Source organism: Pseudomonas peli, assembly GCF_050563605.1.
Taxonomy (GTDB): Bacteria; Pseudomonadota; Gammaproteobacteria; order Pseudomonadales; family Pseudomonadaceae; genus Aquipseudomonas; species Aquipseudomonas peli_A.
Map to the genome: position 1 here is coordinate 57,672 of NZ_JBNXUH010000003.1, position 114,594 is coordinate 172,265.

The following is a 114,594-nucleotide window of genomic DNA, read 5'->3' on the forward strand; positions in this document are numbered from 1 at the left end:
ACCACGCCGGAGACAAAGGCAGCAGCCTCACGGGACGACAGGCGCTCCTTGGTCTGCCCGGAGAACTGCGCGTCCTGCATCTTCATCGACAGAACGAAGGCGATGCGTTCCCAGATATCTTCCGGCGCCAGTTTGACCCCGCGCGGCAGCAGGCTGCGGAACTCGCAGAACTCGCGCATGGCATCCAGCAGGCCCTGACGCAGGCCGTTGACGTGGGTGCCGCCCTGGGCGGTGGGGATCAGGTTGACGTAGCTTTCCTGCACCGCGTCGCCACCTTCCGGCAGCCACAGCAGCGCCCAATCTACCGCTTCCTTGTTACCCGCCAGGCTGCCGCAGAAGGGTTCATTGGGTAGCCGTTCAAATTCACTGACCGCGTCCACCAGGTAGGAACGCAGGCCATCTTCATACATCCACTCAACTTTCTCGCCGCTGGCCTTGTCCTCGAAGCTGACCGCGAGCCCCGGGCACAAAACCGCCTTGGCTTTCAGTACGTGCTTAAGGCGGCTGACCGAAAATTTGAAGGAGTCGAAATACTTGGCATCTGGCCAGAAATGCACGCTGGTGCCAGTGTTGCGCTTGCCCACGGTGCCGACCACGGCCAGATCGCTGGCCTTGTAGCCGTCGGCGAAACTCATCTGGTACTCGTTGCCGTCGCGTTTGACCGTGACGATCACGCTGGTCGACAGCGCGTTGACCACCGAGATGCCCACGCCATGCAGGCCGCCGGAGAACTGGTAGTTCTTGTTGCTGAACTTGCCGCCGGCGTGCAGCTTGGTGAGGATCAGCTCAACCCCTGGCACGCCCTCTTCCGGGTGAATGTCCACTGGCATGCCGCGACCGTCGTCGAGCACTTCCAGGGAGTTGTCCTCGTGCAGGATCACCTGAATCGATTTGGCATGCCCGGCCAGTGCTTCGTCGACGCTGTTGTCGATGACTTCCTGGGCCAGGTGGTTGGGCCGGCTGGTGTCGGTGTACATGCCCGGGCGTTTGCGCACCGGGTCGAGGCCGGAAAGGACTTCGATGGCATCGGCGTTGTAAGAGCTAGAACCTTGCTGGGCCATGGGGTCTCTTGTTCGTCAATTGAGAGCGGAAAAGTCGATATCCTGCCACAGATGGCGAGGAATACCGGCGAAAACGAAAAGCATCGGCAGACGCTCGGCAAAACCCTGAAAGCCATGATCGCCGCCAGCCTGGATACGCAAGGCGCAGGCGCGGTAATAGCTCTGAGCATCGCGGTAATCGAGGGTTTCGTCGGCGGTCTGCAACCACACCTGATAGCGCGCCGGGTCTTGCAGCATTGCTATATCTAGTTCGGCCAAGGCCGATACGTGATCGGCCGTCAGCTCCCAGGTCTCGTCGCTGTAATAGTTCTTCTGCGGGCCCAGGTAGCCGTCGAAACGCAGATGCGGGCGCACGGCTGGATTGATCAACAACGCCGGCAACCCATGGCGTTCGGCCAAGTGGGTCGCATAGTAGCCGCCCAGCGAGCTGCCAACCAGCACGGGCCGACCAAGCTCGGCTATCAGCGCTTCGAGCTGAGCCATCGCCTGGCGTGGGTGGTGATGCAGGGCAGGTACTTGCAGCTGCGCGGCCATGCCTAGCTGTGCCATGGCGCGCTGTAACTGGCTGGCCTTGAGCGACGCCGGCGAGCTGTTAAGCCCGTGAATATAGAGAATGGATGTGGTCATGGGGCGGGAGGCTAACCGGTTGCGGCGACCGGCTGCAACCGGTTAGCCGAGCGACTCAATAGCCCTTGATGGTGTAATCGATTTCGAACTTGATCCCGGTAACCCGCGACACACCGGTTTCCAGGCGGCCATCGTCGAACAGACGCAGCCAGCGATAGCCCGGCGCGGTTTTATCGACCTGAAACTCCTCGCTGCCCGGCGCAAACTGCACGCAGGTAGAGGGCGACGCCAGCAGGCGGATCGGACCGCGCTGCTGATCGAGTTCCTGGTGGATATGCCCCCAGAGCACCGCACGCACCTGGCTGAAACGCTCGAGCACGGCAAACAAGGCATCCGGGTTACGCAAACCGATGGGTTCCATCCATTTGCAGCCGATGGACACCGGGTGGTGATGCAGGCAGATCAGGTGATGACGATCTGGTTCTTCGCTGAGTGCGCGCTCCAGCAAGGCAAGCTGCTGCTCACTGAGGTAACCGGGCACGGCACCGGGGATCGAAGAGTCGAGCAAAGTCACGCGCCAGTTGCCCAGGTCGATCACCGGCTCCAGCAGATCACTGCCGACACAGGCCGCCTGCATGGCAGGCACTTCATCATGGTTACCGGGAAACCAGCGCGCAGGCGCGGGGATGGCGGCAGTCATCTCGCGGAAACGCTGGTAGGACTCAGCGCTGCCGTCCTGCGAGAGGTCGCCACTGGCCAGGATCAGGTCAATCTGCGGTTGTTCCTGCAGCACACGCTCGATCACCCGCTGCAAGCTGTCCTGGGTATCCATGCCCAATAGCTTGCCTGCCCCGTCGGCAAACAGGTGACTATCGGACAACTGCACAAGCAGTACCGAGCGATCATCAGCAGTGGTTTTAGTCGGCGCGCCCGGCAAGACCTTCTCCTTGAGCGGAATGCGTGAATTATGCTGGCTAGCCCTGCGGGCGGTAAACCCGCGAAAGGGGAATAGATCACAGAACGCCCGCTGTAAATCCAACGCCCATCCTAAGGCTAGCGCGTATCGGAATAATGCGCCTGCGACTGATTAGCGGCAGAACGTGGAAAAACCTAACGCACGGGAGCCAGTTCGTGACCGCAGGCCAGGCAGTGACTCAGCCACTCGCCGAGAAACAGGTTGAGCTGAGTCTTCTCATCCGGCTGGTGCATAGCAGCATTGGGATAGGGGTAAATGCCGCGAAATCGCCGCGCGCTCTGCGCTCCAATAACTTCCGCCATACGCGCATCGTGGTACACGCGCACCTCCATATGCGGCACCGGCAGCCAGGGCAAGCTGTGCTCCTGACGCACGGAGAGGGTCGAGGTATAGGGGCAGGTTTCCAGTACTTCCAGCGCCAGCACGCCCAGTTGCTGTTCACCCTGACTCATGCCCACACGCCGCGTCTGCCGGTAGGCATCCGGCCCCTCACGCATTTCCGGCAGCAACTGCATCAGGCGCGCATAGTTGGCTTCGCAAGCGGCTTGCAGCTCGACCAGGTCGACCCGATAGCGCTCGCGCAGCAGGTTCACGACCACAGCCCCCGCACTTCGGAGCGGTTCAGCGCCAGCCACTGCAGGGCGATGATGCTCGCAGCATTGTCGATGCGACCGTCTTTCAGCGCATCCAGGGCATCTTCCAACGGCCAGACGTGCACGCGAATGTCCTCGCCCTCTTCCGCCAAGCCATGCACGCCACCGGCGCCTTCACTGTCGCAACGACCGACGAACAGATGCACACGCTCATCCGAGCCGCCGGGTGACGGGTAGTACTGGGTAATTGGCCACAGCGAAGTCAGCGGCAGATTGGCTTCTTCCATCGCCTCACGACGGGCGACTTCCTCCGGCTGTTCATCCTTGTCGATCAAACCGGCGACCAGCTCCATCAGCCAGGGATTGGCGCTTTTCTCCATCGCGCCAACACGGAATTGCTCGATCAGCACCACGCAATCGCGTTGCGGGTCATAGGGCAACACGCACACCGCATCGTGGCGCACGAACAATTCGCGACTCAGCTCCGGGCCCATGCCACCGGCAAACTGGCGATGGCGTAAACGCAGCCGATCGAGCTTGTAGAAGCCGCTGAAGCAGGCCTCGCGCTCAATCACTTCGACATCTTCTCGTTGCATAACGCCCCCTAATTAACAGAAACGGGCCCGAAGGCCCGTCCTGGTTACACTCTATGCTGCGCCGAAACATGACACAGCAAAAGCTCTATCAGACCTTGTGGTAGAGCTGCGCACCCTGCGCCTTGAACTCCTCTGCCTTGGCTTGCATGCCCGCCTCGGCATCCAGGTCGAGTGCGGCGATGCGTTGCTCTTCAGCATAGACGCGAACTTCCTGGGTGATCTTCATTGAGCAGAACTTCGGCCCGCACATGGAGCAGAAGTGTGCCACCTTCGCCGAGTCCTTGGGCAACGTTTCGTCGTGATAACTGCGCGCGGTGTCGGGGTCGAGGCCAAGGTTGAACTGATCCTCCCAGCGGAACTCAAAGCGCGCCTTGGACAACGCATTGTCGCGAATCTGCGCGCCCGGATGACCTTTGGCCAAGTCCGCAGCATGGGCTGCGATCTTGTAGGTGATGATGCCGGTCTTCACGTCATCCTTGTTCGGCAGGCCAAGGTGCTCCTTGGGCGTGACGTAGCAGAGCATGGCGCAACCGAACCAACCAATCATCGCCGCACCGATGCCGCTGGTGATGTGGTCGTAACCCGGCGCGATGTCAGTGGTCAGCGGGCCGAGGGTGTAGAACGGCGCCTCGTCACAGCACTCCAGCTGCTTGTCCATGTTCTCTTTGATCAACTGCATCGGCACGTGGCCAGGGCCTTCGATCATGGTCTGCACGTCGTGTTTCCAGGCGATCTTGGTCAGCTCGCCGAGGGTCTCCAGCTCGCCGAACTGCGCTTCATCGTTGGCGTCGGCAATCGAGCCCGGACGCAGGCCATCACCCAGCGAGAAGCTGACGTCGTAGGCCTTCATGATTTCGCAGATGTCTTCGAAATGGGTGTAGAGGAAGTTCTCTTTATGGTGCGCCAGGCACCACTTGGCCATGATCGAACCGCCGCGCGAAACGATACCGGTGACGCGCTTGGCAGTCATCGGCACATAACGCAGCAACACGCCGGCGTGGATGGTGAAGTAGTCCACGCCCTGCTCGGCCTGCTCGATCAGGGTGTCACGGAACAGTTCCCAGGTCAGTTCTTCGGCCGCGCCGCCGACTTTTTCCAGGGCCTGATAGATCGGCACGGTGCCGATCGGGACCGGCGAGTTACGGATGATCCACTCGCGGGTTTCGTGAATGTGCTTGCCGGTCGACAGGTCCATGACCGTGTCGGAACCCCAGCGAATGCCCCAGGTCAGCTTGGCCACTTCTTCTTCAATCGAAGAACCCAGCGCCGAGTTGCCGATATTGCCGTTGATCTTCACCAGGAAGTTACGGCCGATGATCATCGGTTCCAGTTCGGTGTGGTTGATGTTGGCCGGGATGATCGCGCGGCCGCGGGCAATCTCTTCACGAACAAATTCGGGAGTGATGATTTTTGGCACGCTGGCGCCGAAGCTGTGGCCGGGATGCTGCTGATCGAGCAGACCAGCGGAGCGCGCCACTTCCAACTTCATGTTCTCGCGGATGGCAACGTATTCCATCTCGGCGGTGATGATGCCTTTGCGCGCGTAGTGCATCTGGCTGACGTTGGCCCCGGCCTTGGCCCGGCGCGGGTTGTTGACGTGGGCGAAACGCAGCTTGGTCAGCTCGGCATCGGCGAGGCGCTGCTGGCCGAAGTTGGAGCTCAGGCCAGGCAGGCGCTCGGTGTCGCCACGGGATTCGATCCACGGTGAACGCACGTCGCCCAGGCCCTTGCGCACGTCGATGATGACCTTGGGATCGGTGTACGGGCCGGAGGTGTCGTAAACCACCACGGGCGCGTTGATCTCGCCGCCGAAGTCGGTGGGCGTAACGTCCAGGCTGATTTCCCGCATCGGCACCAGGATGTCCGGGCGCGAGCCCTGCACATAAACTTTCTGCGAACGCGGGAAAGGTTGGATCGACTGCTGGTCGACCTGGGCAGATTCACTCAGGATCGGATTGAGGTTTTTTTCTTGTGTGCTCATCGGCGGCTCTCCAGGGCTATATGTCGGAGCGAACCTGGACGGATGAGCGGCGAAAGGTGCACCAGGGGCGGTGCCAGAGGCTCGCCGGAGGGAGGGCGAGCACATCTTGTTCCCTACGCAGGCCTTAACCTGATCAGGTTCAACGGGATCCGGCAGCTGCCAATCTCAGCCCCGCAATTGGGGCACCCCGACAAGAACGCGAGCAGTCTAATCAACCCCAGCCAATAAAACCAACTCGGGAGTCAATTTCTCATGACCCATGCGTCGGAAAGTGACGAAAGCACCCACTACAAATACCCCGGCACGTAGAAGACGCCACGGATTGTTGCAATCTACACTCATTCAGCTCCAGACAAATCTTGACCCTCTCGGCAGCGCCCCTTAGCCTTGCCGATTACCGCCAAAATCAGGATCACCCTCATGTTGCGCAGACTCTCTCTGGCTCTCGCTGTGGCCGCCGCGTCCAACGGAATGGCCTGGGCTGCTGAACAAGCCCCGCTGTCCACCAAAACTGACCTGGTCACGGTTTACCAGGAAGCCGCCGCCAACAATGCCGACCTGGCCGCCGCCCGTGCTGATTATGAAGCGCGCAGCGAAGTGGTACCCCAGGCCCGTGCCGGCCTGCTGCCGAACCTGTCTGCCGGCGCCAACCTGAGCGACACCCGTACCCAGGTCGACTCGCCCGCCAACACCAGCTCGCGCAGCGGCATGGTGTACCAGGCCAACCTCAGCCAGCCGCTGTTCCGCGCTGACCGCTGGTTCCAGCTGCAGGCCGCTGAAGCGACCAACGAGCAAGCTGCGCTAGAACTGTCGGCCACCGAACAGAACCTGATTCTGCAGAGCGCCGAAACCTACTTCGCGGTACTGCGCGCCCAGGACAACCTGGCCTCGACCAAGGCCGAAGAAGCCGCGTTCAAGCGTCAGCTGGATCAAGCCAACGAGCGCTTCGATGTCGGCCTATCGGACAAGACTGACGTACTGGAAGCCCAGGCCGGTTTCGACACCGCCCGCGCCAACCGCATCATCGCCCAGCAACAGGTGGAAGACGCCTTCGAGGCCCTGATCACCCTGACCAATCGGGACTTCGCCGCCCTGGAAGGCATCGAACACAGCCTGCCGATCCTCGCGCCAACGCCGAATGACGCCAAGGCCTGGGTCGACACCGCCGCCGCGCAGAACCTCAATCTGCAAGCCAGCAACTACGCCGTTGACGCCGCCGAAGAAACCCTGCGCCAGCGCAAATCCGGCCACGCCCCGACGCTGGATGCAGTTGCCAGCTACCAGAAGGGCGACAACGACAGCCTCGGCTTCAGCAACTCCGGCGCACCCGGCCAGGCGCGCTTCAGTGGTGATGTCGAGCAACGCTCAATTGGCCTGCAACTGAATATCCCGCTGTACAGCGGCGGCCTGACCAGCTCCCAGGTGCGCGAGTCCTACCAGCGCCTGAACCAGACCGAGCAGCTGCGTGAAAGCCTGCGCCGTCAGGTGGTGCAGAACACCCGCAACCTGCACCGCGCGGTGAATACCGACGTGGAAACCGTGCAAGCGCGCAAGCAGTCGATCATCTCCAACCAGAGCGCCCTGGAAGCCACCGAAATCGGCTATCAGGTAGGCACGCGTAACATCGTTGACGTGCTCGACGCCCAGCGCCAGCTGTACAGTTCGGTGCGCAACTACAACAACGCGCGTTACGACTACATCCTCAACAACCTGCGTTTGAAGCAGGCCGCCGGCACCCTCAGCCCGGACGACCTGGCTGCCCTGGAGCAGTACCTGAAATCCGACTACAACCCGGATGAAGACTTCCTCCCGCCGGACCTGGCCAAAGCCGCCGAAGCCCAGCTACGTGGCAACCCGCAGTACTGAGTTGAGTAAGACGAAAAAGCCCGCTGAATTCAGCGGGCTTTTTTATGGCGCATCCATTTGCAGGGGCCTGTTAAAGCCTACCCGCTAATAATCGCCCCAGGCCTGCCAGCAAGCGCGCCAGCGCGCCCTGATTGGCCTGCATCACCGCCAACCCCGCATCACGCATGGCCTGCGCCGCCTCAGGCTCACGCCATAGTTGCGCGACTCGCTGCGCCAGACCGTCGGCATCCACCACCTCGCTCAACGCACCGGCAGCACGCAACTGCGCGGCAATCTCCAGAAAGTTAAACAGGTGCGGGCCGCTCAACACCGGCTTGCCCAGCGCCGCAGGCTCCAGCAGGTTATGCCCGCCATTGGCCACCAGGCTGCCACCGACAAAGGCGATATCGGCCAGGGCATAAAGAAACAGCAGCTCGCCCATGGTGTCGCCAAGCAGCACTTGATCAGCCGCCTGCAGAGCTTCGCCGGTAGAACGGTGCCGGGTAGTGAAGCCTTGCCGCTGGCACAACTCGAACACCGAATTGAAACGCTCGGGATGGCGCGGTACCAGAATCAACAGCGCATCAGGATTCTGCTTGAGCAGCTCACTGTGAGCAGCGAGGACGATTTCATCCTCACCGGCATGGGTGCTGGCGGCGATCCACACCGGGCGCTGCGTCGCCTGCCATTGCTCACGCAAGGCTGTAGCGCGGGTCAACAATGCCGGATCAATCGTCAGATCAAACTTGATCGAACCGGTGACCTCGACGCACTCAGCGCGCGCGCCCAGGCTGCGAAAGCGCTCGGCCTCTAACGCCGTTTGCACGGCCAGCAAATCCAGCTCAGCCAGCATCGGTGCCGTCAGTTTGGCAAAGCGCGAATAACCGCGCGCAGAGCGCTCGGAAAGCCTTGCATTGGCCAGCGCCACGGGGATGCCACGCTTGGCGCACTGGTGGATATGGTTGGGCCACAGCTCGGTTTCCATAATCACCGCCAGCTTAGGCTGCACTTGATCGAGAAAACGCGCCGCCGCCCAGGGCAGGTCATACGGCAGGTAGCAATGCTGCACGCGGCCTGCGTACTCCGCGCCACCGAACATGGCCTGGATACGCTCCGACCCGGTCGGCGTCATGCAGGTGATGGTGATCGGCAGCTGCGGATAGCGCGCCAGCAGCTCACGTACCAGCGGCGCGGCGGCGATGCTTTCACCCACCGACACCGCATGCAGCCAGATGCCACCCGGTTTGAGCGGCGGCAAGCCGAGGGCAAAGCGCTCGCCAATGCGCTTGGCATAGGCCGGCGCCTGCCAGGCGCGCCACGCCAGACGCCCGGCCACCAGCGGCAGGCCGAGATGAAACAGCAGGGTGTAGAGGCTTCTATTCATGGCGCGCAGCTTATGCACTTTGGCAAAACTCGTCGAGTAACGCGCAGGCCTGCATCAGCCAATCGCCTGCAGATGCTGAGCAAAGCACTCGGCCAACCACAACGCCGCCGGGCCCAGCGCTTCATCGCGGCGGCAGACCAGCTCCACCACCAATGGCGGTGGCGTCCAGTCGCTGCTCAGCTCCACCAGTTGGCTCTGATAAGTCGGGTACTGCACCACATGGCGCGGCAGCCAGGCCCAGCCGAGGTTGCGCATCAGCAGCTCGGCCATGGCGTAGAAGCTGTCGGTACGCCAGACCGACGGGCTGAGCTGCTCGCCGCCGGGATAGTGACTGTCCTGCGGCGCCATCAGCAGTTGTCGATGGCGCGCCAGCTCACGCCGGTCGACATGCCCAGCTCCCGCTAGAGCGTGCCCCGCCCCGCACACCGTAACCATCTCGATGGTACCCAGGCGCTGGCGCTCCAGGGCGTCGGGCATCTGTTCGTGGTGGAACAGCAGGCCAAGGTCGGCGCGGTGCTCCAGCAGCTTGCGCGCCACATCGCCCTGGGCACCGCTGGCCAACTGCACCTCCAGCAGCGGGAATTGCTGAGCCAGCGCCTCCAGGCTGTCGAGCACCGGCTGATAGGGCATAGCCTCATCCTGTGCCAGGCGCAAGCGCACCTCTTCACCGCGCACCAGACCCAGCGCACGCCCTTCCAGACGCTGGCACTGGCGCAACACCTCGCGGGCCTCTTCCAACAAGGCCGTGCCGGCATCGGTCAGGCGCGGCTGACGGCCGCTGCTGCGCTCGAACAGACGCACGCCAAGGTCGGCCTCTAGCAAGGCAATCGCATTGCTTACCGCCGATTGCGCGCGCTGCATCTGTCGGCCCACGGCGGAGAACGACTGGCCATCGGCGACGCTGACAAACAGGCGAATCTGCTCCAGGCTCCACTGCATAACCCATCTCCATATCAGATAGGTAATCACTTTATCCCATCCGCCAGATCACTAGAATGGCCGCCAGACCACCAAGGAGGCCACATCATGGGCGGCTATCTCTACCTCGCTATTGCCATCACTGCCGAAGTCATCGCCACCACCTCGATGAAGGCCCTGGATGGTTTCAACAAACCCCTGCCCCTGCTGCTGGTTGTGGTCGGCTACGCCATCTCGTTCTGGATGCTCAGCCTGGTGGTGAAGACCATCCCGGTCGGCGTCGCTTACGCGGTATGGGCGGGTCTGGGCATCGTCCTGGTGAGCATCGCCGCGGTATTTCTCTACCAGCAGCGCCTGGATCTGCCTGCCATGCTCGGCATGGGCTTGATCGTCGCCGGCGTCGTAGTGATTCAGCTGTTCTCGCAAAGCGTCGGCCACTGAGCGGCTGAGTCGCGCAGGCGCGCTAGCGCGGGCGGGTTATACTGCGCGCCTGTTTTCCCGGTGAGACACATGCATGTCCCAGGCGTTAAGCACTGATGTTTTGATCGTGGGCGGCGGCATCGCCGGCCTCTGGCTGAATGCGCGCCTGCGCCGTCAGGGCTTTGCCACTGTGCTGGTGGAAAATGCCCGCCTCGGCGGCGGGCAGAGCGTGAAATCCCAGGGCATCATCCATGGCGGCGCCAAATACGCCCTGCATGGCGCGCTGACCGGCGCCTCCGAAGCCATCGCCGATATGCCACGGCGCTGGCGCGAAGCCCTGGCCGGCAGCGGCGAACTGGACCTCACTGGCGTGCGCCTGCTCTCCGATGCCCACTACCTGTGGTCCCCCGGCAGCCTGGCCGGCAATATCACCAGTTTCTTTGCCAGCAAGGCGGTGCGCGGCCGGGTCGATCAGGTCAAGGGCGAGCAACTGCCGCCAGCCCTGCAGCACCCCAAATTCAAAGGCAAGGTCTACCGCCTGGCCGAACTGGTGCTGGATGTGCCAAGCCTGATCAGCCGCCTGAGCGAGCTGGCCGGCGATGGTTTGCTGGCCGCCGAGCGCATCGAACCGCTGCGGGAAAATGGCGAGCTGGTCGGCCTGATCATCGATGGTCGCGAGATTCGCGCACAACGCATCATCCTCAGCGCCGGGCGCGGCAATGCCGAGCTACTTAGTGCCCTTGGCCTGAGTCAGCCGGCCCAGCAATTGCGCCCGCTGCATATGGCCCTAGTCAAATGCCCAACGCTAAAACCGCTGTACGCCCACTGCCTGGGCGGCGGGCCGAAGCCGCGCGTAACCATCACCACCCACCCGGCTGCCGACGGCCAGTGGGTCTGGTACCTCGGTGGTGACCTGGCCGAGGCCGATGGCGTGGCCCGTGACGAAGCGGCGCAGATCCTGGCGGCGAAAAAAGAGCTGAGCGAGCTGCTGCCCTGGGTCGATCTGTCCGCCGCGCAATGGGCGACGCTGCGGGTGGAACGCGCCGAACCGGCGCAATCCGGCCTGGTCCGCCCAGACAATGCCTTTCTGCACGAGCAGGACAAGCTGCTGGTCGGCTGGCCGACTAAACTGGCTTTAGCCCCGGACTTTGCCGACCGCGTGCTGGCGGCGCTGGCCCGTGACGGCATTCAGCCGGCGCAGCACGCACCACTGCCCGCGCTACCGCGCCCGACCGTCGCCCCCGCCGCCTGGGAGGAACTGTTCTGATGCATCCACTGCACAGCCTGCACAACCTGCATCGCCCATTGGGCGCCACCGAGCTGCTGGTTTCGCCGCTGGGCCTGGGCACGGTCAAGCTGGGCCGTGATCAGGGGGTGAAATACCCCAACGGTTTCACCATCCCCGATGACGCCGCCGCACGCGAGCTGCTGGCCCAGGCCTATGATCTGGGCATCAATCTGATCGACACCGCACCCGCTTACGGCACCAGCGAAACCCGCCTCGGCCCGCTGCTGCGCGGCCATCGCCAGCAGTGGGTGATCGTCAGCAAGGCTGGTGAAGAGTTCGACAACGGCCAATCGCGCTTCGACTTCAGCCCGGCGCACACCCGTTTCTCCGTGGAACGCAGCCTCAAGCGTCTGGAAACCGATTTTATCGACCTGGTATTGGTGCATTCCGACGGCAACGATGTGGCCATCCTGCGTGACAGTGGCGTGTACGAAACCCTGGCTGAGCTTAAGCGCGAAGGCAAAATTCGCGGCTTCGGCCTCTCCGGCAAAACCGTCGAAGGCGGCCTGCTGGCACTGGAACACGGTGACTGCGCGATGGTCACCTACAACCTTAATGAGCAAAGCGAGCAGGCCGTGCTCGACTACGCCGAACTGCACGGCAAAGGCATCCTGATCAAGAAGGCCCTGGCCAGCGGTCACGCCTGCCTGGCGCCGGGCGTCGACCCGGTGCGCGCCAGTTTCGAGCTGATCTTCAGCCACCCGGCGGCGTGCAGCGCGATTATCGGCACCATCAACCCGCAGCACCTGGCGCATAACGTCGCCACGGCCGCCGCTGTAATTCAGGATATTGCCTGACGGGTCTCACCCGGCGATCTGTGCCAAGCTCTGAGGCCATGCCTACGCCCATGCCCGCGAGGAGTTGCAATGCCGCGCACCCTGATCCGCAAAGACCCCAGCAGCTTCAAGACCCTACAACTGTTTGTCGAAGCCAGCCCGGAAGGCCTGAGTTACCAGGGCCTGGGCATGCCGCTGAACTTCAGCCAGATGCTGGAAAAGCGCAAACCTGTGGCAGTGGCCGATACTCAGCGCTTTGCCGTGGAGCTGGCCAACCTGGGCGTTTCGGTGCGTCTGACCCTCAGCTGGCAGAGCCGCGAATACTGGGTACTGGTGCGCCAGCGTCGCGCGGATCGCGGCGACGTGGTGCTCAAGCTGATCTCCGGCTACGTGCCGGCCCATGAGCTCAACCTGCCGCTGCTCACCGCGATTCAGGAAGTGGCCGAAGAATGCCTGCTGGAAACCCCGGAAGGCTGGCTAAGCGGGCGCTATGGCGACACCTGGCTGCCAACGCCCTACCAGAGCAGCCTGCGCTACCGGGAAACCGCGCACTTCAGCCTAAGCCCGCTGTCCGGCGCCGCGCGCCCAGTGCAATGCGGCAACCTCAAGCTGCTCGAACGCCCGCGTGCCTACGTGCACCTACCGACCGCCTCGTTGCAGCTGGTGTATGACCTGCGCCTGGATTTGCCCAAGGAGACGCGCCAGCTCAGCCTGCTGCATGTCGACGAACACCTGGAAGACGGCCAACTGATCGCCCGCCTCAATCGTGCCCGCCCCGATCTGTTTCTGATCCCGCTGGATCAGGGCCGGCCAACTGCCGAGCTGCTGACCCTGAAGCAAGGCCAGCTTTCACCCGCCAGCACCCGCGGTCTGTGGCTGGCGGAGAGCTTTGCGCCACAGGATGGCTGGCTGGTGCGCGATGAGCGTATTCGCTGGAAAGATTGGCTGGTGCAGACGCAAAAAAGCCCCACCTAAGCAGGGCAAAAAGGGATTTCAGGCAAGTGGGCTGGATTCACCCAGCCCGCGTGAACAACTACTTCAATTCGCTGGAGCTCTTGCCCAGCAATCGCCTGGCGACGATCAGCAGTTGGATCTGCTGGGTGCCTTCAAAGATGTCGAGAATCTTCGAGTCGCGCGCCCACTTCTCCAGCAGCTCATCCTCGCCGTAGCCCAACGCGCCGGCCAGTTCGACACACTTCAGCGTCACCTCGTTGGCCACCCGCCCGGCCTTGGCCTTGGCGATGGAGGCCTCCTTGGAGTTGGGCAGTTTGTTGTCGGCCATCCAGGCGGCTTTCATCGTCAACAGGCGTGCGGCTTCCCATTCAGCTTCCAGACGATAGAGAGTTGCCTCGGCGTGGCTGACGCTGAGCAACGGCGTGCGGTAATCCAGCTTGCAGACTTTCTTCAGCAGTTCGCGGGTGCGGTCCAGCGAGGCCTTGGCCACGCCTACCGCCATCCCAGCGACCAGCGGGCGGGTGTTGTCGAAGGTTTCCATCACCCCGGCAAAGCCCTTCTGCACATCGATTTCGGGATTGCCCAGCAGGTTGGCTGCCGGCACCCGGCAATCAGTGAAACTGATCGAGGCCGTATCCGAAGCCTTGATGCCAAGCTTCTTCTCTAGGCGCGTCACCGTCATGCCCGGCGTGCCGTGCTCAACCACAAAGGACTTGATCGCCGCACGGCCGAGGTTCTTGTCCAGGGTGGCCCAGACCACTACGGCATCCGCACGCTCGCCGGAAGTGACGAAAATCTTCTCGCCGTTGAGCACGTAGTGATTGCCATCCTTGATCGCCGTGGTGCGAATCGCCGCCGAGTCCGAACCGCAACCCGGCTCGGTAATCGCCATAGCCGCCCAGGTGCCGCCGAAGCGCGCCAGCTGCTCATCATTGGCCACCGCGGCAATCGCCGCGTTGCCCAGCCCCTGACGCGGCATCGCCAGCAGCAGACCGACATCGCCCCAGCACAGCTCCATCACGCCCAAAAGTGCGGACATATTTCCGCCATTCTTGATGCCTTCCTGCTGCTCACGGGCCGCGCCACGCTTGCTTGCCGAGGTGGCACCGATGGCGTCCGGCGAGCCGGCGTTCATGCCATCGAGCAGCGCGGCCAGCAGGTCCAGCTCCTTGGGATAGGCGTGCTCGGCCTTGTCGTACTTGCGCGAAAGCGGACGAAAGTAACTCTCCGCCACCTGATGGGCCTGATTGACCAAGCCACGGAATTTCTTTGGGGTTTCCAGATTCATTTTGAGGCGCCCTTAAAGCTGGAGACCGCCGGCCATAATCGCCAGCGCACGCAAATCGCGGTACCAGCGCTCGGCTGGATGTTCTTTGGTAAAGCCGTGACCACCGAGCAACTGCACCGCGTCGGTGCCGATCTTCATGGCCTTTTCGCTGCACAGCAGGCGCGCCAGATAGGCTTCGCGCTGGAACGACAAACCCTGCTCGGCACGCGCACAGGCGCGCCAGACCATCAGGCGCATGGCATCGATTTCTACGGCCATGTCCGCGACCATAAAAGCCACGCCCTGGCGATGGCTGATCGGCTCACCAAAGGCCAACCGCTCATTGCAGTAAGGCACAACATAATCCAGCGCGGCCTGCGCCGTACCCACCGCCAGGGCGCACCAGGTCAGTCCGGCGTAATCGAGAAAGCTCTGGTAGTTGAAATGCTCCGCAGCCAGTCGCGCCTCAACCGGCACCTTGACGCCATTGAGCCGCACGCGCGCCGTGCTGCCGGCCTTCAGCCCCATGGCCGGTTGCGGGCTGCGTTGCAGGCCCTTGTCCCCCGCCTCAACAATAAACAGCGCCGGGCCGTCCGCAGCCTGCGCCGCAACGATCAGCTGGCTGGCATCCAGGCCGCGCAACACCAGGCTCTTCTCACCGCTGAGTACGTAATGCTTACCGCGCTTACGCGCCCGAGTCTCCAGCTTGTGCGGATCAAACAGCGGCGTCGGTTCATTGACCGCAATGGCCATTACCGGCGCAGGCTCCTCACCGACAAAGGCCGGCAGCCAGCGCGCCTGCTGAGCGGCATTGCCCCAACGGCGAATGCAGTTGGCCGCCGACAACGGCACCAGCAAGGCCGCGGCCAGGGACAGATCACCTTTACCCAGCGCCTCGGCGATCAGCGCATTGCTCAGCGTGGTACGTTCGCCGGCCATGCCGCCCTGGGCTTCGCTCACCGCGTAGTGAGTTAGCCCCAGTTCATGGGCCTGGTTGAGCAAGGCGGCCGGCAGCGCAGCCTGCTCATCGGCGTCATGGGCCAGCGGGCGCAGCACTTCACTGGCGAAGGCTTCGAGCATCTCCACCAGCATCAGCTGCTCATCGGACAGCGACAGATCGAACAAGGCATCGGGATCAGCCGGGCGCGGCAATTTGGCGACTTTCCCCGCGCGCTGCGCCGCCGCACGAAAGCTCGCGCGGCTACCGGTGTAGATGAGTTTTTCGAAGGGTTTGCGCAGCTTCAAGCGGTCCGGCCAGTCAGCCTGGGCGACCCGGTTGAGCATTGCCAGGGCACGGCCCTGTACGTCGGAAGTCATGGCATCTCGCTCCATGCGGGGAATGCCTATGATCATGCGCGCGGTCAGGGCAAGCGCCTATGACCGCGCCGACGCCAGCGACTGGCAAAACAGCCAGTCGCCGTGGAGGTTTACTTACTGCGGATTCTCTCGACGATGGCGGTGGTCGAGCTGTTTTCCACCAACCCCAGCACGCGCACTTCGCCGCCATAAGCCGTGACGATATCGGCACCGACCACTTGCTCAATGCCATAGTCGCCGCCCTTGACCAGCACATCCGGCTTGACCGCACGCAGCAGATTTTCCGGGGTGTCTTCGCTAAAGCTCACCACCCAGTCCACCGCACCTAAGCCGGCCAGCACCGCCATACGCCGATCCACTGCGTTGATCGGCCGACCAGGGCCTTTCAAACGGCTAACCGAGGCATCGTCATTCACCGCCAGCACCAGTCGGTCGCCCTGGGCACGCGCTTGTTCCAGGTAGGTCACATGACCGGCATGCAGAATATCGAAACAGCCATTGGTGAAAACAATCTTCTCGCCATGGGCACGGGCATCTTCGATCGCCAGCAGCAGCTGATCGAGGCTCAGCACGCCACGCTCGGAGCCCGCTTCACGCTGGATCGCGCGGCGCAGTTCCGGCGCGCTGATGGCCGCAGTGCCGAGTTTGCCGACCACGATACCGGCGGCCAGGTTGGCCAGGGCCACGGCATGCGGCAGCTCCTCGCCGGCGGCCAGGCTGGCGGCCAGGGTGGAGATCACTGTATCGCCGGCACCGGTGACATCGAACACTTCACGAGCACGCGCCGGTAGATGCAGAGCCGGATGATCTGGGCGCAACAGGGTCATGCCGTGCTCGCCGCGGGTCACCAGCAGCGCGCCCAGATCCAGCTCACTCATTAGGGCCGCGCCTTTGGCCACCAACTCGGCCTCATCGTGGCAAGGGCCGACGATGGTTTCGAATTCGTGCAGGTTCGGGGTGATCAGGCTGGCGCCACGGTAGATGGAGAAATCCTTGCCTTTAGGGTCGGCCAGCACGGCAATGCCTTTGCTACGCGCCAGTTGCACCAATGCCTGATGGTTCTGCAGCGCGCCTTTGCCGTAATCCGAGAGAATCAGCACCTTGATGCCGTCCAGTTGCGATTCAACACTGGTCGCCAATGCCGCGCTATCGGTGCGGAAGGGTTCTTCAAAGTCCATGCGCAGCAGCTGCTGATGGCGGCTCATCACCCGCAGTTTGACGATGGTCGGCTGATCTTTGATTGTTTGAAAAAAGGTTTTCACACCAACCGCCTGCAGGCTGTTGCGCAGACTTTCAGCGGCTTCATCCTGCCCGGTCACGCCCAGCAATGTAGCCGGCGCGCCGAGGGCGGCGATGTTTAGCGCGACGTTGGCCGCGCCGCCCGGACGATCTTCGATCTGCTCAACCTTGACCACCGGCACCGGCGCTTCCGGGGAAATCCGCGAGGTGCCGCCATGCCAATAACGGTCGAGCATAACGTCGCCCACCACCAGAACGGCGGCCTGGTCGAAACGCGGCATGGACAATTTCATAAACACTCCAGAAGCGGCTAAAACGAATCGCCGCAAATCATAACATTGGCAGGTAAATACGCTGATCAACCGTCGAGCGTACGCACCCAGAACAGTTCGTGACGGCGCACCGCCTTGCGGAAGAACTCATCCTCACCGGTTGCCGGCCAGCGCCGCCCGACCAGCAGGCGCTGGATCAGCCGGCGGATGCGCCGTTTAAGCGGTAATGCGCCTTGCAAATCGTGTTGCATGGCCAAGGCCATGGCCTTATCCAGCTGCCGCGCGGCATCCAACCCAGGGCTCCACACGCCATCCGCCGGCAGCGCTTCAATAGCTGGCGGCAGTGCAATGCCAAAGCCCGCCGGGCCCATGGGCCAGCGGTCGTTGTCGTGCAGATGGTTGGCATACAGCAGCAGGGTTTTCGGCTTCCAGCTACTCAGCTCAATCGCTTCTAGCAGCGCCTGGGTACTGGCTACATGATCACTATGCGGGTCCAGCTGCGGGTGCGGCGTTACCACCACCTCAGGCTGGAAGTGCTCAAGCGCCGCCACTAGATCGGCCAGCAGATTGCGCCAGCTGGGCAAGCCATCAGCATCGCCTGGCAGCTGAATTGAATTAGCGGCGCGCACGCTGCGAATATCGCCCTCACCCGACTCGCGCGAAGCAAAAGCTGCCTCGGGTTGCGCCTGCATCGCGGGCAACTGCAGGCAGTAATACCCCAGCTGCAGGCACTGACTCTGCGGCACACCGCCCCAGAGCGGAACGGCCAAGCTGTCCCATGCACGAAGGCGCCCTTTAAGCCGGGCAGCGGCGGCGTTGTCCAGCTTCAGCGCCTGATAGGTCTCAGCCTCGATTTCGCCTTGAGTCAGGGTCACGATGCTGACATCACGCGCCCGGCTATACAGGCCAAAGGCTGCAAGTTCAGCATCGTCGGCATGGGGCGCAATCATCATCAGGCGCTGCTCGGCATAATCCGGATTGCTTAGGGCAAATAGGGCAACGGCCGGTTCAATGCGACAGAAGCAGCCACGCAGCTGCAGCGTCCCGCCGACCAAAGCATCCTGCTGGCCGGACAGATTGAGGTAGCGACGACCATCCACGCCCCGCTCGAAATCCTGACGGTCAGTGCCGATCAGCACATAGGGGTCCAACCAACGCCCAAGCCAGCTGGCCTTGAGCTGCACCTGCAAAACCAGGGTATCGGCAGCGCCAATGTCGCCATCCAGCGACAGGCGCCCTGCCTCGATGCGCCCTGCTAATGCAGGTACATCCTGAGCAAACTCATAGCTGTAGTCGTCATCCGGGGCGTAAAACAGATGGTCGGCAAACCATGCCTCATGGGCTATCCAGCCCACCAGCAAAAGCAATGTCACCCACCACCAGGCGGCAAATACGCCCAGCAGGCACAACAGCACCAGCGCCACCAACAGCGCAATGCGCTTTTGCCGACGATGCTGTTTGAGCAGGGCTTGCTTGCGTGCGGACATAATCAGACCTGATAAACCGGCATACGATTGCACCAGCGGTCTTTGTATTCGCGGTCGGCCCGACCAAACGAATAGCGCAGCGGTTTGCCGATAGCCCGCGCTTCAGCCCAGGCTGTTTGGGTGTTGATAAAGCTGAGCACGCTGCCGGGACTGAACTCGCGGTTTTGCGGGTCAACGCCGCCGTTGATGTATTCCAGACTGACCCACTGCGGAGCCTCGACGCGGTAGAGCACCTGGATCGCCACTGGCTGGTCGTTCAGGTAGATCAGCGAGCCTGTCATAAAGTCGCGCATCAGGCTGAACACCTCGGCCAAATGCGTTTTACCGGTCGCCTCGAAGCCCCAGCGACGCTGAAACAGATCGGCGTAGATCACCGCCTGCTCGTCGGCGGACAACTCCAGCATCGGTCGTACAACACCGCCCGCCTCTTCCAGCAAGCGCTGCTCACGGCGCTGGTTGTAGCGAAACTTCTTGCTGTACTCCTCAGGCTCGCGGGCCAACGCCAGGCCTTCGGGCTGCTCACGACGACCGAGCACCTGTTCGGCATTCAGAGCCGACAGGTAGCGCACCTTGTGGCGCAGCGGCACGCGCGCGTCGCTTGCCAGCGGCAGGATGATCTCGGCATTGCCCAAATCGAACAGGCCACGCTTGCCCTGCTGTTTCAGCACATCCTTGGATAGCGCCAGATGCCGCCCCCAGGTCGGAACCGCAGCGCGCAACTCGTCCCGCTCAAACCAGCCCAGGTATCGCACCGGCAAACCGGCCAGCCCTGCCAGACGTTCGATCACCTGCGGATGGGTGGCGACGCTGCCGCCGAACCGCTGCCAGGCAGCGGCATAAGCGGCAGCATCAATCGGCGTCCAGCCACGCTCACGCCAGGCACGTAAATGACTGAGCATCAGGCATCAGGCTCCGCGACCAGGTCTTCGGCCTCGACGAAGTCACGCGCATGCAGGCGTGCGTAGTAACCATTCATCGCCAGCAACTCGCTGTGGGTGCCGCGCTCGACAATCTGCCCCTGATCCATCACTAGAATCAGATCAGCCTTCTCGATGGTGCTCAAACGGTGCGCGATAACCAGCGTCGTACGCCCCTTCATCACTTCGTCCAGCGCCCCCTGGATATGCCGCTCCGACTCGGTATCGAGTGCTGAAGTAGCCTCATCGAGGATCAGCAACGGCGCGTTCTTCAGCAACGCACGAGCGATTGCCAAACGCTGGCGCTGACCGCCGGAGAGCAGTACGCCATTCTCACCGACTAGGGTGGAGTAGCCCTCAGGGAGCTTCTCAATAAACTCGGCTGCGTAGGCCGCCTCAGACGCCTTACGCACATCCTCAAACGGCGAACCGGCCAGATCACCGTAGGCAATATTATTGGTCACGGTGTCGTTGAACAGGGTTACATGCTGAGTCACCAGCGCAATGTGCTGACGCAGGTTGCGCAGACGGTATTGCTCGACATCCAGACCATCGAGCAGGATCTGGCCATGCTCGTGGTGATAAAAACGCGGGATCAGGCTGGCCAGGGTGGACTTGCCACTGCCCGAACGCCCCACCAAAGCGACCATCTGGCCAGGGTCAGCAACAAAGGAAATGTTATTGAGCACCGGTTTTTCGGCGCCCGGATACTGGAAGCTCAGATCACGTACTTCAAGGCGGCCACTGACTCGGTCGCGCTCTTCGGTACCGTGGTCGACCTCCTGGTCCTCATCCAGCTGCTCGAAAATGCTTTCGGCGCCGGCCAAGCCCTTCTGCACCGTGGCGCTGACTTCGGACAGCTGACGAATCGGCTTAGGCAGCAGGCCCGCCAGGGTGATATAGGCCACCAGATCACCCGGCGACGCATCACCACGCATCAGCAGCACAAGGAACATCAGTACTGCCATGGCGCTGTAAATCACCAGCTGCAACATCGGCGTATACACCGCACCGGTTTTGGTCATGCGCAGCTGTTTTTCGCGGTTGCTGTTACTCGCGCTGAGAAAGCGGGTCTGCTCGTATGACTCGCCGCCGAAACTGCGAACAACCCGATAGCCTTGAATCGTCTCGGACGCCACGTGGGTCACATCCCCCATGGCCACCTGGATCTTCTTGCTCTGCTTGCGGAACTTGCGACTGGCACTGGTGACCATCAGGCCGATCAGCGGCAGAATTGCCAGCATCACCAGGGTCAACTTCCAATTCATCCACAACAGCGAGGCGAACAGGAAAATCACTGTCATACCCTCGCGCACCACAACCTTGATCGCATCGGTGGCGGCCCCCGTGACCATGGTCACGTTAAAGCTGATCCGCGAAATCAGGTGGCCCGAGTTGTGAGTATCAAAATAGCGATTAGGCAGCACCAACAGGTTGTTAAACAATGAAACGCGCAGGTCATGCACCAACCCCAGCGAGACTCTGGCTAGAAAATAGTTACCTAGATAGGAACCAATGCCCTGCCAGAGCGCAATCAACACAATCAGCAGCGGCACAACGTGCATAAGCTTGAGATTGACCAGAAATGGAACATCTTTCAGGTAGGGCACAGCAGCAAAAAAATTTACATCGGGATTGGCCAATCCATCCACAAAATATTTGAGGATGTAACCAAACATAGGCTGGGTTGAGGCGAAAATCATGAACCCAAGGATACTGATGGCAAACAGACCCGAGTAAGGGACCACGTATTTCAGCAATCGCAAATAAACCTTGATACTCGATTGCTGGTTAGAATTGGCCATTCGGCACGCCTCGTACGACGACTAGAGAAATAAGATGCGGATTGTAACAGCGAAAGAATTCCAAGATTGGCTGAGCCATGGCGAGGTACTGGAAAAAGACAGCCATGGTGCCAAGGTAATTCGCCTCGCCGATGGCAAATTATTGAAAATTTTCCGCAGCCGCCGCTTGCCCTTGCTTGCTCGCCTGCGCCCCGACGCGGCACGATTCGATGATCGAGCCGGCCGCTTGCAGGCTGCAGGTATACACACACCAACGATTTGCGAAATATGCTGGATCGACCGCAGTACACTTGTCAGCGCCTGCCTCTACGAACCGCTCGCCGGCCAGCCGCTGGACCGCCTATTTCGCGAAAACCGCGAACAATTCGACGTGCTACTACCGCAACTGGCCGCCTATATCTACCGCCTGCATCAGCGTGGCATCTACTTCCGCTCACTGCATTTAGGCAACATTCTGCGCACTCCAGAGGGCGACTTCGGCCTGATCGATTTTCTCGATATTCGTTTCAAAAGCCGACCACTGGGGCGCATGCTGATTCGCCGCAACTTCCAGCACCTGCGCAACTACCTGCAGCGGCGCAAGGTGGATAATTTTCCGTGGGAGGAACTACTGGCCGCCTACAAGGCGGCCAGCAAGGCATCTAACTGATCCAGAGGCAGCTTGGGTAGCACAGTGCCTGGTAGACGGCTTTCTAACGACAGGTTGTAGACTTGGAAAGCTGGACTAACCACCCGTTTAGCCATCAGCTCGAAACACGGCAGAATGTAGTCCTCGTAATCGCCATCCAGTCGGCTACCAACTGCATCATCACCCTGCTCGTAGAAACGGCCTTTGCTCGAATCCAAGTCCATCCCAACTACGAAGACCTGCTGGAACCCCAAGTGATAGGCCAACTGGATTCCGGTGTAGGGGATTGTGCGACTACTGAAATAGCCTTTATCGATATTACGGCTGAAACCAATGCGATTGCGTTTCTGGCGAAACAGCGAGAAATCGCACTCGAAATCGGCATCCTTGCGAGCAGCCCAGGCAAACTGACGATCGCCCATCGGCTCACGCCCGTCGACAGGCCGATTGGCACGTTCAAAACCATAAACAGAGCGTCCAACAAGAGCATCAGGCGCTTGGGCAATTAGAGCCTCGATCACCCTTGGGCTGAAAGCAAGGCTTTCGGCAAACTCCACCCCCTGCAGAATCAGCGATAAGCGATCCCGCACAAAGGCACTGTCATCACAAATGTAGAAAAACGGGGTTACTCCGGTATTGGCGAATCGGCATACAGAACCATTCATCGCCATCATGGGGTATTGCGCATAGCGCTCTAGTGGAAACGCTCCCACGGAAGGCCCCGAAGCGACAAGAAATAAAGGCCCCGAATGCATGCCTCGTAACGTTTCGAAAGACTGAGTATCTGTAATGCGGCGGCCTGTCAGCACCCGTACCCCCTTAATACCATTAGCGCAACCACCACACTACAACAGCACTCGCAGCCAACAGCTATTCGGAGCGTGGTGCAGGCGATGGCTCGTCATAACGCGCAGTAAACAGCGCAAACCCCAAAAGCACTGGCAGCCAGGCTGTAAACCACTCCTCACGAGGCTTAACCCATGGGCCAATGCCATCGGTCAGCAAGGCCACTGCCGCGAAACACCAAAGGGCGCAGAGCGTTCGCCCTGGTGCCCCCGACCTCGCAGACCACGCACGCCAGGCTACGCCCGACTGCAGAGTAAGCCATAACAGCAACCCCACCATGCCCAATTGCACAGCAATATGCATGTAAAGGTTGTGTGCATGTTCAAAACTTCGGCCCAACTCAACAATCGACAATTTGTATTCCGCGCCGACCCCCAAACCCTGCCAAGGATTTATCAACCATAACCCCCACGCCTGCTCCAACAGCTGTGGCCGATAGGACAAGCCGCCACGCAGTAGTTGATCGGGCAATAGCCAAGCACCCAAGCCCGCTGTAAGCACGGCAAAACCACCGGTTAACCATGCCGTTCGAGAGTTCGACCACAGACCGGAAAGCACCAAACACGCCACCAACGCAATGATAGGACCTTTGCTCCGTGACATCACCATAAAGGCGAGATAGCCGAGGCACGCTAATACCCATAGCCAGCCTTGAAAACGCAGAGGCAACCAGCCGCGCATAAATAGCAGTACAAGCCCCATGACCCCCATCACATGGGAGGCAAGGATCGTGTGATTAAGTAGACCAGTGGCCACAATACGCATATCCAGGGACTGCCCCTGCCAAACATAAAAGTAGAAGAGCGACCACCAGGCTAATGCCGCCCCCAGCACAGCACAACCCAACAGGACCTGCCAAAGCAGGCGCGGGTTTAGCGCTGCCAAGGCTACCGTTGCATTAACCGCAAGGCAGACATAGAGCAACTCCTTAAGTCGGTCCGGCTCGCCTCCCCAGATTATCGATAGCCCAGCCCAGAATACTGATAGAGCAAACAGGAACAACAGCACCCAATCCCACGACCGTCGTACAACCGGGATGGCAAATACCGCTAACAGACCCGGCAACCAGAAAAACAGGATCAGCCCCTGCTGATAGAGCTTGCTGGTCGGTAGCAAGAACATACCTAGCAATAGCCATGCGAAGCCAAAGGCAAGCCATCGCGTCAAAACTTTGGGCAAGCGCGAGGCTGGCAATGAATGGTTCATAGTTGCTCCATTAGTACGACGAGCGGCCGTAACGAGTTCTTGCCCACCAGCGCTGAAGCATCTGGCGTGTTTTGTACTTAGGCCTACGCTCGACCTGTTCAATATCACTCATATCAAATAAACGCTGATACGCCAGAGTCGGCCGCACCATAAGAGTATTGGATGAAGCTTGCAGAACTTCCGAATAGTACCAGTCGAGCGGTAATCCCGACTCTGGTGCTTCGCGCAGGATCCGCTCATAGAGACTGGCGTTAACCACATAAGCATGAGCTAGGCGAATACGGCTGACAGCCGAGAGGTTCGCGGAGACGGCAACTTTCTTGCCACCCTTCTTCAAGGTACCACCAAGGTAAAGCACGCCCCACTCACGCCCCTGTAGTTGTTTGCAGGCCCGATTCAGCACAGTGCGGGTATAGGGCTCAAACTCGCAGTCATCTTCAAGAATCAGTACCGACGGCCAGCCTGAATCACGCGCCATGCGAATAATCGCCAGATGACTGCGCATGCATGCCCAGGTCGTCTGCAGTTTGTGCTCTGCAGAAGGACTAGGGCCATCAACTCGCTGGAGAAAACTCTTGAGTGCCACAGATGGCTGATCACCGATCAGATCACGAACACTGATAGCGGAGAAGCGCTCAGCAGCGATACCGACCTGCGCCAAACTCTCGGTCATCCTCGCCCAACGATCAGTACGGTGATCAAGATTGATGACAAATGCATGTTCAAAACACAATTCGGTCATGGCATCACTCAAACGGCAGCAACCTGCTTTTAGTAGTTATTCAGCAACCAGACTCTGTGCCAGAGGTAGGTTCTTGATACGCTCGTTACGCAGCAAGCCTTCGAGCAAGGCGCATGTCTGCTCCAGCCCAGCGATACCCTGAGCCAAGTGATAGTCGGCAAATCGGGCTGACTGCTGCAGGCTACTTACGTAGTCAACCGCAATGTCCGTAATCCTTTGCTGCAACTGGTCAGCACACTCGACACGCTCGCCGAAAAAACTGTCCTGAGCAAAGATGTCTGACTCGCCGCTAGCATTTACATAGATCAGCGGCCTTTGTGCCAGAGCGGCCTCAATCACCGCATTGGACATAATATTGATCACCAGTGATGCACACCCCAGGGCCTCGGCTAGCGTGCAGTTGGCGGGTAAAACCTGAAGGTTAGCCAACGCAGCGGCGGCCTGCTGCCAGAACGGCACCTGACTACGTGGATGAGCCTTAACCAACACCTGATACTCAGGGTGCGCGGCGACCCAGTCGCGCAGCAGCGCGTAGGTGGCCTGATAGCCCGCCTCCTTCTCCTTGTCCGGGCCAACGCCGAGAATCAGCACAGTACGCAGGGACGGCTCAGCCGGCGGCAGGTCGTAAGCGCTGTCAATCATATGCGAGCCCGCCAGCACAGCCTGCGAACTACCAAAACGTAACGTCCGCGCTTGCAGCGCTTCCAGCGAACTCTGCCCAAACAGAAAGTAATAGTCGTAATCGTTCATGCCCAAACGCCGCGAACTCTCCACGGTCGAGGCATGAGCCAGATGAACCAACAGACGTTGACGGGCGTTTAGCGACAGACGCAGAAACGGCGCATACAAGCTGCCATTGCGGTCATTGAGCAGGATGCGCGGCTGGTGGCATTCGACCAACCATTCAGCATAGGCCGCCAGACCGAAGTAGCGGGTCGACACCGTAAAAGGCGGTACCTTTAACAACCGCTGCTGCAGTATCTGTTTCGGCTCCAGCAGCGCGGTCTCGACCAGATGATGGCCACGCCTGCGCAACTCTTCGATCAATAGCTTCTTGCGCTGAAAGGCGATGACTTTGGGAGCCGATTGCAGCAGCAGGAAATCACAAGGCTCGGCGACAACAGTGGCCGCCAGGCGTCGTTTGGCGCGCAGACCAAACCACCAGTCGCCGAGGGCTTCACGGGCGAAACGCAAGGCACTGGCAAACACCCCGTGGCGCTCACGCAGCAACAGCCAGCGATAGCGATCCAGGGCTCGGGCCTTTTCCAGCCAGGGGTTGGCAGCAACATCATGGGTCATGGCAGGCTCACATAACCGAGTTGAGCAACGGCAGCGCCCTGAAGCGCTGGGTCACGGCCTGATCGGAAAACTCTGCTTGCAAGCGCTGCACCATCCGCTGTTGCAGCATCGCCAAGTTATCGGTGGTCTGGGCCTGCTCTATCAACGCCTGCGCCAGAGCCGCAGCAGCGCCTAACGGGAACAGCCGACCACTGTCGATCACCACCTCGCGCCCGCCACCACAATCACTGCAAATCACCGGCACGCCAGCAGCCATGGCCTCCAGCAGTACCATGCCAAACGGCTCATGATCAGACGTCAAAGCGAAAACATCGAACGCCTTGAAATAGTTACGCCCGTTCACCACTTGACCAAGAAAACGCACCGAATCACTCACCCCGATCTCACTGGCAAGGCTTTTCAATGACTCTTCCAGCTTCCCGCTTCCCATGATTGCCAGCAGACTGCCGACCGGCAATTGCTGCAAAGCCTGGGCGAAACCTTTAATCAGCGTGGCCTGATCCTTATCTGGATGCAGACGGCCAACATTGCCAACCACCCAGGCATCCTGCGGCAACCCGAGGTGCGCTCGAGCGGCCTCACGAGAAACCTGCTCGGCCTGCACCGCGGCAATATCAATGCGGTTGTACAGCGTCTCGATACGCTCGGTCGGCCAGTTCGGCAAGCAGGCGCGCATATCATCGCGCACGGCATTGGAGACCCCGAGCAAAGCCAGGCGTTTGCGAAAGAGGTTGGCGAACAGCTGACGCGTACGCCGTTTGTAGTCGCCAAACGCATGATGCACGCCGATCACCGGTAGATCGCTGCCCAGCAGGGCGACGTAGATAGGCTTGAAGCGGTGGGCGATACAGAACTTGAAGTCGCGCGAGGCGGCGATGCGCTTGAGATCGCGGATCGCCTTGAGCTTGAGGCCACGCACTTGCCGACTGGAATAGTCGAGAAAAACCACCTCGTCAGAGGCCGAGCCTTGCTCGACTTCTGCACTCGGTTTGCCAGTCAGATAGACCGTACACACTTTGTAAGGCGTACCGACAAATAGCGCGGCGTACTGCCGCGCACAGTCGAGGAAGGGACCGTCATAACCGTGGCAGAACTGCAAAACCCACGGCTGACCAGCCCCAGCGACCTCAGACATTGTCATACCAATCCTTGCCGTCCTTGACCACGAGGATGTCTTCCATGATCAGGTACTGCAGGTCGGAGCCGTAGAACATGTTCAGCGCGTCAGTCGGCGAGCAGATCATCGGCTCACCGCGGCGGTTCAGGGAGGTGTTCAGCGACACGCCGTTGCCGGTAAGTTTCTCCAGCTCCAGCATCATGTCGTAGTAGCGCGGGTTGTATTCGCGCTTAAGCACCTGGGCGCGCGAGGTGCCATCTTCGTGCACCACTTCGCCGACGCGGGTCTTCCACTCTTCGTTGACTTCGAAGGTGAAGGTCATAAACGGGCTCGGGTGATCGACCTTGAGCATCTGCGGGCCAACGGTGTCGAGCATCGACGGGCAGAAAGGCCTCCAGCGCTCGCGGAACTTGATCTGTTCGTTAATACGGTCTGCCACTCCCGGAATACTCGGGCAACCGATGATCGAACGACCGCCAAGGGCACGCGGGCCGAACTCCATGCGGCCCTGGAACCAGGCCACCGGGTTGGCATCGACCATGATCTTGGCGATGCGCTGCGGCATGTTGTCGATCTGTTTGAACACTGGCTTGCTCGGGTGACGAGCGCAGGCGGCGATCACATCTTCGTTGGAATAAGACGGGCCGAGGTAAACGTGCTCCATCTTCTCCACCGGCACACCGCGCTGGTGCGAGATGTAGGCAGCCGCGCCAACTGCGGTGCCAGCGTCGCCGGAAGCCGGCTGGACGAACAATTCCTTCACATCATCGCGGGCGATGATCTTCTGGTTTAGCTTTACGTTCAGCGCGCAGCCGCCGGCGAAGGCGATCTTGCCGGTCTCGCGGATGATGTCGCCCAGGTAGTGCTCCATCATCTGCAGCGCCAGCTTCTCGAACAGCGCCTGCATGCTAGCGGCGTAGTGGATGTAAGGATCATCGGCGATATCGCCCTGGCGCTTCGGCCCCAGCCACTCGATCAGTTTCTTGGAGAAGTAGAAGCCCTTGCCGTTCTCTTTATAACGGCGCAGGCCGATGACGTTGGCGTACTCGGTGTTGATGATCAGCTCGCCGTTCTCGAACTTGGCCAGGCGCGAAAAATCGTACTTGCTGGCATCACCATAGGGCGCCATGCCCATGACCTTGAACTCGCCGTCGAGCATCTCAAAGCCGAGGAATTCGGTGATCGCGCCGTACAGGCCGCCCAACGAATCCGGATCGTAGAACTCCTTGATCTTGTGGATCTTGCCGTTCTCGCCGTAGCCGAAGAAGGTGGTGGCGTATTCACCCTTGCCGTCGATGCCGAGAATCGCGGTTTTCTCGGTGAAGCCCGAGCAGTGATAAGCACTGGCGGCGTGGGCCAGGTGGTGCTCGACTGGCTCGATCTTGATCTTCTTCAGGTCGAAGCCGAGTTGCTGCAGGCACCACTGGATATGTTTGTAGTAACGCTTGTAGCGGCGGTTGCCCATGAGGATGGCGTCAATCGCGCGATCCGGCGCATACCAATAGCGCTTGGCATACTGCCAGCGGGCCTTCTCGAAGATGCTGATTGGCGCAAATGGAATCGCCACGACGTCGACGTCGGACGGCTTGATCCCAGCCTGTTCCAGGCAGAACTTGGCCGATTCATAGGGCATGCGGTTCTTCGCGTGCTTGTCGCGCACGAAGCGCTCTTCTTCGACGGCCGCGATCAGCTTGCCGTCGATATACAGGGCGGCGGAAGGGTCATGGCTGAGGGCGCCGGACAGGCCGAGAATGGTCAGTGCCACTGGTTTTGCCTCTTCTAGTCTGCTGAGCCGACGGCGGGCGTCAGCGGTATACGTTGGTTGAGCAACTGGTGCAGCGCCGAATTGGCGGGCCAGTTACGCAGGAAACGGGCGCGGTCACGGGCATAGGCCTTGGCGAAACTGCGCGCACTGCGGTGCTGCTGCATGGCGTCGAGGTCTATCAGCGACCAGCGACCCAGGCTTTCATCCCAAAACAGATTGTGCCCCTTGAAATCACCGTGGCTGATGCGTTCGCGCAACAAGGCAGCGAACAAACGATCCAGCGCCAACAGCTCGGTTTCCGGGGGTGTTCTATCTTGGTATGGCTGAAAGCGCGCGATTATATCCTGCCCGCCGCAGTATTCGGTAATCAGGTAGGCACGCCCGCGTAGCCAGCACCAGCGCCGCTCTAGCACGGCCAATGGTTGCGGGGTGGCGATACCCAAAAACTGCAGGCGATTGCCCTCAGCCCAACTGTGCCAGGCGCGGCTGGGCCGCCAGAAGCGTTTCAGCCAGTGGGCGAAGCTCTTCACGTTATAGCGTTTGACCACCAGCGGCCGGCCTTGCAGCTGCACTTGCGCCACGGTGGCCGCACCACCGGTCTTGTAGATATGGCCCTGCTCGGTGAGTAGGTCCAGGTTATTCAACAGCGGCTGCAGCTCGGCCTGACTGTCCCGGCGCACCACCTGCAGGCCAAATGCACCGATTTTCGCCGCGAACAAGCTGCAATCGCGGGCGATCTTGCGCAAATAATCGCGCAAACGCCATTTGCGCACCTTGTCCACTTCTTTGAGCAACGCTTCCAGCGGCAATGCATGCTCACCGTTGGCCAGCAAGTAATGCACCAGCAACTCTTCGATAAAGGGCGCCAACTCAGCTGGCAGCTGGGCAAAGAACACCCCGAGGTTTTCCAGCACCTTGCCGCGCGACAGCGGCTGGCCGGCCGTTTCGACCTGCACACCGCCGCCATCAATGACGAACAACTGGCCGCTATGCCGCAACAGATTGTCCAGATGCAGATCCGCCTGCCACAGCCCCTTGGCATGCATCTGCGCGATGCTGACCAACGCATCGGCCAGCACCGTCTGTTGATCGGAGCTGAGCAACGGCTGATGCTCCACAGCGCGCCAAGCGTCCCACAGGCTCTGCGCCCCCTCCAGGTACTCGAACAGCAGCCAGCCGCCCTCACCATCACGCAAACCTTCGGCCAGCAGCAGCGGCGTATTCAGCCCTAGTTCGGCGAGCACGCGCGCACCATCACGCTCGCGCTGAAAATGTCGTGCAGCCTTGTCGCCGACCAGCAACTTAGCCAGCACCGGCCGCCCGCGCCATTCGGCCTGGGCGACATAGCGCTGCCCGGGTAATACGCGCAGCAGGCGCTGCAGGGTCAGCTCAGCCGAGCCAGCCGCATCAGCCAACTCGATGGTCAGCGGCAACGCTGGCGCGCGGCCAGCCTGACTGAGACCCGCCAAATTCATCGCCGCGCCTCCTTGTGACGCCTGCGGGCACCGAGACGCTCACTCCAGCCGCCGAGATCAACCGCTTCGCCGAGATAGGCCGCCAGCAACACGCCGACCTCCGCCTCGCTCCACACACTGGCGCGGCGCAATAACGGTTCCAGATCCTTTACTCGATCACGCTGACCGAACAGCAATGGGCGGGTCTTTTCCAGATCAATCAGCTGTGCCACGAAGCCTTCAGCGCTCTCGCGCAGAAAAATATGCTTGGGGTAAAAGCAGCCATGCATCTGCCCAGCTTGGTGCAGACGCCGCGCCAGCTCACCACAGGCCTTGAGAATTGCCGCACGACGCGCCTCTTCGAGCGCAGCCCAACCGGGTAACCAGGCATCCAGATCCTGCCAGCCATCCAGAGCGCGAGTCAGCAGCACAGCACGCCGCTCACCCGGCAATTTGCGCTCGGCAAAAAACGCCGCCTGCAGCGCGGGAATACCCAGCGCCGCATAACGGCGAATATTGCGAAATTCGCGGGCAAAGGTGGGCTCGCCGAAGGGATGCAACAAGCTGCGGGTCAGGTGGTTGCTTTGGCGCTTGAGGTAAAACGCGGCCTCGTCGAGATCCAACCGATATACGCTACTCCAGCCGCCACGTTCGGTATTGGGCTCATCCACCGCTTCCAGTTGCAGCGTCCATAACGCCTCGAAGCTGGTCAGCCCATGCCGCTCAAGCAAGGCGCGATCCTGCGCCGCAATAAAGTCACTCATTCCCTGCCCTCGAAAAACTTCACTATCTGCCGCACCCGCCGTTTGTCAGTGCAGCTCAAGCGCTCACGCTCGCAGTACTGCAAGTAGAAGCGCAGACGCTGGCTGCGCGACAACTTGTACTTAGCAACTTTATCCAGGCAGGCAAGATCTTTGATGATGCGGTAGCGCAAGAGCGGCCCCCACCAGAATGAGCCGGTCGGACAATCAATAAAAAACAGCTCTCCCTGGTCATTGACCAGTAAGTTGCGCCACTTCAGATCGTTATGGGTGAAGTGATGATCGTGCAGCGCACGTGTTGAGCGCGCCAACTGGCAACTGACGGAACCGACCCAGGCGTTATCACGCAAGCGCGGGTCATCACGCGTGGCCAACAGTGCAAGGTCCTCGGTGCTGTCCAATTCGCGGGTGATCAACGCACCGCGGACAAACCACCCGAGCTCACGCTCCAAGCCATAGCCAACAATGGCCGCCGTCGGCACGCCCCACTTGGCGAAGTTTTTCAGGTTTTGCCATTCAGCCTTGACCCGCGGCCGACCGATATAGCGTCGCAAACCCTTGCCTGCGCCCCAGTAACGCTTGACGTAGTAGCGCACGCCGCCCCGCTCAACACGGATAACCTCTGACAGTGGATCCTTGGTCAAGCGCTCCCCTTTCAAGGCGAATACTGCATCCAGATCACCGAAGTCAGCAGACAGCGCCTGGTACTGCTGAACGAGAGTCCAACCTGCCATCAGAGCGCATCTCCATAACGCTGCTTGCGCGCATACAGCGCCTCTGCCTTGCGCTCCAGCCAGGCCAGCAGCGTGTGCTCGGCGCTGAGCGTCTGGCGCAATGGCTGTTGAAAATAAGCGCGCAAAAAGCGCAGCTTGTCGCGCTGGGTCAGGCCGATATCCAGTACGGAGAAGTACAGCGCGGCCAGGTCCTTGTTGCGCCAGCGCAAGGGCAGCTGATTACGGACTTGGGCGCGGTGCAGGTCGATCACTGACAGGCGGAAATCGTCGGCGGTTATCGGTTTATCGGTGTGCAGCAGAAAGTGGCAGATATAGCAGTCGCGGTGATTGACCCCAGCGCGGTGCATATTGCCGACAATGTTCGCCACTTCCTTGATCAACGCCCACTTCAGCCGTGGCTCGGGCGGTTGCTGCGCCCAGTTCAGGCTGAGTTGTTCGAGATCGGTGGTCGGCGCCAGTTCTTCGGTGACGATAAAGGAATGCTGCGCCGCCGGGTTACTGCCGCGCTCGCCGTAGGCCACGGCGGTCATGGTTGCAACGCCGACTTCTTTCAGACGCTGAATGGCTTGCCACTCTTGGCGTGCGCCGAGCACTGGCAGTTTGGCGGTGAGCAGGTTTTTGACGATTTCACCCCAGCCGATGCCGCGGTGGATCTTGACGAAGTAACCGCGCCCATCGACCTCGGTACGCAGCGTGCGGCGGCCTTCAAGTTCGCGGTACACCTGGCCCTGCAGAGCTTCGACGGCAACAAAGGGATCTTTACCGGCCCACAGGCTTTTAAAGGGTCCAGCCAGTACCAATTTCATGGACGTGTCGCCAGAATGATGTCGGCCGCACGCTGCGGCATGGAATACAAATCGGCGCTGTCGGCATAAGCCAAACCGTTGCGCCCCCAGAAGGCGCGGCGCTGATCGTCGGCGAGCATATCGGCGAGCAGATGATTAAGCCGCTCCTGCTCGAACGGACTGGCTAGCACCCGCCCAGCATCCGCTTCGGCAATGTAGTGGGCATAGCCGCAGACATCAGTCACCAGCACCGGCAAACCGGAGACCAGCGCCTCCAGCAGCACGGTACCGGTGTTCTCGTTGTAAGCCGGGTGGATCAGCAGATCGGCACCGAGCAGAAAACGCGGAATATCGCTGCGCCCCTTGAGAATCTGCACCTGATCGGACACGCCCAGCGCCTTGGCCTGCAGCTGGAACGAACGCGGATCGTCCTGACCAATGGCGATCAGTCGGGTGCGTTGCTTCAGCTCCCGCGGCAGGGCGGCCAGGGCCTTGAGGCTGCGATCCAGACCTTTGGTCTTGAAGCCGGAGCCGATCTGCACCAGCAGCAGGTCGTTTTCCGCCAGCTTGAACTCGGCGCGGAACTCGGCACGAATTTCGGCCGCATTGGCCGGCGCGCGACGGTCTGCGGCGATGCCCGGCGGCAGCAGGTGAAAGCGCTGCAGCGGGGTGTGGTAATGCTTGATAAACAGCGGCTGCTGCACTTCGGAGATCATCAGAATCTCGGTCTTCGATTCGGGGGCGAATACCGCCCGCTCGTAATCGGCAAAGTGCTTGTAACGCCCCCAGCGTTTGTACAACGGGTTTCGCAGGGTCTGCGCCTTGTCTTCATAGCAACCATCGGCGGCGTAGTAGACGTCCAGGCCGGGCATCTTGTTGAAGCCGATCACCCGATCCACCGTACGCTTGGCCAGGTCAGCCTCGACCCAGGCGGTAAGCTTTTCATTGCGTTTATGGTTGAACAGCGCCTTGACCGGCACCACCACCACTTCGAAGCCCGCAGGCACTTCACCTTCCCAGATCGGCGTGTAGACGCGAATGGCATGGCCGCGCGCCTGGCACTCCAGGGCGATGCGCATAAAGTCGCGCTGCAGGCCGCCGAACGGGAAGTATTTGTAGAGGATAAACGCGAGCTGCATCAGACAACGTCCTCGGCCAGCAACAGGGCCTGCAATTGTGTGGCGACACGCTCGGCATCCAGACCATCGAAACAGGCTTTGTGTCGATCACCCGAGCCAGCATTCGGCCCTGTGGCGCACAGGTGCACCTGACCACGACCATAGGCACCTACGCGCCCCGGCAGGGTCGGGCCGTACAGGGAAATACTCGGCACATCCAACGCAGCGGCCAGATGGCCCAGCCCGGTATCCACCGCCACGCAGGCACTGGCGCCGGCAATCACTTTAGCCACACCTGCAAGATTTAATTTGGGCAGCACCGCGGCGTTTTCAATGCCGGCGGCGATCCGTTCGGCGCGTGCTCTCTCGGTTGCATTGCCCCAAGGCAGGCGCACAGCCCAGCCTTGTGCACTCATCTGCTCGGCCAGCGCACGCCAATCGGCTTCCGGCCAATGCTTGCTTGGCCAGGTGGTGCCGTGCAGAAACAGCAAGTAAGGTTGCGGCGCGTGATCGGCCAGTTGCGCGCGATTCAGGCCGTAGTCGCCGACGCCCGCTGGCAGCGCATAGCCCAGCGCCTGGGCGAATAACTGGCGAGTACGCTCAAGGGCATGCTGCTCGCGCGGCACGCTATAGCAGCGATCATAGAAGCGACTGGCCAGCGGTTCACGCGCTGAATCACGATCCAGACCGGCAATCGGTGCCTTGACGTAACGGGTCAGCCAGGCGCTTTTCAGCAGGCCTTGGGCATCGATGACCAGGTCGTACTTGGTTTCGCCGAGCCGCTGCTTAAAGCGCTTCCACTCACCATTTTTCAGGGTCTGCCAGAGGTGCTTGCGCCAGCGGCGGATGGCCACCGGAATCACCTGCGCCACGGCCGGGTGCCAGGCGGGAATCTCGGCAAACCCCTCCTCCACCACCCAGTCGAACTGAATGCCGGGAATCGCCCGCGCAGCATCAGTCAGCGCCGGCAAGGTGTGCACCACATCGCCCAGCGAAGAGGTTTTGATCAACAGTACCCGCAAGCTATTCAACCTCGACCGGGTCGCTGACCAGGCGATCCAGCGCCTCGATCACCGGGCGTGGCTTGAGCTGGCCCAAGCAGTTGTAGTGGCCAAAACGGCAGGTGCGATCAAAGCACGGGCTGCATTCCAGACCCAGACGGACGATTTCCACCTGTTCGGCCAGCGGCGGGGTAAAGCCCGGTGAAGTCGAGCCGTAGACCGCCACCAGCGGGCGATTCAGCGCTGCCGCCACATGCATCAGGCCAGAATCGTTGGACACCACGGCGCCGGCGCAAGACAGCAAATCGATGGCTTCAGCCAGGCTGGTTTCGCCGGCCAGGTTCACCGCCTCCTCACGCAGGCCAGGAATCAGCCGACTGAGAATGTCCTCACCGACCGGGTGATCATTCTTCGAGCCGAATATCCACACCTGCCAGCCGGCTCGGATCTTCAGCTCGGCGACCTTGGCGTAATGCTCGCTCGGCCAGCGCTTGGCTTCACCGAACTCAGCTCCTGGGCACAGCGCCAGCACCGGGCGATCCAGGCTCAGGCCAAACTTGGCCAGGGCGGCGTCGCGGCTCTGCGAGTCGATCTGCAAGGCTGGACGCGGATAGGGCTGCGGCAGCGCGCTACCGGCCTCGAAGGCCAGCGCCATAAAGCGCTCGATCATCAGCGGGTAGCGCTCTTTGTCCAGCGTGCGCATGTCGTTGAGCAGGCCATAGCGCAGCTCGCCCTTCCAGCCGGTGCGCTTGGGGATACCGGCGAAAAACGGCACCAGCGCGGATTTCAGCGAATTGGGCAGCAGAATCGCCTGGTCGTACTGGCCGGCCAGGGATTTACCGATCTTGCGCCGCGTCGCCAATTCCAGCACGCCATGGCCGAGCGGAAAGCTCAAGGCCTGACGCACTTCGGGCATGCGTTCGAGAATCGGCCGGCTCCACTCGGGGGCCAGCACATCGATTGCGCAACCGGGATGGCGTTGTTGCAGGCACTGAAACAGCGTCTGCGCCATCACCATGTCGCCCACCCAGCTGGGGCCTACGATCAGTATTTTCATGCCACTTCCAGAAACGACCAAGGAGGCTTTCGCCTCCCGGACAGACTCAACGCTCGACTATCAGCCTAGCCTGCATCGCCAGATGGAACCCCATCCGGCACACGCGAGCAGCTTATTTAACCAGGGTGCGCCACTCAGCGTGGGCATCGGTTTTACCTGTTACCAGGTCGAAATAGGCGGTTTGCAGCTTCTCGGTGATCGGGCCACGACGGCCTGCGCCGATTTGCCGGCCATCGACTTCACGAATCGGCGTGACTTCGGCGGCGGTGCCGGTGAAGAAGGCTTCATCGGCGATATACACCTCATCGCGGGTGATGCGCTTCTCGATCACTTCCAGGCCATGCTCGGCTGCCAGAGTCAGAATGGTGTTGCGGGTGATGCCGTTCAGGCAGGAAGTGACTTCCGGGGTATAGATCACGCCGTTACGCACTAGGAAGATGTTCTCGCCCGAGCCCTCGGCCACGTAGCCTTCAGTATCCAGCAGCATGGCCTCGTCGGCACCGCCGGAGATGGCTTCCTGCAGCGCCAGCATCGAGTTTATGTAATTGCCGTTGGCCTTGGCGCGGGTCATCGAGATGTTCACGTGGTGGCGGGTAAAGGAGCTGGTACGCACCTTGATGCCAACCTGCAGGGCTTCGTCGCCCATATAGGCGCCCCAGCTCCAGGCCGCAACGATCACCTGGGTTTTCAAGCCACTGGCGCGCAGGCCCATGGCTTCAGATCCGTAGAACACCATTGGGCGGATATAGGCGCTTTCCAGGTTGTTCTCACGCACGGCAGCGCGGGTAGCTTCGTTGATCTCGTCTTTGCTGAACGGGATCTTCATGCCCATGATGTGGGCCGAGTCGAACAGGCGGTCGGTGTGCGCTTGCAGGCGGAAAATCGCCGTGCCTTGCGGGGTGTTGTAGGCGCGCACGCCTTCAAACACGCCCATGCCGTAGTGCAGGGTATGGGTCAGCACGTGGGTGGTCGCGTTGCGCCACGGCACCAGCTCGCCGTCATACCAGATCACGCCATCACGATCGGCCATCGACATAGTTGCCTGCTCCTCAAACTCGATTGGTACAACATTGGCCGGCCACCCTGGGTACCCGACATCCTCAAATTCAGCTCAGCCTGCTTCAGCTCAAGCCCAGTTCCTGCCAGATGCGCATCACCGTGCGCCGCTCATCGGCAAACTGATCACCGCTGACCACCCCAGGCTGCTTTTGCAGGGCCTGGCGGTGCGCCGCCGAGCGGTAGGCCTTGTAGATATCCTGCAGCAAGCGGGCATCTTCGCCCGGTAGCAAGCCAACCCGCTCCAGCCCTTCCAGAATGCGAATATTGTCAGTGAACTCAAGCAATTCCGGGTACTGGCGCGACCAGGCCAGGGCCGCGTATTGCACCATAAATTCAATATCGACGATACCTCCGGCGTCCTGTTTGAGGTCGAACGGCGCGGTGGCCTCGAAGGCATTCGCTGCCGTACCAGCCGCCGTGGCCTTGCTGCCGAGGTTGTCGCGCATCTTCGCGCGCATCTCGCTGACCTCGGTGCGCAGGGTGGCCAGGTCGCGCTCACGCCCCAGCACGCCGGCGCGCACCGCCTCGAACGCCTTGCCAACCCGCGCACAGCCGACCAGCACCCGTGCCCGCACCAGCGCCTGATGCTCCCAGGTCCAGGCCTCGCCCTGCTGGTAGCGCTCGAAGGCGCCCAGCGAGCTGACCAGCAGGCCCGCCGCGCCGGAAGGCCGCAGGCGCATGTCGACTTCATAGAGCTGGCCGGAGTTGGTCTGGGTGGTCAACAGGTGAATGATGCGCTGACCCAGGCGGTTGAAGAACTGCGCGCCGTCGATGGACTTTTCGCCATCGGTTTCCGCATGCGGGTCGCCATCGTGGATAAACACCAGATCGAGGTCCGAACCATGGCCCAGTTCGATGCCACCCACCTTGCCGTAGCCGACGATGACAAAATCCGGGTCGCAGATACTGCCGTCAGGACGACGCGGCGCGCCGTATTTGCTCACCGTATGGCTCCAGGCCAGGGCTAGCACCTGATCGAGAATCGCCTCGGCCAGCCAGGTCAGGTAGTCGCTGACCTTCATCAGCGGCAGAGTGCCGGCAATTTCCGAGGCGGCGACGCGCAGGCGATGCGCCAGCTTGAAGTGACGCAGCGCCTCCATCTGCTGCTCCAGATCCTCCTCGGGAATGCGCATCAGCCGCTCGCGCAGCTCGGCGGCTAGCTCGGGGGCCAGTGGCGGCTTGAACAGCCGCCCTTCATTAAGTAGCTCATCGAGCAGCAGCGGGAAGCGGGTGATCTGCTCGGCAATCCACGGGCTGGCCGCACACAGGGTCAGCAGACGCTGCAGTGCGCTAGGGTTTTCCGTGAGCAGCACCAGATAGGCCGAACGCCGCGCCACGGCCTCGATTAGCGGCAGTACGCGCTCCAGCACCAGGTCGGGATTTTCATGCTCCACCGCTTGCGCCAGCAGGCGCGGGATAAAGGCATCCAGACGTTCACGACCGAGGCGTTGCATGGCGCGCACCTGATTGCCGTTGCGCAGCCCTGCCAAGCGCTGCCAGGCCGATTGCGGCTCGGCAAAGCCGGCCTCGGCCAGCTGCCGGCACGCGGCCTCTTCGTCCTGCACATCATCCCAGAGCGGCAACCATTCGCAGCCCACGGCTTCTTCGACCGGCTCGCCACCTTCCTCTTCATCAGGGTCGGCGATCACCTGGCGAAAGTGCCAATCCACCCGGCCGCGCCAGTGCATCAGCTGCTCGTGGAACGCCTGCCAGCTGTCGAAGCCCATAATAAAGGCCACACGCGCACGGTCCTGATCGTTGTCCGGGAGCATCTGCGTCTGCCGGTCATCGATGGCCTGCAGTGCATGCTCGGCATAACGCAGGAAGGCATAACCGTCACGCAACTCATCGGTCACCGCCGGCGGCAGGTAACCCTGATCACGCAGGGTATTCAGTACGGCAAACAGCGAGCGCTGCTGCAGGCTAAGGTCGCGACCGCCGTGAATCAGCTGGAAGGCCTGGGCGATAAACTCCACTTCGCGGATGCCACCAGAACCCAGCTTGATGTTCTCGGCCATGCCCTTGCGCCGCACTTCCTGCTGGATCAGCTGCTTCATGGCGCGCAGCGCTTCAATTGCCGAGAAATCCAGGTAACGCCGGTAAACGAACGGCCGCAGCATCTCCAGCAGCTGCGCGCCAGCGACCTGATCGCCGCCGACAACCCGCGCCTTGATCATCGCGTAGCGCTCCCAGTCGCGACCCTGATCCTGGTAGTACTGCTCCAGGGCGTTAAAGCTGAACACCAGCGAACCGGAAGAGCCGTACGGGCGCAGACGCATGTCGGTGCGGAAGACGAAGCCGTCGACAGTGATCACGTCCAGCGCCTTGATCAGCTTCTGACCGAGACGGATAAAGAACTCCTGATTATCAAGCGGGCGCTTCACCCCTTCGGTTTCGCCGCCCTCGGGATAGCCGAAGATCAGGTCGATGTCCGAGGACAGGTTCAGCTCATGCGCGCCCAGCTTGCCCATACCGAGGATGACCATATGCTGCGCCTGGCCGCTGCGCCGGCCGATGGGCGTGCCGAACTGCGTGCAATGGCGTGGATACAGCCACTGATAAGCCAGGTCGATACAGGCATCGGCCAGATCGGAAAGGTCGCGGCAGGTTTCGATGAGGTCGGCCTGACGGCTGATATCGCGCCAAATAATCCGCAGCTGCTGACGGTTACGGAAGCGCCGCAGGCGTCGCCCCAGCTCGTCGTCATCGGCACACTCCTCCAGCGCCTGGGCCAATTGGCCGCGCAATTCGCCCGCCCCCAGACTGCGTTCCAGCTCACCGCTGGCGGCTAGCGCGAGCAGCATTTGCGGGTCACGCGAGCCCTGCTGCACCACAAAATCACTGGCCGCAGCCACTCGCTGCCAGGCCGCAAGTCGTTCGCTCGGCCAACCCGCAAAAGCCGCCGCAGCCTCGCCGCCAAGCGCGGCAAACGCCTGCTGCAGAAACTGTTCAGCACGGGGAACAAGGTGGGCCAGGGCAGCAGGTAAAGAGGCCAGCGCGGGCAGGCTCATGGTCTATCCTTTTTAGCGATCTGCCAGTGCAGCGATCACGGATGACAAACACCCACTCTAGAGCTGGGCGGATCACTGACAGAAAAATAATTGTAGTTTTACTACCAAAGATTGTATCCAAAAGGCTGAAATCGGCGTCGGAATGTAGTAAAACTACACGCAGCCGGTCCTACCCCCGGTCAATCCAAGAATTCACGCGGCCACTCACGAAGTCGGCCACGAAACCTGGCCTCCGATTCTGGAAGCCTTTCCGCCCTGGAGCAAGCCATGCAAGACCTCGATCCCGTCGAAACCCAGGAATGGCTGGACGCCCTTGAGTCCGTCCTCGATAACGAGGGTGAAGACCGCGCACATTACCTGATGACCCGTATGGGCGAGCTGGCCACCCGCAGTGGTTCACAGCTGCCGTATGCGATCACCACGCCCTACCGCAACACCATCCCGCTGACCCACGAAGCACGCATGCCTGGCGACCTGTTTATGGAACGCCGCATTCGCTCGCTGGTACGCTGGAACGCGCTGGCCATGGTGATGCGCACCAATCTGAAAGATTCGGACCTGGGCGGCCACATCTCCAGCTTCGCGTCCTCGGCGACCCTGTATGACATCGGCTTCAACTACTTCTTCCAGGCTCCTACCGAGGAGCACGGCGGCGACCTGATCTTCTTCCAGGGCCACGCATCGCCCGGCGTTTACGCCCGCGCCTTTATGGAAGGCCGCATAACCGAAGACCAGATGAACAACTTCCGCCAGGAAGTCGATGGCCAAGGCCTGTCGTCCTACCCGCACCCCTGGTTGATGCCGGACTTCTGGCAGTTCCCGACCGTCTCCATGGGGCTGGGCCCGATTCAGGCGATCTACCAGGCACGCTTTATGAAGTACCTGGAAGCACGCGGCTTTATCCCGGCCGGCAAGCAGAAGGTCTGGTGCTTTATGGGCGACGGCGAGTGCGACGAGCCGGAATCCCTCGGCGCGATCTCCCTGGCTGGCCGCGAAAAGCTGGACAACCTGATCTTCGTCATCAACTGCAACCTGCAGCGCCTCGACGGCCCGGTACGCGGCAACGGCAAGATCATCCAGGAACTCGAAGGCGTGTTCCGTGGCGGTGGCTGGAACGTCAACAAGGTGGTCTGGGGCCGCTTCTGGGACCCACTGCTGGCCAAGGATGTCGACGGCATCCTGCAACGCCGCATGGACGAAGTCATCGACGGCGAATACCAGAACTACAAGGCCAAGGACGGCGCGTTCGTCCGCGAGCACTTCTTCAACTCGCCGGAACTCAAGGCGATGGTTGCCGATCTGTCCGACGACGAGATCTGGAAGCTCAACCGTGGCGGCCACGACCCGTACAAGGTCTATGCGGCCTATCACCAGGCGGTCAACCACAAAGAGCAGCCGACCGTGATCCTGGCCAAGACCGTCAAAGGTTATGGCACCGGCGCCGGTGAAGCGAAGAACACCGCGCACAACACCAAGAAGGTCGATGTCGACAGCCTCAAGCAGTTCCGCGACCGCTTCGACATCCCGGTCAAGGATGACGAGCTGGAAAATCTGCCGTTCCTCAAGCCGGAAGAAGGCAGCGCCGAAGCCCGTTACCTGAGCGAACGCCGCGCCGCCCTCGGTGGTTTCGTGCCGCAACGCCGCGCCAAGAGCTTCAGCATCCCGACGCCGCCGCTGGACACCCTCAAGGCCATCCTCGACGGCTCGGGCGACCGTGAAATCTCCACCACCATGGCCTTCGTGCGCATCCTCGCGCAGCTGGTCAAGGACAAGGACATCGGCTCGCGCATCGTGCCGATCATCCCGGACGAAGCACGTACCTTCGGTATGGAAGGCATGTTCCGCCAGCTCGGCATCTACTCCTCGGTCGGCCAGCTGTATGAGCCGGTGGATAAAGACCAGGTGATGTTCTACCGCGAGGACAAGAAGGGCCAGATTCTCGAAGAAGGCATCAACGAAGCCGGCGCCATGAGTTCGTTCATTGCTGCTGGTACTTCGTACAGCAGCCATAACCAGCCGATGCTGCCGTTCTACATCTTCTACTCGATGTTCGGCTTCCAGCGTATTGGCGACCTGGCCTGGGCCGCTGGCGACAGCCGTACCCGTGGCTTCCTGATCGGCGGCACCGCTGGGCGTACCACGCTGAACGGCGAAGGCCTGCAGCACGAGGATGGTCACAGCCACATGCTCGCTGCGACCATCCCCAACTGCCGCACCTATGATCCGACCTACGGCTACGAGCTGGCGGTGATCATTCAGGACGGCATGAAGAAGATGACCGAGCAGCAACAGGACGTCTTCTACTACATCACCGTGATGAACGAGTCCTACCAGCAGCCCGCCATGCCGGCCGGCATCGAGGAAGGCATCATCAAGGGCATGTACCTGCTCGAAGAGGACAAGAAGGAAGCCGCGCACCACGTGCAGCTCCTCGGTTCCGGCACCATCCTGCGTGAAGTGCGCGAAGCGGCGAAGATTCTGCGTGACGAGTTCAACGTCGCTGCAGACGTATGGAGCGTGACCAGTTTCAACGAACTGCGCCGCGACGGCCTGGCCGTGGAACGCAGCAACCGCCTGCACCCGGGCCAGAAGCCCAAGCAGACCTATGTGGAAGAATGCCTGAGCGGTCGTAAAGGCCCGGTGATTGCCTCCACCGACTATATGAAGCTGTTTGCCGAACAGATTCGTCAGTGGGTGCCGAGCAAGGAATTCAAGGTGCTGGGCACCGACGGCTTCGGCCGCAGCGACAGCCGCAAGAAGCTGCGCCACTTCTTCGAAGTGGACCGCAACTGGGTTGTCCTGGCTGCCCTGGAAGCACTCGCCGACCGTGGTGATATCGAACCGAAGGTGGTGGCCGAGGCCATCGTCAAGTTCGGCATCAACCCGGAAAAACTCAACCCACTGGACTGCTAAGGAGCGAAACGATGAGTGAATTGATTCGCGTACCCGACATCGGTGGTGGTGAGGGTGAAGTAATCGAACTGATGGTCAAGGTCGGTGATCGCATCGAGGCCGATCAGAGCGTGCTGACCCTGGAGTCGGACAAGGCCAGCATGGAAATCCCCGCGCCGAAAGGCGGCGTGGTGAAAAGCCTGAAAGTAAAGCTGGGCGACCGCCTGAAAGAAGGCGACGAACTGTTTGAGCTGGAAGCCGAAGGCGCTGCCGAAACAGCACCAGCGGCGCCGGCCGCAGCACCGGCAGAAGCACCTAAAGCAGCTGCTGCTCCCGCTCCGGCCGCCGCACCTGCGCCAGCCGCACCTGCGCCAGCCGCGCAGGCCAGCAGCGTGCAGGACGTGCATGTGCCGGACATCGGTTCGGACGGCAAAGCCAGGGTCATCGAAATTCTGATCAAGGTCGGCGATAGCGTCGAAGCCGATCAGTCGCTGATCACCCTGGAGTCGGACAAGGCCAGCATGGAAATCCCCTCGCCGGCTGCCGGCGTGGTGGAAAGCATCAGCGTCAAACTGGAAGACGAAGTCGGCACCGGTGATTTTATCCTCAAACTGAAAGTGGCCGGCGCCGCTGCGGCTCCAGCAGCAGCGCCAGCACCGGCAGCTGCACCCGCAAGTGACGTACACAAGGTTCCGGCCGGTGCGCACCCAGCGGTCGCCGCCGAAGTCAGCGCGATTGCCTCGCTGGCAGCAGCCGCCGCGAGCGTTGCCGCCGCCCCCAAGCGTGACGGCGCCAAGGTGCATGCGGGCCCGGCTGTGCGTCAGCTCGCTCGCGAGTTCGGCGTCGAGCTGTCCGCCGTACCGGGCACCGGGCCGAAAGGCCGCGTGCTCAAAGAGGACGTGCAGGCTTACGTCAAAACCATGATGCAGAAGGCCAAGGAAGCCCCTGCCGCCGGTGCAACCGGCGGTGCCGGTATCCCGCCGATCCCGGTGGTGGACTTCAGCAAGTTTGGTGAAATCGAAGAAGTGGCGATGACCCGCCTGATGCAGGTCGGCGCCAACAACCTGCATCGCAGCTGGCTCAACGTGCCGCACGTGACTCAGTTCGATTCGGCCGATATCACCGAGCTGGAAGCCTTCCGCGTGGCGCAGAAAGCCGTGGCGGAAAAGGCTGGGGTCAAACTCACCGTGCTGCCGCTGCTGCTCAAGGCCTGCGCCTTCCTGCTCAAGGAACTGCCGGACTTCAACAGCTCACTGGCGCCGAGCGGCAAAGCCATCATCCGCAAGAAATACGTGCACATCGGCTTTGCTGTGGACACCCCGGACGGCCTGCTGGTCCCGGTGATCAAGAACGTCGATCAGAAGAGCCTGCTGCAGCTCGCCGCCGAAGCCGCCGTACTGGCGGAAAAGGCGCGCAGCAAGAAGCTGTCGGCCGACGATATGCAGGGCGCCTGCTTCACCATCTCCAGCCTCGGCCACATTGGCGGCACCGGCTTTACGCCGATCGTCAACGCGCCGGAAGTGGCAATTCTCGGTGTGAGCAAAGCGACCATCCAGCCGGTCTGGGATGGCAAAGCCTTCCAGCCCAAGCTGATGCTGCCGCTGTCGCTGTCCTACGACCACCGGGTGATCAACGGTGCCGCTGCGGCGCGCTTCACCAAGCGCCTGGGTGACGTACTGGCGGACATCCGCACCATGCTGCTGTAACGCATCAACTTTCGAGCAGCCACGCTCGTACCCTCGACCCCGCCCATTTAGGCGGGGTTTTTTTTGGCTCTACGATAGCGGCGAGAATGAGAAAGGCTGATCAGCCCTTCTGCAGATTACGAATCAGAAAACTCAGGGCCTTAGCCAGTTCGGCGGCGCCCTTGTGATCGCGCACGATGGTCAGCATTGGGCTGCCGTCGTTGGGGTTGTGCAGCACGCAGCTGATGCCGCTGCTCGGGCACTCGTAACGCACGAAAGGGTCGACGCCAAACAGCGGCACCCGCTGGTTGCGCACAGCAATATCGGTGCCCTGCTGGCCACGGGTTTCCTCACGCAGCAACAGCTCGCCGGACTCACCCTGACGCAGCTGATAGAGCAGGTCCTGGCGCTGCGCCTGACCGACCTGATAGGCGGCGCGCAGGGCGTAGGTTTTCAGCAGATCGTTGCAGTGCGCCAACAGCGCCTGGCGGTCATTCTGGGTCAGATAAAGGCGCTTCAGTTCGAGCAGATAATTGCCCTGTTCGGCACTGCTCAAACCCGTGTCAGGCTCAGCGGCGAACACCGGCGAGGCGGCCATACAGCTGCTCAGCAGCACTGCGGATATTAGTTTTCTTGTCAGTCGCAATTGCATGATGCACCCTTACCCGACGCTATAAATGAAGTGAGTCGATTGCCGCTTCGATCAGCATACTGGAAGCCAGCCACCGAATGAAAAGCCATCCCGATGCCGCGAGTCGTTTAGCGGCCGAGGTTGTGACGCAGTTGCCAGTGCCTTCGCGCCTTGGCTTGCTGCGTTTCGAGCGCTTGAATGAAGCCAGCTGGGCTCTGCTGTACCTCGATTCGGGCTGCGAACAACAGTTCGGCCTGCCGGCTCACGAGCTCTGCTCCCTGCTCGATGCACCCTACGCCAGCCTGATGGAACCCGCGGTTCGCCACCAGTTGCATGACAGCATTGCGCAACAGCTTGCTGAGCGTCGGCACTACAGCGTGCAGTACTGCCTGCACACCCCACGCGGCAGCCTGACGCTGATGGAAGTGGGCGAAGCCTTCAAGCAACGCGGCCGGCACCTGCTACGCGGCTACCTGCTGGTGATGAACGAGCAAAGCGCTCCCTCGCCACAGACCCTCGAACTCTACCAACGTAGCCAAGCCGAACTGCAGGCGCAGCAGCGTCGCACCCAAGCTCAGCAACAGTTGATCGTGACCCTCGCGCGCCATCATTACGGCGACAGCGATCCCTTGCGCGAAGCCGCCGAGCTGATCAGCAAAAGCGCCTGCGCGTTGTATGGCGTCAGCCGCGTCGGCATCTGGAATCTCAATGAGCATGTGCTGCAATCGGTGGCCCTCTACCAACAGGACCAGGGCCGGCATGTCGCCCAGGCGGATATCGATGCCAGCCCCTACCCCGCCTACCTGCAGGCGCTGCACAGCGGCCGTGCCCTGGACGCGCATGACGCCCACCAGGACCCACGCACCTGCGAGCTGAGCAGCAGCTACCTGCAGCCCATGGGCATCACCGCCATGCTCGATGCCAGCATCCGTATCGCCGGTGAAGTGGTGGGCGTTTTGTGCCTGGAACATATCGGCGCACCGCGCACTTGGCAGGCCGACGAAATCGCCTTTGCCGGCGAGCTGGCCGACCAATACGCCCAGGTGCTGACCAACCAGCAACGGCGCTCCGCGACCAATGCCCTGTACCTGTTCCAGCGCGCGGTCGAGCAGAGCTCCAGCGCCTTTATCCTGCTCGACCGCGATGGCCTGGTGGAATACGTCAACCCGAGCTTTACCGCCATCACCCTGTACAGCGCCAGCGAAGTACAGGGCCGCCGCCTGTCAGAAATCCCTGCCCTGGAGAACCTCAGCGACCTGCTGTTCGACGCCCGTTCCAGCCTGGCTGAACACAACAGCTGGCAGGGCGAATTCAAGAGCCGGCGGAAGAACCTCGACCCTTACTGGGGTCAATTGTCGTTGTCCAAGGTGCATGCCGACGATGGCAGCCTGACCCACTACATCGGCATCTACGAAGACGTTACCGCGAGCAAGCAGGCGCAGCAGCATATCGAGCGCCTGGCCTTTCGCGACAACCTGACCGGGCTGGGCAACCGCTACGCCTTTATCCGCTCGCTGGAGAAGCACTTCAGCGAGCACCCGGGCAAACCGATCAGCCTGCTGCTGGTGGATATCGACAACTTCAAGCGGATCAACGACAGCCTCGGCCACCAGACCGGCGACAAACTGCTGGTCAGCCTGGCGCGCCGCCTGCGCAACACCCTGACCCCAAGCAGTGTGCTGGCGCGCTTTGCCAGCAACGAATTTGCCGTACTGCTCGAGGCCAACCAGGCCGACAGCCAGCTGGTGGCGCAAAAGCTGCTGCACACCCTGGACAAGCCGCTGTTCGTCGACAATCAGCTGATCAGCGTCACCGGCTCCATCGGCCTGGGCTGCGCGCCCGAGCATGGCGATGACCCACAAACCCTGATGAAGCACACCGGCCTGGCCCTGCACAAAGCCAAGGCCAACGGCAAAAACCAGCTGCAGGTGTTTACCGATGTGCTGAATGCCGAGGCGCACTACAAGCTGTTCGTCGAGAGCAACCTGCGCCGCGCGCTGATGCAGAACGAGCTGGAAGTCTTCTACCAGCCCAAGCTGTGCCTGAAGAGCGGCCGCCTGCTGGGCCTGGAAGCGCTGCTGCGCTGGCACCACCCGGACAAGGGCATGATCAGCCCAGACAAATTTATCAGCGTGGCGGAAGAAACCGGCCTGATTATCCCCATCGGCAAATGGGTCACCCGCCAGGCCTGCCGCATGAGTACGCAGCTGATCGCGATTGGCCACAAGCCACTGCAGATGGCAATCAACCTGTCGCCCAAACAATTCTCCGATCCGGACCTGGTCGGCGAGATCGCCGCCATCCTTCACGAAGAACAGCTCGACCCGGCCCTGCTCGAACTGGAGCTGACCGAAAGCCTGCTGCTGGAAGCCACCGAAGACACCCGCCATCAGCTCAGCCGCCTGAAAAGCTTGGGCCTGACCCTGGCCATGGACGACTTCGGCACCGGTTACTCCTCGCTCAGCTACCTGAAGAAATTCCCCATCGACGTGATCAAGATCGATCGCAGCTTTATCAAGGACATCCCGGAGAACCAGGACGACATGGAAATCACCTCTGCGGTGATCGCCATGGCGCACAATCTGAAACTCAAGGTGGTGGCTGAAGGCATCGAAACCGCCGCGCAGCTGAACTTTCTCCGCCGTCAGCAATGCGATATCGGCCAGGGCTACCTGTTCGACAAACCCATCGCCAGCCGCGACCTGCTGGAAAGCCTCAAGCGCTATCCAAACCGAGGCTAGCTGTAACAAGCTCGCCCTTTGACGGTCTATGACACACATGCTTCTGCTGAGGAAATGGCTCATGGTTTTGCGCTCGCAAATTCTCGCCCACAAACTCGAACTGCCCACCGCCGAGCAGGCCCTGCCTGGCCGCCCCGAAGCCATGGCAGTGCCGGCTGCGCACTTCGTCAACGGCAATGCGCTGCAGGGGCCATTTCCCGCCGGGCTTGAGCAGGCGGTATTCGCCATGGGCTGTTTCTGGGGCGCCGAACGACGCTTCTGGCAACAACCGGGCGTGTGGAGCACGGCGGTAGGCTATGCCGGCGGCCATACGCCGAACCCGACCTATGAAGAAGCCTGCTCGGGCCTGACCGGCCACACCGAAGTGGTGCTGGTAGTGTTTGATCCGCAGGTCACCAGCTACGCCGCACTGCTGAAAGTGTTCTGGGAGGCGCATAACCCAACCCAGGGCATGCGCCAGGGTAACGACACGGGCAGCCAGTACCGTTCGGCGATCTACTGCTACGGCGCTGAACAGCTGGCGGCAGCAAAGAGCACGCAGGCGCAGTTCCAGGCCGAATTGAGTAAAGCCGGTTTCGGCGCCATCACCACCGAAGTGCGCGAGGCGCCGCCGTTCTACTACGCTGAGGCCTATCACCAGCAGTACCTGGCGAAGAACCCCGGCGGCTATTGCGGCCTGGGCGGCACGGGAGCCTGCCTGCCGGGCTGATAGAGAGGAGATAGCACGATGGAACTCAGCAGCCTGACCAATCAGGTGTCGACCCAGGCAGCGGCTCAGGCCTCTGCCCTGGCCTCACTGCTGTTGCTGCGCAAAACCCTGGAACTGCAGGCTGCCAGCATCGGCGGCCTGGTGCAGGCCGCCACGCCAGCCAGCACGTCGAGCAATCCGCCCAATCTGGGCAATAGCGTCGACGTGATGATTTAGCCAGCCACATCCGCCGCCGCACTGCCATCGGCGGCAGTTTCCGCCTTCCAGCTTTTCAATAGCTTACCCACCTTGTAGCCGCGCCAGCCGAGCATGCGCGAGGCCGTCAGCACGCCAGCCATCAGCGCGCCACCAACCCCGGCGGTCACCGTATCGGCGCCGGTCAGATAGAGGCCTTTGATCGGCGTCTGGCTATGAATCCAGTGCTGCTCGAAGCGTTCTACCGTGTGGTCGATGCCATAGATCTCGCCCTGCTCGTTCCACTGATACCACTCGGTGGACAGCGGCGTGCCCAGCTCGCAGAAATCCAGCGCGCCGCGCAGTTGCGGCTGATGCTGGTAGAGGGTTTCCAGCAACTGCGCAGTCAACTCGGCCTTGAACGCCTCGTAGTCGGCGCCGCGCTTGCCCCAGGTCGTGCCCTTCCACTTGGCGAACCACTGCGGCTGGGTCGGCGCGACGATTTCCACCGTGGCCTTGTTCGGGTAATGGGCATCCCAGGCCGGGTCCTTGGCCGAGGGGAAGCTGATGTAGATCAGCGGCATCGCCGGATTTTGCCCGGCCATAAAGCTGCTGACGTTGTGGTCGTGATCATGGGTCGGATAGACCCAGTAGTTGGTCTTCGGCAACTTCAGCTCGGCGGCGCTGCCCTTGAAACCGGCGTACAGACACAGGGTGGCGGCCGATAATTTGACCTTGGGCAGTTGCTCCAGCAGGCCATGTTCGCTGGCCACCTGATGGTCGAGCAGGCGGGTATAAGTCGGCACCAGGCCGGCGCAGCTAACGATCTGCGGCGCGCGGATCTCGAAGCCATCCTTCTGCATGCGTACGCCGACCGCGCGCCCGTTCTCCACCAGGATCTTGTCGACCCCGGCATAGGTGAACACCTGGCCGCCGGCCGCTTCGATCACCGGGATGATGGTTTCGGAAATCTTCGTCGCGCCGCCCACCGGGTAGTTGCCGCCGGTGATGTAGTGCTTGGCGACCATCGCGTGCATAACGAAGGCGGCTTCGGCCGGTGGCAGGCCGTAATCGCCCCACTGCGCGGTGAGCACGCCGATCAGTTCCTGGTTGTCGGTCAGGCCTTCGAGCACTTCGCGGGTGGTCTTGAAGAAGTAATCCGGCAGCCACAACCGCCGCAGTTTGCTATAGAGCATGCCCAATGAACGCGGCAGCGCCTGGCCGGCGAAGAAGCGCGGCACCTTGGCGCTGACCTCGCTGAGCAGGTCGACGTAACGCTCAAGCACCGCAGTTTCCCCCGGGAAATGACGCGCCATCTCCGCCTTGAACTCCTCACGCCCGGCCACGTAGTCGTAGGTCTGCTCGCCGATCACGATACGGTCGTAGTGAGCATCCATCGGTGCCCACTGCAGCTTGCCATCGCTGATCACATCGAACACCCGACGGATCGCCGACCAGGGTTTGTGCACCTCGCCGATATAGTGCACCCCCACATCCCACTCGTAGCCTTCGCGCTCGTAGCTGTGGGTGTAGCCGCCGGCGGTGTAGTGCTGTTCCAGCACGCACACGCGCTTGCCGAGCTTGGCCAGCAGCGCGGCGGTGGTCAGGCCGCCGATACCGGAGCCGATGATGATGGCGTCGTAATCACCCTGAACCAGGCGCGGACGGAAGCGGGTACCGGTGCGTTTCATGGGGAGCTCCTGCGTTATTCTTGTTATGCAATTTTTTGCATACTAGCCAGCGACTGGAGTCCATGCAACTTTTTGCATAATCCGTATACTGCGGCGCACTTCTAATAGCAGCCGGTGAAACCCGCTTATGTCGCTCAAGCACGCCATCCTTATCCTCCTGGAAAGCGAACCCGGCAGCGGCTACGACCTGCTCAAGCGCTTCAAGGATGGCCTCGGTTACTTCTGGAACGCCAAGCACCAACAGGTTTACCTGGAGCTGAAAAAGCTCAGTGAAGCCGGCTGGCTGGAATTCGAGGCGCAGGCCCAGGACACCCGCCCGGACAAGAAAAACTACCGCCTGACCCCGGCCGGCCACGCCGAGCTGCTGCGCTGGCTGGGCGAACCAGTGCAGCCGAACAAGATCAACGATGCACTGCTGGTCAAACTCTATGCCGGCGCGCACACCTCGACCGCCAACCTGCGCGAGGAAATGCAGCGCCATGTGGCCGTGCACCGCAAAACCCTGGACAGCCTGCTGAGCATCGAGCGTGACTACCAGGCCCTGCCAGATGAGCAACGCCAGGCACTGCGCCTGCCCTACCTGACCCTGCGTCGCGGCATACTCGGCGAACAGTCCTGGCTGGCCTGGGCCGATGAAGTCGAACAGGAACTGCGGAAAAACTAAGCCCCGCAGAACTAATTGCAGATTACTGCCAGGTCATAGGCAAACCGCTAGACTGCAAGCCAATAGCCACCAGTGCCGATACCCGCATGCCTGCGACCTCCGCCTACATATCCCCCGATCAGCTGTGCGTCGGCCTGTATATCCAGCTCGAACTGGCCTGGTGGGAACACAACTTTGCCTTCAGCAACTTCAAGATCAAGGATGAAGCGCAGATCAGCGCATTGCGCGCCCTAGGCCTGGAGCGCCTGCGCTATGACCCGGCGCGCAGCGATTGCCCGCCCCTGGCCACCAGTCCCGCTCCGCTTGCGGCCGAGCCCGTAGCAGCGCCGATGCCCAGCCCGGCCGAACAGGCCAGCCTGGCCCGGGCGGAAAAGCTCAAGGCGCTGCGCAAGCGCCTGGCCGAGGTCGACCGCAAGTTCGTCCAGGCCAGCCAGCAGGTCAAGACACTTAACCAGACGCTGCGCAGCCGTCCGGAAGATGCCATCAAGCAGGCCGGAGAGATTGTCGGTGCGATGGTCGAAACCCTACTCGGCGGCAGCGGCGTGGTGCTGCACAGCATCAACAGCAAGGCCGCCGAAGACAGTTACTTTCACTCATTGAACGTCACGGTGCTGGCCTTGCTGCTCGGTCGCCAACTCGGCCTGGACAGCGAGGACTGCCATATCCTCGGCCTCGGCGCGTTGCTGCACGATGTCGGCAAGCTGGAAGTGCCAAGCAAGGTGCTACTGAAAAGCGAGCCACTGACCCGCCCGGAACAACAGCTGCTGCAACTGCATTGCGAGTTCGGCCTGCGCATGGGCCAGAAGCTGATGCTCGACGACGAAGTGCTGCGCATCCTCAATGAGCACCACGAGTACTGCGACGGCAGCGGCTACCCGCGTCAGCTGCGCGAGGCCGCCATCGGCCGGTTAAGCCGCCTGGTGTGCATCGCCAACCAGTTCGACAACCTGTGTAACCCGCTCAATCCGCGTGATGGCCTCAGCCCGCACGAAGCCCTGGCGCTGATGTTCAAGCAACATGGCGCGCGCTTCGATGCGGTGGCGCTAAAGGCCTTTATCCGGGTGATGGGCATCTACCCGCCGGGCAGCCTGGTGCAGCTGGAGGATCAGCGCTACGGCCTGATTCTCGGTATGAACCCGAGCCAGCCGCTGAAACCGACGCTGATTGTCTATGACGCCGCCGTACCCAAGAACGAGGCGCTGATCATCGACCTGGAACAGGAGCCGCGCCTAAGCATCGCCGCCAGCCTGCGCCCGGCGCAGCTGCCGCGCGAGGCGCTGGAATACCTCAACCCGCGCCAGCAACTCAGCTACTTTGTCGAGCCCAGCCAAAGCCGTTAGCTGCATCGCTGAAACAGATGGCTCTTATCCACCCTCATTGGCGATATCAAATAGCCTTGATAGAGTGCGCCCCCACACAAAATGGAAGACTTCAATCATGGATGCCCAGCCCTATCAGGCCCCTCAGGCCGACTTGACCATTGCCAGCGTCTTTTGCCGCCAGTGCGGCAGCAAAATTGCCGCCGATGCCAACCAATGCCCGAGTTGTCAGGCCAGTCAAAACCTCAATCCTAAAAGCAGAGTCACCGCTGGCGTTTTGGCGCTTTTTTTGGGCGGCCTCGGTATTCATCGGTTCTATCTGGGGCAATGGTGGGGGGTGTTCTATTTGCTGTTTTGGGGAACAGGGATTCCTTCTGTCGTTTCCCTGATTGAAAGCATCGTGTTTTTCTGCAGCAACGAGAGCAACTGGCAACGCAAGTATGGCAACGTCAGAAGCGGCTCTAGCGCAGTGATGGCGATAGTCTGCGTATTCATATTCGTTGCCGTGATCGGCATCCTGGCGTCCATCGCTATTCCCCAGTACAAGCACTATGTCGAACGCGCCAAGCAGGCGCAGCTTCAGCAGCAACGTTAGCCGCGGCGCATACCCGCCACCGCTATGAGTGGTGTGACGGATATGACGCGTACAGACCTACGGCCCAGTCACCTGGATCAGCCAGCCGGCGCTTCCTCAATCAACCAATCCATACGCCAGCCGCCCTGGCTCTGCCCGAGCAGTTGGGCGAGCCATGGCAGGATCTGCTTGAGTTCATCCTCCAGGCCCCATGGCGGGTTGCTGATCACCAGGCCGGAGCCGTTCAGGCGCGCGGCTTCATCGGTGGAATGTACGTAGAGCTCCACACGCAGCAGCTTGGGCGCCTTGCTCTTCTGCAGGTCGCTGTAGAAGCGCCGCAGCTGGCGCAGGTCCTTGATCGGGTACCAAATCGCTACCACGGCCTGGCGCATACGGCCGATGGCTTCGCTCAGGGACTGGGCGCAGCGTTCCATCTCATCCACCTGCTCGAACGGCGGGTCGATCAACAGCAGCGCGCGCTTCTCACGGGTCGGCAGCAGGGCGCGCGGCACATACCAGCCTTCGCCCAGGTGCACGGCAACGCGGCGATCACCGCGCATATTCTCCTTGAGCAAGCGCCCGTCTTCCGGGTGCTTCTCGTTCAGGTGCAGGCGATCCTGCTCACGGGTCAGCAGGCGCGCCAGCTCCGGTGAGCCTGGGTAATGGCGCAGCTCGCCATCCGGATTCATCGCACGGATCACTTCCAGATAGTCCAGCAGCGGGTCCGGTACATCGGTGGCCTGCCACAGCCGGGCGATGCCTTCCAGCCACTCGCCGGTACGGCTGGCCTGGTCACCGCGCAGGTCATACAGACCGATACCAGCATGGCTGTCGAGGTAGGCAAACGGCGCCTCCTTGCGAGACAGCAGAGCAATCAGGCGACTGAGGACATAGTGTTTCAGCACATCGGCATGGTTGCCGGCATGGAAGGCGTGGCGGTAGTTCATTTGGGCGGGCTCCTGTGGCCGAGCAGTTTAACAGGGTGGCGGCGTTTGCCATGCGCCAGATGGATCAGTACGGTGGCCACTGAGCCGCCTGGCAAGGGAGAACCAACATGCAACTGCAAGACCTACTGGGCACCGAACTGCCCCTGATTCAGGCACCGATGGCCGGCGTGCAGCTGCATGGCTTGGCCGCCGCCGTGTCGAATGCCGGCGCGCTGGGTTCGTTGCCCTGCGCCATGCTCGACGCGGCCGGGTTGCGCAAGGAGCTGCAGGCGCTGAGCGAGAAAACCAGCAAACCCTATAACCTGAATTTCTTCTGCCACACCCCGCCAGCCGCCGATGCTGCTCGCGAAGCAACCTGGCGCGAGGCGCTAAGCCCTTTCTACACAGAGCTAGGCATCGACCCGACGACTATCGCCAGCGGCCCCGGCCGATTGCCGTTCAGCGCCGAGATGGCCGACCTGCTTGATGAGTTTCGACCTGCGGTGGTGAGCTTTCACTTCGGCCTGCCCTCGGCCGAGCTGCTGGCACGGGTTAAAGCCTGCGGGGCCAAGGTGCTCAGTTCGGCGACCACGGTGGCGGAAGCGCTGTGGCTGCAAGCCAACGGCGCCGATGCAATCATCGCCCAGGGCCTGGAAGCCGGCGGCCATCGCGGCATGTTTCTCACCGATAAGTTGAGCAGCCAGCTCGGCACCTTTGCCCTGCTGCCGCAGATCGTCCAGGCTGTGCGCTTGCCGGTGATTGCCGCCGGCGGCATTGCAGATGCCCAAGGCGTGCGCGCCGCCATGGCCCTCGGCGCGGCCGGGGTGCAGATCGGCACAGCCTACCTGTGCTGCGATGAGGCCAGCACCAGCGCTATCCACCGCGCCGCCCTGCACAGCCCGGCCGCGCAGCACACGGCGCTGACCAATCTGTTTAGCGGTCGGCCGGCACGCGGCATCGTCAATCGGCTGATGCGTGAGTTGGGGCCGATTAGCTCACTTGCGCCGGAGTTCCCTCTGGCCACCGCGGCCATTGCGCCGCTACGGGCCAAGGCGGAAAGCCAGGGCAGCGGCGACTTCTCGCCGCTGTGGGCCGGGCAGAATGTCAGTGGTTGCAAGAGCATCGGCGCCGCCGAGCTGACAGCCGAACTGGCCCGTGGCTTTGCTAGCTGAGCCTCTATCACGCTTATTGATAGTGCTGGGAGCCACGCGCGCGGCTGCTTAGAATCTGTTTCGGATCTCGCGAGCTAGAGCGAGACAAGGCAAAAACAGGCGAGGAAGCGGAGTTTACGAGCTGTAAATGAGCATTCCGAGCCTGTTTTTAACGCAGTATCGCCGACGCGCAGCAGAGCCGAGACAGGTTCTAGACTCGGCGCATCGCCACCGGAGGCACACCCATGTCCGAGTCCCTGCTCAGCTCCCGCAACCTGGCCTTCGAGCTCTACGAAGTGCTGGACGCCGAAGGCCTGACCCAGCGCGAGCGCTTCGCCGAGCACAGCCGCGAAACCTTTGACGCGGCCATCGACACCGCCCGCAGCATCGCGGAAAACCTGTTTGCCCCGCACAACCGCAAGAACGACGAGCACGAGCCGGAGTATGTCGACGGCGCAGCGGTGCTGATCCCCGAGGTCAAACCGGCGGTGGACGCCTTCCTTGAGGCAGGCTTTCTCAATGCCACCCGCGAGTTCGACGTCGGCGGTATGCAGCTACCCAACCTGCTATCGCAGGCCTGCTTCGCCCACTTCCAGTCGGCCAACGCGGCGACCACCTCCTACCCGTTCCTGACCATGGGCGCGGCCAACCTGATCGAAACTTTCGGCAGCGATGAGCAAAAGCAGCGCTTTCTGCAGCCGATGATCGACGGGCGCTTCTTCGGCACCATGGCGTTGACCGAGCCGCACGCTGGCTCCTCGCTGTCGGATATCCGCACCCGCGCGGAACCTGACGAAGACGGCACCTACCGGCTCAAGGGCAACAAGATCTTTATCTCCGGTGGCGACCATCCGCTGTCGGAAAACATCGTGCATATGGTCCTGGCCAAGCTGCCGGACGCCCCCGCCGGGGTGAAGGGCATTTCGCTATTTATCGTGCCGAAGTTTCTGGTCAACGATGACGGCAGCCTGGGCAAGCGCAACGACGTGGTACTGGCCGGCCTGTTCCACAAGATGGGCTGGCGCGGCACCACCTCCACCGCACTTAACTTCGGCGATAACGGCGACTGCGTCGGCTATCTGGTCGGCAAGCCGCACCATGGCCTGGCCTATATGTTCCAGATGATGAACGAAGCGCGCATCGGCGTCGGCATGGGTGCGGTGATGCTCGGCTACGCCGGCTACCTCTACTCGCTCGACTACGCCCGCCAGCGCCCGCAAGGTCGTCTGCCCGATGGCAAGGACCCGGCCTCCAGCCAGGTGGCGATCATCGAGCACGCCGATGTGCGGCGCATGCTGCTGACCCAGAAAGCCTATGTAGAAGGCGCTTTCGACCTCGGCCTGTACGCGGCGCGGTTGTTCGACGACACCCAGACCCTGGCGACTGAAGACGAACGCCGTATCGCCCTGGAGCTGCTCGATCTGCTCACCCCGATCGTCAAATCCTGGCCGTCGGAGTTTTGCCTCAAGGCCAACGAGCTGGCCATCCAGATTCTCGGCGGCCACGGCTATACCCGCGATTACCCGGTGGAGCAGTACTACCGCGACAACCGCCTGAATCCGATCCACGAAGGCACCCACGGCATCCAGTCCCTCGACCTGCTCGGGCGCAAGGTCTCGATGAACGGCGGTGCGGCGCTCAAGCAGCTGCTCAAGCTGATCCACGGCACCTGCCAGCGCGCCGAAGCCCATGCCTCGCTGACCGCCCTGCGCCAGCCGCTGGAGCAACTGCTGGCACGCCTGCAAACCGTGACCCTGGCACTGTTGGGCGATTTGATGAGCGGCAAGGTCAACCAAGGCCTGGCCAACTCGGCGCTGTACCTCAAGGTGTTCGGCCATATGGTGATTGGCTGGCGCTGGCTGGAACAGGCGATCCGCGCTGAAGAAGGCCTGGCGCGCGGCAACAGTGCCGATGCCGACTTCTACCAGGGCAAGCTGCAGGCCGCACGCTACTTCCTCACCTGGGAAGTGCCGAGCTGCCACCACGACCTGGCCATCCTCGAAGCTCGCGACGATACCTGCCTGAGCATGCAGGACGCCTGGTTCTGATCCCACCCGCGTATCCGTAACCCTGACGCCCCGCTGAACGCGGGGCGTTTTTTTTCAGCGGCAAAACCGGTCTGCGGTTAGAATCTCTGGCACGCGCCATGCATAGTGGCGCACTCAACCAACCCGCACGGAGTACGCGCCTTGGATGCCAGCACCATCAATAACCTGTTTTTGATCGGTGGCTTACTGGTAGCAATGAGCATCCTGGTCAGCGCGTTCGGTTCGCGCTTCGGCATCCCGATTCTGGTGATCTTTCTCGGCGTCGGCATGCTCGCCGGCACCGACGGCCCTGGCGGCATCGTCTTCGACAACTACCCGCTGGCCTACCTGGTCGGCAACCTGGCGTTGGCCATCATCCTGCTCGACGGCGGCATGCGCACGCGGGTATCCAGCTTTCGCGTGGCCCTGTGGCCGTCCCTCTCACTGGCCACCGTCGGCGTACTGATCACTGCCGGCCTGACCGGCGTAGCCGCAGCCTGGCTGTTCGACCTGAGCTGGATGGAAGGCCTGCTGATCGGCGCCATCGTCGGCTCCACCGATGCGGCCGCGGTATTCAGCCTGCTCGGCGGGCGCGGCCTGAACGAACGGGTCAGCGCCACCCTGGAAATCGAGTCCGGCAGCAACGACCCGATGGCGGTGTTCCTCACCGTTACCCTGATCGCCATGCTCGCCAGCGGCCAGGACGGTCTGAGCTGGGAACTGCTGGTGCAACTGCTGCAACAGTTCGGTATCGGCGCGCTGTTCGGCCTAGGTGGCGGCTGGCTGTTGCTCAACCTGATCAACCGCATGGAACTGGCCAATGGTCTGTACCCATTACTGGTGGTCAGCGGTGGCCTGATCATCTTCGCCATCACCACTGCCGTCGGTGGCAGCGGCATCCTGTCGATCTACCTGTGCGGCCTGCTGCTGGGCAACCGGCCGATCCGCTCGCGTCACGGCATCCTGCATATGCTCGACGGCCTGACCTGGCTGGCGCAGATCGGCATGTTCCTGGTCCTCGGCCTGCTGGTCACCCCGCACGAGCTGCTGCCGATCGCCCTGCCCGCGCTCGGCCTGGCGCTGTGGATGATTCTGTTTGCTCGGCCGCTGTCGATCTTCATCGGCCTGCTGCCCTTCAAGGCGTTCCATGACCGTGAACGCGCCTTTATCGCCTGGGTTGGCCTGCGCGGCGCGGTACCGATCATTCTTGCGGTGTTCCCGCTGATGGCCGGCCTGCCGAATGCCCAGCTGTTCTTCAACGTGGCGTTCTTTATCGTGCTGGTCTCGCTGCTGCTGCAAGGCACCAGCCTGCCGTGGGCGGCCAAGCTACTGCGCGTCACCGTACCGCCAGAGCCGGCGCCGGTATCGCGCGCAGGTCTAGACGTTCACCCGACCAGCCAGTGGGAACTGTTTATCTATCGCCTCGGCGCGGAAAAGTGGTGCATCGGCGCGCCCCTGCGCGAGCTGAAGATGCCCGAGGGCACGCGCATCGCCGCGCTGTTCCGTGGCAAGGAGCTGCTCCACCCTTCCGGCAGTACCACCCTGGAAGCCGGCGACCTGCTCTGCGTGGTCGGCCATGAACACGACCTGCCCGGCCTCGGCAAGCTGTTCAGCCAGGCGCCAACCCGCGGTCAGGACCTGCGCTTCTTCGGTGATTTCGTGCTCGAAGGCGATGCCGAACTGGCAGCCATCGCCGCACTCTATGGTCTGCAACTGGAAGGCGCCGAGGGCCAGCTGCACCTGGGCCGCTTTATCGCCCACAAGATTGGCGGCTCGCCGGTAATCGGCGACCAGGTGGAATGGCAAGGCCTGACCTGGACCGTGGCCGCCATGGAAGGGAACAAGATCCGCAAGGTCGGCGTCAGATTCCCCGAAGGGAGTCGCCCAGGACCAGGGCTCTTCCTTTAAGAGCCTGTTTACGACCTGCTGCGCGTCGGCCCTGTTGCGTTAAAAACAGGCTCGGGATGCTCATTTACAGCAGTAAACTCCGCTCCCTCGCCTGTTTTTGCCTTGCAGGGCTCTAGCTCGCGAGATCGTAAACCGACTCTAATAGCCGTTATACGCGGCACAGGCGCTTAGCCAGGCGCCTGTTAAACTCAGCTTCTTTTCGAGCCAACGATCGTTACTATGCCTTCTCTTCGCACTTATCTTGCCGTCGCCCTGCTCGGGCTGTGCCTGAGCGCCCCCTTGCTACATGCCGCCGAGCCGCCGAGCCGCGATGACATACAAAGCAGCCTGGACAGCCTGGCCGATCGCAAGCTGCCGGAAGCCGAGCAGCTGGCCGTCAAGCAGACCCTAGAGAAAACCCTGGCGCTGCTGGATGAGAAAGCCGACAGCGAAAAGCGTCTGGCCGACCTTCAAAAGCAGCTGCAGCAAGCCCCACGCCTGATTGGCGAGGCGCAGCGCGATTACGAACGGCTGAAAAACAGCACGCCCACCCAGGTCAGCCTGCGCTACGGCAAAAGCGCGCTGCCGCAGCTCGAACAGCTGCTGGCCGAACGCAACGCACAACTCAACGAGTGGCAGAAGCAGATCATCGACGCCAACAGCCTGGTGATCACCGCGCAGACCCGCCCGGAGCGCGCCCAGGCAGAAATCAGCGGCAACCAGACCCGCAGCCAGGAAATCAACAACACCCTGAAAAGCGGCCGCGACGCCAGCAAACCTCTGAGCAGCGAGCGGCGTAACCAACTGAATGCCGAACTGGCCAAGCTCGATGCGCAAACCAATCTGCGGCGCCAGGAACTGGCCGGCAACAACCTGCTGCAGGACCTCGGCAACAGCCGCCGCAGCCTGCTGGAAGAGCGCATCAAACGCCTCGAACAGGAACTGCTCGACCTGCAGAACCTGATCAACGAAAAACGCCGCAACCTGTCCGAACAGACCCTCGCCGAACAGTCCCGCGAGGCCGAAAAGGCCGGCACCGACAGCCTGCTGGCGCAGGAAAGTGCACTCAACCTGAAGCTCTCCGACTACCTGCTGCGCGCCACCGACCGGCTCAATGAGCTGACCCGCCTGAACCTGCAAACCAAGCAGCAACTGGACAGCCTGAGCCAGAGCGACCAGGCCCTGGAAGAGCAGATCAGCGTGCTGCAAGGCAGCCTGCTGCTCTCGCGCATCCTTTATAAGCAGCAGCAGGCCCTGCCGACGCTGAAGCTCGACAGCAACCTGCCCGACCAGATCGCCGACCTGCGCCTGTACCAGTTCGAGCTCAACCAGCAGCGCGAAGCCATCAACAACCCCAGCGTGTATGTCGACACCCTGCTCAGCAACCAGGCCAGTGAGCCGAATAACCAGGCGCTGCACACCGACCTGCTGGAAATCATCAACACCCGCCGTGAACTGATCGACCGCCTGAACCGTGAGCTGAACGCTCTGCTCAACGAGTCGATCACCCTGCAACTGAATCAGAAGCAACTGAAAACCACCGCCGACGCCCTGCGCGCCACTCTCGACGAACAGATGTTCTGGATACCCAGCAACAAGCCGCTGGATCTGGAGTGGTTCAAATCCGTCCCGCGCCTGCTGGAGCGGCAGATTGCCGAACTGCCCTGGGGCGCCAACGTGCGCCAGCTGGGTGCCGGCCTGACCGAGCGGCCGCTGCTGTTTCTGCCGTTGCTGTTGCTGATTGGCGTGCTGCTGTGGCGCCGCGGCTACCTGTACCGCAAGCTCGCCGAACTGCATCAGGACATCGGCCATTTCAAACGTGACAGTCAGCTGCACACGCCGATGGCGATCATGCTCAACGTGCTGCTGGCGCTACCCGGCACGCTGTTCCTGGCGCTGTGCGGCTTTGCCCTGCAGATGGACGCCCGCGGGCAGAACGCCAACCTGGGCGAGGCGCTGTTCCAGATGGCCCAGGCCTGGCTGGTGTTCTACACCCTGTATCGCATCCTCGCCGACGGCGGCGTGGCCGAATTGCACTTCCGCTGGGGCCGCTCGCAGGTGGCCTTCCTGCACCGCCAAGTACGCCGCCTGGGCCTGGTAGTCATGGCCATGGTGGCCGTAGTGACGGTGGCCAAACACCAGCCGGCCGGCCTGGGTGATGACGTGATCGGCCTGGCCGTGGTGCTGACCTGCTACGCGCTGATGGTCTGGCTGCTGCACAAGCTGCTGCTCACTGGCCCGGCCCGCGAACATGCCTCGGCCTTCCGCATGCTGATCGGCATGGCCCTGAGCCTGCTGCCACTGGCGTTGATCGTCGCGGTCGGCCTCGGCTACTACTACACCGCGCTGAAACTCAGCGACCGCCTGATCAACACCCTCTACCTGCTGGTGATCTGGCTGGTAATTGAAGCTACCTTCATCCGCGGCCTGGGCGTTGCGGCACGCCGCCTGGCCTACCAGCGCGCCACGGCCAAACGCCTGGCGCAGAGCAAGGACAGCGGCGAAGGCACGGAAACCGTGGTCGAGGAACCGACCCTGGATATCGAACAGGTCAACCAGCAGTCGCTGCGCCTGATCCGCCTGGCCCTGCTCGGTACCTTTATCGCCGGTCTGTACTGGGTCTGGGCGGACCTGATTTCGGTATTCGCCTACCTCGACAATATCGCCCTATACGAATACAGCAGCGGCACCGGCGATGCCGCCACTCTGGTGCCGATCAGCCTCAGTGATGTGCTCGGCGCCTTGGTCATCATCGGCATCACCATCGCCCTAGGGCGCAACCTGCCCGGCCTGCTTGAAGTGCTGGTGCTGTCACGGCTGAAGTTGGCCCAAGGCAGTGCCTACGCCACCACCACCCTGCTGTCCTACCTGATCGTGGCCATCGGCTTTGTCACCACCCTGTCGACCCTAGGGGTCAGCTGGGACAAGCTGCAGTGGCTGGTAGCCGCACTGTCGGTGGGCCTGGGCTTCGGCTTGCAGGAGATCTTCGCCAACTTTATCTCCGGCCTGATCATCCTGTTCGAGCGCCCGGTGCGCATCGGCGACGTGGTGACCATCGGCAACCTGTCCGGCACGGTCAGCAAGATCCGCATTCGCGCCACCACCATCACCGATTTCGACCGCAAAGAAATCATCGTGCCGAACAAGACCTTCGTCACCGACCAACTGATCAACTGGTCGCTCAACGATACGGTTACCCGGGTCATCATCAAGGTCGGCGTAGCCTACGAAACCGACCTGCCTCTGGCGCGCAAGCTGATGATGCAGGCCGCCATCGAGAACCCGCGCGTGTTGCGCGATCCGGAGCCGCTGCTGTTCTTCCTGACCATCAGCGCCAGCACCTTCGACTACGAGCTGCGTTTCCACGTGCGCGAACTGGGCGACCGCAACGCCGCCACCGACGAGATCCTTACGCGTATCGCGCTGACCTTCCGGGAAAACAACGTGGAAATGGCCTTCAACCAGGTCGAGGTGATGATCAAGAACCTGCACGGCCAGGAACTCAACCTGACCAGCGGGCAAATGGTTGCAGCCACTGCGGCGGCCGATGCGCAACAGGGGCAACTGCCACCGACCGCGCCGGCGCCGGCAATCGACCCACAGTAACTTGCCGCCAGGCCCGCTGGTGCGGGCCGCCACCTCACCACTGCCGGGCCGCACCTGCCCGGCTGGAGCCTGACCGTGAAGTCGCTTATCGAGCTGCAGTTCGACAACCGTTTTGCCCGCCTCGGCGACGCTTTCTCCACCCACGTGCTGCCCGAGCCGATTGCCGAGCCGCGCCTGGTCGTAGCCAGCCCAGCCGCCATGGCGTTGCTCGATCTGCAGCCAAGCGAAGCCGACAGCGAGGTGTTTGCGCAGATCTTCGCCGGACACAAGCTGTGGAGCACCGCCGAGCCGCGCGCCATGGTCTACTCCGGGCATCAGTTTGGCGGCTATAACCCGCGCCTGGGCGATGGCCGTGGCCTGCTGCTCGGCGAGGTGGTTAACGAGGCCGGCGAGTACTGGGACCTCCATCTGAAAGGCGCCGGGCAAACGCCTTACTCACGCATGGGCGACGGCCGCGCGGTGCTGCGTTCATCGATCCGCGAATTTCTCGCCAGCGAACATCTGCACGCCCTCGGCATCCCCAGCTCGCGCGCGCTGTGCGTGACCGGTTCCAGCACGCCAGTGTGGCGCGAGAAGCAGGAAAGCGCGGCCATGGTGCTGCGCCTGGCGCCCAGCCATGTGCGTTTCGGCCACTTCGAATACTTCTACTACACCCAGCAGCATGAGCAGCTCAAACAGCTGGCCGAGCATGTGCTGCACAACCACTACGCCGACTGCCTGCAGCAGGAGCAGCCGTACCTGGCGATGTTCCGCGAGATCATCGAACGCAACGCCACGATGATCGCCTACTGGCAGGCCTACGGTTTCTGTCATGGGGTGATGAACACCGACAACATGTCGATCCTTGGCATCACCTTCGATTACGGCCCCTATGCCTTTCTCGATGATTTCGACGCCAAACATATCTGCAACCACTCCGATGACACCGGCCGTTACTCGTTCAGCAATCAGGTGCCGATCGCCCAGTGGAACCTCGCCGCCCTTGGCCAGGCCCTGGTGCCGCTGGTCGATGTAGACGCGCTGCGTGAGACGCTCGGCCTGTTCCTGCCGCTGTACCAGGCGCATTACCTCGACCTGATGCGCAAACGTCTGGGTCTGCTCAGCGCCGATGAAGGCGACGAAGCCCTGGTGCAACGCCTGCTGCAACTGATGCAAAGCAGCGCGGTGGATTACACGCTGTTCTTCCGCGAACTCGGCGACAGCCCGGCAGCGCAAGCCGTGGCGCGCCTGCGTGACGACTTTACCGACCTCGCCGGCTTCGACGCCTGGGCCGCCGACTACCTGGCGCGCAGCGCTCAGGATGGCGACGACCAGGCGCAACGCCGCACGCACATGCACGCGGCCAACCCCAAATACATCCTGCGTAATTACCTGGCGCAGCAAGTGATCGAAGCCGCCGAGCAGGGCGACTACGCCCCGGTGCGCGAGCTGCACGCCGTGCTGTCCCGGCCCTTCGATGAACAACCCGGCTTCGAACGCTACGCCCAGCGCCCACCGGAGTGGGGCAAGCATCTGGAAATCAGCTGTTCATCGTAAAACCGGCCATACGATGCCTGGCATAACAGCCTGTAGATGCCTACTACACTGCAGTTCACTTCGCTCGCACTCCTCCCTGCGAGCATTCCAAGGAAGCGAACTGCATGGCAGCTCCGACAATACGTAACCTGTGGCTCAGAGTCCTGATCTGCTGCGTATCGATATTGCCTGTCATCAGCCATGCCGCAGCGCAGGAGTTGCTCGACAGCACCTACAAGGTCGCCTTTTACGAAGCTGGCTACCTTTACTCAAACGGCGCCGGCATCGACAAGGACGTGATCGATGAGCTGAAAAACAGAGGCGGTTACAGCTTCGACTACATCGAACGGCCCCGCGCACGCATATGGAAGGGGCTCGAGGAGGGTTCGCTGCCCATGAGCGTATCCGGCATCAGAACGGCCGAGCGCGATAAGTTTGCCTTCTTCATCCCCTACATCGCGCAGAAGAACATGGCGTTGGTCACCGATGCCAAATACGCCACCGCCGACCGTTTGATCGAGGATGAACGCGCGACTGCCGCGGTTGTTCGCGGCTTTAAACACGGCGACTATTTCGATGGCCTGATCGACACCCTGCGCACCAAAGGCCGCGTGCATGAAGTACCGACGATTCACAATCTGTTCCTCATGCTCAAAGCCGGTAACCGGGTAGACCTGATCGTTTCTCTGCCGGTTTTTTATGCCAAAGAACTGAATGAACTCGGGCTCAACAACAGCGTTATCGTCCACGACTGGGAACCCGAGCGCGCGCCGATTGCGCACAATCTGATCCTGAGCAAGGCGCACTTCTCAGAACAGGCCTACCTGAATATGAAAGGCCTGATTGACGAGATGAAAGCCGATGGCACGCTGCGGGGCATATTCCTCAAATACCTGAGCCCGCAACAAACCGATCAGGCCCTCAACTTCTAGCGCAGTGCCAACATCCACTCCAGCCCCATGGTCACATGCAGCTCGGTGCTGTCGAGCAGCGGCAGCGGGGCATCCAGGCCATCGAGCAACAAACCAATCTCGGTGCAGCCGAGGATGGCCACCTCGGCGCCCTGCTCCTGCAGGGCGCGCAAACAGTCCAGATAGAACGCCCGCGCCTGCGGCAGAAACTGGCCCTGGCACAGCTCGGCAAAGATCACCCGGTCGATTTCCGCCATCTGCGCCGCGTCCGGGGTAATTACCTCAATCGCGAAGCGCTCGGCCAGGCGTTGGCGGTAGAAGTCTTCTTGCATGGTAAAGCGCGTGCCAAGCAAGGCCGCGCGGCGCACACCGTGACGCTGCAGGGCTTGGCCCACGGCATCGCCGATATGCAGCAAGGGAATATCCACCGCCGCTTCGATAGCCGGTGCCACCTTGTGCATGGTGTTAGTGGCCAGTAGCAAGGCCGTTGCCCCAGCCTGCTGCAAGCCTTGCGCGGCCTTGACCAGTAGCTCACCTGCGGCCTGCCAGTCAGCGCGGCGTTGCAGCTCGGCGATCTCGGCAAAGTCCACCGAATGCAGCAGCAGCGGCGCCGAATGCAGGCCGCCCAACTGTTCGCGCACGCCCTGATTGAGCAAGCGGTAATAGCTGGCCGTGGACTCCCAACTCATGCCACCCAGAATGCCTAGCTGACGCATATCCCCTCCTGCTCGATAAAGCCTTGAGCCTAATCCGCCACAGCCCCAGCGCACAGGCACAGTGCGCGGCAGAGCGGTCGGTACAGCCTTATCTATTAAATCGAAAAGGCATATAAACCTTTCCAAACATTCTTAGACTCTCTAAGCAGCAACCCTTATCTTCTCCGCCTTGCGTGGCCGCGCCGTCTGGATTCGCCGCGCCCGATACCTCACACGAGATTCGCACGCTAAGGATGTTCATGTTCTGGGACTCTCTTCCCCTGCCCCTGCTGTTTGTCGGTGCCCTGCTGATCTGGGTGCTGTACGCCTTTGTGCGCGAGAAGTGGAGCCCGGACATCGTCGCGGCCATCGCCGTGGCGGCGCTACTGATTACCCAGCTGCTGACGCCTGGGGAAGTGCTCAGCGTGCTGAGCAACTCGGCGCCAGTGACCATCGCCTGCATGTTCGTGCTCTCCGCCGCGCTGGAGCGCACCGGCTGCATCGATGCCCTGGGCAACTGGCTGGGCGACCTGGTTGGCACCAGCCCGATCCGCGTGCTCACCGGCCTGACCGTTACCGCCCTGGTGATTTCCGCCTTCCTGAATAACACCCCGGTAGTGGCCATTCTCACCCCGGTGGCAATTTCCCTGGCACGGCGCGCCGGCACGCTGCCGTCGAAACTGCTGATTCCGCTGTCCTACGCCACCATCCTCGGCGGCACCCTGACCATGATCGGCACCTCGACCAATATTCTGGTCGACGGCGTGGCGCGCAAGGCCGGCCTTGAACCCTTTGGCATGTTTGAAATTACCGGTGCCGGCCTGATCATGGCCGCCTTCGGCATGGCCTACCTGCTGACCATCGGCCATCGCCTCTTGCCCGAGCGCGAAACCCTGTCCAAGCAACTGCGCCCGAACCTCGACCGCACCTTTATGACCGAGTTGCTGGTGCCGCATGACTCGCCCGTAATCGGCAAGACCCTGCACGAAGCCAACCTCAACGGCGGCAGCGGCTTACAGGTGTTGAAGATCTTCCGCGACGAGCAGGAGCTCACCGAGCCGGCCCACGATACCCTGCTGCTCGCCGGCGACCAACTGGTGCTGCACGGACAGGTCAAGGATGTGGTGGAGCTGCGCGAAAGCGGCCACCTGACGTTCAACCGCAGCGACGCCTTCGAAACCATCAGCAGCCACGACGTGATCCTCGCCGAGGCGATAGTCGGGCGTAACTCGCGCTACAGCCACCGGCCGATGCGCGACCTCGACCTTACCGCGCGCTACGGCATCGCCGTGCTCGCCGTGCACCGTCAGGACGAGAACATCCAGGGCAACCTGGATGACTTCGAACTGCAGTTCGGCGACGTGATGCTGGTCGAAGGCACGCCGACGCAGATCAAGCGCTTTGCCGACAACGGCGAGCTGATCAGCCTCAACGCTGTGCAGGAACGCGCCTTCCGCCGCGACAAGGCGCCGATTGCGATCATCGCCACCATGGCGGTGATGGTCCTGGCGGCCTTCGGCGTAATGCCCATTGAGGGTCTGGCGATCATCGGCGCGGTGACTGTGCTGGCCACCCGCTGCCTGGATGTGGAAGACGCCTACAAGGCGGTGGACTGGAAGATCCTCAGCCTGATCTTCGGCATGCTGGCCATCAGCATCGCCATGGACAAGGTCGGCCTGGTCAGCCTGATGGTCAGCAATGTCATGGGCCTGATGCCGTGGGCCGGGCCGCTGCTGATGCTGTCGTTTATCTACCTGTTCACCTCGATCCTCACCGAAGTGCTGTCGAACAACGCGGTGGCCGTGCTGGTCACGCCGATTGCCATCGGTATGGCCCAGCACCTGGGCGTCGACCCGCGCGCCTTCGTGGTCGCGGTGATGTTCGCCGCTAGCGCCAGCTTCGCCACGCCCATCGGCTATCAGACCAACACCTTCGTCTACAACGCCGGCGGCTATCGCTTTACCGACTTTATGAAGGTCGGCATCCCACTCAACCTGCTGCTGTGGGTGGTCGCCAGCTTCGTCATTCCCTGGTTCTTCCCGCTAACACCGGTTTAACAGGCCGTTGAAAACGTAGGCGAGGCAGCCAGCGCAAGGCAAAAACAGGCGAAAAAGCGCAGTTTACGAGCTGTAAATGAGCATTTTGAGCCTGTTTTTAACGCCGCGATGGCAACGCAGGTAGTTTTCAGCGGCCTGTTAGCGGCATAAGCGGCGAATATATCGATCTAACCCAAGGCCCGTTTCATTGCTCCAGCGCATTGACCGGGCCTTGCTGCTTTGCCCATGCTGCCAACCTTCAATCTGCCCTGAAGGAACGCGCGCATGAAATTGGAAACCCTGGCCATCCACGCCGGCTACAGCCCCGACCCGACCACCAAGGCGGTGGCAGTGCCGATCTATCAGACCAGCTCCTTTGCCTTCGATGACACCCAGCACGGTGCCGACCTGTTCGACCTGAAGGTTGCCGGCAACATCTATTCGCGGATCATGAATCCGACCAACGCTGTGCTCGAAGAGCGCGTGGCGGCGTTGGAAGGCGGCGTCGGCGCGCTGGCCGTGGCTTCGGGCATGGCCGCCATCACCTACGCGATCCAGACCGTGGCCGAGGTTGGCGACAACATCGTCTCGGTGGCCAAACTCTACGGCGGCACCTACAACCTGTTGGCCCACACCCTGCCGCGCTTCGGCATCCAGACCCGCTTTGCCGCTCATGACGACATCGCCGCCCTCGAAGCGCTGATCGACGAGCGCACCAAAGCCGTGTTCTGCGAATCCATCGGCAACCCGGCCGGCAATATAGTCGACCTCGCCGCCCTGGCCGCTGCCGCGCACCGCCATGGCGTGCCGCTGATAGTCGACAACACTGTGGCCACGCCGATCCTCTGCCGGCCGTTCGAGCATGGCGCCGACATCGTCGTGCACTCGCTGACCAAGTACATCGGCGGCCACGGCACCAGCATCGGCGGCATCGTCGTCGACTCCGGCAAGTTCCCCTGGGCGGACAACAAGACGCGCTTCCCGCTGCTCAACACCCCGGACCCGTCCTACCACGGCGTGACCTACACCGAAGCTTTCGGCCCGGCGGCCTTTATCGGTCGCTGCCGCGTGGTGCCGCTGCGCAATACCGGCGCGGCGCTGTCGCCGTTCAATGCCTTCCTTATCCTGCTGGGGCTGGAAACCCTGGCCCTGCGCATGGAGCGCCACTGCGAGAACGCGCTGAAGGTCGCCCATTACCTGCAGAACCACCCGCAGGTGGCCTGGGTGAAATACGCCGGCCTGCCGGATCATCCCGAGCATGAGCTGGCCCTGCGCTACACCGGCGGCAAGCCAGCCTCGATCCTCTCCTTCGGCATCGTCGGCGGCCAGGCTGCCGGCGCGCGCTTTATCGACGCGCTGCAGCTGGTGGTGCGCCTGGTCAATATCGGCGATGCCAAATCGTTGGCCTGCCACCCGGCTTCGACCACGCACCGCCAGCTGAATGACGAAGAGCTGGAACGCGCCGGCGTGCCGCGTGACATGGTGCGCCTGTCGATCGGCATCGAGCACAGCGACGATATCCTCGCCGACCTGGCCCAGGCACTGGACGCTGCGGCGAGCTGATCGCCCTTGATATCCGCGCAAGCGACTCCAGATAAGGGATAACCGCCTCTGGAGTCGCCCATGTCTAACCCCCTGCTGATCCCCTGCCCACACTGCAACGGTCTCAATCGCATTCCCGCCGAGCGCCTGGGCGATGCGCCACGCTGTGGCCGTTGCAAATCGGAAGTGCTACCCAGCAAACCCTTCGACCTGACCCAAGCCAACTTCGATGCGCAGAACAAGGGTGACCTGCCGCTGCTGATTGATGTGTGGGCGAGCTGGTGCGGCCCCTGCCGTAGTTTTGCGCCAATCTATGAACAGGCCGCCGCGCAGCTACAGGGCCACTGCCGCCTGAGCAAGCTGGACAGTGAAGCCAACCCACAGCTGTCCGCCGAAATGGGCATCCGCTCAATCCCGACGCTGATACTGCTCAAGGGCGGTGTGGAAGTTGCCCGGCAGAGCGGCGCACTGCCCTTGCCGCAATTGCTCGGTTGGTTGCGTCAGCAGGGTATCTAACAGACCGCGCTGAGCGGATTGGTCAATCTCGCACCGCCACTGCGGTCATTACCCTGCCATCGACCAACCCTTAGGCTGGCTGCACAACAACAATTGTGGAGCCAAGCATGACGATGCCTATCGAACTGGTGCGCCAGCTCACCGAAGAACAGATTGCCTTTGTCCAGCGCAGCGGACTCAAGGCCGAAGTGCTGGAAGTTGGTCACGTGCGTCTGCTGATGCCACTGACGGGTAACCAGAACCATATCGGCAGCATGTACGCCGGTGCGCTGTTCACCCTGGCGGAAATTCCCGGCGGCGCGCTGTTTCTCACCAGCTTCGATGCCCAGCGTTTCTACCCCATCATCAAGGAAATGAACCTGCGCTTTCGCCGCCCAGCAACCGGCGATATTCGGGTCGAAGCGCGCCTTACAGCGGAAGAAATCCAGCAGCTGCAAAAGCAGGCAACAGAACTCGGCAAAGCCGAGTATGTTTTACAGTTGCAGCTAACCGATGAGAGTGGTGAAGTAGTGGTCGAGAGTCGCGGCTTGTACCAATTACGCGCACGCTGACGCCTGACCTTGCCCTGGGTCAAAAGTCCAGCTATGACTCGAGGTCACAATAAATGTGCCGACATGCATCGGCAGGAGAACGCCGACCATGCCCAGTCACATCCTTATTGCCCACGACCTGCGCGACACTGCCGACATGGCGCTGTGCCGCGCCACGCAGCTGGCCAAGCAATTCAAAGCCAAACTGACCATCCTGCATGTACTCGACCCGAGCAAAAGCAGCCAGGAGCATGAGCAGGCCAAGCAGGCGCTGGACCGCAGCCTGACCCAGTACGCCCCGGCCGGCAGCCAGCTGCTGATCCGCACCGGCATCAAACCCTCGGAAGTGGTGCTGCAGCAGCTTAATGAGCTGGGTTGCGACCTGCTGGTACTCGGCGGCCATCACCAGCGCCACGACTTCTTCTCCGGCACCAGCCTCGACCGCATTGCGCGCAATTGCCCGGTGCCGCTGCTGCTGGTCGCGCGTAACGATTCGAACCCATATGAGCGCGCCTTGGCCGCCATCGACTTCTCGCTCTGCGCCTGCAGCGCCCTCGGCCAGGCTTACCGCCTGCTGCCGGAAGCCGCCGAGCTGCACGCCCTGCATGTATTCGAACCGGACAAGGGCACGCCCAAGCAGGTCGAAGCGCAACTGAACACGCAGAAAGCCCTGATCAACCAGTTGCTGGAAGATGAAGCGCAAAACCTGCCGGAGAAAGGCCCGACCCTGACTCACTCGGTGGAGCAAGGCGGCATCCTGCGCTGCCTGCAAGCGCGCCTGAAAAGCACCAACACCGAACTGCTGGTACTCGGCAGCCACGGCCGCAGCGCACTGTCGCAAGCCCTACTCGGCAGCCTGGCGCAGCACTTCCTGCACAAGGCGCCCTGCGACATTTACGTCGTCCGTTAGGTTTTCTCCGCCCAACAAAAAAGCTGCCTAGGCAGCTTTTTTGTTTGTCGCGTAACGATCAGTTGGCGTTGAGCAAATCATGCAGCTCGACAAACTGCTGGGTCAGCTTGTGGCTGCGGTCCAGGTAGATCAGCGGCGTACAGGCCTGGTGCGATTCGCGCATCTTCACCGAACTCATCAGATTGACCGGCAGCACCGGCAAGCCCTCGGCGACCAGTTCATCGAGCAGCTGCTGCGGCAGCGTGGCGCGCGGCTGGAACTGGTTGACCACGATGCCTTCGACCTCCAGGCCCTCGTTATGGTCTTCCTTGAGTTCTTCAATCTCGCGCAGCAGACCATACAACGCCTGACGCGAGAAGCTGTCGCAGTCAAACGGGATCAGCACACGGTCAGCGGCGATCAACGCGGAGACGGTGTAGAAATTCAGCGCCGGCGGTGTGTCGAGATAGATGCGCTCGTAATCCTCGCTGAGGTCTTCGAGCAGTTTGCGCAGTTTGTTGATCTTGTGTTTCTGCTCAAGCTTGGGCTGCAGATCGGCCAGTTCGGCGGTGGCGGTGACCACATGCAGGTTTTCGAACGGCGTTTCGTAGATATCCACGCTGCCTTTCTTACCGAACGGAGCCGATGACAGCGTGCCCTTGAAGAACTCGGCAATACCCATGGGGATGTCCTCACCGGTCAGGCCGGTGAGGTAATGGGTCGAATTGGCCTGGGCGTCCAGGTCGATCAGCAGCGTGCGATAGCCCTGAGAAGCGCTTACCGCGGCCAGGTTGCAGGCAATACTGGACTTACCCACACCGCCCTTCTGATTGAAGATCACGCGCCGCATGAAATACCCCCTGAATCCTGCATAAACCCCGAAATGGTCCCGGATTCTATGCAAACTACGTGACAAGGGCGAGATTTTCGGCAAACCCGCGCCGCCTCCGGTCAGAACAGCAGGCGGCGGATTTGCGCACGACCCACGCGGTCTGGATAATGCCAGCACTTCGCCACACCTGCTGCCAAGCCCTTCGCTGGTTGCGGCTGGCTGTAGCCGACACGGACGCGCACCGCGTGACACATTTCAGGATCGAACAATGGCGTGCCTGGGCTCCTGGCCTGGACAGCACGGCTGACTGGTGCGCCTGGCATCAGGCACCCTCGCGCCTGGTGGATGCTGGCCAGCAACCGGATGTCAGCGCACTGCCGGCCATGCAGCGCCGGCGCCTGAGCCGTCTGGCGCGAATGGCCTTTCACGTCGCCTGGCCACTGGCCGAAGCGCACCCGCAATTGCCCATGGTGTTCGCCAGCCGGCATGGCGAAACCCCACGCACCCTGACGATTCTGACCGACCTGGCGCATGGCGAGCCGCTGTCGCCGACCCAGTTCAGCCTCTCGGTGCATAACGCGATCATCGGCCTGTGGTCGATCCAGCGCGGCGACCATAGCGAAATGACCGCCCTGGCCGGCGCCGGTGATGGCCTGGAAAACGCCATACTGGAAGCCTGCGGCATGCTCCACGACGGCGCACCTGCGGTGCTGCTGGTGATTGCCGAGGAAACCCCACCCGAGCTTTACGCGCCTTTTATCGATGACGTGCCGTTTCCCTATGCCGTTGGCCTGCTGCTAACGCCGGGTGATGACTGGCAGCTGCAACTAAACCGGGGCGAAGGCGCCGGTAGCGAATGGCCCCACGCTCTCAACCTGGTCCGCGCCCTGTGCAGCGACCAGCCGACCCTGCAGCACCACTGGAAGAGCCGACAATGGACCTGGTCACGCAACAAGGCCTGAGCCGTTACAGCGCGCCCTATGTCTGGCGGCTGATTGCCACGGCCCTGAGTTTCAGCCTGTTCGGCATCGGCGGCGTACTGCTGCGCGTGCTGATCTTCCCGCTGCTGGCCCTGCTTCCGGGTGATGCTCTGAGCCGGCGCACCCGCGCTCGCGCGGTGGTCAGTAAGACCTTCTACCTGTTCGTGCGCTTTATGTACCGCAGCGGCGTACTGACCTACGAGGTCGAAGGCATCGAGCGCCTCGGCCAGCCAGGGCAGATGGTCATCGCCAACCACCCCTCCTTGATCGACGTGGTGGTGCTGATCGCCTTTATTCGCGACGCCAACTGTGTGGTCAAACAGAGCCTGTGGGATAACCCGAGCATGCGCGGGCCCCTGCGCGCGGCCCACTACATCAGCAACAGCGGCAGCATGGACATGCTCGATGAAGCGGCCGGCGCGCTGCAAAGCGGCCAGACCCTGGTGATCTTCCCCGAAGGTACGCGCACCACGCCGGGGCAGGCACCGGAATTTCATCGCGGCGCAGCAGCTATCGCCATTCGCGGCGCGCGTATCGTCACCCCGGTGGCAATCAGCGTCAGCCCCACCACCCTGACCAAGGCCGAGCCCTGGTACAGCATTCCGTCGCGCCGTTTTCACATTCGTCTGCGCGTAGGCGAGGATATTGACCCACAACAGTTCAATGCCATGGGGCCGCCGCCGATAGCCTCACGCAAACTCAACGATTTTCTGCACCAACACTTTATGAAGGAGCTCGCCAAAGATGAGCGATTTGCAGCTGGAAATTAAGAACCTGATCATCGACGCCCTCGGCCTCGAAGACATGGCTGCCGAAGACATCGCCGCCGACCTGACCCTGTTCGGTGAAGGCCTGGGGCTGGACTCGGTAGACGCCCTGGAACTCGGCCTGGCCATCCAGAAACGTTTCGGTATCAAGATCGACGCCGAAGCCAAAGACACCCGCAAGCACTTTGCCAACGTAGCCAGCCTGGCGGCATTCGTGTCATCGCAACAGACCGCCTGAGGAAGCCGCCGATGCAAACCCGTGAAGAGATTTTCGACACCCTGCGCGACGCGCTGGTCGAGTTGTTCGAGTTGGACGCCGAACGTATTACGCCGGAAGCCAACCTCTATCAGGACCTTGAGATCGATAGCATTGACGCTGTGGACCTGATCGACCATATCAAGCGCCAGACCGGCAAAAAGCTCGCAGCCGAGGAGTTCAAGGCTGTGCGCACCGTCGGTGACGTGGTCGAGGCGGTGCTGCAGCTGGTCAACGCCCCAGCCAGCGAATAATGAGTCGTCTATTTGGCCTGCTCCTGCTGCTGGCCGGGCTGCTCTATCCCTTTGCCGTGTACTACGGCATGGAGCATCTGTCGCCACGCCTGTTCGCCGCCGTGCTCGGCGGCCTGTGGCTGGTGCGTGCGCTAAGCCAGTGGGGCAAACCCGGCAACCGCTGGATGACCGCCGTGGCCCTGGGGTTCTGCCTGTTGCTGGGCCTCGCCGGTGAGCCTGAGCTGCTGCGCTGGTATCCGGTGCTGCTCAACGGCCTGCTGTTGGCGCTGTTCGGCCTTAGCCTGAAATTCGGCCCACCGCTGATCGAGCGTCTGGCGCGCCTGACCGAGCCGCAGCTGCCAGAAGTGGCGATCCGCTATACGCGCCTGGTTACCGCCGTCTGGGCCTGGTTCTTCCTGGCCAACGGCCTGGTGGTAGTGGCGCTGAATTTCTGGGCGCCGCTGAGCTGGTGGACGCTGTATACCGGGCTGATTGCCTACGGCCTGATGGGCCTGCTGTTTGCCGGCGAGTGGCTGGTGCGCCAGCGTGTAAGGAGACATGAATGAACTGGCTGCCCCTCGAGCATCTGCTGCTCGAAGCCCACCCCGGTCGCGCAGTAACCGCAGACCTGGATCACCCCCAACTGCGCCAGCACGCCCTGCAATTGGCGGCTGAGCTGCAAGGCCGTGGCGTAAAACGCCTGGCGCTGTACCTCGACGACGCCGGTGAGCTGGCCATCGTCCTGCTGGCCGCCTGGCGCGCCGGGATTGCCGTACTGCTGCCGGCCGATGCCCAGCCGCAGACCCGCCAGCGTATGAGTACGCAGTGTGACCTGTGGCTGGACAACCTGAATGACCTGCTTAGCCCCGAAAACGCTGCACTGCCAGCGGCCCCGCTTGATCTCGACGAGTGCCAGCTAACCCTGTGCACCTCCGGTTCCAGCGGCGAAGCCAAACTGATCGACAAATCCCTGCGCCAGTTGGCCAATGAAGTGACCGCCCTGGAGCAACTGTGGGGCGAACAACTGGGCAGTGCGACCATCCTCGGCAGCGTCGCCACCCAGCATATCTACGGCCTGCTGTTTCGCGTGCTCTGGCCACTGTGCGCCGGCCGCGCTTTTCTGCGCCGCGCCCAGCCGTTCCCCGAAGATTTACAGCGCGAAAGCCTGGCCAGCGGTACTGATTTTGCCTGGATCGCGAGCCCAGCACTATTGAAACGCATGGGCGACAACCTTAATTGGTCAGCGCTGCGTGCGGTGCGTCAGGTGTTCTCCTCCGGCGGCGCGCTGCCAGCCGAAACCGCCGCCGAACTGCAGACCCTGCTCGGCCAATGGCCCACGGAAATCTACGGCAGCTCGGAAACCGGTGGTATCGCCTGGCGCCAGGGCGGCGAGCTGTGGACGCCCTTTGCCGGTGTCGAACTGGGACAGAACGGCGAAGGTGCGCTGCACCTGACGTCGCCCTACCTACCGGCCGGCCACCGCGAGCAGACCGCCGATGCTGTCGAGCTACAGACCGATGGCCGCTTTGCCCTGCGCGGCCGCCTGGACCGGATTATCAAGCTGGAAGAAAAACGTATCTCCCTGCCCATGCTCGAACAGGCGCTGAGCAGCCACGAATGGCTCAGCGACGCACGCCTCGGCGTGGTGCAGGAAGGCCGCGCTTACCTCGGCGCGCTGGTGGCCTTGAGCCCGGCCGGCCTGCATGCGCTGCGCAACCAGGGACGCAAGACCGTCACCGAAGCCCTGCGCCGCCATCTGGCCGGCCATTGCGAAACCATCGCCCTGCCCCGCCGCTGGCGATTGCTCGCCCAGTTGCCCTACAACAACCAGGGCAAACTGGCGCAAGCCACTGTCGAAGCATTGCTCGCCGCGCCACGGCCGACCCAGGTGGAACCGTTGTCGGCTGTCGAACAGGACGGCGAATGGCAGCTGGAGTTGGTGGTGCCGCTGGATCTCGCCCACTTCACCGGGCACTTCCCACAGACCCCGGTACTGCCCGGCGTGGTGCAGGTCGACTGGGCGCAGCAACTGGCGCGCAGCCTGATAAAAGACCTGCCGCCGCGCTTCAGTGGCATGGAAGTGCTGAAATTCCAGCAACTGGTACGCCCCGGCGATCAGCTGCAACTGACCCTGCGTTTCGACGCCGCGCGCGGCAAGCTGTACTTCGCCTTCCGCAACGGCGAAGCACCCTGCTCGTCCGGGCGGATTTTGCTGGGGGCTGCCAGTGCATAGGCCCTGCGCGGTGATCCCGGTCTACAACCACGAACACGCGCTGCCCGTGGTGGTTGATGCTCTGCGCGCGGCGGGTCTGCCCTGCGTGCTGGTGGACGATGCCTCCAGCCCAGCCTGCGCAGCGGTAATGGATCAGCTGGCCACACAGCCCGATACCCACCTGCTGCGCCTGCCGGTCAATCAGGGCAAGGGCGGCGCGGTAATGGCCGGTCTGCGTGAAGCGGCTCGTCTGGGCTTTAGCCATGCGCTGCAGGTGGACGCCGATGGCCAGCACGACCTCAGCGACCTACCGCGTTTTATCCAAGCCTCGCAAGCCGCACCGCAAGCGCTGATCTGCGGCTACCCGCAGTACGACGAGAGCGTGCCGAAAGGCCGCCTCTACGCGCGCTACCTGACCCACGTCTGGGTGTGGATCAACACTCTATCGCTGAGCATTCGCGACTCCATGTGCGGCTTTCGCGTGTACCCGCTGCCCGCCACCCTGGCGCTGATCGACATGGTAAACATCGGCAAGCGCATGGATTTCGACACCGAGATTCTGGTGCGCCTGGCCTGGCGCAATCAGCCGATGCACTGGCTGCCGACCAAGGTGCACTACCCGCTGGACGGCCTCTCGCACTTTCGCCTGTGGCACGACAACGTGCTGATCTCGAAGATGCACGCCAAGCTGTTCTTCGGCATGTTGCTGCGCGCCCCGCAGATTCTCTGGCGCAGGTGCCGCGCATGAGTGGCCAGCAGCACTGGGCCGGGCAGCGCGAGCGCGGCAGTTTTATCCTGATGAAATTCACCGCGCTGCTGGCGCGCCTGCTCGGCCGTCGGCTGATCAGTCCGCTGCTGTACCTGATCGTGCTGTATTTCTACCTGTTCGGTGCCAAGGCGCGGCGCAGCATCCGTCAGTACCAGCGCAACCTGGCCAACTGGAGCGGCCGCGCCGAGCTGCAGCCCACTCGCCAGTCGGTATTTCGTCATTTCATGAGCTTCGCCGACACCCTGCTGGACAAGCTCGATGTGTGGAACGGCAAACTCGGTCTGGAACAGGTGACCCTGATCGACCCAGGCAATGCCTGCGCTCAGCTGCACCAGCAAGGCCGTGGCCAGATGCTGGTGGCCGCGCACCTGGGCAATCTGGAAGTCTGCCGCGCCCTGGCCGAACTCGGCGAGCAGGTGACGATGAACGTGCTGGTGCACACCAAACACGCCGAACAGTTCAACCGCCTGCTCGGCGAGGCCGGTGCCACCCACCTGCGCCTGATTCAGGTCAGTGAGCTGGACGCGGCAATCATGCTGCAATTGTCCGAGCGTCTGGAGCGCGGCGAATGGCTGGCGATTGCCGGTGACCGCGTACCGCTCAAGGGCAGCCGCAAGGTCAGCGTGAACTTCCTCGGCAAGCCCGCCGCCTTCCCGCAAGGCCCGTGGTTGCTGGCCGGGCTGCTGCAATGCCCGGTCAACCTGATTCACTGCCTGAAAATCGACAAACGCTATCAGGTGATCATCGAACCCTTCGCCGAGCGCCTGCACTGGAAGCGCAGCGAACGGGATGAGGTGATCCGCCACTGGACCCAGCGCTACGCCGACCAGCTCGCGCAACGCTGCCTGGATGCGCCCCTGCAATGGTTCAATTTCTACCCGTTCTGGAATGAAGATGACGACAAATCAGCCTGATCCCATCGTATTCGGCGAACGCCCCCTTAGCATCGAGCAGGTTGTCGCCCTGGCCAGCCGCAGCGCCCCGGCGCAACTGCAGAGCGATGCCGCCTACCGCGAAAAAATCGCCAAGGGCGCGCGTTTTCTCGACAGCCTGCTGGACAAGGAAGGCGTGATCTACGGCGTCACCACCGGCTACGGCGACTCCTGCGTGGTGGCTGTGCCGCTGCATCAAGTCGAGGCGCTGCCGCGTCACCTCTACACCTTCCACGGCTGCGGCTTAGGCAAGCTGCTGGATGAAGCCAGCACCCGCGCAGTCCTGGCTGCACGTTTGCAGTCGCTGTGTCAGGGCGTTTCCGGCGTGCGCGTCGAGCTGCTGGAACGCCTGCAGGCGTTTCTCGAATTTGATGTGCTGCCGCTGATTCCGGAAGAAGGTTCGGTGGGCGCCAGCGGCGATCTGACGCCGCTGTCCTATGTCGCCGCAACCCTGAGCGGTGAACGCGAAGTGATGTTTAAAGGTGAGCGCCGCAGCGCCGCCGATGTGCATAAGGAACTCGGCTGGACGCCGCTGACCCTGCGCCCAAAAGAAGCCCTGGCGCTGATGAACGGCACCGCAGTGATGACCGCCCTGGCCTGCCAGGCGTTCTCCCGTGCCGATTACCTGCTCAAGCTGGCCACCCGTATCACCGCGCTTAACGTGGTGGCGCTGGAGGGCAATCCGGAGCACTTCGACGAGCGCCTGTTCGCCGCCAAGCCGCACCCAGGGCAGATGCAAGTCGCCGCCTGGCTGCGTCAGGATCTGGCCATCGACGCGCCGACCGCGCCACTGCACCGCCTGCAGGACCGCTACTCGCTGCGCTGCGCACCCCATGTGCTCGGTGTGCTGGCCGACAGCCTGGGCCTGCTGCGACAATTTATCGAGATCGAACTGAACAGCGCCAACGACAACCCGCTGATCGACGCCGAAGCCGAGCGCGTGCTGCACGGCGGGCACTTCTACGGCGGGCATATCGCCTTCGCCATGGACAGCCTGAAAAACCTGGTGGGCAACGTTGCCGATCTGCTCGACCGCCAGCTCGCCCTGCTGGTCGACACCCGCTACAACCACGGCCTGCCGAGCAACCTGTCCGGCGCGCCAAGCGTCAGCGCGATGATCAACCACGGCTTCAAGGCCGTGCAGATTGGTACCAGCGCCTGGACCGCCGAGGCCCTGAAAAACACCATGCCAGCCAGCGTGTTCTCGCGCTCCACCGAATGCCATAACCAGGACAAGGTGAGCATGGGCACCATCGCCGCCCGCGACGCCCTGCGCAGCCTGGAGCTGACCGAGCAGGTCGCAGCCGCCACCCTGCTGGCCGCCAACCAGGGCGTGTGGCTGCGTCAGCGCGACGGCAAGAACGACATCCCCGCGCCGATCACCGCCATGCGTGAACAGCTGGCCGTGGACTTCCACCCGGTGATCGAAGACCGCGCCCTGGAAGCCGAGCTGCGTCTGTGCCTGGTGCGTATCCGCGCGCAGCACTGGAGGCTCTATGCGTAGCAAAGGCGTATTGCAGGCGGAAATCGAACTGCAGGTGCCGTTCTTCGACGTCGACATGATGGAAGTGGTCTGGCACGGCCACTACGTCAAATACTTCGAAGAGGCGCGCTGCGCCCTGCTCGACAAGCTCGGCCACAACTACGTGCAGATGCGTGACGCCGGCTACGCCTGGCCGGTGATCGACCTGCAGCTGCGCTATATCCGTGGCGCGCAGTTCGGCCAGAAGATCATCGTGCGCGCCGATCTGGTTGAGTGGGAAAACCGTCTGAAGATCAACTACCTGATCACGGATTCCACCACAGGCGAACGTATGACCCGGGGCAGCAGCGTGCAGGTGGCGGTGGAAATCGCCACCCGCGAGATGCAGTTCGCTTCGCCCAAAGTGCTGATCGACGCCGTTGCAAAGGTGCTGGCGTGAAACGCCTGCTGGCAGGCCTCGGCCTTTGGCTGCTGAGCCAGAATGCGCTGGCCTTTGACCTCGACCAGCTCAGCGCCCAGCTGGCCAAGCCCGCCGTGGTACGCGGCCCGCTGATTCAGGAAAAACACCTGCGCGCCCTGCCGCAGCCGCTGACCAGCCGTGGCCAGTTCGTACTGAGCCGCGACCTCGGCCTGCTCTGGCAGCTGCAAAGCCCACTCAAGCAGGATTACCGCATCGACGGCCAGGGCATCGCCAAACTCACGCCCAGCGGCTGGCAACAACAGCCGGGACAGGATGTCGCCGCCCAGCAGAGCCGGCTGTTTCTCGCCGTGCTCAAAGGCGACCATAGCGGCCTGTCCAAAGATTTCCAGCTGCAACTGAGTGGCACCGCCGAGGCCTGGCAACTGCGCCTGGTGCCGAACTCGGTGTTGCTCAAACAGATTTTCAGCCGCATCCAGATCGATGGCGGCGCCCTGGTGCAGCGCATCGAGCTGCATGAAACCCAGGGCGACCACAGCGTGCTGCGCTTACCCGAAAGCCAGGCAGGCGATGCCTTGAGCGAACAGGAGCGGCGCGACTTTGCCCAGTGAACGCTGGCTGCCGCGCGGCTTTCTGCTGCTGCTCGCGGCGCTGCTGGCGCTTGCCGCCTGGCAGTGGCGCAACGGCCCGCCCGTAGCCGCGGATATGCTCGCGCTATTGCCGGCCGGTAGCGGCGATGCCCTGGTGCAGCAGGCCGAACAACGTATGCAGGAGCCGCTCAATCGCGACCTGCTGCTGTTGATCGGCCACCCGCAGCGCGACCAGGCGATTGCCCTGGTGCAGCAGGTGGGCGAGCAATGGCGCGGCAGCGGCCGTTTCGCCCAGGTGCAGTGGAGCGTCGACAGCGACCTCGCTGCGCTGCGCGATTACCTGCGCAGCAACCGCCTGGCCCTGCTGCCGACAGCAGATCGCCAGCTGCTGCTGGAACGACCGCAACAACTGATCGAACAACGCGCCGCCCAGCTATTCGACACCTTCGCGAGTTTCAGCCTGCTTCCCATCGAACAGGATTGGCTGGGCCTTGGCGTCCGTGCGCAACAGGCGCTGAACCCTGGCAGCCGCATCCAGGCCGACCTGAGCAGCGGTGCGCTGCTGCTGGAAGAGCCGGGTATGACCTGGGCCCTGCTGCGTGCCAGCGCCCAGGGCAGCGCCTTCGATATGCAGGAGCCGCCGCTGATTGCCGCACAGGTCGCCGCTACCCGTGCACAGATCGAAACAGCCGGCGGCCAACTGCTGGCGGCCGGTGGCGTGTTGTATGCCGCCGCTGGGCAGGCCAAGGCCACCCGCGAAATCAGCCTGATTGGCGGCGGCGCCACCCTCGGCACCTTGCTGTTGTTGTTGCTGGCCTTCCGCCGCGTGCGGGTGCTGGTCAGCCTGTTGCCGATTGGCATGGCGCTGTTGGCCGGCTGCACCGCCTGCGTGCTGGTGTTCGGCCAGATCAACGCTCTGACCCTGGTACTGGGCGCCAGCCTGGTCGGGGTCGCCGCCGATTACCCGCAGCACTACCTAAGTAAGAGCTGGAGTAACGCTGAAGGAACGGACGGCTGGACTAGCTGGGGCGCCCTGCGCGCCACCTTGCCGGGCCTGAGCCTGAGCCTGGGCACCAATCTGATCGGCTACCTGGCGCTGGCCTTTACCCCGTTTCCGGCGCTGACCCAGGTCGCGCTGTTCTCCGCCGCTGGGCTGATTGCCGCCTATCTGTGCTCGGTCTGCCTGCTGCCGGCCTGGCTACGTGGCCTGCGGCTAAGCCCATCGCCGCAGCTGCTGAGCCTTAGCCAACGCCTGCTGGCCGGTCGGACACGCCTGTTGGCCAAGGTCGGCAGCGCGCCACTGCTGGCTTTACTGCTGCTGTTTTGCGCCGGCGGGCTGTGGCAGCTGCATACACAGAATGATTTACGCCAGTGGTTGGGCCAGGAACCGGAGCTGCTGACCGAGGCCCAGCGCATCGCCGAGCTGACCGGACAACAGCCCACCAGCCAGTTCTTTCTGGTGCGCGCCGCTAACCCACAGCAGTTGCTGGAGCGCCAGGCGGCGCTAAGCCAGCGTCTGGATCAGGCAGTGCAAAACGGTCAATTACGTGACTACCGCGCCCTGAGCCAACTGGTCGCTCCCGACAGTCAGCTGCAGGAGTTGCGCGCTGCGCTGGGCGCACTGCCGCAGCACTGGCAACCGCTGCTCGACCTGGGCATTCCGCCAGCCGCGCTGCATAACGAACTGCTGGAACTGCAACAGAACAACCAGGCGAGCCTTGAACAAGCCCTGGCCAGCCCCTTGGGCGAGGCCTGGCGACCGCTATGGCTGGGAGCTCATAGCAAGAACGGGGCAGATGCTGTAGCCGGGCTGGTCAGCCTGCAGGGGCTTAGCAACAGCAGCGAACTCAAGCCGCTGGTCGAGGGCCTGCCGGGGGTGCAGCTAGTGGATCGGATCAGCGAACTCAATGCGCTGTTTAGCGCCACCCAACTTAGCGCCGCAGAATTAAAACTCATCTCCAGCGTGGCGATCCTCTTGCTGCTGTGCCTGCCGTTCGGCCTCGGCGGCGCACTGCGGGTGGTCTGCCTGCCGCTGCTGGCGGCGCTAGCGGCGCTGGCCTGCCTCGGTTGGCTGGGCCAGCCGCTGACGCTGTTCAGCCTGTTCGGCCTACTGCTGATCACCGCCATCGGCGTCGATTACGCCATTCTGATGCGCGAAAACATCGGCGGACCGGCAGTCAGCCTGCTCGGCACCCTGCTCTCGGCGCTGACCAGTTGGCTGTCGTTCGGCCTGCTGCTGATTAGCGACACCCCGGCGATTGCCAACTTCGGCCTGGCGATCAGCCTTGGCCTGCTGTTCTGCTTCCTGCTCGCGCCATGGGCCGGTACCCAACAGGTGAGCGCGCCAATTCGTAATCAAGGAATAGCGTCATGAGTGTTATCGGGTTCTGGCTGCTGGCCCTGGCGATCTATGCGCTGGTGGCATGGGTCGGCGGCCGCCGCTTGATTCCCATCGTCGGCCAGTTGCTGGTCGCCAGCCTGGCGATTCCGGCGTTGCTGCTGTTGTGGGTCGAGCCGCACTGGCAGCTCAGCGCCAAGCAGCTGCTCGCGCCGGAATGGCTGAACCTGGCCTACGGCCTGTGTTTCGCGTTGCTGCTGGGCTACATCCTCAGTGATGTGATCGACCTGGAGGTGAATGCCGCCAGCCTGAAAATCGCCCTGCCGAGTTTCCTGGTGCCGATGCTCGCCGGCCTGGCCTGCGCGGTCTGGCTGCTGCCCGGCGAGCGCGACTGGTTGAGCGCGGTGGGCATCGGCCTGCTGTTCTCTATCACCGCGATCCCGGTGCTGTACCTGTTTCTACAGAGCATCGGCTACCCGCTGGAGGCGACCAAACGCCTGCTGCACGCGGCGATCCTGATGGATTTTATGTGCTGGAGCCTGTTCGGCCTGGCCCAGGGCAGCAGCAACCCGGCCACGTTGCTCTGGCCGCTGCTGGCCGCCGGCCTGCCGCTGCTGCTGCGCGCGCTGAAACTGCGTCACGGCCTGCTCTACAGCCTGCCGTTCTTTGCCCTGATGCTGCTGTTCCAGCAACTGGGGCTCAACGCCCTGGTGTTCGGCATCGCCTATATGCTCTGCCTGGCCTGGCTCAAGCAGCCGTTTTGCCTGCCGTTGCCGGCGCGGCACTGGAAGTTGCTGTTGAATGGCCTGGCGGTGCCGCTGATTCTTACCTACGGCGTGCTGCGCGTGGATTTCCACAATATCGGCGCGCACTATTCCTGGCTCTACCTCGGTGCGCTGCTGGTGCTGCCGGTGTTGAGCAAGGTGCTGGGCAGCTGGCTGGGTCTGCACTGGGCCGACCCGGCGGCCTCAAGCCAGATCAAATGGCAGGAAAGCCTGCTGCTGAATATTCGCGGGCTGACCGAAATCGTCTTCCTCAACCTGCTGCTGCAATTGCAGTTGATCGATGCCCTGGTGTATTTCAGCTTGCTGCTGATGAGCCTGTTTTCCACACTGCTGCCAGCCCTGCTCGGCACGCGCCCAGCCACCCATGCCATTAACGAGGCAAGAAGCCGCCATGAAGTCTCTTGAAGTCGAACAACGCCAGGTTGTAGTCATAGGCGCCGGCCCTTCCGGGGCGATTGCCGCGGCGCTGCTCAAGCGTAATGGCCATGACGTGCTGGTACTGGAGCGCCAGCGCTTCCCGCGCTTCTCGATTGGCGAAAGCCTGCTGTCGCATTGCCTGGACTTCGTCGAAGAAGCCGGAATGCTCGACGCGGTGCGTGCGGCAGGTTTTCAGACCAAGCATGGCGCGGCCTTTGGCTGGGGCGAGCGCTACACCGAATTCGATTTCCGCGACACCTTCACCAAGGGTCAGGGTTCGACCTATCAGGTGCTGCGTGCCGACTTCGACAAGCTGCTGGCCGATCAGGCCGAACTGCAGGGCGTGGAAATCCGCTATGAAGAGGAAATCTTCGCCGTCGATTTCAGCGGCGAATGCCCGCGCCTAAGCGTGCGTCGTTTAGCCGATGGCCACGAATATCAGGTCGAATGCGCCTTCGTTCTCGACGGCAGTGGCTACGGCCGCGTGCTGCCGCGCCTGCTCGACCTCGACACGCCGTCCAACTTCCCGGTGCGCCAGGCGGTGTTTACCCACGTCGAAGACCGCAGCGAGGGCACCGGCTTCGACCGCGAGAAGATTCTGATCACCACCCACCCGACCCTGCGCGATGTGTGGTTCTGGACCATCCCGTTCAGCAACGGCCGCTGCTCGGTCGGCGTGGTGGCCGATGCCAGCCGCTATCAGGGTCGCCCGGAAGATCTGGATGCCTGCCTCAAGCAATTTATCGAAGAGACGCCCAGTCTGCACAAGGTGCTGAAGAATGCCGTGTGGGACACCCCGGCGCGCACCATCGGCGGTTACTCGGCTAACGTAAAAACCCTGCACGGCCCAGGCTTTGCCCTACTCGGCAATGCGGCGGAGTTCCTCGATCCGGTGTTTAGCTCCGGAGTGACCATCGCCATGCGTTCGGCAAGCATGGCCGCCGGCGTCCTGCACCGTCAGCTAAGCGGCGAGACGGTGGACTGGGAAAATGAATTCGCCATCCCACTCAAGCGCGGCGTCGACACCTTCCGCGTGTATGTCGAGGGCTGGTACGACGGCAGCTTCCAGGACGTGATCTATTTCGAGAAGGCCCAACCAGAAATCCGCCGGATGATCAGCTCGATCCTCGCCGGCTACGCCTGGGATGAGAAAAACCCCTATGTCGCCGAACCGAAGCGGCGCCTGCGTGTGCTGGCTGAACTCTGCGCCACTAGTCAATAAGGATATTTATGAGCAACCCGGCCGCCACCTACGTCGAGGAAACCCGCTTCGGCTTCTGGTTCTTGCAGAGCCACGTCTGGCAGCACCATGTGCTGCGCGTGGCGATCAATGACCTGCGCGGCCTGTTCGCCGGCCCGTTGCCAGAAGCGCCAGTGCTGCTGGATGCCGGCTGCGGCCAGGGCAAGTCCTTCGGCCTGCTCGCCGAGGCGTTTGCGCCTGCGCGGATAATCGGTCTGGATGCCGACCCGCACAGCCTTGACTGCTCGCGTGCGGAGGCGGAGCGCCTGGGCCTGGATGTGCAATTGATCGCCAGCGACTGCGCGGCCATCGAGCTACCGGATGCCAGCGTCGACCTGCTGTTCTGTCACCAGACCTTCCACCACCTGGTTGAGCAGGAACAGGCCCTCGCCGAGTTCTGGCGCGTGCTCAAGCCGGGTGGTCGCTTGCTGTTCGCCGAGTCGACCCAGTTCTATATCGATACCTGGGTGATCCGCTGGCTGTTCCGCCACCCCATGCATGTGCAGAAAAGCGCCGAAGGTTATCTGCAGATGTTGCGCGGCCAGGGCTTCGAGTTCGAAACCCAGAATGTCTCCTACCCCTATCTATGGTGGAGCCGCTCCAAGGACTTCGGCCTGCTGGAGCGTTGGGGGCTGCTAAAGCCCAAGCCGGTCGGCCAACGTAATGAAACCCTGGTCAATGTGGTGGCGCGCAAGCCGCTGGAGGCAACTCCGGCATGAGACGCCTCGTCCTGCTCGGCCTCGGCCTGCTACTCAGCGCCTGCGCCGCGCGCACCCCGCTGCCGCTCAGCGCACCGACCTTTGGTGCGCCACTGCCCGCCGCGCTGCGCGTCGAACGCCAGCAAGGCGACGATCAGCAGACCTGGTGGCTGGTGGTGCAGGCCGAACAATCGGCGCTACGCTGGTCGCTGTTCGATCCACTCGGCGTGCCCCTGGCGCGGCAGCTGCTGGAGAATGGCCAGTGGCGCGCCGATGGCCTGCTGCCGCCCAATAGCGAGGCGCAGGAACTGTTCGCCGCCCTGCTGTTCGCCCTCACCCCGATCGACAAGCTGCCCGCCAGCTATGCGCCGGACACCTGGCAGCAACTGGCCGACGGTCAGCGCCGGCTTAATCCGCACTGGCTGATCGACTACCACGCGCCGCTGGATTTCACCCTGAGCCAGGGCCAGATACTGAGTTACCGGGTCTATGCCCTCGCCGACGAAGAGATTCCCTGATGCCGGTCTACCTCAACGCACTGGGCCTTAACTGCGCCCTCGGCCAAGGCAAGCAGGCGGTGGCGACAGCGCTGTTTGCCGGCGATAGCAGCGGCATGCAGGCGCAAACCGGCTGGGTGGCCGAGCGCGCGCTGACCGTCGGTGCCGTGCCGGGCAGCCTGCCTGATTTACCCGAGCTGCCGGGCCATCCGCCGAGCCGCAATAACCAGCTGTTGCTGGCGGCCGCGCTGGAGATCGAGCCAGAACTGCGCGCCGCCATCAGCCGTTTCGGCGCCGAGCGTATCGCCGTGGTACTCGGCACCAGCACCTCGGGCATCGAAGAAGCCAGCCAGAGCATTGCCACCTATCTCAAAGAGGGCGAGTTGCCGGCGCATTATCACTATGCGCAACAGGAGCTGGCTGAACCGGCGAACTTCCTCAATGACTGGCTGGGCCTGAGCGGGCCGTGCTTCAGCATTTCCACCGCCTGTACCTCGGGCGCACGGGCGCTGCTTAGCGCTCAGCGCCTGCTTAACCTAGGCGTGTGCGATGCAGTGATCTGCGGCGGCGTGGACAGCCTGTGTCGCCTGACCCTGAATGGTTTTTCCGCCCTGGAAGCGGTCTCGGCCGAGCGCTGCAACCCGTTTTCCGTGAATCGCCACGGCATCAATATCGGCGAGGCTGCGGCGCTCTTTCTTCTGACCAGAGAGCCAGGCCCCCGCAGTGGTGTACCAATCACCCTACTTGGCGGCGGCGCCTGCTCGGACGCCCACCATATTTCCGCACCGCAACCCGACGGCCTTGGTGCCCAGGCGGCGATGCGCAAAGCCCTGGCTGCAGCCGGGATCAGCGCTGATCAGGTCGACTATCTGAACCTGCATGGCACCGCCACCACCCACAACGACGCCATGGAAAGTCAGGCGGTGCAGGCAATCTTCCCAAGTGGCGTGGCCTGCTCCTCCAGCAAGCCCATGGTCGGTCATACACTCGGCGCAGCCGGTGCGCTGGAAGCGGCCTTCTGCTGGCTGACATTAAGCGAATACAACCCAGAGCAGCTGCTACCCCCGCACCTGTGGGACGGCCAGGCTGACCCGGCCTTGCCAGCACTGAATCTGGTACAGCCCAGAACCCGCCTGAGCAACACCCGCCCACGCCGGCTGATGAGCAACTCCTTCGCCTTTGGCGGCAACAATATCAGCCTGCTTCTCGGTGAAGCGCCAGGAGAGCACTCATGAGCCAATGGCCAATCGCCGAACTGATTCCCCACGCCGGCGACATGATCCTGATCGACCAGGTGCTGCGCTTTGGCGATGAGGACATCGAAACCCAGCTGACCATCCGCAACGGCGGCCTGTTTAACCTGGAGGACGGCAGCCTGCCGGCCTGGGTTGGCATCGAGCTGATGGCGCAGAGCGTCGCCGCCTACGCTGGCTGCCAGGCGCGCCTACGCGGCGAGCCAGTGGAGCTGGGCTTTCTGCTCGGCACACGCAAGTACGAATGTAATGTCGAGCGCTTCCCGGCCGGAGCCGAACTGCATATCCATGCCAGCCGCTCGCTGCAGGATGACAACGGCATGGGCGTGTTCGAATGCCAGCTGCGCGGTCCCGGCATCGAGGCCCTGGCCCGCCTTAACGTATTCCGTCCACCCCAGGTGGCCAGCTATCTTCAAGAAGACTTTCAGGAATAACAGCCATGAGCGAAACCATTCTGGTCACCGGCTCCAGCCGTGGCATCGGCAGGGCGATTGCCCTGCGTCTGGCCAAGGGCGGCTATGACATCGTGCTGCACTGCCGCGCCCGCCGTGAGGAAGCAGAAGTGGTGCAGGCGCAGATCCTTGAGCTGGGCCAACAGGCGCGCATCCTGCAATTCGACGTCTCCGACCGCGCCGCCTGCCGCGCGGCGCTGGAGGCCGATGTCGAGCAGCACGGTGCCTATTACGGGGTGGTGTGTAATGCAGGGTTGACCCGCGACGGCGCCTTCCCGGCGCTGAGCGAGGAGGACTGGGACATCGTCATGCGCACCAATCTGGACGGTTTTTATAACGTCCTGCACCCGCTGACCATGCCCATGGTGCGGCGGCGCAAGGCCGGGCGCATCGTCTGCATCACCTCGGTGTCCGGGCTGATCGGTAACCGCGGCCAGGTCAACTACAGCGCCTCCAAGGCCGGCATTATCGGCGCGGCCAAGGCCTTGGCGATTGAGCTGGGCAAGCGCAAGATCACGGTCAACTGCGTGGCGCCAGGGCTGATCGACACCGAGATCCTTGATGCCGATGTGCCTATCGAGGAAATCCTCAAGATGGTCCCGGCGCAGCGCATGGGCACCCCGGAAGAAGTGGCCGGTGCGGTGAATTTTCTGATGTCCGAGGAGGCGGCCTACATTACCCGCCAGGTCCTCGCGGTGAACGGTGGGTTGTGCTGATGAACGGATGCAAACGGGTTGTAGTCACCGGCATGGCCGGCGTGACCTCGCTGGGCAGCGACTGGCCTACGATTGAAGCGAACTTCAAGGCCGGCAAGAGCGGTATCCGCTATATGCACGAGTGGGACAGATTCAGCGAGCTGAACACCCGCCTCGGCGGCCCTGTGGATGACTTCGTGCAACCCAAACACTGGAACCGCAAGCAGACGCGCAGCATGGGCCGGGTCTCGAAACTCGTGGTGTACGCCGCCGAACGCGCACTGGAACATGCCGGCCTGCTCGGCGACCCGTGCATTCAGGATGGCCGCATGGGTGTGGCCTGCGGCTCCTCCACCGGTAGCACCGACGAGATCAAGGCGTTCGGCAATATGCTGCTGAATTCGGTGGCCGATGGCCTCAACGCCAACTCCTATATCCGCATGATGCCGCACACCACGGCGGCCAATATCAGCATCTTCTTCGGCCTCAAAGGCCGCCTGATCCCCACCTCCAGCGCCTGCACCAGCGGCAGCCAGGGCATCGGCTATGCCTATGAAGCGATCAAGTTCGGCCGCCTGCCGATGATGCTCGCCGGTGGCGCCGAGGAGCTGTGCCCGACCGAAGCCATGGTCTTCGATGCGCTGTACGCCACCAGCCTGAAAAACGATGCCCCGCACACTTCGCCGCGCCCCTACGACAGCGGCCGTGACGGCCTGGTAATCGGCGAAGGCGCCGGCATTCTGGTTCTGGAAGCGCTGGAACACGCCCTGGCCCGTGGCGCGACCATCCATGCCGAAATCGTCGGCTTTGGCTGCAATTCCGACGGCCAGCACGCCACCAAACCGGTGCAGGCGACCATGCGCGGGGCAATGGAGCTGGCGCTGCAGGATGCCGGTTTACAGCCCTCCGCCATCGGCTATGTCAACGGCCACGGCACCGCCACCGACCAGGGCGACGTCGCGGAAACCCAGGCCACTCAGGAACTGTTCGGCAGCCAGATGCCGATCAGCTCGCAGAAGAGCTACTTCGGCCACACCCTGGGGGCTTGTGGAGCGCTGGAGTCCTGGTTCAGCATCGAAATGATGAACGCGGACAGCTATGTGCCGACCCTGAACCTGGAAAATATCGACCCGGCCTGCGGCGAACTGGACTACCTGCGCGGTGAATTCCGTCAGATGAGTCACCAGTACGTGATGAACAACAACTTCGCCTTTGGCGGAGTGAATACGTCGCTGATCTTCAAACGCTGGAGCTAGAAAGCAGCTGGATTACACTTGCTGCGGCAGTAACACCTTTGCGCAACCCACAAGCAGTTCCCAGAAAAGCCTCATAACAAGGAGCAACTCATGAACGCCAAATCCTGGATTCTCGCAGCAGCCTGCATCAGCCTGTTCCCGGCCGTTAGCCAGGCCCGTGACACCACCCACTTTCTGCCGTTCGACGCGGTTGTGCAGGAAGCCCTGAATGCCGGCCGCCTCGACGGCAGCGTGAAGTTCTACCTGGCGGGCAACAAGCCGGCCGGCGCGGTCAGCGTGGTTAAATCCGGCGTAACCACCAGCCAGAAAACCAACGCCTTCAACAAGACTGACGAAGCCGCCTGCAGCTGGGCTCTGCAATCCGCGCTGATCCGCTTCCAGAACGCTGCCAAGGCCGCCGGTGCCAACGCCGTGGTCGACCTGGCCAGCAACTACAAGAACGTCGAGTACAAGGACAGCCAGAAGTACGAATGCCACGCCGGCGCGATCATGGCGGGCGTAGCACTCAAGGGAAACCTGGCCAATGTCAAATAAGCCGGCGCTGCTCGGCCTGCTAGGCGCACTAACCCTGCTCGGCAGCCTGCCCGCGCTTGCAGAAGTGGATGGCCAGCAGCTGTACCGTGAGCACTGCGCCAAATGCCACGCCGAAGACGGCCGCGCCAACACCATGCGCGGCTGGCTGTACTTTGCGCAGAACCTGAGCAAAGCCAAGTGGCAGGACAACAACAGCGACAGCGACATCCTCGAAGCCATTCAGGACGGTCCCGGTGCCATGCCCGGCTACGCCGACAAACTCAGCGAAGCCGAACAGCTGGCGCTGCTAAATGCCGTACGCGATTTGCGTAAGCCCTGAACAGCACGCAGATAAAACAAAGGCCGCATTAGCGGCCTTTGTTTTGTGCAGAGTTTGTCTGAGAACCTGTTTCGGATCTCGCGAGCTAGAGCAAGACAAGGCAAAAACAGGCGAGGAAGCGGAGTTTACTGCTGTAAATGAGCATTCCGAGCCTGTTTTTAACGCAGTATCGCCGACGCGCAGCAGATCCGAGACCGGTTCTAGTTGTGGTACTGCCCAGACAGCTCATGCACCGCTTCGAAGAAGGCGCGAGCATGTTCAGGGTCGACTTCCGGGGTGATGCCGTGGCCGAGGTTGAACACCTGGCCGCTGCCATGACCATAAGCGGCGAGAATACGCCCCACTTCAGCGCGGATCGCCGCCGGGTTGGCGTACAGCACGCTCGGGTCCATGTTGCCCTGCAGCGCCACCTTGTTGCCGACGCGGGCGCGGGCGCTGCCGATATCGCAGGTCCAGTCCAGGCCCAGGGCTTCGGCGCCGCTGTCGGCCATCGACTCCAGCCATAGGCCGCCGCCCTTGGTGAACAGAATCACCGGCACACGGCGACCGTCGTGCTCGCGGATCAGGCCATCGATGATCTTCTGCATATAGGCCAGAGAGAACTCCTGATAAGCCGCTGCCGACAGCGAACCGCCCCAGGAATCGAAAATCTGCACCGCCTGCGCACCGGCCTTGATCTGCCCGTTGAGGTAGGCGGTGACCGACTGCGCCAGCTTGTCGAGCAGCGCGTGCATGGCCTGCGGGTTGTCGTAGAGCATGGCTTTGGACTTGCGGAAGTCCTTGCTTGAGCCGCCTTCGACCATATAGGTGGCCAGGGTCCAGGGGCTGCCGGTGAAGCCGATCAGCGGCACGCGGCCGTTCAACTCACGGCGAATGGTGCGCACGGCGTCCATCACATAACCCAGGTCATTTTCCGGATCGGGGATCGGCAGCGCCTCGATGTCAGCCATCGAACTGATGACTTTCTTGAAGCGCGGGCCTTCACCGGTTTCGAAATACAGACCCTGGCCCATGGCGTCGGGGATGGTGAGGATGTCGGAGAAGAGGATCGCCGCGTCCAGCTGCGGGTAACGATCCAGCGGCTGGATGGTGACCTCGCAGGCCAGTTCCGGGTTCTTCATCAACTTGACAAAATCACCGGCCTTGGCGCGGGTGGCACGGTACTCCGGCAGGTAACGACCAGCCTGGCGCATCATCCACACAGGGGTGACGTCGACAGGTTGCTTGAGCAGAGCACGAAGGAAGCGGTCGTTCTTCAGGACGGACATCGGCAGGATTCCTGGAAATTCGGCAAGGAAGCTTCACGACGAAGGATTGTGCGGGAGTCGGCCAGTGGCGTCCCCCTCCTCCAGGCGGGCTCCTGGGTCACAGGCGCACCGCGCACCGTGACGCAGAAAAAGTGCGGGTATTTTCGCAGAGCGCAAAACAAAAGGCACGGCGAGTGCCGTGCCTTTTGTCTATTGCGACGATTTGCCTCGGGCCAAAGGGCCGAGCCAATCACGCAGGCGCTTAGACGCCGAGATAATCCAAGATACCTTCGGCGGCATTACGCCCCTCGAAGATCGCCGTCACTACCAGATCAGAACCGCGGACCATATCGCCACCGGCGAAGATCTTCGGGTTGCTGGTTTGGTGCTTGAACTGGCTCTGCTCCGGCGCGACCACACGGCCTTGGCTGTCGGTTTCGATCTCGAAATCGCTGAACCAGGCAGCCGGGCTTGGACGGAAACCGAAGGCGATCAGCACGGCTTCCGCCGGGATGATTTCCTCGGAACCGGGAATCGGCTCAGGGCTGCGGCGGCCACGGGCATCCGGCTCGCCGAGACGGGTCTCGACCACTTTCACGCCTTCAACCTTGTCTTCACCGACGATGGCGATGGGCTGACGGTTAAAAAGGAATTTCACCCCTTCTTCCTTGGCGTTTTTCACTTCCTTGCGCGAGCCGGGCATGTTTTCTTCGTCGCGGCGATAGGCACAGGTGACCGACTTGGCGCCCTGACGGATCGAGGTGCGGTTGCAGTCCATCGCGGTGTCGCCGCCGCCGAGGACAACGATGCGCTTGCCTTTCATGTCGATAAAATCTTCCGCGTTCTTCTCGAAACCGAGGTTGCGGTTGACGTTGGCGATCAGGAAATCCAGCGCATCGGTAACGCCCGGCAGGTCTTCGCCAGGGAAGCCGCCCTTCATATAGGTGTAGGTACCCATACCCATGAACACGGCATCGTACTCATCCAGCAGTTGCTGCATGGTGATGTCTGTGCCGATCTCGGTGTTCAAGCGGAACTCGACGCCCATGCCGGTGAAGACTTCGCGGCGATTGCTCAGCACGCTCTTCTCCAGCTTGAACTCGGGAATACCGAAGGTCAGCAGACCACCGATTTCCGGGTTCTTGTCGAACACCACCGGGGTCACGCCGTTGCGCACCAGTACGTCGGCGCAGCCAAGGCCAGCAGGGCCGGCACCGATGACGGCGACGCGCTTGCCGGTCGGCACCACGCGCGACATGTCCGGACGCCAGCCCATGGCGAACGCCGTATCGGTGATGTACTTCTCCACCGAGCCGATGGTCACCGCACCGAAACCGTCGTTGAGGGTGCAGGCACCCTCGCACAGACGGTCCTGCGGACACACGCGGCCGCAGACTTCCGGCAGGGTATTGGTCTGGTGCGAAAGTTCGGCGGCGGCGAGGATGTTGCCCTCGGACACCAGCTTGAGCCAGTTGGGAATGAAGTTGTGCACTGGGCACTTCCATTCGCAATAGGGATTACCACAGCCCAGGCAACGGTGTGCCTGATCGGCCGCTTGCGCAGGCTTGAAGTTGTCGTAGATCTCGACGAACTCTTTCTTACGCTGACGCAACAGTTTCTTCTTCGGGTCTTTGCGCCCGACTTCGATGAACTGGAAGTCGTTATTCAGACGTTCAGTCATTGCAATACCTCATCAAACCACTTCAGGCGCATTCTTATTGCGGGTTGGCACGTGTGCTGGAGAGCAACGACTTCAGGCTTGCCGCCTTCGGTTTGACCAGCCAGAACTTGCGCAGGTAGTCGTCCAGGTTTTCCAGCAGGGTCGCGCCCCACTCACTCGATGTTTCCTGGACGTACTCGGCGAGTACGCGCTCCAGGTGGCTACGGTAAGCCTCCATCGACTCATTGTTGATCCGCTGAATTTCCACCAGCTCGTGGTTAACGCGGTCGTAGAAGCTGTTATCCAGATCGAGCACGTAGGCGAAACCGCCGGTCATGCCGGAACCGAAGTTGTAGCCGGTCTTGCCCAGTACGCAGACAAAGCCGCCGGTCATGTATTCGCAGCAATGGTCGCCCGTGCCTTCAACCACAGTGTGCGCACCGGAGTTACGCACGGCGAAACGCTCGCCCGCAGTACCGGCGGCGAACAGCTTGCCGCCAGTGGCGCCGTACAGACAGGTGTTGCCGATGATGGCACTGTCCTGGGTCTTGAACGGGCTGCCTTTCGGCGGGGTGATCACCAGCTTGCCGCCGGTCATGCCCTTGCCGACGTAGTCGTTGGCGTCGCCTTCCAGGTACAGATTCAGACCACCGGCGTTCCACACACCGAAGCTCTGGCCCGCAGTGCCCTTGAAGCGGAAGGTGATCGGCGCCTTGGCCATGCCCTGGTTACCGTGTTTGCGGGCGATTTCGCCGGAGACACGGGCACCGATGGAACGGTCACAGTTGCAGATTTCCAGATCAATCTCAGCACCGCTGGCTGCCTCAATCGCCGGCTTGACCAGCTCGACCATCTTCTCGGCCAGCAGGCCTTCGTCGAACGGCGGGTTGCGATCAACCAGGCAGAACTGCGGCTTGTCGGCCGGAATGTGGTCGCTACCGAGCAGCGGCGTCAGGTCCAGATGCCCCTGCTTGGCGGTTTCGCCCGGCAGCATTTCCAGCAAATCGGTACGCCCGATCAACTCTTCCAGGCTACGAACACCCAGCTTGGCCAGCCACTCACGGGTTTCTTCGGCGACATAGGTGAAGAAGTTCATCACCATTTCGACGGTGCCGATGAAGTGATCCTTGCGCAGCTTGTCGTTCTGCGTGGCCACGCCGGTGGCGCAGTTGTTCAGGTGACAGATGCGCAGGTATTTACAGCCCAGAGCGATCATCGGCGCAGTACCGAAGCCGAAGCTTTCGGCGCCGAGGATAGCCGCCTTGATCACGTCTAGGCCGGTTTTCAGGCCGCCGTCGGTCTGTACCCGCACCTTGCCGCGCAGGTCGTTACCGCGCAGGGTCTGGTGGGTTTCGGCCAGGCCGAGTTCCCACGGCGCACCGGCGTACTTGATCGAGGTCAGCGGCGATGCGCCGGTGCCACCGTCGTAACCGGAGATGGTGATCAGGTCGGCGTAAGCCTTGGCCACACCGGCGGCGATGGTGCCGACACCGGCTTCCGCCACCAGCTTGACCGACACCAGCGCGGCCGGGTTGACCTGCTTGAGGTCATAGATCAGCTGCGCCAAGTCTTCAATGGAATAGATGTCGTGGTGCGGTGGTGGCGAAATCAGGGTCACGCCCGGCACTGCGTAACGCAGTTTGGCGATCAGACCGTTGACCTTGCCGCCCGGCAGCTGGCCGCCCTCACCGGGCTTGGCGCCCTGAGCAACCTTGATCTGCAGCACTTCGGCGTTGACCAGATATTCCGGGGTTACACCGAAACGGCCGGTTGCCACCTGCTTGATCTTCGAGCTGCGCACGGTGCCGTAACGGGCCGGGTCTTCACCGCCCTCACCGGAGTTGGAGCGCGCGCCCAGACGGTTCATCGCCTCGGCAATGGCTTCGTGCGCCTCAGGCGACAATGCACCCAGCGAGATACCTGCCGAGTCAAAACGCTTGAGAATCTCGCCCAGCGGCTCAACCTGATCCAGTGCGATTGGCTGGTCTGCCAGCTTCAGTTTCAGCAGGTCGCGCAGCATCGACACCGGACGGGTGTCGACCAGCGTGGTGTATTCCTTGAATTTCTCGTAGCTGCCCTGCTGCACAGCCGCCTGCAGGGTGTTGACCACATCCGGGTTGTAGGCGTGGTACTCGCCGCCGTAAACGAACTTGAGCAGGCCGCCTTGCTGGATCGACTTGCGCGCGTTCCAGGCTTCGGCCGCGAGCAGCTTCTGCTCGTTTTCGATATCGACGAAGCGCGCGCCCTTGATGCGGCTGGCCACACCACGGAAGCACAGCTCGGTAACGTCATCGGCCAGGCCGACTGCTTCAAACAGCTGCGCACCACGATAAGAAGCAACAGTGGAGATACCCATCTTCGACAGGATCTTCAGCAGGCCTTTGGAGATGCCTTTGCGGTAGTGCTTGAACACTTCATACAGATCGCCCAGCACTTCGCCAGTGCGGATCAAGTCGCCCAGCACTTCGTAAGCCAAGAACGGGTAAACGGCCGACGCGCCAAAGCCGAGCAGCACCGCATAGTGATGCGGATCGCGGGCAGTCGCAGTCTCGACCAGGATGTTGCAGTCGCAACGCAGACCTTTTTCGGTCAGGCGGTGGTGAATCGCACCGGTGACCAGCGAGGCGTGAGCCGGCAGCTTGCCTGGAGCAATGTGGCGGTCAGACAGAACCAGCAGCACCTTACCGGCACGCACCGCTTCTTCAGCCTGATCGGCCATGTTGCGCACAGCAGCTTCCAGGCCAATCGACTCGTCGTAGTTCATGTCGATCAGCTGACGCTCGAAACCTGGGCGATCCAGGTTCATCAAGGCGCGCCACTTGGCCGGCGAGATCACCGGGCTGCTGAGAATCACCCGTGCGGCGTGCTCAGGCGACTCTTCGAAGATATTGCGCTCGGCACCGAGGCAGATCTCCAGCGACATGACGATGGCTTCACGCAGCGGGTCGATCGGCGGGTTGGTGACCTGGGCGAACTGCTGGCGGAAGTAGTCGTACGGCGAGCGCACGCGCTGGCTGAGCACGGCCATCGGCGTGTCATCGCCCATGGAGCCGACTGCTTCCTGGCCTTGTTCACCCAGCGGACGCAATACCTGATCACGCTCCTCGAAGGTGACCTGGTACATCTTCATGTACTGCTTGAGCTGGTCGACGTCGTAGAACGCCGAACCGTGGTCGCGGTCTTCCAGGGTCGCCTGAATGCGCTGGGCACTCTTGCGCATCCACTGCTTGTAGGGATGACGCGACTTCAGACGGTTGTCGATGTCATCGCTGCCGAGGATCTGCCCGGTTTCGGTGTCCACCGCCAGGATCTGCCCAGGGCCAACGCGACCCTTGGCCAATACGTCCTCGGGTGCGTAGTTCCACACGCCGATTTCCGAGGCCAAGGTGATGTAGCCGTTCTTGGTGGTGACCCAACGCGCCGGACGCAGACCGTTACGGTCGAGCAGGCACACGGCATGGCGGCCATCGGTAAGTACTACACCGGCCGGACCATCCCAGGGCTCCATGTGCATGGAGTTGTATTCGTAGAACGCGCGCAGGTCGGCGTCCATGGTTTCGACGTTCTGCCACGCAGGCGGAATGATCATGCGCACGCCACGGAACAGGTCGATGCCGCCGGTGACCATCAGCTCGAGCATGTTGTCCATGCTCGAGGAGTCGGAACCCACGCGGTTGACCAACGGGCCGAGCTCTTCCAGATCGAAGATCTGGTCGTTGGCGAACTTCAGGCGACGGGCCTGCGCCCAGTTGCGGTTACCGGTGATGGTGTTGATTTCACCGTTGTGCGCGAGGAAACGGAACGGCTGAGCCAGCGGCCACTTCGGCAGGGTGTTGGTGGAGAAGCGCTGGTGGAATACGCAAATGGCGGTCTGCAGGCGCTCGTCACCCAGGTCCGGGTAGAACTGCTGCAGATCGGCCGGCATCATCAGGCCTTTGTAGATGATGGTCTTGTGCGAAAAGCTGCAAATGTAGTGATCGCTGTCAGCGGCGTTGGCCACCGAGGAACGACGACGGGCGCTGAACAGCTTGATCGCAAATTCCTGATCGGACAGACTTTCGCCACCGATAAACACCTGCTCGATCTGCGGCAGACGCTCAAGCGCCAGACGGCCGAGCACGCTGGTGTCGATTGGCACCTTACGCCAGCCGACCAGGCTCAGGCCGGCAGCGAGAATCTCGCGATTCATGTTTTCGCGGGCAGCTTCGGCTTTCACCGGGTCCTGGTTGAAGAACACCATGCCCACGGCGTACTGCTTGGGCAGCTCGACGGCAAAGTGCTGTTGGGCCATAGCCCGCAGGAAAGCATCAGGCTTCTGGATCAGCAGACCGCAACCGTCACCGGTTTTACCGTCGGCGTTGATCCCGCCACGGTGGGTCATGCATGTCAGGGCTTCAATCGCGGTCTGCAGCAGGTGATGGCTAGCCTCACCCTGCATATGGGCGATAAGGCCGAAGCCGCAGTTATCCTTGAACTCATCAGGACGGTACAAACCTGCTTTCATAGGGACTCTCACCAGACGGCCTATCACAAGGCAATTACTTTCTAATTCAACCACTTACCATGCGCGCAGGACTAAGCCCCAGCTTTGCGCAGGCGAAAGGGCAGTCATTGTACATACCCGCCTAGGCCGTCACAAACCTTAGTGACGAAGCCTTGAAAAAATATGTCGCGAAAACGAAGGATAAGACCGGAAGGTCGTGGTAGCGACCGACCGGTCAGCGCAAGCGCTGAAGTGTATCAGCTAGCGCGCCTGGGCAATCTCTTGCTGAATGCCGGCAAAGTTACGCGGCCATGGCTTACCAGCCTGCACCTTTGCAGGCAGGGTACGCAAGGCCGCCTGCGCCGCATCACGCGTGGCAAAGCTGCCATAGGTGACCACGTACAGCGGCTTGCCCTGATGCTGCTTCTTGAAATAGTGGTAATCCGCGCCATTGGCTTTTACAAAAGCCTGCGCGCCACTTTCCAACCGAGCCCCAAGAATCTGCAGGGTATAACGCGAGCCCGCCTGCGCGGCATACCAATCACCACCAACAGCAGGCTTGGCCGCAGCAACCGGTGCTTGTGGCTTAATTGGCGGCGGCACTGCAGCCGTCACTGGCGCAACCGGCTTGACCACGGGAGCAACTGGCGGAGTAACCACAGGAGCCACCTTGATCGGCTCAGAAACCACAGGCGCAACCGGAGCACTCGCCGACACGACTGGAGCTGGTTCAGGCGCTACATCTGCGGCCCCAGAAGCCCCCTCAGAGTCAGCCTCTTCTGCGCCACTCAAGCCAGCCGCCTGAGCCAAAGGCTCGCGAATAACCGGCTGCGCCTCGCCCACCAAAGGCAGCGGCAGCGGCTGGTTTGCGCCTTCAAACTGAATCGCAGGCGCAACCGAAGCATCAGCTGGCGGCGCAACCACTGCAGGCGGCGCAACCTCATCAAGCGGCAGCTGCGCAATAACAGGCGCATCAACATCTTCAACGACGCGCCCCTGCATAAACCAGGCAGCCAGAACCCCGATAGCGACCACGCACAATGCCAGCAGATGCTTGCGCGGCAAATTGAAGGCAAAACCACCGCGACTCGCCGCACCACGCTGCGCCAACATCGCTTCAACCAGCGACTCACGCGCAACCTGATTGATTACACCCGGCCAGCCAGCAGATTGCTCGTGAATATCGGCAATCTGCTCATCGCTGAATACCTCAATCCCCTGCGCCGCACCTTCAAGGCGCTGAGCCAGATATTCGCGGGTTTCTTCCTCGTTATAGGGCTGCAACTCGATGACATGAAAACACTCATCGCCTGCTGCCACATTTTCAAGGCGCGACAGCAGCTGCGACTCGGCAAACAGAAATACGTGCGGGCGGCCTTCAGCATTACCCACCGCCAAGCTCAACAGACTGGTCAGCGCGGCGTCACTGAGATCCTCAGCGTCATCAACCAACACATAAACTTCCTGCCCGGTCAGAGCCAACTGGCCGACCTGAGCAAGAATGGCCGGCAGCTCAGGGCGCTGCACCTGCAAGCCCTGGGCGACCTGGCGCAGAATACTGGCGGGATCAGAAGCGCCCTTGGCGGACACCACTACACTTTGCACCGCCTGCTTATTGGTGCTCGCTACCAGCGCCTGGCGCAGCAGGGTTTTACCACTGCCATCCGGCCCACTGACTACCAGCAACAGCTGGCTGTAGCGCGCCAAATGGTGCAACTGCCCAAGCACTGGCTTGCGCTGCGCCGGGAAGAATTTGAACCCCGGAACCCGCGAAGCGAAGGGGTCATGAGTGAACTGGTAGTGATCGAGAAACGCCTCGTCAGCATGCAAACTTGTCATGGGACACTCGTTAATTTTTAAGCTGAGCCAGCTGCGCCGCATAGTCTGCGGTCAGCGTGGCATTCAAAATTTCCCGGGGAAAATCACCGGTTACAACCGCCTCACCCAAACCGCGCAACAACACCAGGCGCAGCTTGCCATCGAGAACCTTCTTGTCGACCGCCATATGCTCCATAAAATCCTCAGGCGTCATATCCGCGGGCGGAACAACCGGTAAACCGGCAGCGACAAACAGCCTGACGACCCGCTCACGCTCAGCCGCGCTAATCCAGCCCAGACGCTCGGACATATCCAACGCCATAACGGTACCAGCCGCCACTGCTTCACCATGCAACCAGACGCCATAACCCTGATGCGTCTCGATGGCATGTCCAAAGGTGTGGCCAAGATTCAAGGTAGCGCGCACCCCCGATTCACGCTCATCGGCCGCGACAACGCGAGCCTTGGCCGCACAAGAATGAGCGATTGCTGCAGTCAGCGCCTCCTGATCGAGGGCACGCAACGCAGGCATATGTTCCTCAAGCCAGGACAGGAATGGCTCATCACAGATCAAGCCGTACTTGATCACCTCGGCCAAACCTGCGGACAACTCACGCGCAGGCAAGGTAGCCAGCGTAGCGGTATCAATCAACACTGCTTGCGGCTGATAAAAAGCACCTACCATGTTCTTGCCCAACGGATGGTTGATACCGGTTTTGCCACCAACCGATGAATCAACTTGCGACAGCAACGTGGTTGGCACCTGGATAAAGTTCACACCGCGCTGATAACAGGAGGCTGCAAACCCCGCCATATCGCCAATCACACCGCCACCCAAAGCGATCACAGTCGTGCGCCGGTCATGCCGCGCACCCAGCAACCCGTCAAAAACCAGCTGCAGGGTTTCCCAGGTTTTATGGCTCTCACCATCCGGTAAAACTACAGAGGTAATGGCGCAGCCAGCGAGCGAACGCTCAAGTACAGCTAGATAAAGGGGAGCCACTGTCTCATTGGTCACTATCGCGACTTGTCGGCCCACTATATGGGTAGCCAGCAAATCACCACGAGCTAACAGCTCGGCACCGATATAGATCGGGTAGCTGCGTTCACCAAGATCGACATTTAGAGTCTGCATAAAGCCCCCAGGTTACAAAGGGGCCTAGGATAGCGCAGTTCAGCCTGCGCTTTAACGGGGAGAAAGCGCCTCAAGACGCTCAAGGATCTCTTGCACCACCAGACGAGGCGGACGCTCGTCGGTTTCAACCACAACGTCGGCGATTTCACGGTAAAGCGGATCGCGAACAGCCAATAACTCAGCCAGAACCTTACCCGGATCCGCTGCACGCAACAGCGGGCGATTGCGATCACGCGAAGTGCGATCCACCTGCTGCTCAACAGAAGCATGCAGATAGACCACATGACCACCACGCCTTAGCGCAACACGATTTTCGGGGCGCATTACCGCCCCACCACCGGTAGCCAAGACCATGCCGTCAACATCGCAAAGCTCTGCGATTACCGCCTGCTCACGCTCACGAAACCCCTGTTCACCTTCAACATCAAAGATCCAAGGAATATCCGCGCCCGTGCGCTGCTCAATCTCTTTATCAGAGTCCTTGAACGGCAACCGCAACTCTTTAGCAAGCAAACGCCCGATGGTGCTTTTACCAGCTCCCATCGGGCCAACCAAGATCAAGTTCCGCACTGAATCAACGACTCACCGCGACGGCTTGGTTGTTCATGATGCGCGGAGTCAAGAAAATCAACAGCTCAGACTTTTCCTCTTTGACGACATCGCGCTTAAACAAACGACCGACATATGGAAGATCCCCGAGGAATGGAACCTTATCAACAGATTTAGTTTGTGTATTGGAAAAAACGCCACCGATCACGATAGTTTCACCATCACTTACTAAAACCTTCGCATTGACCTCATTTTTATCGATTGGAGGAACACCATTAACCGCATTACCAAAATCAGGGGCGTCCTTGGTAACCTTAACTTCCATGATTATTCTATTGTCCGGGGTAATCTGTGGAGTAACCTCAAGGGACAAAGCCGCTTCCTTAAAGGAAGTGGTACTTGCACCACTAGAGCTTGCTTCTTGATAGGGAATCTCAGAGCCTTTCAGAATTTTAGCTGTTTCCTTGTCTGAAGTAACAACTTTTGGCTGAGATACAACCTCCCCGTTACCAGTCTTCTCCATAGCGGAAAGCTCAAGGTCGAGAATTGCATTGTCCGTAATGAAACCTATCCCCAACCCCGAGGTTGCACCCGTAGCCCCAAGATCCACAAAGTTCCCAAGAACTGTTGACGGGTTTTGAACACCTGCATTCTGCCCATATCCCGGAGCACTAGGACGCGTCAACCCACGCCCCCCGAAAACATAATTGGAGTCGCCTACACTAGCGCCGCGCCAGTTGACTCCAAGCGCCTTATCGTAATCAACATTGGCCTCAACAATTCTCGCCTCAATCATGACTTGACGAACAGCAACGTCCAATTGGGAAACTATACGACGAAGCTCATCTAAACGGGCTTGTGTTTGATAGGCAATAATACTATTGGTTCTATCATCGACTGTTATAGACCCGCGATCATCCGACGCGCCATCGGCGCTTGTCACTGACTGAAAGAGTTTTGCAATATCCGAGGCCTTAGCATAATTCACTTGAATCAGCTCACGACGCAAAGGCGCAAGTTCAGCAATTTGTTTTTGTGATTCAAGCTCCTGCCTTTCACGCGCGGCTATCTCATCTGCTGGAGCTACCAAAAGTACATTTCCTATTTTACGTTTATCTAACCCCTTCGTTTTTAGAACAAGATCCAAAGCCTGATCCCAGGGAACATTTTGCAGCCTAAGCGTAATATTTCCTGTGACAGTGTCGCTAGCAACTAGATTAAGATCCGTAAAGTCAGCAATCAACTGCAGGACCGAACGAACATCTATGTCCTGGAAATTAAGAGAGAGCTTCTCACCTGCATAAGCAAAACTATCAGCCTTGCGCTTTTCGGCTTCAGACTGGGTCAATGGTTTAACACTTAAAGTCAGCTTATTATCTGTTTGATACGCCAAGTAGTCATAAACACCAGATGACTCAATTACGATACTGGCCTTATCAGATAACCCAGTAGTACTTACGTATTGGACCGGGGTCGCAAAATCCTTCACATCAAGCTTTACGCGAAGAGATTCCGGCAACTGTGTCTTGGCAAAGTCCAATCGGATTTTACCTCCCTGATCCTGTATATCGGGACTTACAGATGCGTCAGACAAAGTAATAACAACATTTCCCTCACCCTGCTCGCCACGCTGAAAGTCTATATTATTAATCATCCTAACTTGCGGAGAGTACTTCTTCGCAGGAGCAACCACCTTAGTAGCAATAGAAGCAGTAGGTGCAACAGAGCTTATTGCGCCCTCACCAACCACAACAAAAAGGCTTTTTCCCTCCGCACGGGTGTAATAGGGGGAGAGGCTCGTCAGATTAATCACAAGCCGAGTACGATCTTTAGCCTCGACCACGGTAACACTACGAGCATTGCCAACACCAAGCTCTCGATTTTTAACACCTAGCCTGTTCGATACACCTGGCAGGTCAAGCGCAATACGGGCGGGCTGCTCGATTGTATAGCCACGAGGAGCAAGCACTGGCTCATCAAAAGTCAGCTTTAACTCGACGCGATCCCCCGGCAAAGCAGCAACATCAAGCGCCATCAATTCAGCAGCCGTCAACGATGGCGAAAAAAGGACTGCCAAAAGAGAAAGCCCCAAAAAAGAGGGGGATATGTTCATAATCATATTCCACTGAGCAGATCGGTTATTTTTTTTCATATTCATTCCGCTCCGATTAAGAGCGCTCCTTAAGGGACAAGCTGCGCGGCCGCTCCAACCAACCACCCTCACCATCCGGAACGATTTCAATTACATCGACTTTGGATTCATCTATGGCAAGTATTCGGCCATGGTTTCGGCCTAGATAGTCGCCTACCCGAACCCGGTGAACACCTCCAGCGCCACTCACCAGAGCAAAAGCACCGGAGTCATTAGCTAATGTACCAACCATTACAAACGTTTCTATATTAAACCCTTCAAGAAACTGCTTCGTACGAGTCTCGTCCGGTTTAACATCTTTAGAGCCTTTCTGCCTATCTGCCACTTCCAATTTAACAGGAGGCTGAAATGGACTCCTTAGCGCTGCGGCGCTATATGCGAAGCTTTCATATGGCTGAAACTTCGGCAGCGGCTCAACTTCACCTTTAGGGCGAGCACGCACCTCATCCATATAGACTTGAAGATCAGAAAAATCACTGCCGTCACAACCAGACAGAGCCACGATAGAAAAGACTAATAAAGACCTAAAAAGCATCACTGCGCCCCTTCTTTATCGTTATAACGATAAGTCTTGGCCAGTATACTCATTCGTAACTTAGACGAAGCATCATCGCCAGCTGAAATCAGGTCAAAGTCATGCAGCGTAACAATCCGAGGAAGACTTGCAACACCACTGACAAATGTCGCTAGATCGTGATACGCACCCACAACAGTAATCTGTATTGGAAGCTCTATATAAAACTGCTGAGCAGCCTCAGGCAAAAGTTTAATCTCTTCAAACTCCAAACCACTCCCCAAGCCTGTCCTAGTTATATCCTCAAGCAACCCGGGGACCTCAGTATCACTTGGCAGCTGCTTCAAAAGCGCACCGAATGAAACCTCCATCTCCTGCATCTGCTCTTTGTAAGCATCGAGATTTGCAGCCTGGAAAGCCTTACTTGAAAACTGCTCTTTTAGAGAAACCTCATCAGTCTGTTTCGCTTCCAGTTGAACCTGTAAATCTTTAAGGTGAAAGTTGTATCCCAAGGCAATAACTGCCACAAGCAAAAGAACACCAGTAATAAATTTTACTGCTGCGGGCCAAGAGCCAACGTTGTTAAAATCAAGATCACTTAAGTCGATCTGCCGCAGGCTTTCTAAAGAATCATTAAGACTCATTGCTTAGCCTCCTCTGCCGCAAGCTCCGGCTGGGTCTGCTGTACGCTCAGTTGAAAAACGTTGGCCTGATCAACCGCTCCAGCTGTTACAGACTTAACTTCAGTTAGGTTTGGCGCTGTTAGCCATTCAGACGCATCCAAGTTCCGCATCAGGTTTGATACGCGATTATTTGATTCGGCCGAACCAACAATAGCGATATTTTTCGCGGTCATTTTTACACCAGTGAAATAAACACCATCAGGTAATGTTCTAACCAATTGATCAAAGACACGCCCAATAATCGGCCGATTACCCTGCAAGTCTTGAATAATTTTCATACGTTCAAGGAGCTGCTGGCGACGGGTTTTTAGCTCACTGATTTCTTTAATCCGCGCATCCAAAACAGCAATTTCCTTGCGGACAAAATCATTCCGGGCATCCTGCTGCTCAATTGCTCCATTGAGATACTGATCCCCAAGAAATACAGCGCCTGCTGCAATCACAAATACACCCGCAAGCGTCACCAAAAAGCGCTGCTTGCGCTCTTCGCGTAGCTGCTCGCGCCAGGGTAGAAGGTTAATCCGCGCCATTAGTCGAAACTCCTCATCGCCAGACCACAGGCAATCATCAAGGCCGGCGCATCGCTGGCGAGCGCGCCCGCGTTGACCTTGCCACTCAGCGCCATTTCAGCGAATGGATTGGCGACCAATGTCTGGGTGCCTATTTTTTGCTGAATCAAACGATCAAGATCAGGAATCGATGCGGTACCACCAGCCAACAAGATGTAGTCGACATCATTGAACTGACCGGCTGCGAAGAAGAACTGCAGCGAACGAGCAACCTGCTGAACCACAGCCTCTTTGAATGGCTGCAGTACTTCGCTGTCATAGTCATCCGGCAAGCCGCCCTGCTTCTTGGCAAGGCCAGCTTCTTCAACGGACAGCCCGTAACGACGCTGAATTTCTTCGGTGAGCTGCTTGCCACCGAATAGCTGCTCACGGGTGTAGATAGTGCGGCCGTTGTGCAGAACGCTGAGAGTGGTCATGGTTGCGCCAATATCGACAACCGCAACAGTCAGCTCATCACGACCGCCACCCAGCTGATCGATCAGCAAGCCGTAAGCCCGCTCAAGCGCATAGGCCTCGACATCAACCACCTTGGCGGTGAGACCGGCGAGCGCCAGAGCGGCCTCGCGAACTTCAACGTTTTCCTTGCGGCAAGCGGCAAGCAGCACTTCGACACGATCGGCATTACGCGCAGAGGCGCCCTGGACCTCGAAGTCGATAGCGACCTCTTCCAGCGGATAGGGAATGTACTGATCGGCTTCAATCTTCAGCTGATTCTCAAGCTCATCGTCGGAAAGACCGGCTTCCATTTCGATGGTCTTGGTAATCACTGCCGACCCCGCCACCGCCACAGCAACGGTTTTCACACCGCTCTTGGCTTTGGCGAGCACACGTGAAAGGGCCTGCCCTACCCCTTCCAGCTCGGCGATGTTCTTTTCGACCACCGCGTTTGGCGGGAGCGGCTCGACTGCGTAAGCCTCTACCTTGTAGCGGCTTCCGGAGCGGCTCAATTCGAGGAGCTTGACGGAGGTCGAACTGATATCGATCCCGAGTAGCGTATTCGCTTTCTTATTGAAGAGCCCTAGCACGACCGATTTCCTATTGGCATCCGCGACTTACGGACTATTTATGTTTTTTCACATTAAATAACAGTCTTGACAGAAGCGCAAATGGCTACCCAGCAAAAAAACCGCTTATAATGTGATCAGTTTTTCTCTTTTAACCTTGTGTTCCGCTTAACTCGTTCTTTTATCTGGAAATCCAAAAATCTTGATGCGTCTTTTGCGTTTTTTCTGCTGGTCTGGCCTCGCCGCTTTTTGTGGCCTGGTGCTCAGTTTCAGCGGGGCCTTCCTCTATCTTAGCCCTAGCCTCCCATCCGTCGAATCTTTGCGCAGTATTCAGCTGCAGATTCCTCTGCGCGTTTACAGCAGCGACGCCAAGCTGATTGCCGAATTCGGTGAAATGCGCCGCTCGCCAATCGCTTTCGCGGACATCCCTCAGGACTTCATCAGCGCCTTGCTGGCCGCCGAGGACGACAACTTTGCCAATCATTATGGCGTCGACCTTACCAGCCTGATGCGCGCTGCAACGCAAATCTTGAAAAGCGGGCAGATTCAAACTGGCGGCAGCACCATTACCATGCAGGTAGCGAAGAACTTCTTCCTTACCAGCGAAAGAAGTTTCTCGCGCAAGATCAACGAGATACTTCTGGCTCTGCAAATTGAACGGGAGCTCAGTAAGAACGAAATTCTTGAACTTTATGTGAACAAGATTTACCTCGGTAATCGCGCTTACGGTATCGAAGCGGCCGCACAGGTTTATTACGGCAAATCCATTCGCGACGTCAGCCTTTCGCAGATGGCGATGATTGCCGGCCTGCCGAAAGCGCCTTCGCGCTTCAACCCACTGGTCAATCCCACCCGCGCCCTTGAACGCCGCGACTGGATTCTCGGGCGCATGCACAGCCTTGGGCGCATAGACCAGCAGCGCTATGAAGAAGCACTGGCCGAGCCGATTAATGTCAGTTACCACGTCCCGACGCCTGAGCTGGTAGCACCCTATATTGCTGAAATGGCGCGCGCCGAGATGGTCGGTCGCTATGGCAGTGAGGCGTACACTGAGGGCTTTAACGTCACCACCACGGTGCCAAGCGACCTGCAACTGGCGGCCAATAGCGCCGTCCGTGAAGGCCTGATTACTTACGATCAGCGTCACGGTTATCGCGGCCCGGAAAGCCGACTGCCGGGTATGACCAAGGAAAACTGGCAGATCGAGCTGAGCAAGCAAACCTCTCTCGGCGGCCTGGAGCCAGCCATTGTCACGGGCGTTGAGAAAAGCGGGATCATGGTCCTGCTGCGTAACGGCGAAGAGCACGTCGTGGCCTGGGATAGCATGAAATGGGCGCGGCCCTTCCTTAACACCAATAGCCTCGGCCCACGCCCGCAGCAGCCTGCCGATGTCAGCCAGATCGGCGACCTGATCCGCGTACAGCTTCAGGAAGACGGCAGCCTACGCTTCGTTCAACTGCCCGCCGCGCAGAGCGCTTTGGTATCGCTGGACCCGAACAACGGCGCAATTCGCGCCCTGGTCGGCGGTTTCTCTTTCGAGCAGAGCAACTACAACCGCGCCGCACAAGCCAAGCGCCAGCCAGGCTCGAGCTTCAAACCCTTTGTGTACAGCGCCGCGTTGGATAAAGGCTACACCGCCGCCACCCTGGTGAATGACGCGCCGATCGTGTTCGCCGACGATGCGCTGTCGCAGGTATGGCGGCCGAAGAATGACAACAACACCTTCCTCGGCCCGATCCGCCTGCGCGAGGCCTTGTACCGTTCACGCAACCTGGTTTCCATTCGCCTGCTGCAGGACCTCGGCATCGACAGCACCCTGAGCTATATCGAGCGCTTCGGTTTTGAGAAGAAGGATCTGCCGCCCAACCTGTCACTGGCGCTGGGCACCGCGAGCCTTACGCCAATGGAGATCGCCGAGGGCTGGAGTGTGTTTGCCAGCGGCGGTTACAAGACCGAGCCTTACCTGATTGAACGGATCGAGGACCGCACCGGCAAGCAGCTGTTCAACGCCAACCCGGCGCAGACTCCGACCGGCATCGCCCAGCGCGCAGAACAGAGCAGCGCGCTGCAACTCAGCGTCGGCGACCAGCCACTGCCGCCTGAGCCGGTGCTTGCCGAACAGATCATTGATGAGCGCACCGCATACATCATGACCAGCATGCTCCAGGATGTGATCAAACGCGGTACTGGCCGCCGCGCCATGGCCCTGGGTCGTGATGACTTGGCAGGCAAAACCGGCACCACCAACGAGTCGAAAGACAGCTGGTTCTCTGGCTATAACGCCGACTACATCACCACCGTCTGGGCCGGTTTCGACCAGCCGGAAAGCCTTGGCCGCAACGAGTATGGCGGCACCGTGGCCCTGCCGATCTGGATGAGCTATATGGCCGCAGCCTTGAAGGATAAGCCTAGCCACCTGCTGGCAGAGCCCGAAGGCCTGCTGACCCTGCGTATCGATCCACACAGCGGCCGCGCGGCCACACCCGATACGCCAGAGGCCTACTTCGAGCTATTCAAGAGTGAGGACTCGCCACCACCCATGGGCGAGTTTGAGCCTGGCATGTATATCCCTGGCAGCCCGCTACCGGCCGATGAAGCAGCGCCAATTGACCTGTTCTAAAACCTCTGCGGCAGTCGCGTGACGCCTGAGAAAGCCCAAATAGCGCCAATAAAAAACCCGCCGAAGCGGGTTTTTTATTGCTCTTGAGCTAAGCGATTAGCCGTTGAACACCTCGTTTACTGACTGCAGCGGGTAATGCTTCGGATACGGCAGAGTCGCCACACCACTTTCAATCGCGGCCTTGGCAACGGCATCGCAGACCACAGTGATCAGGCGTGGGTCCATCGGCTTCGGAATGATGTACTCGCGGCCGAACGACAGGGCAATGCCGCCGTAAGCGTCGCAGACTTCCTGCGGTACTGGCAGCTTGGCCAGGTCACGCAGAGCCAGGGCAGCGGCGATCTTCATTTCTTCGTTGATGCGGGTCGCGCGAACGTCCAGCGCACCACGGAAGATGAACGGGAAGCCCAGGACGTTGTTGACCTGGTTCGGGTAGTCGGAACGACCGGTGGCCATGATCACGTCATTACGCACTTCATGAGCCAGCTCCGGTTTGATTTCCGGATCTGGGTTGGAGCAGGCGAACACGATCGGGCTCGGCGCCATGCGTTTGAGGTCTTCCGGCGCCAGCAGGTTGGCACCCGACAGGCCGACGAAAACGTCAGCACCGTCCAGCGCGTCAGCCAGGGTGCGCTTGTCGGTTTCGCTGGCGAATACCGCCTTGTACTGGTTCAGATCGTCGCGGCCGGCGTGGATCACGCCTTTGCGGTCGATCATAAAGATGTTCTCGACCTTGGCACCCATGCTCACCAGCAGCTTCATGCAGGAGATGGCGGCAGCGCCGGCGCCCAGGCAGACGATCTTGGCTGCTGGCAGAGTCTTGCCAGCAATTTCCAGGGCGTTGAGCATGCCGGCCGCGGTAACGATAGCGGTGCCGTGCTGGTCATCGTGGAACACTGGAATGTCGCACTGTTCGATCAGCGTGCGTTCGATTTCAAAGCACTCAGGGGCTTTGATGTCTTCCAGGTTGATGCCACCAAAGGTGATCGAGATGCGGCGTACGGTGTCGATAAAGGCCTGTGGGCTCTCGGACTCGACTTCGATGTCGAATACGTCGATACCGGCAAAGCGCTTGAACAGCACGCCTTTACCTTCCATCACCGGCTTGGAAGCCAGCGGGCCGAGATCGCCGAGACCGAGAATAGCGGTACCGTCGGAAATGACTGCCACCAGGTTGCCTTTGCCGGTGTAGCGGTACGCCAGCTCCGGATCACGCGCGATTTCGCGCACAGGCTCAGCGACGCCCGGGCTGTAAGCCAAGGACAGATCGCGTGCGGTTGCGGTGGGCTTGGTTAGCTCGACACTCAGCTTACCCGGACGGGGTTTGGCGTGATATTCGAGAGCGGCTGTTTTCAAATCAGACATGTTGGCATTTCCGCTTTGGGCTGTTGAACAGGCAGGCGGCCGAGGATACGCAAGTTGTATACAGCTGCACAAGACTGGCAAGTCCGGATGCGCACGCAGGCCCTAGCGCACGACCTTCAGCCAGTCGCCAGCACGCGGCTGACCTGTCGGGTAGAGGTTATTCAGCAAGCGCAGGGTCTTCAGCGCGTCACCCGGCAACTTGCTGCCTTTGGCCAGCGCCTCGATGGTTTGTCCCGGCTTGGCCTTGACCATGTGTAGGCGCAGCGGCTGCGCCTGCTGATACTCGGCACTGGTCATCGGCCGGAAGCTTTTGATCACGCCTAGAAACTGCTCATCGTGGCTTTCCAGCGAGGCGCTACCACGCACCGCACCGACAAACAGGTAAACCCGCGCACCATGCTGGATAACCGCCAGGCGCTTGGCGGCATTGCCTGGAATCACCGCGCTGTAACCCGTGAGGCCAGCCTGCTGCAACTCGACTCCGGCCACCAGCCGTTGACCGCCGACGCGCTGGCGCAGCAGCTCAGCCGGCGTCAGGTTCTGCGGGTTATCTTCCAGGGTCATGGCAATAAACGCCTGCTGATCGGCGGTGTGACCGATCAGCGCATCCGGGCGATTGAGCAGGCTCCAGCCCTTGGGAAACGCCAGGGTGAAGTTCAGATCGGCATGGTAGAAGCGCTGTCCGCGACGCACACCGGTTTCTGCAGAATCACCAAAGGGCAAGCCTTCCAGGCGTTTGAGAAAGGCCTCGCGATTGACCTCCTGCTGGCCGGTGGCCAAGGCCCGCGCCGGGCCCAGCACCTGCTGCAAGCGCCGATCATTATCCGGGTGGGTATCGAACAGCCCGTGGTAACCGCCAGCCGGCTGTGCATCACCGCTCGCGGCAGCCTGATCGCGGGCGAAGTCTTCCTGATTCTTCAGCACCTTGACCACTTCGATCATCGCCTGCGGGTCATAGCCGCTGCGGGCCAGATACTGCGCGCCGAGGCCGTCGGCCTCCAGCTCCATATCACGGCCATAACCACGCACAAAAGCGCTGCCCAGCACCCCGGTGACATCGGCGGCCGCACCCACGCCCGTACCAATCGCCACGGCTTGACCCAGCAAGCCCCAAGCAGTGGACTGGCTTTGCTGCTGCACGCTGTGCCGCGCGGTGACGTGGCCCACTTCATGACCGAGCACGGCGGCCAGTTCGGCTTCCGAGCTGAGGTAGGCCAGCAGCCCGCGATGGATATAGATGTAACCACCCGGCAGGGCAAAGGCGTTGATATCCGGGCTGTCGACCACGGTGAACTGATAGGCCAGCTGGTTGCGGTGACTGTTCTTCGCCACCCGCTCACCAACCTGCTGCACATAGGCCTGCAGCTTCTCGTCGGCGTAGCGTGGGTTCTGCTTGAGGATTTCCTGGTTGTAGCGGCGGCCGAGGTCGAGCTCCTGCTGCTCACTCATCATCACGAAGTTGCTGCGGCCGGTGGCCGGATTGACCGCGCAGCCTGCCAGCTGCATCAGCAGGACGAACAACGCCAGTACGCGCAGGATCATGGCAACACCTCCAACATAGCCTTATCGGTCAACGGCAGCATCCAGCGCGCCTGCCCCGCGCGCAAACCGCCACGCTTGGAGCGGTCGATGACCCAGCCGCGGGCCTCGACCTTGCGACCTTCAAGACCTTGGACAGCACGCAGATCAAAATTGCCCAACGCCCGGGGAGCAATATGCAGCACCAGCGAATCACCCATTTCCAACCACAGCCCGCCGCCATTGCGCTCGACACGCTCGACCTGGCCCTGCAGCAGGGCAAAGCCGCCACTGTTCAACTGCTCGATAGTTTGCACCGGCGAACGCTGCCAGAGCCCGGTACGCGTCTGCCGCGCACTGCGCTCGGCGGCTTGCTGGCACTGCACCAGCGCCAGATTGGGCGCGACAGCCACCAGATAGCCTAGGCCCTCGGCCAGCAACTGCGCCTCCAGGTTACGGCCACGGCTGTCATAGGCATGCGCCAAAGCGCGCCCGTAGTGATCCTTGGCCTGCTGGCCGTACTGCAACGAGACCCGGCCTTCGCTGGCCGCTACCAGGGCTTGCAAGCGCTTGCGAGCGGCCTCGGCGAAAGGCTCGGCAGAGCGGCCCTGGCGGCCCATTTCCGGGCTGTTCAGACCGATCAAGCGCACATTGCGCCCATCAACCAGGCGCAGGGTGTCGCCATCCACCACCCGCTGCACCTTGGCACTGGGCAGCTTGCCGGGGGCCGGGCAGAACGCCAGAGCGACGCCTGAATAAACGCCGAAAACGAAAAAGGCGCCCACTAGGGACGCCTTTTTCAGTAGCGCGGGGTAACCCATCAGGGTCTCCGTCGCTGCGCGCAAGCTTACTGCTTGGCGCCGAACATGCCGAAACGCTGCTTGAAGCGATCAACACGGCCGCCGGTATCCAGCATTTTCTGCTTGCCGGTGTAGAACGGGTGGCACTCGTTGCACACGTCCAGGCTCAGAGCCTTGCCCAGGGTGGAGCGAGTTTCGATCACGTTGCCACAGCTGCAGGTGGCGGTGATGGCTACATAGTTCGGGTGGATATCGGCTTTCATGGTGATTCCTCAGGGCTGTCGTGCCGCCACCAGACACTATTGTCAGGTACCGCACGGAATTAGGCCGGCGATAATACCAGAGCACCGCAGCGACGCAAGGCCGGCCGTCGACTGGCTGCATGCTAAGATCGCGCCCTTCCAGCTGGAGCCTTTGCGTGCCCGACGTCATTCTGCGCCTTGCCCTGCCCTCGCCACTGCGCCGCCTGTTCGACTACCGTGCCCCGCCCGGTGTGCCGCGCAGCGCCTTGCAGCCAGGTGCACGGCTGCGCGTGCCGTTTGGCCGGCGCGAGATGATCGGCATCCTGATTGAGGTGACCGAGCACAGCGAAGTTCCGGCAGACAAACTCAAGCCCGCCCTACAACTGCTCGACGCCCAATCGCCGCTGCCGCCCGCGCTGTTCAAGCTGTGCCTGTGGACCGCGCAGTATTACCAGCACAGCCTCGGTGACACCCTGAGCTGGGCGTTGCCGGTGCTGCTGCGCCAGGGCGAGCCGGCGGAAGTACGCCAGCAGCGCTTCTGGTCGGTAACGGAAGGCGCGCAGCTAGATGACCCGCGCCTGAGCCGCGCACCGCGCCAACGTGACGCCCTGAAAACCCTGGCCCAGCACCCCCACGGCGTCGCCCATCCACTGCTGAGCAAACTGCAGCTGAACAAGGACAGCCTCGATCTGCTGCTGGAAAAGGGCCTGGTCCAGGTCGAA

General features: G+C 61.3%; 98 protein-coding genes and 1 riboswitch (2 of these 99 running past the window's edge). Of the genes, 49 read left to right on the forward strand and 49 right to left on the reverse strand.

What is annotated here, in order from left to right; translation table 11 throughout:
• From parE to thiC, 6 genes are all read right to left on the reverse strand, one after another.
• A protein-coding gene (gene parE / locus ACQ4LH_RS04910) for a DNA topoisomerase IV subunit B (RefSeq protein ID WP_275960531.1) crosses the window boundary here: on the reverse strand, nucleotides 1-1,061 show its 5' portion. The gene continues 844 nt to the left of window position 1, outside the view; only the first 1,061 of its 1,905 coding nucleotides appear in the window; the start codon lies at nucleotides 1,059-1,061; its stop codon lies off the left edge, out of view.
• A gap of 15 nt (nucleotides 1,062-1,076) precedes the next feature.
• Nucleotides 1,077-1,688, reverse strand: coding sequence for a YqiA/YcfP family alpha/beta fold hydrolase (locus tag ACQ4LH_RS04915; RefSeq protein ID WP_430696181.1), 612 nt, complete (start codon nucleotides 1,686-1,688; stop codon nucleotides 1,077-1,079).
• 55 nt (nucleotides 1,689-1,743) lie between these two features.
• Nucleotides 1,744-2,565 carry a 3',5'-cyclic-AMP phosphodiesterase gene (gene cpdA, locus ACQ4LH_RS04920; RefSeq protein ID WP_430696182.1) on the reverse strand — a complete coding sequence of 274 codons (822 nt, stop codon included), beginning with the start codon at nucleotides 2,563-2,565 and terminating at the stop codon, nucleotides 1,744-1,746.
• 173 nt (nucleotides 2,566-2,738) lie between these two features.
• Nucleotides 2,739-3,203 carry a DUF1249 domain-containing protein gene (locus tag ACQ4LH_RS04925; RefSeq protein WP_430696183.1) on the reverse strand — a complete coding sequence of 155 codons (465 nt, stop codon included), beginning with the start codon at nucleotides 3,201-3,203 and terminating at the stop codon, nucleotides 2,739-2,741.
• The gene (locus ACQ4LH_RS04930; protein ID WP_430696184.1) at nucleotides 3,194-3,793 is read right to left on the reverse strand and encodes an NUDIX domain-containing protein; all 600 of its coding nucleotides are present in this window, start codon (nucleotides 3,791-3,793) and stop codon (nucleotides 3,194-3,196) included. Before ACQ4LH_RS04930 ends, ACQ4LH_RS04925 begins: the two co-directional genes overlap by 10 nt.
• An 88-nt stretch (nucleotides 3,794-3,881) precedes the next feature.
• A complete protein-coding gene (gene thiC, locus ACQ4LH_RS04935) occupies nucleotides 3,882-5,774 on the reverse strand; it encodes a phosphomethylpyrimidine synthase ThiC (RefSeq protein ID WP_430696185.1) in 1,893 nt (630 codons plus the stop codon).
• Between the two features lie 93 nt (nucleotides 5,775-5,867).
• Nucleotides 5,868-5,974, reverse strand: a riboswitch (TPP riboswitch).
• A 220-nt stretch (nucleotides 5,975-6,194) separates the two neighbouring features.
• On the opposite strand from thiC, the gene ACQ4LH_RS04940 reads away from it, so the two are divergent.
• Entirely contained in the window at nucleotides 6,195-7,640 is a 1,446-nt protein-coding gene (locus tag ACQ4LH_RS04940; RefSeq protein WP_430696186.1) for a TolC family outer membrane protein, read from the forward strand.
• A 70-nt stretch (nucleotides 7,641-7,710) separates the two neighbouring features.
• Here the strand turns inward: ACQ4LH_RS04940 and waaA are convergent, their stop codons facing one another.
• Together waaA and ACQ4LH_RS04950 are read right to left on the reverse strand one after the other, a co-directional pair.
• A complete protein-coding gene (waaA, locus tag ACQ4LH_RS04945; RefSeq protein ID WP_430696187.1) occupies nucleotides 7,711-9,003 on the reverse strand; it encodes a lipid IV(A) 3-deoxy-D-manno-octulosonic acid transferase in 1,293 nt (430 codons plus the stop codon).
• Between the two features lie 54 nt (nucleotides 9,004-9,057).
• Entirely contained in the window at nucleotides 9,058-9,942 is an 885-nt protein-coding gene (locus ACQ4LH_RS04950; protein WP_430696188.1) for a LysR family transcriptional regulator, read from the reverse strand.
• A gap of 87 nt (nucleotides 9,943-10,029) precedes the next feature.
• Here ACQ4LH_RS04950 and ACQ4LH_RS04955 point away from each other — a divergent pair, with 87 nt between their 5' ends.
• The 4 genes from ACQ4LH_RS04955 to ACQ4LH_RS04970 all read left to right on the forward strand — a co-directional run bounded on the left by ACQ4LH_RS04955 (nucleotide 10,030) and on the right by ACQ4LH_RS04970 (nucleotide 13,380).
• Nucleotides 10,030-10,362 carry a DMT family transporter gene (locus ACQ4LH_RS04955; protein ID WP_090249763.1) on the forward strand — a complete coding sequence of 111 codons (333 nt, stop codon included), beginning with the start codon at nucleotides 10,030-10,032 and terminating at the stop codon, nucleotides 10,360-10,362.
• A 73-nt stretch (nucleotides 10,363-10,435) separates the two neighbouring features.
• Nucleotides 10,436-11,608: an NAD(P)/FAD-dependent oxidoreductase gene (locus ACQ4LH_RS04960; RefSeq protein ID WP_430696189.1), complete on the forward strand. Its 1,173-nt coding sequence runs from the start codon at nucleotides 10,436-10,438 to the stop codon at nucleotides 11,606-11,608.
• Nucleotides 11,608-12,426 (forward strand): aldo/keto reductase, encoded by an 819-nt coding sequence (locus tag ACQ4LH_RS04965; RefSeq protein WP_430696190.1) that lies wholly within the window; start codon nucleotides 11,608-11,610, stop codon nucleotides 12,424-12,426. Before ACQ4LH_RS04960 ends, ACQ4LH_RS04965 begins: the two co-directional genes overlap by 1 nt.
• A gap of 69 nt (nucleotides 12,427-12,495) precedes the next feature.
• Nucleotides 12,496-13,380 carry a metal ABC transporter ATPase gene (locus tag ACQ4LH_RS04970; protein WP_430696191.1) on the forward strand — a complete coding sequence of 295 codons (885 nt, stop codon included), beginning with the start codon at nucleotides 12,496-12,498 and terminating at the stop codon, nucleotides 13,378-13,380.
• A gap of 58 nt (nucleotides 13,381-13,438) precedes the next feature.
• On the opposite strand, the gene ACQ4LH_RS04975 is transcribed toward ACQ4LH_RS04970, so the two are convergent.
• The 6 genes from ACQ4LH_RS04975 to msbA all read right to left on the reverse strand — a co-directional run bounded on the left by ACQ4LH_RS04975 (nucleotide 13,439) and on the right by msbA (nucleotide 21,663).
• A complete protein-coding gene (locus ACQ4LH_RS04975; protein WP_430696192.1) occupies nucleotides 13,439-14,647 on the reverse strand; it encodes an acyl-CoA dehydrogenase family protein in 1,209 nt (402 codons plus the stop codon).
• Between the two features lie 12 nt (nucleotides 14,648-14,659).
• The gene (locus tag ACQ4LH_RS04980; RefSeq protein WP_430696193.1) at nucleotides 14,660-15,943 is read right to left on the reverse strand and encodes an acyl-CoA dehydrogenase family protein; all 1,284 of its coding nucleotides are present in this window, start codon (nucleotides 15,941-15,943) and stop codon (nucleotides 14,660-14,662) included.
• Nucleotides 15,944-16,053: 110 nt separating this feature from the next.
• Nucleotides 16,054-17,475, reverse strand: a complete 1,422-nt coding sequence (hldE, locus tag ACQ4LH_RS04985; RefSeq protein ID WP_430696194.1) for a bifunctional D-glycero-beta-D-manno-heptose-7-phosphate kinase/D-glycero-beta-D-manno-heptose 1-phosphate adenylyltransferase HldE — start codon at nucleotides 17,473-17,475, stop codon at nucleotides 16,054-16,056.
• A gap of 65 nt (nucleotides 17,476-17,540) precedes the next feature.
• Entirely contained in the window at nucleotides 17,541-18,941 is a 1,401-nt protein-coding gene (locus ACQ4LH_RS04990) for a PIG-L deacetylase family protein (protein ID WP_430696195.1), read from the reverse strand.
• Between the two features lie 2 nt (nucleotides 18,942-18,943).
• Nucleotides 18,944-19,840 (reverse strand): GNAT family N-acetyltransferase, encoded by an 897-nt coding sequence (locus ACQ4LH_RS04995; RefSeq protein ID WP_430696196.1) that lies wholly within the window; start codon nucleotides 19,838-19,840, stop codon nucleotides 18,944-18,946.
• Nucleotides 19,840-21,663, reverse strand: a complete 1,824-nt coding sequence (gene msbA, locus ACQ4LH_RS05000) for a lipid A export permease/ATP-binding protein MsbA (protein ID WP_430696197.1) — start codon at nucleotides 21,661-21,663, stop codon at nucleotides 19,840-19,842. The genes ACQ4LH_RS04995 and msbA overlap by 1 nt, the downstream gene beginning before the upstream one ends.
• Before the next feature lie 34 nt (nucleotides 21,664-21,697).
• On the opposite strand from msbA, the gene ACQ4LH_RS05005 reads away from it, so the two are divergent.
• Entirely contained in the window at nucleotides 21,698-22,312 is a 615-nt protein-coding gene (locus tag ACQ4LH_RS05005) for a lipopolysaccharide kinase InaA family protein (RefSeq protein ID WP_430696198.1), read from the forward strand.
• Here ACQ4LH_RS05005 and ACQ4LH_RS05010 read toward each other — a convergent pair.
• The 15 genes from ACQ4LH_RS05010 to glnE form a co-directional block, all read right to left on the reverse strand.
• Nucleotides 22,282-23,100, reverse strand: coding sequence for a lipopolysaccharide core biosynthesis protein (locus ACQ4LH_RS05010; RefSeq protein ID WP_430696199.1), 819 nt, complete (start codon nucleotides 23,098-23,100; stop codon nucleotides 22,282-22,284). The genes ACQ4LH_RS05005 and ACQ4LH_RS05010 overlap by 31 nt on opposite strands.
• A gap of 61 nt (nucleotides 23,101-23,161) precedes the next feature.
• The gene (locus tag ACQ4LH_RS05015) at nucleotides 23,162-24,343 is read right to left on the reverse strand and encodes an O-antigen ligase family protein (protein ID WP_430696200.1); all 1,182 of its coding nucleotides are present in this window, start codon (nucleotides 24,341-24,343) and stop codon (nucleotides 23,162-23,164) included.
• A 10-nt stretch (nucleotides 24,344-24,353) separates the two neighbouring features.
• Nucleotides 24,354-25,085 (reverse strand): glycosyltransferase family 25 protein, encoded by a 732-nt coding sequence (locus ACQ4LH_RS05020; RefSeq protein WP_430696201.1) that lies wholly within the window; start codon nucleotides 25,083-25,085, stop codon nucleotides 24,354-24,356.
• Between the two features lie 36 nt (nucleotides 25,086-25,121).
• Nucleotides 25,122-26,384: a capsule biosynthesis protein gene (locus ACQ4LH_RS05025; protein WP_430696202.1), complete on the reverse strand. Its 1,263-nt coding sequence runs from the start codon at nucleotides 26,382-26,384 to the stop codon at nucleotides 25,122-25,124.
• Nucleotides 26,385-26,391: 7 nt separating this feature from the next.
• Nucleotides 26,392-27,525, reverse strand: a complete 1,134-nt coding sequence (locus ACQ4LH_RS05030) for a glycosyltransferase (RefSeq protein WP_430696203.1) — start codon at nucleotides 27,523-27,525, stop codon at nucleotides 26,392-26,394.
• Nucleotides 27,512-29,266 (reverse strand): carbamoyltransferase family protein, encoded by a 1,755-nt coding sequence (locus ACQ4LH_RS05035; RefSeq protein WP_430696204.1) that lies wholly within the window; start codon nucleotides 29,264-29,266, stop codon nucleotides 27,512-27,514. The genes ACQ4LH_RS05030 and ACQ4LH_RS05035 overlap by 14 nt, the downstream gene beginning before the upstream one ends.
• A gap of 14 nt (nucleotides 29,267-29,280) precedes the next feature.
• Nucleotides 29,281-30,741 carry a lipopolysaccharide kinase InaA family protein gene (locus ACQ4LH_RS05040; protein WP_430696205.1) on the reverse strand — a complete coding sequence of 487 codons (1,461 nt, stop codon included), beginning with the start codon at nucleotides 30,739-30,741 and terminating at the stop codon, nucleotides 29,281-29,283.
• On the reverse strand, nucleotides 30,738-31,484 hold the full coding sequence (locus ACQ4LH_RS05045) for a lipopolysaccharide kinase InaA family protein (RefSeq protein WP_430696206.1): 747 nt from the start codon (nucleotides 31,482-31,484) through the stop codon (nucleotides 30,738-30,740). Before ACQ4LH_RS05045 ends, ACQ4LH_RS05040 begins: the two co-directional genes overlap by 4 nt.
• Nucleotides 31,481-32,215, reverse strand: coding sequence for a lipopolysaccharide kinase InaA family protein (locus ACQ4LH_RS05050; protein WP_430696207.1), 735 nt, complete (start codon nucleotides 32,213-32,215; stop codon nucleotides 31,481-31,483). The genes ACQ4LH_RS05045 and ACQ4LH_RS05050 overlap by 4 nt, the downstream gene beginning before the upstream one ends.
• Nucleotides 32,215-33,021 (reverse strand): lipopolysaccharide core heptose(I) kinase RfaP, encoded by an 807-nt coding sequence (rfaP, locus tag ACQ4LH_RS05055; protein WP_430696208.1) that lies wholly within the window; start codon nucleotides 33,019-33,021, stop codon nucleotides 32,215-32,217. Before rfaP ends, ACQ4LH_RS05050 begins: the two co-directional genes overlap by 1 nt.
• Nucleotides 33,018-34,139: a glycosyltransferase family 4 protein gene (locus ACQ4LH_RS05060; RefSeq protein WP_430696209.1), complete on the reverse strand. Its 1,122-nt coding sequence runs from the start codon at nucleotides 34,137-34,139 to the stop codon at nucleotides 33,018-33,020. The genes rfaP and ACQ4LH_RS05060 overlap by 4 nt, the downstream gene beginning before the upstream one ends.
• Nucleotides 34,139-35,140: a lipopolysaccharide heptosyltransferase I gene (gene waaC, locus ACQ4LH_RS05065; RefSeq protein WP_430696210.1), complete on the reverse strand. Its 1,002-nt coding sequence runs from the start codon at nucleotides 35,138-35,140 to the stop codon at nucleotides 34,139-34,141. Before waaC ends, ACQ4LH_RS05060 begins: the two co-directional genes overlap by 1 nt.
• A 1-nt stretch (nucleotide 35,141) precedes the next feature.
• Nucleotides 35,142-36,176, reverse strand: a complete 1,035-nt coding sequence (waaF, locus tag ACQ4LH_RS05070; RefSeq protein ID WP_430696211.1) for a lipopolysaccharide heptosyltransferase II — start codon at nucleotides 36,174-36,176, stop codon at nucleotides 35,142-35,144.
• A 112-nt stretch (nucleotides 36,177-36,288) separates the two neighbouring features.
• Complete coding sequence (locus ACQ4LH_RS05075; protein ID WP_430696212.1) at nucleotides 36,289-37,212, reverse strand: branched-chain amino acid transaminase; 924 nt, start codon at nucleotides 37,210-37,212, stop codon at nucleotides 36,289-36,291.
• A gap of 85 nt (nucleotides 37,213-37,297) precedes the next feature.
• A complete protein-coding gene (gene glnE / locus ACQ4LH_RS05080; protein WP_430696213.1) occupies nucleotides 37,298-40,246 on the reverse strand; it encodes a bifunctional [glutamate--ammonia ligase]-adenylyl-L-tyrosine phosphorylase/[glutamate--ammonia-ligase] adenylyltransferase in 2,949 nt (982 codons plus the stop codon).
• Nucleotides 40,247-40,513: 267 nt separating this feature from the next.
• On the opposite strand from glnE, the gene aceE reads away from it, so the two are divergent.
• Together aceE and aceF are read left to right on the forward strand one after the other, a co-directional pair.
• Nucleotides 40,514-43,159, forward strand: coding sequence for a pyruvate dehydrogenase (acetyl-transferring), homodimeric type (gene aceE, locus ACQ4LH_RS05085; protein ID WP_090249839.1), 2,646 nt, complete (start codon nucleotides 40,514-40,516; stop codon nucleotides 43,157-43,159).
• Between the two features lie 11 nt (nucleotides 43,160-43,170).
• A complete protein-coding gene (aceF, locus tag ACQ4LH_RS05090) occupies nucleotides 43,171-44,844 on the forward strand; it encodes a dihydrolipoyllysine-residue acetyltransferase (RefSeq protein WP_430696214.1) in 1,674 nt (557 codons plus the stop codon).
• A 100-nt stretch (nucleotides 44,845-44,944) separates the two neighbouring features.
• Here the strand turns inward: aceF and ACQ4LH_RS05095 are convergent, their stop codons facing one another.
• On the reverse strand, nucleotides 44,945-45,421 hold the full coding sequence (locus ACQ4LH_RS05095; protein ID WP_430696215.1) for a hypothetical protein: 477 nt from the start codon (nucleotides 45,419-45,421) through the stop codon (nucleotides 44,945-44,947).
• A 131-nt stretch (nucleotides 45,422-45,552) separates the two neighbouring features.
• Between ACQ4LH_RS05095 and ACQ4LH_RS05100 the strand changes: the two genes are divergently transcribed.
• The 3 genes from ACQ4LH_RS05100 (at nucleotide 45,553) to ACQ4LH_RS05110 (ending at nucleotide 49,120) form a co-directional block, all read left to right on the forward strand.
• The gene (locus ACQ4LH_RS05100) at nucleotides 45,553-48,195 is read left to right on the forward strand and encodes a putative bifunctional diguanylate cyclase/phosphodiesterase (RefSeq protein WP_430696216.1); all 2,643 of its coding nucleotides are present in this window, start codon (nucleotides 45,553-45,555) and stop codon (nucleotides 48,193-48,195) included.
• A gap of 61 nt (nucleotides 48,196-48,256) precedes the next feature.
• Nucleotides 48,257-48,904, forward strand: coding sequence for a peptide-methionine (S)-S-oxide reductase MsrA (gene msrA, locus ACQ4LH_RS05105; RefSeq protein ID WP_430696217.1), 648 nt, complete (start codon nucleotides 48,257-48,259; stop codon nucleotides 48,902-48,904).
• 18 nt (nucleotides 48,905-48,922) lie between these two features.
• Nucleotides 48,923-49,120, forward strand: a complete 198-nt coding sequence (locus tag ACQ4LH_RS05110; protein WP_430696218.1) for a putative motility protein — start codon at nucleotides 48,923-48,925, stop codon at nucleotides 49,118-49,120.
• Here the strand turns inward: ACQ4LH_RS05110 and ACQ4LH_RS05115 are convergent.
• Entirely contained in the window at nucleotides 49,117-50,769 is a 1,653-nt protein-coding gene (locus ACQ4LH_RS05115; RefSeq protein WP_430696219.1) for a phytoene desaturase family protein, read from the reverse strand. The genes ACQ4LH_RS05110 and ACQ4LH_RS05115 overlap by 4 nt on opposite strands.
• Before the next feature lie 127 nt (nucleotides 50,770-50,896).
• On the opposite strand from ACQ4LH_RS05115, the gene ACQ4LH_RS05120 reads away from it, so the two are divergent.
• From ACQ4LH_RS05120 to ACQ4LH_RS05130, 3 genes are all read left to right on the forward strand, one after another.
• Nucleotides 50,897-51,433: a PadR family transcriptional regulator gene (locus ACQ4LH_RS05120; RefSeq protein WP_430696220.1), complete on the forward strand. Its 537-nt coding sequence runs from the start codon at nucleotides 50,897-50,899 to the stop codon at nucleotides 51,431-51,433.
• Between the two features lie 86 nt (nucleotides 51,434-51,519).
• Nucleotides 51,520-52,773, forward strand: a complete 1,254-nt coding sequence (locus ACQ4LH_RS05125; RefSeq protein WP_430696221.1) for an HD-GYP domain-containing protein — start codon at nucleotides 51,520-51,522, stop codon at nucleotides 52,771-52,773.
• A 97-nt stretch (nucleotides 52,774-52,870) separates the two neighbouring features.
• Nucleotides 52,871-53,347 (forward strand): NINE protein, encoded by a 477-nt coding sequence (locus tag ACQ4LH_RS05130; protein WP_430696222.1) that lies wholly within the window; start codon nucleotides 52,871-52,873, stop codon nucleotides 53,345-53,347.
• 77 nt (nucleotides 53,348-53,424) lie between these two features.
• Here ACQ4LH_RS05130 and ACQ4LH_RS05135 read toward each other — a convergent pair whose 3' ends face one another.
• On the reverse strand, nucleotides 53,425-54,273 hold the full coding sequence (locus tag ACQ4LH_RS05135; protein WP_430696223.1) for a 23S rRNA (adenine(2030)-N(6))-methyltransferase RlmJ: 849 nt from the start codon (nucleotides 54,271-54,273) through the stop codon (nucleotides 53,425-53,427).
• Nucleotides 54,274-54,380: 107 nt separating this feature from the next.
• Here ACQ4LH_RS05135 and ACQ4LH_RS05140 point away from each other — a divergent pair, with 107 nt between their 5' ends.
• From ACQ4LH_RS05140 to ACQ4LH_RS05165, 6 genes are all read left to right on the forward strand, one after another.
• Nucleotides 54,381-55,424 (forward strand): NAD(P)H-dependent flavin oxidoreductase, encoded by a 1,044-nt coding sequence (locus ACQ4LH_RS05140; protein ID WP_430696224.1) that lies wholly within the window; start codon nucleotides 54,381-54,383, stop codon nucleotides 55,422-55,424.
• A 224-nt stretch (nucleotides 55,425-55,648) separates the two neighbouring features.
• The gene (locus ACQ4LH_RS05145) at nucleotides 55,649-57,451 is read left to right on the forward strand and encodes an acyl-CoA dehydrogenase (protein WP_430696225.1); all 1,803 of its coding nucleotides are present in this window, start codon (nucleotides 55,649-55,651) and stop codon (nucleotides 57,449-57,451) included.
• 141 nt (nucleotides 57,452-57,592) lie between these two features.
• Entirely contained in the window at nucleotides 57,593-59,338 is a 1,746-nt protein-coding gene (locus ACQ4LH_RS05150; protein ID WP_430696226.1) for a potassium/proton antiporter, read from the forward strand.
• A 219-nt stretch (nucleotides 59,339-59,557) separates the two neighbouring features.
• Entirely contained in the window at nucleotides 59,558-62,923 is a 3,366-nt protein-coding gene (mscK, locus tag ACQ4LH_RS05155; protein ID WP_430696227.1) for a mechanosensitive channel MscK, read from the forward strand.
• Between the two features lie 75 nt (nucleotides 62,924-62,998).
• Nucleotides 62,999-64,459 (forward strand): protein adenylyltransferase SelO, encoded by a 1,461-nt coding sequence (gene selO / locus ACQ4LH_RS05160; RefSeq protein ID WP_430696228.1) that lies wholly within the window; start codon nucleotides 62,999-63,001, stop codon nucleotides 64,457-64,459.
• Between the two features lie 104 nt (nucleotides 64,460-64,563).
• Nucleotides 64,564-65,370: a substrate-binding periplasmic protein gene (locus tag ACQ4LH_RS05165; RefSeq protein WP_430696229.1), complete on the forward strand. Its 807-nt coding sequence runs from the start codon at nucleotides 64,564-64,566 to the stop codon at nucleotides 65,368-65,370.
• Here the strand turns inward: ACQ4LH_RS05165 and ACQ4LH_RS05170 are convergent.
• Entirely contained in the window at nucleotides 65,367-66,065 is a 699-nt protein-coding gene (locus ACQ4LH_RS05170; RefSeq protein WP_430696230.1) for an aspartate/glutamate racemase family protein, read from the reverse strand. The genes ACQ4LH_RS05165 and ACQ4LH_RS05170 overlap by 4 nt on opposite strands.
• A 239-nt stretch (nucleotides 66,066-66,304) precedes the next feature.
• Here ACQ4LH_RS05170 and ACQ4LH_RS05175 point away from each other — a divergent pair, with 239 nt between their 5' ends.
• From ACQ4LH_RS05175 to ACQ4LH_RS05195, 5 genes are all read left to right on the forward strand, one after another.
• Nucleotides 66,305-68,101, forward strand: coding sequence for an SLC13 family permease (locus tag ACQ4LH_RS05175; protein WP_430696231.1), 1,797 nt, complete (start codon nucleotides 66,305-66,307; stop codon nucleotides 68,099-68,101).
• Nucleotides 68,102-68,365: 264 nt separating this feature from the next.
• A complete protein-coding gene (locus ACQ4LH_RS05180) occupies nucleotides 68,366-69,643 on the forward strand; it encodes a bifunctional O-acetylhomoserine aminocarboxypropyltransferase/cysteine synthase (protein ID WP_430696232.1) in 1,278 nt (425 codons plus the stop codon).
• Nucleotides 69,644-69,703: 60 nt separating this feature from the next.
• Nucleotides 69,704-70,138: a thioredoxin TrxC gene (gene trxC / locus ACQ4LH_RS05185; RefSeq protein WP_430696233.1), complete on the forward strand. Its 435-nt coding sequence runs from the start codon at nucleotides 69,704-69,706 to the stop codon at nucleotides 70,136-70,138.
• Nucleotides 70,139-70,245: 107 nt separating this feature from the next.
• Nucleotides 70,246-70,689, forward strand: coding sequence for a YiiD C-terminal domain-containing protein (locus tag ACQ4LH_RS05190; protein ID WP_430696234.1), 444 nt, complete (start codon nucleotides 70,246-70,248; stop codon nucleotides 70,687-70,689).
• An 88-nt stretch (nucleotides 70,690-70,777) separates the two neighbouring features.
• Entirely contained in the window at nucleotides 70,778-71,578 is an 801-nt protein-coding gene (locus tag ACQ4LH_RS05195) for a universal stress protein (RefSeq protein WP_430696235.1), read from the forward strand.
• Between the two features lie 58 nt (nucleotides 71,579-71,636).
• Here ACQ4LH_RS05195 and ACQ4LH_RS05200 read toward each other — a convergent pair whose 3' ends face one another.
• Complete coding sequence (locus ACQ4LH_RS05200) at nucleotides 71,637-72,407, reverse strand: ParA family protein (protein WP_430696236.1); 771 nt, start codon at nucleotides 72,405-72,407, stop codon at nucleotides 71,637-71,639.
• Nucleotides 72,408-72,634: 227 nt separating this feature from the next.
• Here ACQ4LH_RS05200 and ACQ4LH_RS05205 point away from each other — a divergent pair, with 227 nt between their 5' ends.
• The 22 genes from ACQ4LH_RS05205 (at nucleotide 72,635) to ACQ4LH_RS05310 (ending at nucleotide 91,513) form a co-directional block, all read left to right on the forward strand.
• Entirely contained in the window at nucleotides 72,635-73,351 is a 717-nt protein-coding gene (locus ACQ4LH_RS05205; RefSeq protein ID WP_430696237.1) for a beta-ketoacyl synthase chain length factor, read from the forward strand.
• Nucleotides 73,324-74,139, forward strand: a complete 816-nt coding sequence (locus tag ACQ4LH_RS05210; RefSeq protein ID WP_430696238.1) for a lysophospholipid acyltransferase family protein — start codon at nucleotides 73,324-73,326, stop codon at nucleotides 74,137-74,139. Before ACQ4LH_RS05205 ends, ACQ4LH_RS05210 begins: the two co-directional genes overlap by 28 nt.
• Nucleotides 74,114-74,374: a phosphopantetheine-binding protein gene (locus ACQ4LH_RS05215; protein ID WP_090249897.1), complete on the forward strand. Its 261-nt coding sequence runs from the start codon at nucleotides 74,114-74,116 to the stop codon at nucleotides 74,372-74,374. Before ACQ4LH_RS05210 ends, ACQ4LH_RS05215 begins: the two co-directional genes overlap by 26 nt.
• An 11-nt stretch (nucleotides 74,375-74,385) precedes the next feature.
• The gene (locus ACQ4LH_RS05220) at nucleotides 74,386-74,646 is read left to right on the forward strand and encodes an acyl carrier protein (protein WP_090380641.1); all 261 of its coding nucleotides are present in this window, start codon (nucleotides 74,386-74,388) and stop codon (nucleotides 74,644-74,646) included.
• The gene (locus ACQ4LH_RS05225) at nucleotides 74,646-75,191 is read left to right on the forward strand and encodes a hypothetical protein (RefSeq protein WP_430696239.1); all 546 of its coding nucleotides are present in this window, start codon (nucleotides 74,646-74,648) and stop codon (nucleotides 75,189-75,191) included. Before ACQ4LH_RS05220 ends, ACQ4LH_RS05225 begins: the two co-directional genes overlap by 1 nt.
• A complete protein-coding gene (locus ACQ4LH_RS05230; protein WP_430696240.1) occupies nucleotides 75,188-76,858 on the forward strand; it encodes an AMP-binding protein in 1,671 nt (556 codons plus the stop codon). The genes ACQ4LH_RS05225 and ACQ4LH_RS05230 overlap by 4 nt, the downstream gene beginning before the upstream one ends.
• Nucleotides 76,851-77,585 carry a glycosyltransferase family 2 protein gene (locus ACQ4LH_RS05235; RefSeq protein WP_430696241.1) on the forward strand — a complete coding sequence of 245 codons (735 nt, stop codon included), beginning with the start codon at nucleotides 76,851-76,853 and terminating at the stop codon, nucleotides 77,583-77,585. Before ACQ4LH_RS05230 ends, ACQ4LH_RS05235 begins: the two co-directional genes overlap by 8 nt.
• Nucleotides 77,582-78,520, forward strand: coding sequence for a glycosyl transferase (locus ACQ4LH_RS05240; RefSeq protein WP_430696242.1), 939 nt, complete (start codon nucleotides 77,582-77,584; stop codon nucleotides 78,518-78,520). The genes ACQ4LH_RS05235 and ACQ4LH_RS05240 overlap by 4 nt, the downstream gene beginning before the upstream one ends.
• Nucleotides 78,501-80,042 (forward strand): HAL/PAL/TAL family ammonia-lyase, encoded by a 1,542-nt coding sequence (locus tag ACQ4LH_RS05245; RefSeq protein WP_430696243.1) that lies wholly within the window; start codon nucleotides 78,501-78,503, stop codon nucleotides 80,040-80,042. Before ACQ4LH_RS05240 ends, ACQ4LH_RS05245 begins: the two co-directional genes overlap by 20 nt.
• Nucleotides 80,035-80,460, forward strand: a complete 426-nt coding sequence (locus ACQ4LH_RS05250) for an acyl-CoA thioesterase (RefSeq protein WP_430696244.1) — start codon at nucleotides 80,035-80,037, stop codon at nucleotides 80,458-80,460. Before ACQ4LH_RS05245 ends, ACQ4LH_RS05250 begins: the two co-directional genes overlap by 8 nt.
• Entirely contained in the window at nucleotides 80,457-81,050 is a 594-nt protein-coding gene (locus tag ACQ4LH_RS05255; protein ID WP_430696245.1) for an outer membrane lipoprotein carrier protein LolA, read from the forward strand. Before ACQ4LH_RS05250 ends, ACQ4LH_RS05255 begins: the two co-directional genes overlap by 4 nt.
• Nucleotides 81,040-83,403 (forward strand): MMPL family transporter, encoded by a 2,364-nt coding sequence (locus ACQ4LH_RS05260; RefSeq protein ID WP_430696246.1) that lies wholly within the window; start codon nucleotides 81,040-81,042, stop codon nucleotides 83,401-83,403. The genes ACQ4LH_RS05255 and ACQ4LH_RS05260 overlap by 11 nt, the downstream gene beginning before the upstream one ends.
• Complete coding sequence (locus ACQ4LH_RS05265) at nucleotides 83,400-84,557, forward strand: sodium:proton antiporter (protein ID WP_430696247.1); 1,158 nt, start codon at nucleotides 83,400-83,402, stop codon at nucleotides 84,555-84,557. Before ACQ4LH_RS05260 ends, ACQ4LH_RS05265 begins: the two co-directional genes overlap by 4 nt.
• Nucleotides 84,544-85,791, forward strand: a complete 1,248-nt coding sequence (locus ACQ4LH_RS05270) for an NAD(P)/FAD-dependent oxidoreductase (RefSeq protein ID WP_430696248.1) — start codon at nucleotides 84,544-84,546, stop codon at nucleotides 85,789-85,791. The genes ACQ4LH_RS05265 and ACQ4LH_RS05270 overlap by 14 nt, the downstream gene beginning before the upstream one ends.
• Nucleotides 85,792-85,799: 8 nt before the next feature.
• Nucleotides 85,800-86,528 carry a class I SAM-dependent methyltransferase gene (locus ACQ4LH_RS05275; RefSeq protein WP_430696249.1) on the forward strand — a complete coding sequence of 243 codons (729 nt, stop codon included), beginning with the start codon at nucleotides 85,800-85,802 and terminating at the stop codon, nucleotides 86,526-86,528.
• Nucleotides 86,525-87,025: a hypothetical protein gene (locus ACQ4LH_RS05280; protein ID WP_430696250.1), complete on the forward strand. Its 501-nt coding sequence runs from the start codon at nucleotides 86,525-86,527 to the stop codon at nucleotides 87,023-87,025. The genes ACQ4LH_RS05275 and ACQ4LH_RS05280 overlap by 4 nt, the downstream gene beginning before the upstream one ends.
• Complete coding sequence (locus tag ACQ4LH_RS05285) at nucleotides 87,025-88,239, forward strand: beta-ketoacyl-[acyl-carrier-protein] synthase family protein (protein WP_430696251.1); 1,215 nt, start codon at nucleotides 87,025-87,027, stop codon at nucleotides 88,237-88,239. Before ACQ4LH_RS05280 ends, ACQ4LH_RS05285 begins: the two co-directional genes overlap by 1 nt.
• A complete protein-coding gene (locus ACQ4LH_RS05290) occupies nucleotides 88,236-88,691 on the forward strand; it encodes a hotdog family protein (RefSeq protein WP_430696252.1) in 456 nt (151 codons plus the stop codon). The genes ACQ4LH_RS05285 and ACQ4LH_RS05290 overlap by 4 nt, the downstream gene beginning before the upstream one ends.
• Nucleotides 88,692-88,696: 5 nt before the next feature.
• Complete coding sequence (fabG, locus tag ACQ4LH_RS05295; protein WP_430696253.1) at nucleotides 88,697-89,425, forward strand: 3-oxoacyl-ACP reductase FabG; 729 nt, start codon at nucleotides 88,697-88,699, stop codon at nucleotides 89,423-89,425.
• Nucleotides 89,425-90,660 (forward strand): beta-ketoacyl-ACP synthase, encoded by a 1,236-nt coding sequence (locus ACQ4LH_RS05300; protein WP_430696254.1) that lies wholly within the window; start codon nucleotides 89,425-89,427, stop codon nucleotides 90,658-90,660. The genes fabG and ACQ4LH_RS05300 overlap by 1 nt, the downstream gene beginning before the upstream one ends.
• A 90-nt stretch (nucleotides 90,661-90,750) precedes the next feature.
• Entirely contained in the window at nucleotides 90,751-91,194 is a 444-nt protein-coding gene (locus ACQ4LH_RS05305) for an excinuclease (RefSeq protein WP_430696255.1), read from the forward strand.
• The gene (locus tag ACQ4LH_RS05310; protein ID WP_430696256.1) at nucleotides 91,184-91,513 is read left to right on the forward strand and encodes a c-type cytochrome; all 330 of its coding nucleotides are present in this window, start codon (nucleotides 91,184-91,186) and stop codon (nucleotides 91,511-91,513) included. The genes ACQ4LH_RS05305 and ACQ4LH_RS05310 overlap by 11 nt, the downstream gene beginning before the upstream one ends.
• A 200-nt stretch (nucleotides 91,514-91,713) precedes the next feature.
• Here the strand turns inward: ACQ4LH_RS05310 and hemE are convergent, their stop codons facing one another.
• The 11 genes from hemE to ACQ4LH_RS05365 all read right to left on the reverse strand — a co-directional run bounded on the left by hemE (nucleotide 91,714) and on the right by ACQ4LH_RS05365 (nucleotide 107,348).
• Complete coding sequence (gene hemE, locus ACQ4LH_RS05315) at nucleotides 91,714-92,781, reverse strand: uroporphyrinogen decarboxylase (RefSeq protein WP_430696257.1); 1,068 nt, start codon at nucleotides 92,779-92,781, stop codon at nucleotides 91,714-91,716.
• Nucleotides 92,782-93,022: 241 nt separating this feature from the next.
• Nucleotides 93,023-94,441, reverse strand: coding sequence for an FAD-dependent oxidoreductase (locus ACQ4LH_RS05320; protein WP_160012939.1), 1,419 nt, complete (start codon nucleotides 94,439-94,441; stop codon nucleotides 93,023-93,025).
• A 34-nt stretch (nucleotides 94,442-94,475) separates the two neighbouring features.
• Nucleotides 94,476-98,924, reverse strand: a complete 4,449-nt coding sequence (gene gltB, locus ACQ4LH_RS05325) for a glutamate synthase large subunit (protein WP_430696258.1) — start codon at nucleotides 98,922-98,924, stop codon at nucleotides 94,476-94,478.
• A gap of 240 nt (nucleotides 98,925-99,164) precedes the next feature.
• A complete protein-coding gene (locus ACQ4LH_RS05330; protein ID WP_430696259.1) occupies nucleotides 99,165-100,742 on the reverse strand; it encodes an AAA family ATPase in 1,578 nt (525 codons plus the stop codon).
• A 10-nt stretch (nucleotides 100,743-100,752) separates the two neighbouring features.
• The gene (gene aroB / locus ACQ4LH_RS05335) at nucleotides 100,753-101,856 is read right to left on the reverse strand and encodes a 3-dehydroquinate synthase (protein WP_430696260.1); all 1,104 of its coding nucleotides are present in this window, start codon (nucleotides 101,854-101,856) and stop codon (nucleotides 100,753-100,755) included.
• 51 nt (nucleotides 101,857-101,907) lie between these two features.
• Nucleotides 101,908-102,426, reverse strand: coding sequence for a shikimate kinase AroK (gene aroK / locus ACQ4LH_RS05340; protein WP_430696261.1), 519 nt, complete (start codon nucleotides 102,424-102,426; stop codon nucleotides 101,908-101,910).
• A 4-nt stretch (nucleotides 102,427-102,430) separates the two neighbouring features.
• On the reverse strand, nucleotides 102,431-104,518 hold the full coding sequence (pilQ, locus tag ACQ4LH_RS05345; protein ID WP_430696371.1) for a type IV pilus secretin PilQ: 2,088 nt from the start codon (nucleotides 104,516-104,518) through the stop codon (nucleotides 102,431-102,433).
• 55 nt (nucleotides 104,519-104,573) lie between these two features.
• Entirely contained in the window at nucleotides 104,574-105,092 is a 519-nt protein-coding gene (pilP, locus tag ACQ4LH_RS05350; protein ID WP_430696372.1) for a type 4a pilus biogenesis lipoprotein PilP, read from the reverse strand.
• A complete protein-coding gene (pilO, locus tag ACQ4LH_RS05355) occupies nucleotides 105,092-105,715 on the reverse strand; it encodes a type 4a pilus biogenesis protein PilO (RefSeq protein ID WP_430696262.1) in 624 nt (207 codons plus the stop codon). Before pilO ends, pilP begins: the two co-directional genes overlap by 1 nt.
• On the reverse strand, nucleotides 105,712-106,284 hold the full coding sequence (gene pilN, locus ACQ4LH_RS05360) for a type 4a pilus biogenesis protein PilN (protein WP_430696263.1): 573 nt from the start codon (nucleotides 106,282-106,284) through the stop codon (nucleotides 105,712-105,714). The genes pilO and pilN overlap by 4 nt, the downstream gene beginning before the upstream one ends.
• Nucleotides 106,284-107,348, reverse strand: coding sequence for a pilus assembly protein PilM (locus ACQ4LH_RS05365; RefSeq protein WP_275960449.1), 1,065 nt, complete (start codon nucleotides 107,346-107,348; stop codon nucleotides 106,284-106,286). The genes pilN and ACQ4LH_RS05365 overlap by 1 nt, the downstream gene beginning before the upstream one ends.
• Nucleotides 107,349-107,532: 184 nt before the next feature.
• Between ACQ4LH_RS05365 and ACQ4LH_RS05370 the strand changes: the two genes are divergently transcribed.
• Entirely contained in the window at nucleotides 107,533-109,947 is a 2,415-nt protein-coding gene (locus ACQ4LH_RS05370) for a penicillin-binding protein 1A (protein WP_430696373.1), read from the forward strand.
• 96 nt (nucleotides 109,948-110,043) lie between these two features.
• Here the strand turns inward: ACQ4LH_RS05370 and ACQ4LH_RS05375 are convergent, their stop codons facing one another.
• From ACQ4LH_RS05375 to rpmE, 4 genes are all read right to left on the reverse strand, one after another.
• Nucleotides 110,044-111,312 carry a malic enzyme-like NAD(P)-binding protein gene (locus ACQ4LH_RS05375; RefSeq protein WP_430696264.1) on the reverse strand — a complete coding sequence of 423 codons (1,269 nt, stop codon included), beginning with the start codon at nucleotides 111,310-111,312 and terminating at the stop codon, nucleotides 110,044-110,046.
• A 102-nt stretch (nucleotides 111,313-111,414) separates the two neighbouring features.
• Nucleotides 111,415-112,854: a M48 family metalloprotease gene (locus ACQ4LH_RS05380; protein ID WP_430696265.1), complete on the reverse strand. Its 1,440-nt coding sequence runs from the start codon at nucleotides 112,852-112,854 to the stop codon at nucleotides 111,415-111,417.
• A complete protein-coding gene (locus tag ACQ4LH_RS05385; protein WP_430696266.1) occupies nucleotides 112,851-113,651 on the reverse strand; it encodes a thermonuclease family protein in 801 nt (266 codons plus the stop codon). The genes ACQ4LH_RS05380 and ACQ4LH_RS05385 overlap by 4 nt, the downstream gene beginning before the upstream one ends.
• Nucleotides 113,652-113,677: 26 nt before the next feature.
• Nucleotides 113,678-113,893 carry a 50S ribosomal protein L31 gene (gene rpmE, locus ACQ4LH_RS05390; protein WP_296216777.1) on the reverse strand — a complete coding sequence of 72 codons (216 nt, stop codon included), beginning with the start codon at nucleotides 113,891-113,893 and terminating at the stop codon, nucleotides 113,678-113,680.
• 155 nt (nucleotides 113,894-114,048) lie between these two features.
• On the opposite strand from rpmE, the gene ACQ4LH_RS05395 reads away from it, so the two are divergent.
• On the forward strand, nucleotides 114,049-114,594 hold the 5' end (the start) of the coding sequence (locus ACQ4LH_RS05395) for a primosomal protein N' (protein ID WP_430696267.1). The gene runs 1,674 nt beyond the window's last position; 546 of the gene's 2,220 nt are visible here — the first part of the coding sequence; it begins with the start codon at nucleotides 114,049-114,051; its stop codon lies beyond the right edge, outside the window.

What these genes read in the sequence shown, in the direction of transcription:
- ACQ4LH_RS05145 (WP_430696225.1), top strand. Translation starts at nt 55,649, where the DNA reads ATGTCCGAGTCCCTGCTCAGCTCCCGCAACCTGGCCTTCGAGCTCTAC.
- ACQ4LH_RS05210 (WP_430696238.1), top strand. Translation starts at nt 73,324, where the DNA reads ATGGACCTGGTCACGCAACAAGGCCTGAGCCGTTACAGCGCGCCCTAT.
- ACQ4LH_RS04970 (WP_430696191.1), top strand. Translation starts at nt 12,496, where the DNA reads ATGCCGCGCACCCTGATCCGCAAAGACCCCAGCAGCTTCAAGACCCTA.
- ACQ4LH_RS04915 (WP_430696181.1), bottom strand. Translation starts at nt 1,688, where the DNA reads ATGACCACATCCATTCTCTATATTCACGGGCTTAACAGCTCGCCGGCG.
- glnE (WP_430696213.1), bottom strand. Translation starts at nt 40,246, where the DNA reads ATGAGCCTGCCCGCGCTGGCCTCTTTACCTGCTGCCCTGGCCCACCTT.
- ACQ4LH_RS04980 (WP_430696193.1), bottom strand. Translation starts at nt 15,943, where the DNA reads ATGACTTCCGACGTACAGGGCCGTGCCCTGGCAATGCTCAACCGGGTC.
- msbA (WP_430696197.1), bottom strand. Translation starts at nt 21,663, where the DNA reads ATGGCCAATTCTAACCAGCAATCGAGTATCAAGGTTTATTTGCGATTG.
- ACQ4LH_RS05275 (WP_430696249.1), top strand. Translation starts at nt 85,800, where the DNA reads ATGAGCAACCCGGCCGCCACCTACGTCGAGGAAACCCGCTTCGGCTTC.
- ACQ4LH_RS05140 (WP_430696224.1), top strand. Translation starts at nt 54,381, where the DNA reads ATGCAACTGCAAGACCTACTGGGCACCGAACTGCCCCTGATTCAGGCA.
- ACQ4LH_RS05045 (WP_430696206.1), bottom strand. Translation starts at nt 31,484, where the DNA reads ATGAGTGACTTTATTGCGGCGCAGGATCGCGCCTTGCTTGAGCGGCAT.
- mscK (WP_430696227.1), top strand. Translation starts at nt 59,558, where the DNA reads ATGCCTTCTCTTCGCACTTATCTTGCCGTCGCCCTGCTCGGGCTGTGC.
- ACQ4LH_RS05270 (WP_430696248.1), top strand. Translation starts at nt 84,544, where the DNA reads ATGAAGTCTCTTGAAGTCGAACAACGCCAGGTTGTAGTCATAGGCGCC.
- waaF (WP_430696211.1), bottom strand. Translation starts at nt 36,176, where the DNA reads ATGAAAATACTGATCGTAGGCCCCAGCTGGGTGGGCGACATGGTGATG.
- ACQ4LH_RS05175 (WP_430696231.1), top strand. Translation starts at nt 66,305, where the DNA reads ATGTTCTGGGACTCTCTTCCCCTGCCCCTGCTGTTTGTCGGTGCCCTG.
- aroB (WP_430696260.1), bottom strand. Translation starts at nt 101,856, where the DNA reads ATGCAGACTCTAAATGTCGATCTTGGTGAACGCAGCTACCCGATCTAT.
- rpmE (WP_296216777.1), bottom strand. Translation starts at nt 113,893, where the DNA reads ATGAAAGCCGATATCCACCCGAACTATGTAGCCATCACCGCCACCTGC.
- pilO (WP_430696262.1), bottom strand. Translation starts at nt 105,715, where the DNA reads ATGAGTCTTAATGATTCTTTAGAAAGCCTGCGGCAGATCGACTTAAGT.
- ACQ4LH_RS05135 (WP_430696223.1), bottom strand. Translation starts at nt 54,273, where the DNA reads ATGAACTACCGCCACGCCTTCCATGCCGGCAACCATGCCGATGTGCTG.
- ACQ4LH_RS05225 (WP_430696239.1), top strand. Translation starts at nt 74,646, where the DNA reads ATGAGTCGTCTATTTGGCCTGCTCCTGCTGCTGGCCGGGCTGCTCTAT.
- ACQ4LH_RS04990 (WP_430696195.1), bottom strand. Translation starts at nt 18,941, where the DNA reads ATGTCCGCACGCAAGCAAGCCCTGCTCAAACAGCATCGTCGGCAAAAG.
- ACQ4LH_RS05040 (WP_430696205.1), bottom strand. Translation starts at nt 30,741, where the DNA reads ATGAATTTGGCGGGTCTCAGTCAGGCTGGCCGCGCGCCAGCGTTGCCG.
- ACQ4LH_RS05180 (WP_430696232.1), top strand. Translation starts at nt 68,366, where the DNA reads ATGAAATTGGAAACCCTGGCCATCCACGCCGGCTACAGCCCCGACCCG.
- ACQ4LH_RS05280 (WP_430696250.1), top strand. Translation starts at nt 86,525, where the DNA reads ATGAGACGCCTCGTCCTGCTCGGCCTCGGCCTGCTACTCAGCGCCTGC.
- ACQ4LH_RS05005 (WP_430696198.1), top strand. Translation starts at nt 21,698, where the DNA reads ATGCGGATTGTAACAGCGAAAGAATTCCAAGATTGGCTGAGCCATGGC.
- ACQ4LH_RS05330 (WP_430696259.1), bottom strand. Translation starts at nt 100,742, where the DNA reads ATGACAAGTTTGCATGCTGACGAGGCGTTTCTCGATCACTACCAGTTC.
- ACQ4LH_RS05075 (WP_430696212.1), bottom strand. Translation starts at nt 37,212, where the DNA reads ATGTCGATGGCCGATCGTGATGGCGTGATCTGGTATGACGGCGAGCTG.
- ACQ4LH_RS05015 (WP_430696200.1), bottom strand. Translation starts at nt 24,343, where the DNA reads ATGAACCATTCATTGCCAGCCTCGCGCTTGCCCAAAGTTTTGACGCGA.
- ACQ4LH_RS05290 (WP_430696252.1), top strand. Translation starts at nt 88,236, where the DNA reads ATGAGCCAATGGCCAATCGCCGAACTGATTCCCCACGCCGGCGACATG.
- ACQ4LH_RS04955 (WP_090249763.1), top strand. Translation starts at nt 10,030, where the DNA reads ATGGGCGGCTATCTCTACCTCGCTATTGCCATCACTGCCGAAGTCATC.
- ACQ4LH_RS05305 (WP_430696255.1), top strand. Translation starts at nt 90,751, where the DNA reads ATGAACGCCAAATCCTGGATTCTCGCAGCAGCCTGCATCAGCCTGTTC.
- ACQ4LH_RS05245 (WP_430696243.1), top strand. Translation starts at nt 78,501, where the DNA reads ATGACGACAAATCAGCCTGATCCCATCGTATTCGGCGAACGCCCCCTT.
- ACQ4LH_RS05130 (WP_430696222.1), top strand. Translation starts at nt 52,871, where the DNA reads ATGGATGCCCAGCCCTATCAGGCCCCTCAGGCCGACTTGACCATTGCC.
- gltB (WP_430696258.1), bottom strand. Translation starts at nt 98,924, where the DNA reads ATGAAAGCAGGTTTGTACCGTCCTGATGAGTTCAAGGATAACTGCGGC.
- pilQ (WP_430696371.1), bottom strand. Translation starts at nt 104,518, where the DNA reads ATGAACATATCCCCCTCTTTTTTGGGGCTTTCTCTTTTGGCAGTCCTT.
- ACQ4LH_RS05220 (WP_090380641.1), top strand. Translation starts at nt 74,386, where the DNA reads ATGCAAACCCGTGAAGAGATTTTCGACACCCTGCGCGACGCGCTGGTC.
- ACQ4LH_RS05320 (WP_160012939.1), bottom strand. Translation starts at nt 94,441, where the DNA reads ATGACTGAACGTCTGAATAACGACTTCCAGTTCATCGAAGTCGGGCGC.
- thiC (WP_430696185.1), bottom strand. Translation starts at nt 5,774, where the DNA reads ATGAGCACACAAGAAAAAAACCTCAATCCGATCCTGAGTGAATCTGCC.
- ACQ4LH_RS04950 (WP_430696188.1), bottom strand. Translation starts at nt 9,942, where the DNA reads ATGCAGTGGAGCCTGGAGCAGATTCGCCTGTTTGTCAGCGTCGCCGAT.
- ACQ4LH_RS05285 (WP_430696251.1), top strand. Translation starts at nt 87,025, where the DNA reads ATGCCGGTCTACCTCAACGCACTGGGCCTTAACTGCGCCCTCGGCCAA.
- hldE (WP_430696194.1), bottom strand. Translation starts at nt 17,475, where the DNA reads ATGAAATTGTCCATGCCGCGTTTCGACCAGGCCGCCGTTCTGGTGGTG.
- ACQ4LH_RS05310 (WP_430696256.1), top strand. Translation starts at nt 91,184, where the DNA reads ATGTCAAATAAGCCGGCGCTGCTCGGCCTGCTAGGCGCACTAACCCTG.
- ACQ4LH_RS04975 (WP_430696192.1), bottom strand. Translation starts at nt 14,647, where the DNA reads ATGAATCTGGAAACCCCAAAGAAATTCCGTGGCTTGGTCAATCAGGCC.
- ACQ4LH_RS05165 (WP_430696229.1), top strand. Translation starts at nt 64,564, where the DNA reads ATGGCAGCTCCGACAATACGTAACCTGTGGCTCAGAGTCCTGATCTGC.
- ACQ4LH_RS05385 (WP_430696266.1), bottom strand. Translation starts at nt 113,651, where the DNA reads ATGGGTTACCCCGCGCTACTGAAAAAGGCGTCCCTAGTGGGCGCCTTT.
- ACQ4LH_RS04965 (WP_430696190.1), top strand. Translation starts at nt 11,608, where the DNA reads ATGCATCCACTGCACAGCCTGCACAACCTGCATCGCCCATTGGGCGCC.
- ACQ4LH_RS05370 (WP_430696373.1), top strand. Translation starts at nt 107,533, where the DNA reads ATGCGTCTTTTGCGTTTTTTCTGCTGGTCTGGCCTCGCCGCTTTTTGT.
- ACQ4LH_RS04930 (WP_430696184.1), bottom strand. Translation starts at nt 3,793, where the DNA reads ATGCAACGAGAAGATGTCGAAGTGATTGAGCGCGAGGCCTGCTTCAGC.
- ACQ4LH_RS05110 (WP_430696218.1), top strand. Translation starts at nt 48,923, where the DNA reads ATGGAACTCAGCAGCCTGACCAATCAGGTGTCGACCCAGGCAGCGGCT.
- waaA (WP_430696187.1), bottom strand. Translation starts at nt 9,003, where the DNA reads ATGAATAGAAGCCTCTACACCCTGCTGTTTCATCTCGGCCTGCCGCTG.
- ACQ4LH_RS05030 (WP_430696203.1), bottom strand. Translation starts at nt 27,525, where the DNA reads ATGACAATGTCTGAGGTCGCTGGGGCTGGTCAGCCGTGGGTTTTGCAG.
- aceE (WP_090249839.1), top strand. Translation starts at nt 40,514, where the DNA reads ATGCAAGACCTCGATCCCGTCGAAACCCAGGAATGGCTGGACGCCCTT.
- aceF (WP_430696214.1), top strand. Translation starts at nt 43,171, where the DNA reads ATGAGTGAATTGATTCGCGTACCCGACATCGGTGGTGGTGAGGGTGAA.
- ACQ4LH_RS05300 (WP_430696254.1), top strand. Translation starts at nt 89,425, where the DNA reads ATGAACGGATGCAAACGGGTTGTAGTCACCGGCATGGCCGGCGTGACC.
- ACQ4LH_RS04995 (WP_430696196.1), bottom strand. Translation starts at nt 19,840, where the DNA reads ATGCTCAGTCATTTACGTGCCTGGCGTGAGCGTGGCTGGACGCCGATT.
- ACQ4LH_RS05170 (WP_430696230.1), bottom strand. Translation starts at nt 66,065, where the DNA reads ATGCGTCAGCTAGGCATTCTGGGTGGCATGAGTTGGGAGTCCACGGCC.
- ACQ4LH_RS05095 (WP_430696215.1), bottom strand. Translation starts at nt 45,421, where the DNA reads ATGGCCGCCTCGCCGGTGTTCGCCGCTGAGCCTGACACGGGTTTGAGC.
- ACQ4LH_RS05375 (WP_430696264.1), bottom strand. Translation starts at nt 111,312, where the DNA reads ATGTCTGATTTGAAAACAGCCGCTCTCGAATATCACGCCAAACCCCGT.
- pilN (WP_430696263.1), bottom strand. Translation starts at nt 106,284, where the DNA reads ATGGCGCGGATTAACCTTCTACCCTGGCGCGAGCAGCTACGCGAAGAG.
- ACQ4LH_RS05020 (WP_430696201.1), bottom strand. Translation starts at nt 25,085, where the DNA reads ATGACCGAATTGTGTTTTGAACATGCATTTGTCATCAATCTTGATCAC.
- ACQ4LH_RS04940 (WP_430696186.1), top strand. Translation starts at nt 6,195, where the DNA reads ATGTTGCGCAGACTCTCTCTGGCTCTCGCTGTGGCCGCCGCGTCCAAC.
- ACQ4LH_RS04960 (WP_430696189.1), top strand. Translation starts at nt 10,436, where the DNA reads ATGTCCCAGGCGTTAAGCACTGATGTTTTGATCGTGGGCGGCGGCATC.
- fabG (WP_430696253.1), top strand. Translation starts at nt 88,697, where the DNA reads ATGAGCGAAACCATTCTGGTCACCGGCTCCAGCCGTGGCATCGGCAGG.
- ACQ4LH_RS05100 (WP_430696216.1), top strand. Translation starts at nt 45,553, where the DNA reads ATGAAAAGCCATCCCGATGCCGCGAGTCGTTTAGCGGCCGAGGTTGTG.
- ACQ4LH_RS05195 (WP_430696235.1), top strand. Translation starts at nt 70,778, where the DNA reads ATGCCCAGTCACATCCTTATTGCCCACGACCTGCGCGACACTGCCGAC.
- ACQ4LH_RS05230 (WP_430696240.1), top strand. Translation starts at nt 75,188, where the DNA reads ATGAACTGGCTGCCCCTCGAGCATCTGCTGCTCGAAGCCCACCCCGGT.
- ACQ4LH_RS05265 (WP_430696247.1), top strand. Translation starts at nt 83,400, where the DNA reads ATGAGTGTTATCGGGTTCTGGCTGCTGGCCCTGGCGATCTATGCGCTG.
- pilP (WP_430696372.1), bottom strand. Translation starts at nt 105,092, where the DNA reads ATGCTTTTTAGGTCTTTATTAGTCTTTTCTATCGTGGCTCTGTCTGGT.
- ACQ4LH_RS05115 (WP_430696219.1), bottom strand. Translation starts at nt 50,769, where the DNA reads ATGAAACGCACCGGTACCCGCTTCCGTCCGCGCCTGGTTCAGGGTGAT.
- ACQ4LH_RS05215 (WP_090249897.1), top strand. Translation starts at nt 74,114, where the DNA reads ATGAGCGATTTGCAGCTGGAAATTAAGAACCTGATCATCGACGCCCTC.
- rfaP (WP_430696208.1), bottom strand. Translation starts at nt 33,021, where the DNA reads ATGAAATTGGTACTGGCTGGACCCTTTAAAAGCCTGTGGGCCGGTAAA.
- ACQ4LH_RS05125 (WP_430696221.1), top strand. Translation starts at nt 51,520, where the DNA reads ATGCCTGCGACCTCCGCCTACATATCCCCCGATCAGCTGTGCGTCGGC.
- trxC (WP_430696233.1), top strand. Translation starts at nt 69,704, where the DNA reads ATGTCTAACCCCCTGCTGATCCCCTGCCCACACTGCAACGGTCTCAAT.
- ACQ4LH_RS05190 (WP_430696234.1), top strand. Translation starts at nt 70,246, where the DNA reads ATGACGATGCCTATCGAACTGGTGCGCCAGCTCACCGAAGAACAGATT.
- hemE (WP_430696257.1), bottom strand. Translation starts at nt 92,781, where the DNA reads ATGTCCGTCCTGAAGAACGACCGCTTCCTTCGTGCTCTGCTCAAGCAA.
- ACQ4LH_RS05050 (WP_430696207.1), bottom strand. Translation starts at nt 32,215, where the DNA reads ATGGCAGGTTGGACTCTCGTTCAGCAGTACCAGGCGCTGTCTGCTGAC.
- ACQ4LH_RS05250 (WP_430696244.1), top strand. Translation starts at nt 80,035, where the DNA reads ATGCGTAGCAAAGGCGTATTGCAGGCGGAAATCGAACTGCAGGTGCCG.
- ACQ4LH_RS05025 (WP_430696202.1), bottom strand. Translation starts at nt 26,384, where the DNA reads ATGACCCATGATGTTGCTGCCAACCCCTGGCTGGAAAAGGCCCGAGCC.
- msrA (WP_430696217.1), top strand. Translation starts at nt 48,257, where the DNA reads ATGGTTTTGCGCTCGCAAATTCTCGCCCACAAACTCGAACTGCCCACC.
- ACQ4LH_RS05060 (WP_430696209.1), bottom strand. Translation starts at nt 34,139, where the DNA reads ATGCAGCTCGCGTTTATCCTCTACAAATACTTCCCGTTCGGCGGCCTG.
- ACQ4LH_RS05200 (WP_430696236.1), bottom strand. Translation starts at nt 72,407, where the DNA reads ATGCGGCGCGTGATCTTCAATCAGAAGGGCGGTGTGGGTAAGTCCAGT.
- ACQ4LH_RS05240 (WP_430696242.1), top strand. Translation starts at nt 77,582, where the DNA reads ATGAGTGGCCAGCAGCACTGGGCCGGGCAGCGCGAGCGCGGCAGTTTT.
- ACQ4LH_RS05380 (WP_430696265.1), bottom strand. Translation starts at nt 112,854, where the DNA reads ATGATCCTGCGCGTACTGGCGTTGTTCGTCCTGCTGATGCAGCTGGCA.
- ACQ4LH_RS05120 (WP_430696220.1), top strand. Translation starts at nt 50,897, where the DNA reads ATGTCGCTCAAGCACGCCATCCTTATCCTCCTGGAAAGCGAACCCGGC.